This window comes from Streptomyces sp. NPDC059832 (genome assembly GCF_042731715.1).
Lineage (GTDB): Bacteria > Actinomycetota > Actinomycetes > Streptomycetales > Streptomycetaceae > Streptomyces.
Window position 1 is genome coordinate 111,721 of record NZ_JBHWIY010000012.1, and the last position, 94,823, is coordinate 206,543.

The 94,823-nt window shown below is 71.5% G+C and carries 89 protein-coding genes and 4 pseudogenes; 53 read left to right on the top strand and 40 right to left on the bottom strand.

The window, feature by feature from the left end; all coding sequences use genetic code 11:
- Window positions 1-73 precede the first annotated feature (73 nt).
- The gene (locus tag ACFV8T_RS22485; protein ID WP_385330468.1) at window positions 74-574 is read left to right on the top strand and encodes a nucleoside deaminase; all 501 of its coding nucleotides are present in this window, start codon (window positions 74-76) and stop codon (window positions 572-574) included.
- Between the two features lie 197 nt (window positions 575-771).
- A pseudogene (locus tag ACFV8T_RS22490) lies at window positions 772-942 on the top strand (NCS1 family nucleobase:cation symporter-1); the annotation flags it as partial.
- Here ACFV8T_RS22490 and ACFV8T_RS22495 read toward each other — a convergent pair.
- Window positions 930-1,325, bottom strand: coding sequence for a hypothetical protein (locus tag ACFV8T_RS22495; RefSeq protein ID WP_385330478.1), 396 nt, complete (start codon window positions 1,323-1,325; stop codon window positions 930-932). The pseudogene ACFV8T_RS22490 and the gene ACFV8T_RS22495 sit on opposite strands and share 13 nt — an antisense overlap.
- A gap of 194 nt (window positions 1,326-1,519) precedes the next feature.
- Between ACFV8T_RS22495 and ACFV8T_RS22500 the strand changes: the two genes are divergently transcribed.
- Window positions 1,520-2,509, top strand: a complete 990-nt coding sequence (locus tag ACFV8T_RS22500; protein ID WP_385330123.1) for a CehA/McbA family metallohydrolase — start codon at window positions 1,520-1,522, stop codon at window positions 2,507-2,509.
- Window positions 2,510-2,557: 48 nt separating this feature from the next.
- Here ACFV8T_RS22500 and ACFV8T_RS22505 read toward each other — a convergent pair whose 3' ends face one another.
- A complete protein-coding gene (locus tag ACFV8T_RS22505; RefSeq protein ID WP_385330125.1) occupies window positions 2,558-4,600 on the bottom strand; it encodes a prolyl oligopeptidase family protein in 2,043 nt (680 codons plus the stop codon).
- Window positions 4,601-4,661: 61 nt separating this feature from the next.
- A complete protein-coding gene (locus ACFV8T_RS22510) occupies window positions 4,662-5,624 on the bottom strand; it encodes a helix-turn-helix domain-containing protein (RefSeq protein WP_385330127.1) in 963 nt (320 codons plus the stop codon).
- Between the two features lie 91 nt (window positions 5,625-5,715).
- Between ACFV8T_RS22510 and ACFV8T_RS22515 the strand changes: the two genes are divergently transcribed.
- Entirely contained in the window at window positions 5,716-9,945 is a 4,230-nt protein-coding gene (locus ACFV8T_RS22515; RefSeq protein ID WP_385330130.1) for a S8 family serine peptidase, read from the top strand.
- A gap of 264 nt (window positions 9,946-10,209) precedes the next feature.
- Here ACFV8T_RS22515 and ACFV8T_RS22520 read toward each other — a convergent pair whose 3' ends face one another.
- Window positions 10,210-10,458, bottom strand: a complete 249-nt coding sequence (locus tag ACFV8T_RS22520; protein WP_385330132.1) for a hypothetical protein — start codon at window positions 10,456-10,458, stop codon at window positions 10,210-10,212.
- Between the two features lie 146 nt (window positions 10,459-10,604).
- Between ACFV8T_RS22520 and ACFV8T_RS22525 the strand changes: the two genes are divergently transcribed.
- The gene (locus tag ACFV8T_RS22525) at window positions 10,605-11,357 is read left to right on the top strand and encodes a DUF4118 domain-containing protein (protein ID WP_385330135.1); all 753 of its coding nucleotides are present in this window, start codon (window positions 10,605-10,607) and stop codon (window positions 11,355-11,357) included.
- A 153-nt stretch (window positions 11,358-11,510) separates the two neighbouring features.
- On the opposite strand, the gene lysA is transcribed toward ACFV8T_RS22525, so the two are convergent.
- Both lysA and ACFV8T_RS22535 read right to left on the bottom strand, forming a co-directional pair.
- Window positions 11,511-12,890 carry a diaminopimelate decarboxylase gene (lysA, locus tag ACFV8T_RS22530; protein ID WP_385330137.1) on the bottom strand — a complete coding sequence of 460 codons (1,380 nt, stop codon included), beginning with the start codon at window positions 12,888-12,890 and terminating at the stop codon, window positions 11,511-11,513.
- A 17-nt stretch (window positions 12,891-12,907) separates the two neighbouring features.
- Window positions 12,908-13,336 (bottom strand): SAV_915 family protein, encoded by a 429-nt coding sequence (locus ACFV8T_RS22535; protein ID WP_385330140.1) that lies wholly within the window; start codon window positions 13,334-13,336, stop codon window positions 12,908-12,910.
- A 249-nt stretch (window positions 13,337-13,585) separates the two neighbouring features.
- Here ACFV8T_RS22535 and ACFV8T_RS22540 point away from each other — a divergent pair, with 249 nt between their 5' ends.
- The 6 genes and pseudogenes from ACFV8T_RS22540 to ACFV8T_RS22565 all read left to right on the top strand — a co-directional run.
- Window positions 13,586-14,011: a hypothetical protein gene (locus tag ACFV8T_RS22540; protein WP_385330143.1), complete on the top strand. Its 426-nt coding sequence runs from the start codon at window positions 13,586-13,588 to the stop codon at window positions 14,009-14,011.
- A 140-nt stretch (window positions 14,012-14,151) separates the two neighbouring features.
- A complete protein-coding gene (locus ACFV8T_RS22545) occupies window positions 14,152-15,255 on the top strand; it encodes a PLP-dependent cysteine synthase family protein (protein ID WP_385330146.1) in 1,104 nt (367 codons plus the stop codon).
- Complete coding sequence (locus ACFV8T_RS22550) at window positions 15,252-16,541, top strand: MFS transporter (RefSeq protein WP_385330149.1); 1,290 nt, start codon at window positions 15,252-15,254, stop codon at window positions 16,539-16,541. Before ACFV8T_RS22545 ends, ACFV8T_RS22550 begins: the two co-directional genes overlap by 4 nt.
- Window positions 16,542-16,670: 129 nt before the next feature.
- Window positions 16,671-16,964, top strand: a complete 294-nt coding sequence (locus ACFV8T_RS22555; RefSeq protein WP_385330152.1) for a hypothetical protein — start codon at window positions 16,671-16,673, stop codon at window positions 16,962-16,964.
- Window positions 16,965-17,167: 203 nt separating this feature from the next.
- Window positions 17,168-17,410 (top strand): annotated as a pseudogene (locus ACFV8T_RS22560) (iron chelate uptake ABC transporter family permease subunit); the annotation flags it as partial.
- A 67-nt stretch (window positions 17,411-17,477) separates the two neighbouring features.
- A pseudogene (locus ACFV8T_RS22565) lies at window positions 17,478-17,804 on the top strand (SIP domain-containing protein); the annotation flags it as partial.
- Between the two features lie 21 nt (window positions 17,805-17,825).
- Here ACFV8T_RS22565 and ACFV8T_RS22570 read toward each other — a convergent pair.
- Window positions 17,826-18,791, bottom strand: coding sequence for a pirin family protein (locus tag ACFV8T_RS22570; protein WP_385330154.1), 966 nt, complete (start codon window positions 18,789-18,791; stop codon window positions 17,826-17,828).
- 178 nt (window positions 18,792-18,969) lie between these two features.
- Here ACFV8T_RS22570 and ACFV8T_RS22575 point away from each other — a divergent pair, with 178 nt between their 5' ends.
- Entirely contained in the window at window positions 18,970-19,359 is a 390-nt protein-coding gene (locus ACFV8T_RS22575; protein ID WP_266430303.1) for a M48 family metallopeptidase, read from the top strand.
- A 113-nt stretch (window positions 19,360-19,472) separates the two neighbouring features.
- On the top strand, window positions 19,473-19,979 hold the full coding sequence (locus ACFV8T_RS22580; protein WP_385330157.1) for a GNAT family N-acetyltransferase: 507 nt from the start codon (window positions 19,473-19,475) through the stop codon (window positions 19,977-19,979).
- A gap of 137 nt (window positions 19,980-20,116) precedes the next feature.
- On the opposite strand, the gene ACFV8T_RS22585 is transcribed toward ACFV8T_RS22580, so the two are convergent.
- Both ACFV8T_RS22585 and ACFV8T_RS22590 read right to left on the bottom strand, forming a co-directional pair.
- The gene (locus ACFV8T_RS22585) at window positions 20,117-20,890 is read right to left on the bottom strand and encodes a CbtA family protein (protein WP_385330160.1); all 774 of its coding nucleotides are present in this window, start codon (window positions 20,888-20,890) and stop codon (window positions 20,117-20,119) included.
- A gap of 27 nt (window positions 20,891-20,917) precedes the next feature.
- Entirely contained in the window at window positions 20,918-21,133 is a 216-nt protein-coding gene (locus ACFV8T_RS22590; RefSeq protein ID WP_124720415.1) for a CbtB-domain containing protein, read from the bottom strand.
- A 259-nt stretch (window positions 21,134-21,392) separates the two neighbouring features.
- Between ACFV8T_RS22590 and ACFV8T_RS22595 the strand changes: the two genes are divergently transcribed.
- From ACFV8T_RS22595 to ACFV8T_RS22630, 8 genes are all read left to right on the top strand, one after another.
- Complete coding sequence (locus ACFV8T_RS22595) at window positions 21,393-21,986, top strand: histidine phosphatase family protein (protein ID WP_385330163.1); 594 nt, start codon at window positions 21,393-21,395, stop codon at window positions 21,984-21,986.
- Between the two features lie 170 nt (window positions 21,987-22,156).
- Window positions 22,157-23,038, top strand: a complete 882-nt coding sequence (locus ACFV8T_RS22600) for a family 16 glycosylhydrolase (protein WP_385330165.1) — start codon at window positions 22,157-22,159, stop codon at window positions 23,036-23,038.
- Between the two features lie 159 nt (window positions 23,039-23,197).
- The gene (locus tag ACFV8T_RS22605) at window positions 23,198-24,259 is read left to right on the top strand and encodes a GDSL-type esterase/lipase family protein (protein WP_385330168.1); all 1,062 of its coding nucleotides are present in this window, start codon (window positions 23,198-23,200) and stop codon (window positions 24,257-24,259) included.
- A 73-nt stretch (window positions 24,260-24,332) separates the two neighbouring features.
- Window positions 24,333-25,640 (top strand): MFS transporter, encoded by a 1,308-nt coding sequence (locus tag ACFV8T_RS22610; protein WP_385330171.1) that lies wholly within the window; start codon window positions 24,333-24,335, stop codon window positions 25,638-25,640.
- Complete coding sequence (locus ACFV8T_RS22615) at window positions 25,627-26,811, top strand: acyltransferase family protein (protein ID WP_385330173.1); 1,185 nt, start codon at window positions 25,627-25,629, stop codon at window positions 26,809-26,811. The genes ACFV8T_RS22610 and ACFV8T_RS22615 overlap by 14 nt, the downstream gene beginning before the upstream one ends.
- A gap of 30 nt (window positions 26,812-26,841) precedes the next feature.
- Window positions 26,842-27,852 carry an LLM class F420-dependent oxidoreductase gene (locus ACFV8T_RS22620; protein ID WP_385330176.1) on the top strand — a complete coding sequence of 337 codons (1,011 nt, stop codon included), beginning with the start codon at window positions 26,842-26,844 and terminating at the stop codon, window positions 27,850-27,852.
- A 68-nt stretch (window positions 27,853-27,920) separates the two neighbouring features.
- Entirely contained in the window at window positions 27,921-28,616 is a 696-nt protein-coding gene (locus tag ACFV8T_RS22625) for an alpha/beta hydrolase fold domain-containing protein (RefSeq protein WP_385330178.1), read from the top strand.
- Window positions 28,617-28,904: 288 nt separating this feature from the next.
- On the top strand, window positions 28,905-29,882 hold the full coding sequence (locus ACFV8T_RS22630) for a helix-turn-helix domain-containing protein (protein ID WP_385330181.1): 978 nt from the start codon (window positions 28,905-28,907) through the stop codon (window positions 29,880-29,882).
- On the opposite strand, the gene ACFV8T_RS22635 is transcribed toward ACFV8T_RS22630, so the two are convergent.
- Window positions 29,837-30,721 carry an alpha/beta fold hydrolase gene (locus tag ACFV8T_RS22635; protein ID WP_385330184.1) on the bottom strand — a complete coding sequence of 295 codons (885 nt, stop codon included), beginning with the start codon at window positions 30,719-30,721 and terminating at the stop codon, window positions 29,837-29,839. The two genes, ACFV8T_RS22630 and ACFV8T_RS22635, sit on opposite strands and share 46 nt — an antisense overlap.
- Window positions 30,722-30,911: 190 nt before the next feature.
- On the opposite strand from ACFV8T_RS22635, the gene ACFV8T_RS22640 reads away from it, so the two are divergent.
- From ACFV8T_RS22640 to ACFV8T_RS22680, 9 genes are read left to right on the top strand one after another with little or no spacing between them, the layout of a single operon-like run.
- A complete protein-coding gene (locus tag ACFV8T_RS22640; protein WP_385330186.1) occupies window positions 30,912-31,544 on the top strand; it encodes a hypothetical protein in 633 nt (210 codons plus the stop codon).
- Window positions 31,532-33,355 carry an asparagine synthase (glutamine-hydrolyzing) gene (asnB, locus tag ACFV8T_RS22645; RefSeq protein ID WP_385330188.1) on the top strand — a complete coding sequence of 608 codons (1,824 nt, stop codon included), beginning with the start codon at window positions 31,532-31,534 and terminating at the stop codon, window positions 33,353-33,355. Before ACFV8T_RS22640 ends, asnB begins: the two co-directional genes overlap by 13 nt.
- On the top strand, window positions 33,352-33,939 hold the full coding sequence (locus ACFV8T_RS22650; protein ID WP_385330191.1) for a flavin reductase family protein: 588 nt from the start codon (window positions 33,352-33,354) through the stop codon (window positions 33,937-33,939). The genes asnB and ACFV8T_RS22650 overlap by 4 nt, the downstream gene beginning before the upstream one ends.
- Window positions 33,936-35,399, top strand: a complete 1,464-nt coding sequence (locus tag ACFV8T_RS22655; protein ID WP_385330194.1) for a 4-hydroxyphenylacetate 3-hydroxylase family protein — start codon at window positions 33,936-33,938, stop codon at window positions 35,397-35,399. Before ACFV8T_RS22650 ends, ACFV8T_RS22655 begins: the two co-directional genes overlap by 4 nt.
- 15 nt (window positions 35,400-35,414) lie before the next feature.
- Complete coding sequence (locus tag ACFV8T_RS22660) at window positions 35,415-36,230, top strand: class I SAM-dependent methyltransferase (RefSeq protein ID WP_385330197.1); 816 nt, start codon at window positions 35,415-35,417, stop codon at window positions 36,228-36,230.
- Window positions 36,231-36,283: 53 nt separating this feature from the next.
- Window positions 36,284-37,936: an ABC transporter substrate-binding protein gene (locus ACFV8T_RS22665; RefSeq protein ID WP_385330200.1), complete on the top strand. Its 1,653-nt coding sequence runs from the start codon at window positions 36,284-36,286 to the stop codon at window positions 37,934-37,936.
- Window positions 37,936-38,889 (top strand): ABC transporter permease, encoded by a 954-nt coding sequence (locus tag ACFV8T_RS22670; protein WP_385330202.1) that lies wholly within the window; start codon window positions 37,936-37,938, stop codon window positions 38,887-38,889. The genes ACFV8T_RS22665 and ACFV8T_RS22670 overlap by 1 nt, the downstream gene beginning before the upstream one ends.
- Entirely contained in the window at window positions 38,886-39,737 is an 852-nt protein-coding gene (locus tag ACFV8T_RS22675; RefSeq protein ID WP_385330205.1) for an ABC transporter permease, read from the top strand. The genes ACFV8T_RS22670 and ACFV8T_RS22675 overlap by 4 nt, the downstream gene beginning before the upstream one ends.
- Window positions 39,734-41,344 carry a dipeptide ABC transporter ATP-binding protein gene (locus tag ACFV8T_RS22680; protein WP_385330208.1) on the top strand — a complete coding sequence of 537 codons (1,611 nt, stop codon included), beginning with the start codon at window positions 39,734-39,736 and terminating at the stop codon, window positions 41,342-41,344. Before ACFV8T_RS22675 ends, ACFV8T_RS22680 begins: the two co-directional genes overlap by 4 nt.
- On the opposite strand, the gene ACFV8T_RS22685 is transcribed toward ACFV8T_RS22680, so the two are convergent.
- The gene (locus tag ACFV8T_RS22685; RefSeq protein WP_385330211.1) at window positions 41,298-42,740 is read right to left on the bottom strand and encodes a dihydrolipoyl dehydrogenase family protein; all 1,443 of its coding nucleotides are present in this window, start codon (window positions 42,738-42,740) and stop codon (window positions 41,298-41,300) included. The two genes, ACFV8T_RS22680 and ACFV8T_RS22685, sit on opposite strands and share 47 nt — an antisense overlap.
- Before the next feature lie 114 nt (window positions 42,741-42,854).
- Between ACFV8T_RS22685 and trxA the strand changes: the two genes are divergently transcribed.
- A complete protein-coding gene (trxA, locus tag ACFV8T_RS22690) occupies window positions 42,855-43,226 on the top strand; it encodes a thioredoxin (protein WP_385330214.1) in 372 nt (123 codons plus the stop codon).
- Window positions 43,227-43,299: 73 nt separating this feature from the next.
- Here trxA and ACFV8T_RS22695 read toward each other — a convergent pair whose 3' ends face one another.
- On the bottom strand, window positions 43,300-43,581 hold the full coding sequence (locus tag ACFV8T_RS22695) for a hypothetical protein (protein ID WP_385330217.1): 282 nt from the start codon (window positions 43,579-43,581) through the stop codon (window positions 43,300-43,302).
- A 90-nt stretch (window positions 43,582-43,671) separates the two neighbouring features.
- Window positions 43,672-44,694 carry a LacI family DNA-binding transcriptional regulator gene (locus tag ACFV8T_RS22700; protein ID WP_385330219.1) on the bottom strand — a complete coding sequence of 341 codons (1,023 nt, stop codon included), beginning with the start codon at window positions 44,692-44,694 and terminating at the stop codon, window positions 43,672-43,674.
- A 49-nt stretch (window positions 44,695-44,743) separates the two neighbouring features.
- Here ACFV8T_RS22700 and ACFV8T_RS22705 point away from each other — a divergent pair, with 49 nt between their 5' ends.
- The 3 genes from ACFV8T_RS22705 (at window position 44,744) to ACFV8T_RS22715 (ending at window position 47,177) form a co-directional block, all read left to right on the top strand.
- The gene (locus ACFV8T_RS22705; protein WP_385330222.1) at window positions 44,744-44,962 is read left to right on the top strand and encodes a hypothetical protein; all 219 of its coding nucleotides are present in this window, start codon (window positions 44,744-44,746) and stop codon (window positions 44,960-44,962) included.
- Window positions 44,963-45,101: 139 nt separating this feature from the next.
- The gene (locus ACFV8T_RS22710; RefSeq protein WP_385330225.1) at window positions 45,102-46,616 is read left to right on the top strand and encodes a flotillin family protein; all 1,515 of its coding nucleotides are present in this window, start codon (window positions 45,102-45,104) and stop codon (window positions 46,614-46,616) included.
- A gap of 93 nt (window positions 46,617-46,709) precedes the next feature.
- Window positions 46,710-47,177, top strand: coding sequence for a type II toxin-antitoxin system PemK/MazF family toxin (locus ACFV8T_RS22715; RefSeq protein ID WP_266430268.1), 468 nt, complete (start codon window positions 46,710-46,712; stop codon window positions 47,175-47,177).
- On the opposite strand, the gene ACFV8T_RS22720 is transcribed toward ACFV8T_RS22715, so the two are convergent.
- Entirely contained in the window at window positions 47,162-48,031 is an 870-nt protein-coding gene (locus ACFV8T_RS22720) for a TIGR02452 family protein (protein WP_385330228.1), read from the bottom strand. The genes ACFV8T_RS22715 and ACFV8T_RS22720 overlap by 16 nt on opposite strands.
- Before the next feature lie 148 nt (window positions 48,032-48,179).
- On the opposite strand from ACFV8T_RS22720, the gene egtA reads away from it, so the two are divergent.
- The 4 genes from egtA to egtD are packed head-to-tail and all read left to right on the top strand — an operon-like array spanning window position 48,180 to window position 52,553.
- The gene (egtA, locus tag ACFV8T_RS22725) at window positions 48,180-49,499 is read left to right on the top strand and encodes an ergothioneine biosynthesis glutamate--cysteine ligase EgtA (RefSeq protein ID WP_385330230.1); all 1,320 of its coding nucleotides are present in this window, start codon (window positions 48,180-48,182) and stop codon (window positions 49,497-49,499) included.
- A complete protein-coding gene (egtB, locus tag ACFV8T_RS22730) occupies window positions 49,496-50,839 on the top strand; it encodes an ergothioneine biosynthesis protein EgtB (RefSeq protein WP_385330233.1) in 1,344 nt (447 codons plus the stop codon). Before egtA ends, egtB begins: the two co-directional genes overlap by 4 nt.
- Window positions 50,839-51,594, top strand: coding sequence for an ergothioneine biosynthesis protein EgtC (gene egtC, locus ACFV8T_RS22735; RefSeq protein WP_385330236.1), 756 nt, complete (start codon window positions 50,839-50,841; stop codon window positions 51,592-51,594). The genes egtB and egtC overlap by 1 nt, the downstream gene beginning before the upstream one ends.
- Window positions 51,591-52,553 carry an L-histidine N(alpha)-methyltransferase gene (egtD, locus tag ACFV8T_RS22740; protein WP_385330239.1) on the top strand — a complete coding sequence of 321 codons (963 nt, stop codon included), beginning with the start codon at window positions 51,591-51,593 and terminating at the stop codon, window positions 52,551-52,553. The genes egtC and egtD overlap by 4 nt, the downstream gene beginning before the upstream one ends.
- Here the strand turns inward: egtD and ACFV8T_RS22745 are convergent.
- The 3 genes from ACFV8T_RS22745 to ACFV8T_RS22755 all read right to left on the bottom strand — a co-directional run bounded on the left by ACFV8T_RS22745 (window position 52,496) and on the right by ACFV8T_RS22755 (window position 55,764).
- Window positions 52,496-53,428 (bottom strand): lysophospholipid acyltransferase family protein, encoded by a 933-nt coding sequence (locus tag ACFV8T_RS22745; RefSeq protein ID WP_385330241.1) that lies wholly within the window; start codon window positions 53,426-53,428, stop codon window positions 52,496-52,498. The two genes, egtD and ACFV8T_RS22745, sit on opposite strands and share 58 nt — an antisense overlap.
- A complete protein-coding gene (locus tag ACFV8T_RS22750; protein WP_385330243.1) occupies window positions 53,425-54,285 on the bottom strand; it encodes a GNAT family N-acetyltransferase in 861 nt (286 codons plus the stop codon). Before ACFV8T_RS22750 ends, ACFV8T_RS22745 begins: the two co-directional genes overlap by 4 nt.
- Window positions 54,286-54,507: 222 nt before the next feature.
- On the bottom strand, window positions 54,508-55,764 hold the full coding sequence (locus tag ACFV8T_RS22755; RefSeq protein WP_385330246.1) for an extracellular solute-binding protein: 1,257 nt from the start codon (window positions 55,762-55,764) through the stop codon (window positions 54,508-54,510).
- A gap of 202 nt (window positions 55,765-55,966) precedes the next feature.
- On the opposite strand from ACFV8T_RS22755, the gene ACFV8T_RS22760 reads away from it, so the two are divergent.
- Window positions 55,967-56,182, top strand: coding sequence for a dodecin (locus ACFV8T_RS22760; protein ID WP_093546549.1), 216 nt, complete (start codon window positions 55,967-55,969; stop codon window positions 56,180-56,182).
- Between the two features lie 59 nt (window positions 56,183-56,241).
- On the opposite strand, the gene ACFV8T_RS22765 is transcribed toward ACFV8T_RS22760, so the two are convergent.
- From ACFV8T_RS22765 to ACFV8T_RS22775, 3 genes are all read right to left on the bottom strand, one after another.
- Window positions 56,242-56,730: a hypothetical protein gene (locus ACFV8T_RS22765; RefSeq protein WP_385330249.1), complete on the bottom strand. Its 489-nt coding sequence runs from the start codon at window positions 56,728-56,730 to the stop codon at window positions 56,242-56,244.
- A gap of 12 nt (window positions 56,731-56,742) precedes the next feature.
- Complete coding sequence (locus ACFV8T_RS22770) at window positions 56,743-56,943, bottom strand: hypothetical protein (RefSeq protein WP_385330252.1); 201 nt, start codon at window positions 56,941-56,943, stop codon at window positions 56,743-56,745.
- Window positions 56,944-57,175: 232 nt separating this feature from the next.
- The gene (locus ACFV8T_RS22775; RefSeq protein WP_385330255.1) at window positions 57,176-57,823 is read right to left on the bottom strand and encodes a hypothetical protein; all 648 of its coding nucleotides are present in this window, start codon (window positions 57,821-57,823) and stop codon (window positions 57,176-57,178) included.
- Window positions 57,824-58,091: 268 nt separating this feature from the next.
- Between ACFV8T_RS22775 and ACFV8T_RS22780 the strand changes: the two genes are divergently transcribed.
- The 3 genes from ACFV8T_RS22780 to ACFV8T_RS22790 all read left to right on the top strand — a co-directional run bounded on the left by ACFV8T_RS22780 (window position 58,092) and on the right by ACFV8T_RS22790 (window position 64,053).
- Window positions 58,092-59,462 carry a polysaccharide pyruvyl transferase family protein gene (locus ACFV8T_RS22780; protein WP_385330258.1) on the top strand — a complete coding sequence of 457 codons (1,371 nt, stop codon included), beginning with the start codon at window positions 58,092-58,094 and terminating at the stop codon, window positions 59,460-59,462.
- 152 nt (window positions 59,463-59,614) lie between these two features.
- Window positions 59,615-62,038, top strand: coding sequence for an ABC transporter (locus ACFV8T_RS22785; RefSeq protein ID WP_385330261.1), 2,424 nt, complete (start codon window positions 59,615-59,617; stop codon window positions 62,036-62,038).
- Between the two features lie 248 nt (window positions 62,039-62,286).
- Window positions 62,287-64,053 (top strand): glycosyl hydrolase family 18 protein, encoded by a 1,767-nt coding sequence (locus ACFV8T_RS22790; protein WP_385330264.1) that lies wholly within the window; start codon window positions 62,287-62,289, stop codon window positions 64,051-64,053.
- A gap of 71 nt (window positions 64,054-64,124) precedes the next feature.
- Here ACFV8T_RS22790 and ACFV8T_RS22795 read toward each other — a convergent pair whose 3' ends face one another.
- From ACFV8T_RS22795 to ACFV8T_RS22805, 3 genes are read right to left on the bottom strand one after another with little or no spacing between them, the layout of a single operon-like run.
- Window positions 64,125-64,871, bottom strand: coding sequence for a succinate dehydrogenase/fumarate reductase iron-sulfur subunit (locus ACFV8T_RS22795; RefSeq protein ID WP_072488934.1), 747 nt, complete (start codon window positions 64,869-64,871; stop codon window positions 64,125-64,127).
- Complete coding sequence (locus tag ACFV8T_RS22800; protein ID WP_385330266.1) at window positions 64,868-66,817, bottom strand: fumarate reductase/succinate dehydrogenase flavoprotein subunit; 1,950 nt, start codon at window positions 66,815-66,817, stop codon at window positions 64,868-64,870. The genes ACFV8T_RS22795 and ACFV8T_RS22800 overlap by 4 nt, the downstream gene beginning before the upstream one ends.
- A gap of 1 nt (window position 66,818) precedes the next feature.
- Window positions 66,819-67,526, bottom strand: coding sequence for a succinate dehydrogenase (locus ACFV8T_RS22805; RefSeq protein WP_385330268.1), 708 nt, complete (start codon window positions 67,524-67,526; stop codon window positions 66,819-66,821).
- 113 nt (window positions 67,527-67,639) lie between these two features.
- Here ACFV8T_RS22805 and ACFV8T_RS22810 point away from each other — a divergent pair, with 113 nt between their 5' ends.
- Window positions 67,640-68,530: a LysR family transcriptional regulator gene (locus tag ACFV8T_RS22810; protein WP_385330270.1), complete on the top strand. Its 891-nt coding sequence runs from the start codon at window positions 67,640-67,642 to the stop codon at window positions 68,528-68,530.
- A 59-nt stretch (window positions 68,531-68,589) separates the two neighbouring features.
- Here the strand turns inward: ACFV8T_RS22810 and ACFV8T_RS22815 are convergent, their stop codons facing one another.
- The 3 genes from ACFV8T_RS22815 to ACFV8T_RS22825 all read right to left on the bottom strand — a co-directional run bounded on the left by ACFV8T_RS22815 (window position 68,590) and on the right by ACFV8T_RS22825 (window position 72,613).
- On the bottom strand, window positions 68,590-70,764 hold the full coding sequence (locus ACFV8T_RS22815) for a putative bifunctional diguanylate cyclase/phosphodiesterase (protein ID WP_385330273.1): 2,175 nt from the start codon (window positions 70,762-70,764) through the stop codon (window positions 68,590-68,592).
- Window positions 70,761-71,579 (bottom strand): SAM-dependent methyltransferase, encoded by an 819-nt coding sequence (locus ACFV8T_RS22820; protein WP_385330276.1) that lies wholly within the window; start codon window positions 71,577-71,579, stop codon window positions 70,761-70,763. The genes ACFV8T_RS22815 and ACFV8T_RS22820 overlap by 4 nt, the downstream gene beginning before the upstream one ends.
- Before the next feature lie 911 nt (window positions 71,580-72,490).
- Entirely contained in the window at window positions 72,491-72,613 is a 123-nt protein-coding gene (locus ACFV8T_RS22825) for a hypothetical protein (protein ID WP_385330278.1), read from the bottom strand.
- Here ACFV8T_RS22825 and ACFV8T_RS22830 point away from each other — a divergent pair.
- The 3 genes from ACFV8T_RS22830 to ACFV8T_RS22840 all read left to right on the top strand — a co-directional run bounded on the left by ACFV8T_RS22830 (window position 72,607) and on the right by ACFV8T_RS22840 (window position 74,351).
- A complete protein-coding gene (locus ACFV8T_RS22830; protein ID WP_266430208.1) occupies window positions 72,607-72,822 on the top strand; it encodes a hypothetical protein in 216 nt (71 codons plus the stop codon). The two genes, ACFV8T_RS22825 and ACFV8T_RS22830, sit on opposite strands and share 7 nt — an antisense overlap.
- 16 nt (window positions 72,823-72,838) lie before the next feature.
- A complete protein-coding gene (locus ACFV8T_RS22835) occupies window positions 72,839-73,606 on the top strand; it encodes a hypothetical protein (RefSeq protein WP_385330281.1) in 768 nt (255 codons plus the stop codon).
- 211 nt (window positions 73,607-73,817) lie between these two features.
- A complete protein-coding gene (locus ACFV8T_RS22840) occupies window positions 73,818-74,351 on the top strand; it encodes a hypothetical protein (RefSeq protein ID WP_385330284.1) in 534 nt (177 codons plus the stop codon).
- 97 nt (window positions 74,352-74,448) lie between these two features.
- On the opposite strand, the gene ACFV8T_RS22845 is transcribed toward ACFV8T_RS22840, so the two are convergent.
- Window positions 74,449-74,688 (bottom strand): hypothetical protein, encoded by a 240-nt coding sequence (locus ACFV8T_RS22845; RefSeq protein ID WP_385330286.1) that lies wholly within the window; start codon window positions 74,686-74,688, stop codon window positions 74,449-74,451.
- 206 nt (window positions 74,689-74,894) lie between these two features.
- Here ACFV8T_RS22845 and ACFV8T_RS22850 point away from each other — a divergent pair.
- Window positions 74,895-75,017 (top strand): annotated as a pseudogene (locus ACFV8T_RS22850) (class F sortase); the annotation flags it as partial.
- A 109-nt stretch (window positions 75,018-75,126) separates the two neighbouring features.
- On the opposite strand, the gene ACFV8T_RS22855 reads toward ACFV8T_RS22850, so the two are convergent.
- The gene (locus ACFV8T_RS22855; RefSeq protein WP_385330289.1) at window positions 75,127-75,969 is read right to left on the bottom strand and encodes a polysaccharide deacetylase family protein; all 843 of its coding nucleotides are present in this window, start codon (window positions 75,967-75,969) and stop codon (window positions 75,127-75,129) included.
- A gap of 165 nt (window positions 75,970-76,134) precedes the next feature.
- Between ACFV8T_RS22855 and ACFV8T_RS22860 the strand changes: the two genes are divergently transcribed.
- The 3 genes from ACFV8T_RS22860 to ACFV8T_RS22870 all read left to right on the top strand — a co-directional run bounded on the left by ACFV8T_RS22860 (window position 76,135) and on the right by ACFV8T_RS22870 (window position 78,920).
- Entirely contained in the window at window positions 76,135-76,596 is a 462-nt protein-coding gene (locus ACFV8T_RS22860) for a universal stress protein (RefSeq protein ID WP_385330291.1), read from the top strand.
- 109 nt (window positions 76,597-76,705) lie between these two features.
- Window positions 76,706-78,148: an amino acid permease gene (locus tag ACFV8T_RS22865; protein ID WP_385330292.1), complete on the top strand. Its 1,443-nt coding sequence runs from the start codon at window positions 76,706-76,708 to the stop codon at window positions 78,146-78,148.
- 202 nt (window positions 78,149-78,350) lie between these two features.
- Window positions 78,351-78,920, top strand: a complete 570-nt coding sequence (locus tag ACFV8T_RS22870) for a sigma-70 family RNA polymerase sigma factor (RefSeq protein WP_385330294.1) — start codon at window positions 78,351-78,353, stop codon at window positions 78,918-78,920.
- On the opposite strand, the gene ACFV8T_RS22875 is transcribed toward ACFV8T_RS22870, so the two are convergent.
- Window positions 78,854-79,051, bottom strand: coding sequence for a zf-HC2 domain-containing protein (locus tag ACFV8T_RS22875; RefSeq protein WP_385330297.1), 198 nt, complete (start codon window positions 79,049-79,051; stop codon window positions 78,854-78,856). The two genes, ACFV8T_RS22870 and ACFV8T_RS22875, sit on opposite strands and share 67 nt — an antisense overlap.
- Window positions 79,052-79,176: 125 nt before the next feature.
- Here ACFV8T_RS22875 and ACFV8T_RS22880 point away from each other — a divergent pair, with 125 nt between their 5' ends.
- Window positions 79,177-79,695, top strand: a complete 519-nt coding sequence (locus ACFV8T_RS22880) for a hypothetical protein (RefSeq protein WP_385330300.1) — start codon at window positions 79,177-79,179, stop codon at window positions 79,693-79,695.
- 19 nt (window positions 79,696-79,714) lie between these two features.
- Here the strand turns inward: ACFV8T_RS22880 and ACFV8T_RS22885 are convergent, their stop codons facing one another.
- The 10 genes from ACFV8T_RS22885 to ACFV8T_RS22930 form a co-directional block, all read right to left on the bottom strand.
- Entirely contained in the window at window positions 79,715-80,944 is a 1,230-nt protein-coding gene (locus ACFV8T_RS22885) for a sensor histidine kinase (RefSeq protein ID WP_385330303.1), read from the bottom strand.
- The gene (locus tag ACFV8T_RS22890) at window positions 80,941-82,422 is read right to left on the bottom strand and encodes a cation acetate symporter (protein ID WP_385330306.1); all 1,482 of its coding nucleotides are present in this window, start codon (window positions 82,420-82,422) and stop codon (window positions 80,941-80,943) included. The genes ACFV8T_RS22885 and ACFV8T_RS22890 overlap by 4 nt, the downstream gene beginning before the upstream one ends.
- The gene (locus tag ACFV8T_RS22895) at window positions 82,419-82,781 is read right to left on the bottom strand and encodes a hypothetical protein (protein WP_266430174.1); all 363 of its coding nucleotides are present in this window, start codon (window positions 82,779-82,781) and stop codon (window positions 82,419-82,421) included. Before ACFV8T_RS22895 ends, ACFV8T_RS22890 begins: the two co-directional genes overlap by 4 nt.
- A 61-nt stretch (window positions 82,782-82,842) precedes the next feature.
- A complete protein-coding gene (locus tag ACFV8T_RS22900) occupies window positions 82,843-83,595 on the bottom strand; it encodes a LytR/AlgR family response regulator transcription factor (RefSeq protein WP_385330308.1) in 753 nt (250 codons plus the stop codon).
- A gap of 89 nt (window positions 83,596-83,684) precedes the next feature.
- On the bottom strand, window positions 83,685-84,545 hold the full coding sequence (locus ACFV8T_RS22905) for an Fpg/Nei family DNA glycosylase (protein WP_385330309.1): 861 nt from the start codon (window positions 84,543-84,545) through the stop codon (window positions 83,685-83,687).
- Between the two features lie 36 nt (window positions 84,546-84,581).
- Complete coding sequence (locus ACFV8T_RS22910) at window positions 84,582-85,436, bottom strand: amidohydrolase family protein (protein WP_385330312.1); 855 nt, start codon at window positions 85,434-85,436, stop codon at window positions 84,582-84,584.
- Window position 85,437: 1 nt separating this feature from the next.
- Window positions 85,438-85,749, bottom strand: coding sequence for an L-rhamnose mutarotase (locus ACFV8T_RS22915; RefSeq protein WP_093546627.1), 312 nt, complete (start codon window positions 85,747-85,749; stop codon window positions 85,438-85,440).
- A 1-nt stretch (window position 85,750) separates the two neighbouring features.
- On the bottom strand, window positions 85,751-86,734 hold the full coding sequence (locus ACFV8T_RS22920; RefSeq protein ID WP_385330470.1) for an aldo/keto reductase: 984 nt from the start codon (window positions 86,732-86,734) through the stop codon (window positions 85,751-85,753).
- Window positions 86,735-86,880: 146 nt separating this feature from the next.
- Window positions 86,881-88,269: a wax ester/triacylglycerol synthase family O-acyltransferase gene (locus tag ACFV8T_RS22925; RefSeq protein ID WP_385330315.1), complete on the bottom strand. Its 1,389-nt coding sequence runs from the start codon at window positions 88,267-88,269 to the stop codon at window positions 86,881-86,883.
- A 121-nt stretch (window positions 88,270-88,390) separates the two neighbouring features.
- Window positions 88,391-90,457: a SpoIIE family protein phosphatase gene (locus ACFV8T_RS22930; RefSeq protein ID WP_385330318.1), complete on the bottom strand. Its 2,067-nt coding sequence runs from the start codon at window positions 90,455-90,457 to the stop codon at window positions 88,391-88,393.
- Window positions 90,458-90,714: 257 nt separating this feature from the next.
- Between ACFV8T_RS22930 and ACFV8T_RS22935 the strand changes: the two genes are divergently transcribed.
- Complete coding sequence (locus tag ACFV8T_RS22935; RefSeq protein ID WP_385330321.1) at window positions 90,715-92,082, top strand: FAD-dependent oxidoreductase; 1,368 nt, start codon at window positions 90,715-90,717, stop codon at window positions 92,080-92,082.
- Window positions 92,083-92,181: 99 nt separating this feature from the next.
- Here the strand turns inward: ACFV8T_RS22935 and ACFV8T_RS22940 are convergent, their stop codons facing one another.
- Complete coding sequence (locus tag ACFV8T_RS22940; RefSeq protein WP_385330473.1) at window positions 92,182-93,234, bottom strand: chitinase; 1,053 nt, start codon at window positions 93,232-93,234, stop codon at window positions 92,182-92,184.
- Between the two features lie 416 nt (window positions 93,235-93,650).
- Between ACFV8T_RS22940 and ACFV8T_RS22945 the strand changes: the two genes are divergently transcribed.
- On the top strand, window positions 93,651-94,700 hold the full coding sequence (locus ACFV8T_RS22945; protein WP_385330323.1) for an iron-siderophore ABC transporter substrate-binding protein: 1,050 nt from the start codon (window positions 93,651-93,653) through the stop codon (window positions 94,698-94,700).
- Window positions 94,701-94,823: the final 123 nt, after the last annotated feature.

The following is a 94,823-nucleotide window of genomic DNA, read 5'->3' on the forward strand; positions in this document are numbered from 1 at the left end:
GTACGGCCGCGTCCGGCCCGCCGCGGGCCACCGCCCGCCCCACACCCACCGCCCCCCGCACCGGAGGACCCCCATGGACTTCGCCCAGCGCACCATCGACATCGCCCGCAAGAACGTGGAAGAGGGTGGACGCCCCTTCGCCACCGTCATCGTCAAGGACGGCGAGATCCTCGCCGAGAGCCCCAACAGGGTGGCCCAGACCAACGATCCCACCGCCCATGCCGAGATCCTCGCCATCCGGGAGGCCTGCCGGAGGCTCGGCACGGAGCACCTGGTCGGCGCGACCATCTACGTGCTCGCCCACCCCTGCCCGATGTGCCTGGGGTCGCTGTACTACTGCTCCCCCGACGAGGTCGTCTTCCTCACCACCCGCGACGCCTACGAGCCGCACTACGTGGACGACCGCAAGTACTTCGAACTCGACACGTTCTACGGCGAGTTCACCAAGGACTACACCCAACGGCGACTGCCCATGCGCCACGAGCCGCGCGACGCCGCCGTGGATGTGTACCGGCTGTGGCAGGAGCACAACGGCGGAAGCCGCCGCGTCCCCGGCGCACCGACCTCGGCGTAACCGCGCGGAGCGCTTCCACCGCTCCCCCACATGCAGAAACACATCCCACACGTGCAGAACCACAACACCCCGAAGTGGGTAGTTCCAAACCCTTGACGGTGGAGTTGGCGAAAACCACGTTCCGATCAATGGAAGTTCACTTCCATTCTGCGGAAATTCCAGAGCGTTCCCCCTTTCGCCACTCCCCGGAGCTCCCTATGGCTGCCGTGGATGACCGATCGACCGTGGACACCAACGGCGCTGCCAGTTCTGGTCTGTACACGTACGATCTCGCCCCGACGAAGAAGGAAGGGCGCTGCTGGGGCGCCTACAACGTCTTCACCCTCTGGGCCAACGATGTACACAGCCTCGGGAATTACGCATTCGCCAGGGATGCCCCGGCTCCGCCGAGTGCGCCGAAGACGGCAATGGCGCGGCGTCGCTCGACGGGGTCGGTGAAGGCGGTCGCGACAAGTGCGAGCGCAGAGGCGGCCAGCAGGGCGGCGAAGGCGCCCTGGACGGCGCGGGCCGCGAAGAGGGCCTGTGCGGTGGGCGCCACGCCGGCCGCGGCGGAGGCGACCGTGTAGGCGGTGACCACCCAGGGGCGGTCGCCGTCACTCATGTCCAGTTCGGTCTGCGAGGACGGCAGGGCCACGTTCACGATCGTGCCGTCCAGCAGGATCATCAGCTGGGCCAGGCCAAGAACGCACAGCGCCCACCAGCGCTTGGGGCGCCGGAGCGGGAGGCTGTGGAGCATTGTGGGACCAGGCATGACTTTCCTGTATGCCAAATGGACGCGCTGCGGCAACGCAGGTTCCTGTCCCAGCCCCGATGCGGGCGACATGGGCCCATGCACCGCAACGAATGGGATACGAAAATCTCCGGTGACCGGCCTGATCCCGAGGCCGGGGTGGCAGGCTGGGAGCTGGGAGTGGCTAGCACGCTTCGAACCAGTAGGGGGAACACATGCCGGAGTCGGAGTTTCCGCCCACGCGCGTGGCGGGCCGGGGTCGCGGTTGGTACCGAGGTGACTGTCACGTGCATTCGGTGCACTCGGACGGGAGCCTGACGCCGGAGCAACTCGCGGCCGGTGCCCGTGCGGCGGGCCTGGATTTCCTGGCGACCACCGAACACAACACCTCCGGGGCGCACGGTGCCTGGAACCGGCACGTCGGCGACGATCTCCTGGTGATCCTCGGCGAAGAGGTCACTACCCGGACCGGGCACTGGCTCGCGCTGGGTATCGGCCCCGGACAGGTGGTCGACTGGCAGTACGGTCTGCGGGACGATCGGGTCGGCCGCCATCTGGACGAGGTCCATCGAGCCGGTGGGCTGTGCGTGGCGGCCCATCCACACGCACCGTACGCCTCGGGCACGTTCATGTACCCGTACCAGGGCTTCGACGCGGTCGAGGTGTGGAACGGGCAGTGGAGCTCGGACGTGCCGTGGAATGCCGACAACGAGGCAGCCCTGGCCGAGTGGGGGCGCGGCCTGGCCGCGGACATCCACCAGGGACGATGGCGTCCGGCGATGGGCAACAGCGACACACATCTGGCGGACCAGATCGGGATCCCGCACACCGTCGTGCTGGCCGAGGAATTGGGCACCGAAGCGATCCTCGCCGGAATCCGGACCGGCCGGAGCTGGATCGCCGAATCGGCCGCTGTGGACCTGTCGTTCACGGTCTCGGCCGGTGACCGCAGCGCCGGAGTCGGTGAGCGGCTGAGGACGGGTGACGCACCGGCCGAAGTGAGGGTGGACGTACGCGGTGTGCCCTCGGGCACGGTCAGCTTTCACACCGAGCGGGGAAGGGCACACCACGCGTCGTTGCCCGGGTCGGGAACGGGCGCCGTGGAATGGTGCATCGGCACGGCCGAGTCGGCCTTCGTCCGTGTCGAGGTGCGCCATCCCGACGGGCGCATGGCGGCGCTCAGCAACCCGGTCGTCCTGATCTGAGGGAGCGGCGTTGTCCGGCAGATCGGCTGGAGGACGCGTCCTGTCCGGTCAGCCCGAGGCCGGCCGCACCGGTGGTGCGAGGTGCTGCCACAGGAAGGTGTGCACCAGGGCCTCGTTGTGGGCGGACTGTTCGTTGTCGCTGGCGCCCGCGTGGCCACCGCCGGTGTTCTCGTGGAAGAGGACCGGGTGACCGAGCTCGCGCAGCCGTGCGGCCGCCTTGCGGGCATGGCCGGGGTGGACGCGGTCGTCACGGGTGGAGGTGGTCAGCAGAACCGGCGGGTAGACCCGGTCCGCGGTGAACTGGTGGTAGGGGGAGATTGCATGGAGGTGGGGGCGATCGGCCTCGGTGTCCGGGTTGCCGTATTCGGCCGTCCAGGACGCGCCTGCGAGGAGCTTGTGGAAGCGGAGCATGTCCAGCAGCGGTACCTGCACGACGATCGCGCCGAACAGGTGCGGGTAGCGGCTGATCATCGCGCCCATGAGCAGGCCGCCGTTGCTTCCCCCCGTGGCGCCCAGCATGGCCGGGGTGGTGACGCCCCGCGCCACGAGGTCCTCGGCGACGGCCGCGAAGTCCTCGTAGGCTCGCGGCCGGTCCGCGCCGAGCGCGGCCTGGTGCCAGTCCGGTCCGTACTCACCGCCGCCCCGGATGTTCGCGATCACGTAGGTGCCGCCGCGCTCCAGCCACGCCCGGCCCGTCACGGCGTCGTAGGAGGGGGTGAGGGAGACCTCGAAGCCGCCGTAGCCGTAGAGCAGGGCGGGGCCGGGGCCGTCGGCGGAATGGGCGGGGCCGATCACGAAGTACGGCACCCGCGTTCCGTCCGGGGAGGTCGCGAAGTACTGCTCGACCGCCAGACCGGTCGTGTCGAAGCGGGCCGGAGCCTGCTTGAGGATCTCCGAGTCGGCGCCGATCCGCCCGTGGTGGAGGGTGGACGGCTGCAGGAACCCCGACACGTCCAGGAAGTACTCGTCGGAGACGTCCGGGTCCGTGTCCACGACCGTGACGGCGGACAGCGCCGGGACGTCCGCGAGCGGGCTGCGTGCCCATCCGCCTTCCGGAGTGGGAGCGAGGACCTCGATGCGGGTGCTGACGTCGTGCATCGTCTCCAGGATCAGATGGTGACGGGTCCAGTGGTGCCCGGACAGAGCCGTCCGCTCGTCCGGGGTGAACAGCACCTTTGCCGTGCGGTCGCCCGCGAGGAAGGCGTCGAAGTCGAACGCCAGCAGGGAGCCCGCCGGCTGTCCGAGCCAGTCGGACTTCAGGGTGACGATCAGATGCCGGCGATGGGCGTAGGCACTGGCGTCTTCGGGAACGTCGATCCTGACGAGCGTGTCGTCCGGGGTCAGCAGGAACATCTCGCTGCGGAAGAAGTCCAGCCACCGGGCGACGAAGTCCCGCTCGAAGCCGGGTGTGGTGTCGTGCCAGGCCCAGGCCGCCACATCTCCCGTCCCGGCCTCGAAGACCTGAGTGGCTTCCTCCAGCGGCGTGCCGCGCCGCCACTTGCGGACCGTGCGCGGATAGCCGGCCTCCGTCAGTGAGCCCGGCCCGAAGTCCGTTCCGATGAAGACGGTGTCGGTGTCGGTCCACCCGATCCGCGTCTTCGCCTCCGCCACCTGGAACCCGTCGTCGACGAAGGCCCGGGTGGCGAGGTCGTACTCACGGACCACGACGGCATCACCACCGTCGCGCGACAGACACACCAGCGCCCGGTCGTGATCGGGCCGGCGCACCCGCGCCCCCGCCCACACCCACCTCTCGTCCTCCGCCGCGGCGAGCGCGTCGACGTCGAGAAGGACCTCCCACTCAGGAGAATCCTTGCGGTACTGCTCCAGCGTCGTGCGCCGCCACACACCACGCGCGTGCCCGGCGTCCCGCCAGAAGTTGTAGAGGAACGCTCCGCGACGAACGGTGTAGGGGATACGGTCCGACGCGTCCAGCACCTCCCTGAGGCTCTCCTTCAGGGAGGCGAATGCGGCGTCGGCGGCCAGTGCCGCCGCCGTCTCGGCGTTCCGCTCGGCCACCCATTCGAGCGCGGCCCCGCCCTCGATGTCTTCCAGCCACAGGTACGGATCTTCATCAATCACACACCGCATTGTGCAGGCACAAAGGGCGCACCGAAACCACATCCGCCCGCACCACGCCCGGCACGAGGGTTCACAGCCAGCCGCGGCGGGCCGCGATCACACCGGCCTGGAAGCGATTGGCGGCGCCGAGGAGGTCGTGCAGGCGGCTGATGCGACGGCGCATGGTGCGGACGGACCAGCCGAGCTGACGGGCTATCGCCTCGTCCTTGAGGCCGCTGACCAGGAGGGTGAGAACGAGTCGGTCCTCCTCGCCGAGGGGGTCCTCCGCGGGGGCGTTGAGGGGCACGGCCTGCTTCCAGCACATCTCCCAGTAGCCGGTGAGGGCGTCCAGCAGGGTGGACGGGCGGATCACCGCGGCACGGACGTCGTCGAGGTCGAGGGAGAGCGGCATCAGGGCGAGCCTGCGGTCGGCGATGGCGAGTTTGATGCCGAGTCCGGGCAGGACACGGGCCTGTTCGCCGTGCCGGACCAGCTCGCGGATGTCGTCGAGGACGCCCGGCCATTCCAGGGCCTCGGGGGCGTAGACCGCGCGGTACCGTACGCCGCGGCCGAGCGCCGTCGCCTCCACCGGGTTGGAGGTGGTCAGGGCGTACGGCGGCCGGTCCAGGGTCATCACGTCCTCGTGGGCCTCCTGTTGAAGGCGGACGAACCAGCGGCCGAGTGCCTCGCTGCCGGTGGTGATCTCCACCTCGTCCTCGTCGGTCGCGCCGGTGCGCGCGGCGGCGAACAGCCGGGACAGTTCGCCGGCCGCCGAACGGACCCTCTCCAGCTCATTGCTCCTGGCCCGCACCAGGGCCTCGACGGCCGCCCCCGGCTCGATCGCGGCGTACCGGCGGCGGGCGCCCGCGAGCCGGCCGACCAGCCCGTGGTCGCGGAGCCGGTCCAGGGCCCTGGCTACGCGCTCGGCCGAGCAGCCGAGGTCCGCGGTGAGTTCGGCGGGCGCCGCCGTCCGCCGGGTCAGGACAGCGCGGTAGACGCTCTCGTCGAACGGATCGATGCCTGCCGCGGTGAGTTGCGACGTCTCGGGAGTCATGGACGGATCGTGGCCCAGTCGTGCCAGCGGCAGCAATGGGCCACGAAGATCAGTTGTGCGGCAAGTGTCCTCACCACTAGGACCTTTACGCATGGCAATGAAGTCACGAAGATCGCGTCATGCCGCTCTCGCCGCCGTTGTTCTCGCCGGCACGTTGGCGGCGACACCGGCCGCCGCCGGCGCGTCCGCCCCCGACCCGTCGCAACGAGTGCTCGTCGAACTGTCCGGGAACCCCGCGGTCACCGCCGCGCCCGGTGGATCGCTGCTGTCCGCCGAGGCCGCCCGCGGCGTCGGCGCCGCCCGCCGCGCGCTCGACGCCCGGCAGGAGACCTTCCTCGGCTCGGCGAGGCACGCCGGGCTGCACCCCTCGGCGACCCGCAAACTGGGCCTGCTCATCGATGCCGTGGCGATGACGGTGCCCGCGTCCGAGGTGGGGCGGCTGTCCTCGCTGCCGGGCGTCACCGCGGTCCGCCCCGACACCCGGGTGCTGACGAAGACGGACGCGAGCGTCCCGCTGATCGGCGCACCCGGCGTCTGGCAGCGCAAGGACCCCGCCGGAAGGCGCGTCACCGGCAGGGGGACCACCGTCGCGATCCTGGACAGCGGGGTGGACTACACCCACCCCGACCTGGGTGGCGGACTCGGCAAGGGCCACAAGGTCGTCGGCGGGCACGACTTCGTCAACGGCGACGAGGACCCGATGGACGACAACGGCCACGGCACCCACGTCGCCGGCATCGTCGCGGGCAGGGCCGCCGGGAAGGGCGGCGTCACCGGCGTGGCCCCCGGCGCGGATCTGCTGGCCTACAAGGTGATGGACGCCGACGGCGCCGGCTACACCTCGGACATCATCGCCGGGATCGAGGCGGCCTCCGATCCGGCCAACCCGCACCGCGCCGATGTCATCAACATGAGCCTCGGCGGCCCCGGCGACGGAACCGACCCGCTGGGCCGCGCCGCGACCGCGGCCGTACGAGCCGGTGTGGTCGTGGTGGCCGCGGCCGGCAACGACGGACCGGGAGCGGGGACGGTCAACAGCCCCGGCACGGCCGACGGTGTGGTCTCGGTCGGCGCGTCGACGAGCAATCTGCGGCTGCCCAGCGCCTATCTGGCGGGCCGGAAGCCCGAGTTGATCCAGAGTTACCGCGGGATCCTGTCCGCGAACCCGCCGGAGCGGCCCGTCACGGCGCCGCTCGTCGATGTCGGCGAGGGCACCGCCGAGGACTGGAAACGGGTCGGCGACGTACGCGGAAAGATCGTGCGGGCGCAGCTGCTCGTCGCCGCCGACGCCCGGTACCTGACGGCGAGCGCCGTGGAGTGGGCGCAGGAGGCGGAGAAGCGTGGCGCGATAGCCGTGCTGGCCGGGCTGCCCTCCAACGACGGCCCGGTGTTCGTCGCCGGAGCACCGGGAGAGGTCCGGCCGCCGGAGGTGAACCCCGAGCCGGGAGTCGCCCAGGCGCCGGCTTCGCCCGCGCGGATCGACGCCTCCGGCGACTCGCTGCGCATGGACCGCCTGGTGGTCATGGGCATCGACTCGACCCAGTACACGGAGTTGAGCGCCCGGCTCGCCGCCGGGAAGGTGTCGGTGACGCTGCGCGGCACCGACACCACCGACCGGATCGCCTCGTTCTCCTCACGCGGTCCCTCCCAGGACTTCGGTCTGAAGCCCGATCTGGTCGCACCGGGCGTGGAGATCCGCTCCACCGTGCCCAAGTCGCTGTACGGGCCCGGCCAGTACCGCATGTCGGGCACGTCGATGGCGGCCCCGCACGTCGCCGGTGCCGCGGCCCTGCTGCGCCAGCTGCACCCCGGCCGGACGCCCGCCGAGATCAAGGCCGAACTGATCGGCACCGCGAAGCCGCTGAGCGGCACCGGGCCCACGACGCAGGGCTCGGGCAGACTCGATGTGGCCGCGGCCGCCTCCGCCACGGTCAGCGCCTCACCGGCCTCGGTGTCGTTCGGGCTCGCCGATCTGTCCCGGCGTCACGTCGGCGGCACCGCGAAGGTGACGCTGCGGAACTCCGGCAAGCGCCCGGTCACGGCCTCGCTGCGGACCGACGGTCCGGCCACCGTCTCGCCGAAGCGGGTCACCGTACCGCCCGGGAGGAGCGCGACCGTCACAGTCTCGCTGCGCGTCGCCCGGCCCGCTGCCGACACCGCGATCAGCGGTCGTCTCACGGCGACTCCCGACCGGGGACCGGCGATCGGGGTGCCCTATCTGCTCGCCGTCCGGCACCTGGCCGTGCAGGCCGCGCCCGACCCGAGCGACGGCCACTCGACCGTGCACATCGCCGCGCCGACCCGGCTGGCCGCACCGCCGGTCGTCACCGTCACCCCGCCGCACGGCAAGGCCGTCCAGTACCTCTCCACCCTCGATCCGGCCAACGGCTACTACCGGGCCGAGGTGACCGGCGACGTGGCTGGTGCCTACCGGGTCTCGGTACGCGGCACCGCAGGCACCGGACAGCGGCTCACCGGCACCGGCGCCTTCGAGGTCACCCCGGTCGACAGCCGCGGGGACCGCTGGCAGCCGGTCGGCCCCAACAGCGAGGCCGGTGCCGTCGCCCTCTCGTCGAGCCGGCCGAAGCAGGCCGTCCTCACCCAGTACCAGAAGGCGGCTCCCTGGCTGACCACCGACAACGGCGCCTCCTGGCGCCAGTTGGGCCGGCTGCCGGTCGCGGACGGCACGGGTCCGCTCGTGGTGGACGCGAGGAATCCCGACCGCTGGTGGTACGCGGTGAACAGCGTCCACGACGGCAGTCGCCGGGGCGCCGTCCTGCGCACCGATGACAACGGCCGTACCTGGCGCACACTCGATGTCCCGGACACCCGCATCGCGGCGCTCGCCGCCGATGAACGGACCCGCACCCTGGTCGCGGTCACCTCGGACGCCCTGCTGGTCAGCACGGACGCGGGCGACCACTGGACGACGTATCCGACCGGTGTCACCGGCGCCATCACCGCCGCCGTCATCACCGGTGACACCCTCTACATGACGACGTATCACGGCGTCTGGGCCCGCTCCGGCATCGGCTCGGGCGACCCCGGCGACGCCCGCCTGCTGTTCACCTCGTCCGACGGGACCGTCGGCGGGGCGGCCGCCGACTCCTCGGTCGTGGCGGTGTACGTCACGGGCCGGGGCGTCGTCGGTTCCCATGACGGCGGGGAGACCTGGACCACCTTGCTGCCCATGACGGAGGGCGGCCTGCGCCTGACCGTCTCGGGTGACGACCTGTACCTGAGTACGCTGTCCGGCAGCGGCCGTCTCAGCCGCGACCACGGGCACACGTGGACCGAGGTCGCCGGGCCGTCGCGCGCGGCGGTCCCGGTGGACTACGACCGCTGGGCCGACGGTTCCGTCACCGTCTCCAGTGAGCAGGACGGTCTCTACCGGGGTGCCGCGGACGGCACCGGGTACCGGCGGATCGGCGTCCAGGGACTGACCGTCAACGATCTCGCGGTCAGCGACGGCCATCTGCTCGCCGCCACCGACAGCGCGGTCTTCCGGACCGCCCTTCCCGTCGCGAACCCGGAGTGGGGCCGGTCGGGCGGCGAGGGCAGGAGGGGCGTCGGCGTCCCGCAACTCGCCGTGTCGGCCAAGGATCCGAAGGTGATCTGGAAGGTCCGGCGCACCGCGTTCGGCGCGTTCACCGTCGAGCGCAGCGGGGACGGCGGTGCCACCTGGGAGAAGAGGGGCACTTCGGCGGAGGTGCCGACGGCGCTGCTGGTCCACCCCGCCGACCCGAACCGGGTGATGGTCGGCTTCCGGAGCCTTCTGGGCGAGGGGCTGTTCGCCACCAGCGACGGTGGCGCGACGTGGAAGAACCTCTACCACGACCGCGCCTTCGGCACCATCGTGGGCGATCCGGCAAATCCGCTGCGCCTGTGGCTCGGCAACACCGACGGTCTCTACCGTTCGGACGACGGCGGGGTGACCGTCAGCAAGGTCGCCGACGGCCCGGTGACCGCGATCGACCTCGACGGCCGGCGTCTCGTCATCGGCGGCGAGAGCGTCCGCGTCAGTACCGACGGCGGCCGGACCTTCCGCACCGCGGACACCGGTGCTCTCGCGATCCATGTCTCCGACCTGCTCCGGGTGAAGGACACGTTGTACGCGGCCACCACCAGCTCCGGGGACAGCGGCCTGCTGCAAGGCGGCCGCGGCGTACTGCGCAGCACCGACCGCGGTCTGAGCTGGCACAACATCTCCACCGGCCTGCAGAACACCGACACCACCAAACTGGCCGCGAGTCCGGACGGCCGCACGCTCTACGTCGGCACCATCGACGGCGGCGTGCACCGTCTCGACCTGCGCCACTGATCATCGCGTACGCGGGGCGCCCGGACGGAATCCCCGTCGGGGCGCCCCGCGGTCGCTTCGGCGCCTTCCGGCCGTGGCGGCGCTCGCCAGGCCGGGCAGAACCAGTGATCAAGGAGCGGGTCAGTGCGGATGGAACGACATCCCGGCCCTGACCCGCCACGCCCGCCGCACAGGATGGAACATCCGAGTCGAGTCCCCCGGTCTGCCACGACGTCTGCTCCTTGCGGCCGGGCCCTTCCCGACGTGCCTGACGGACTCCGCTCCTCAGCTGCCGATGCTCCCCGAGCCCGGACCCAGGATCGCCGGGGTGCGACGCTTCCGGAAACGCCGCTCGAAAGCGGCGATGAACACCGACGGCGCTGTCGAGGAGGAGGACTGCTCCAGTACGCCGTCGCCGTCGACGTAGAAGAGGGCACGGCCGATCGCCATTTCGCCGCGGGGCGCGGGCACGTAGACCATCCGGCCGGTGCTGAACCGGTCGGCCACAACGGGCTGGAAGCCGGCCCCGTCCATCCGCCGCGTTCGATCACCTGGGGGCTGTCCCGTAATCCCTGGCGTCGCACGCCCGCCAGGGACTACGGGACAGCCCCCAGCCGGGGCCCGGCTACCGCTTCCGGCTGCGAAGGAGCATCGTGGAAGTCAGACCTCAGGAGGCAGGCATGTCCGGTTTCCCCCTGCGGGACAGCATGGCCGTGGCCGCTGCCCTGGTCTGCCCGCCCGCCGTCGCCGGGCTGCTGGTGCCCTTCCGTACGGACCTCACCAGCACCAACACGGCACTGATCCTCGTCGTGGTCGTCGTGGCGGTCGCCGCCATCGGAAACCGGGTGGCAGGCGCGCTCGCCGCGCTTTCGGCCGCCGTCTGGTTCGACTTCTTCCTCACCGTGCCGTACGAGCGTTTCACCATCGACAAAGGCGACGACATCCAGACGGCCGTACTGCTCCTGGTGGTCGGCCTGGTCGTCTCGCAGCTGGCGGCGCGGGCCCGACGGCTGCGGGTGGTCGCCATCACCGACGCGGGTCACCTGGCCACGATCCACGACACCGCTCAGCTGGCGCAGTCCACGAGTTCCCCCGACGCGGTGGTCGACCATGTCCGGGGCGAGCTGACCCGGCTGCTCGGGCTGAAGGGCTGCCGGTTCGAGTACGGAACGCTCCTGGGGCACCCGCCGCGGCTGGAACAGGACGGCGACGTGGTCGTCGGGCGGCGCACGTGGGACATGGCACGGAGGGGCTGGCCGCAGGAGGAGATCGAGCTGCGCGCGACCGGCAACGGCCACTACTACGGCAGGTTCATGCTCACGCCGACGCCCGGCGCGGAACCCGCCTCGTTGCAGGCGAGACTGGTGGCGGTGACCCTGGCCGACCAGGCGGGGGCGGCCATGGCGACGACCGGCCCGAAGGAACACGGCTGACGGGGCGCGGCGCGTTCGGGTCCGCGGCCTGCCGCGAGATCCGGACGGCATCGCGAGGACTTCGCCGTCGGGGGGAAAAGGACAGCCGGCACGGGGACGGGCGGCGTCGCGGGCCCAGGTGCCATCGGCTCGGAGGGCCCGCGTGCCATCGGCTCAGAGACCGATGTCGCGGCCATTGATGTCGGCGAGGGATTCGCGGCGGACCAGCAGCCGCGCGCGGCCGTCCGCGACGGCGACGACCGGCGGGCGGCCGACCGCGTTGTAACTGGATGCCATGGACAGGTGGTAGGCGCCCGCGACCGGGACGGCCACCAGGTCCCCGGGGCGGATGTCGCCGGGCATGGTCGCATCGGCGGCGAGGACATCGCCCGCCTCGCAATGCCGGCCGACGACGGTCGCCGTGCAGGGCCCGGCCGTCGAGCGCCGGCCGATGAGCCGGGGTGCGTAACGTACGCCGTACAGGGCGGGCCTCGGGTTGTCGCTCATTCCGCCGTCCACGGCCACGAAGATCCGGTCGCCGGTCCGTTTCACCGCGAGCACCCGGTAGAGGGCCACGCCCGCGGGCCCGACCAGCGCACGGCCGGGCTCGATGGTGAGCCGGGGTACGGGGAGGCCGGCCGCGGTGCAGCTCGTGGCCAGTTCCCGGCGGATGCGGGCGCCGAGGGACGGTATGTCGAGCGAGGTCTCGCCCGGCCGGTAGGCGACCGCGTGCCCGCCGCCGAGGTCCAGCTCCGGCAGGACGATTCCGTGCTGGTGGCGGATCTGGGCGAGCAGCCCGACGACCCGTCGCAGCGCGGTCAGGTAGGGCTTGACCGTGGTGATCTGCGAACCGATGTGGCAGTGCAGTCCGACGAGTTCCAGCCGTGGCTGGTCGAGGATCCGCGCGACGGCGTGCTGGGCGCTCCCGTCGGTGATCGACAGCCCGAACTTCTGGTCGTCCGTGCCGGTGCGGATCGCGGCGTGACTGCCCGCGCTCACACCCGGAACCACCCGTACCAGCACCTTCTGGCGGGCGCCGTCCGGGACGAGCGCGGAGAGCCGGGCGATCTCCCACGCGCTGTCGATGACGATCCGCCCGACCCCCAGGCGCAGCGCGGCGTCCAGGTCGTGCGGACTCTTGGCGTTGCCGTGCAGCACGATGCGCTCGGGCGGGAAGCCGGTCGTCACGGCGAATTCCAGCTCGCCCGCGGAGCAGACGTCCAGGCCGAGGCCCTCCTCCTGCACCCAGCGCAGGAGGGCACGGCAGAGGAATGCCTTTGCCGCGTAGACGACGTCGGTGTCCGGGAAGGACCGCAGATAGGTGCGGCAGCGTTCGCGCACCTCGCTCTCGTCCAGGAGATAGACCGGGGTGCCGAACCGCTCGGCCGCCTCCACGAGGGAGACGCCTGCCACCGCGACGTCGTCGCGGGAGGTGAGCCGCGCCGAAGCGGGCCAGACGGACAGGCCTGCCGCGTTGCCCGGCTGCCCGGAGGCCGCGTGCGGCACGGTCGGCACGGGCCTCGGAGCCGAGGGTCCGGGAAGTGTTGTGGTCATGGTGTTCCCCCAGCCGATCAAGAGGTTGATGCAGGAGACAACGACTGTGTTCCGGCCGTGCGGACCACATCGACCGCTCGCAGATTCCGGACCGGCCGGCACTCGCGCTGTGGCGCGGGGGCCGTGCGGCGGGTGAGCCGCGCACAGGAGGCGGCACCGGGACCCGGGACAGCGAGCAGCGGGTCGACGACAAGATCGACGACCCCCAACGGCGCGACGAGGGCGCGTACCGCCGGCTCGGAGAGCCGGATCCAGGTCTGTCGCTGGCCGAGGGTGCGGAGCAGCTGCCGCTCGTGGGTGAAGGCGACGGCGGTACGCGCACCGAGAGGCGTACGGAAGAGGCGGACGCAGTGGCCCGCGGGCCCCGACCGGACCGGAACGAACAGTCCTCCGGTCCGGTTCCGTTGAAGGGGGTCGGGGTCCTCGGCACACTGGTTGTCGTTCATGGCACTCCTCATGGAGACGGGTACATCACCCCGGACTAAGCCGGGGCACACCAGTGACGCTATGCCCGCTCCTACCGGGCCGAACATCTCCGTTAGCGGCCCCTTGACCCCGCACACCCGACCCTTGACGCGCGATTGACGACGGCATCGTCGTCCAGCCCCGCCGAACGCCGCCGGGTCCCGAAATCGCATTGCGGCGAGCCGACCGGCCAGTGTGACTTCCCGTGTTCATTTGGGTACTTTGAGTCAATGATCGGTGCGGCATCGTCCTCCCCGGCGTATCGCCGCATGTGGGACGGCGGCGTGCTCCTCCTACTGCTCTGGCTGGTCTTCCACCTGCTGGGCTGCGCACACAGCCATGGCACGGCGTTCGACACCCATCACGGCCCGACGAACGCGGTTGCCGCGGCCGCCGCTCCTGCGGCGACACCGCCCGGTCCGGCCACGGCGTCGTCTCCCGATCCGGCACCGTGCTGCCCCGAGACGGATCACACGGCGGACTGGATCCGCATCGACGCCCCACCCCCTCCCGCCCCGGGCTGGGCGCTCCCGGTGGAGGTCCGGCCCTGGGCGCCCGCCGTCGCCCTGCCGGGCGACGGGACGGCTCGGGCACCCGATCACGGCCTCCTCGGCGGGCGGTGCATGCTCACGGCCCTGTGCGTGGCGCGGACCTGACCCGGCCCGCACAGCCGCCCACCCGCTTCACACCCGTCCGGCCCGTGCCGGACCGGATCGGGCCGCTGTGTGTCCGCTCCCTGATCCCCCGATGCCCCGACGGCCGCTGCCGGCCCGGGGCGAGGAGCCGTGACATCTTCATGAACATCCCCTCGTACGCCCCTGCCCCGACGTCTGCCCGTGGACCTTCCGATCTGGTGGGCCGCACGCCGGTGCTGTGGATCGGTGAGCCCTTCGCCGACGCCGGCCGTGGTTTCTGGGCCAAGCTCGAAGGCGCCAACCCGGGCGGCATCAAGGACCGCCCCGGCCTGCACATGGTGGCCCGCGCCCGGGAGCGCGGCGATCTGGTCCACGGTGCACCGGTCATCGAATCCTCCAGCGGCACCCTGGGACTGGGCCTGGCCCTGGCCGGGATCGCGTTCGGACATCCGGTCACCGTGGTCTCCGACCCCGGACTCGAACCGGGAATCCGCCGGGCGCTGGTCGCGTACGGCGCCCGCGTCGAGACCGTCACCACCGCGCACCCGGTGGGCGGCTGGCAGCAGGCCCGGCGCGAGAAGGTGGCCGAACTGCTTTCCGGAACCCCCGGAGCGTGGTGCCCCGACCAGTACAACAACCCCGACAACGTGGCGGCCTACGCCCCGTTGGCCGCCGAACTCATCGCGCAACTGGGCCGCGTCGACGTCCTGGTCGCTTCCGTCGGAACCGGCGGCCACTCCGCGGGGGTCTCGGCCGCGCTGCGCCGGACGTTCCCCGACCTGGCGCTGATCGGCGTGGACTCGACCCGTTCGACGATCTTCGGGCAGCCGGCCGGACCGCGGCTGATGCGCGGGCTGGGTTCCAGCATCCACCCGGGCAATGTCGCCTACCCGGCGTTCACCGAGGTCCACTGGGTGGCCCCGGCCGAAGCGGTCCACTCCTGCCGGTCGCTGGCCCGCCACCACTACGCCTCGGGCGGCTGGAGCGTCGGCGCGGTGGCGATGGTCGCCGGATGGGCCGCCCGCACCTGCCCCGCCGGAACAAGGATCGCCGCGATCTTTCCGGACGGACCCCATCGCTATCTCGACACCATCTACAACGACGGCTGGTGCCGGGGCCACAACCTCCTGGACCCCCCGGTGCCGCTGCCGGACGAGCCCGACGAGATCACCGAACCGGGCGAGCGCACCGTGACGTCCTGGACGCGTTGCCGAACGATCACCGGCCCGGCCGTCGTCCCTGCCGTACTTGCGGGTGCCCGGTGAGGCGGCTGCGCGCCCAGGTGCGCTCCTTCGAGCCCGGCCTCCGGCTGCTGATGGTCAACCAGTTCGGCATCAACCTCGGCTTCTACATGCTCATGCCCTATCTCGCCGACCACCTCGCCCACGGCCTCGGCCTGGCCGCGTGGGCGGTCGGTCTCGTCCTGGGCGTACGCAACTTCTCCCAGCAGGGCATGTTCTGGCTCGGCGGGACCCTCGCCGACCGGATCGGCTACAAGCCCATGATCCTGACCGGCTGCGCTCTGCGGACCGGAGCGTTCGCGCTGCTGGCCCTCGCCGACACCGTGCCCGCACTGATCATCGCCTCCGCCGCGACCGGATTCGCCGGCGCCCTGTTCAACCCCGCCGTCCGCGCCTACCTCGCCCAGGGTGCCGGAGAGCGCCGGGTGGAGGCGTTCGCCGCCTTCAACGTCTTCTATCAGGCGGGCATCCTGCTCGGCCCGCTCGCCGGGCTCGCCCTGCTCACCCTCGACTTCCGGGTGGTGTGCGCCGCGTCCGCGACCGTGTTCGGGGTCCTGGCCGTCGTCCAGGCCCGTGCCCTGCCGGCCCGGCGTCCGGCACCGGACGCGGAGCGTACGAGTGGGTGGCGGGGCATCGCGACGGACTGGCGGACGATTCTTCGCAACCGGCCCTTCGTCCTGTTCTCGGCCGCGATGGCCGGCTCGTACCTGCTGGCCTTCCAGGCCTACCTCGCCCTGCCCCTGCAGGCCCGCACCCTGCTGGGCGACGGCAGCGGCACCGCGATGGGTGTGGTCTTCGCCGTCTCCGCCGCGGTCGCGGTCGCCGGTCAGCTCCGGCTGACCGACTGGGCCAGGAAACACCTGGCCCCGCCGAAAGCCATCGCGCTCGGCCTGGCCGTCATGGGCGCCGCGTTCCTGCCCCTGCTGCCCGGCCCGCACCACCGCGGCCACGGACTGACCGCCGTACTCGGGCTCGGGGGCCTGGTGGCGTGCGCGGCGCTGTTGGCCGCGGGGGCCGCGCTGCTGTACCCGTTCGAGATGGACACGCTGGTCCGTCTCTCGGGACAGCGTCTGGTGGCCACCTACTACGGCGCCTACAGCACCGTGGCCGGCGTCGCCGTCGCCCTCGGGAACCTCGCCGTGGGAGCCCTGTTCGACCTGGCCGCCCGTACCCATGCCCCCTGGCTGCCGTGGACGGCGCTGTCCGTGCTCGGCCTCGCCTGTGCCGCCGCCCTGACCGGCCTGCGCCGCACCGGGCACCTGCACCTCGCTCCCGCCGCGGCACCGGCCCAGGCGCCGACCACGGCGTGAGAGCGCAGGGACCGCCGGCCTCGCACCCGTTCCGTGCGAGGTCACCGCCGCCCCGGGAGACGGTCGGCGGTACCGGCTCCGTCGCGCCTACGCCCCGTACTGTGCTCGCACGGCCAGTGCGATCAGGTCGTGGATCAGGAATTCTCCGGGCGCGCGGTTCTCCTTCAGACGGGCGAGGTCGAGGCCGACATCTTCGTCGCCTGGGCCAATACACCCGGAGATGTCGAACACTCCCTCAAGGACGCGCTGTTCAAGCGCTGGAAGCCGATCGCCGCCAAGCGCTACGCCTTCGTCCGGGACGAGGCCATGGGCATGGCCACCAGCGGCCCCTCCGTGCTCTCCATTCCCTGGGCGATCGAACGCTACGTACCGATGCTCGCCGACGCCGTCGCGGGCAGGGGCAACACCGGCGCGGACTCCTGACCGTCGGCCGCCGCTCCGCAGGTGACGCCATTCTCAAGGACAACCATGAAAACCCCTCACCCCCGGGTGACCCCGCCACCGGTGCAGAGCGTGATGCGCCGGGCCCCCGCCTCGGCGCGGGCCCGGCCCGGCGCGACCGGTCCCGCTTGCTGATCCTTCTGACCGCCGCCGCGCTGCTGCTCGTCGTGGCCGTCCTCAGCGTCATGGTCGGCGCCCGTTCCATCGCGCCCGGCACGGTCTGGGACGCGCTGTTCCACTTCAACGACTCCGATGAGCATGCGATGGTGCGCGAGTTGCGGGTGCCGCGCACCGTGATCGGCCTCGTCGTCGGCGCGGCCCTCGGCCTCAGCGGCGCGCTGATCAAGGCGTTCACCCGTAACCCCCTGGCCGATTCCGGCATTCTCGGCGTCAACGCGGGCGCGAGCCTCGCTGTGACCTTCGCCGTCGCCGTACTCGGGTTCACCGCCGCGAGCCAGTTCATCTGGTTCGCGCCGGCCGGCGCCTTCGGCCCGAGGCAACGGCACCAGCCGCCCGGCCGAGCTCGTGAGCGCCGCGATCCCGCCCGGGACGGATCTGACGGGCGGATACGTATGGGTCGCCGGACGGACCAACGCCCTTCGCTCCGTGCGCCGTTACCTTCGCAAGGACCTGAAGCTCCCCGTGAAACGCTTCAAGGTCGTCGGCTACTGGGTGCCGGATGCCGAGACCTGGACCGAACGGTACGAAGCGCTGCCCGCCGCGGTGCGTTCCGAGCTGGACGCCCTCCGGGACGACCCGGTCGACGAGGCCGAGGACCTCACCATCCGGTACGAGTCCCGCCTCAGCGACTTCGGCCTCTGAAAACCCGGCGTCACCGACCGGTCAACGCACCCGCCCTCGTGGTTTCAGCGCCACGGGCGGCAGTTCGGGGGCCGGCAGCCGGTCGCCGTCGTAGCCGTGGACCTCGCCGAAGCGGGATCCGCCCATCCACCCCCTCCGCGCCTCCTCGATCTCCTCGTGGGACCGTCCGACGAAGTTCCACCACATGACGATCTCCTCCTCGAACGGCTCGCCGCCGAGGAGCATGAGGCCCGCGTCGGTGTCCCCGCGCAGGGGGAGTTCGGTACGGCCGCAGCCGAGGTAGAGCATCGAACCGGGAAGCACGGGCACGCCGTCGACCTCGGCCTGACCGGACATGGTGAGCACCGCGTACTCGAAGTCCGGGTCGAGCGGCAGCCTGGCCTCGGCACCGGCGGTCAGGGCGATGTCGGCGCCGACGATCGGGGTGTACGCGGTGCCGGGCGAGGTGGCGCCGTCGAGCTCGCCCAGGATCAGGGTGGCGGTGAGACCCGGGGCCGAGACGGCCGGCAGGTCGGTGTGGTGCTGGAAGTGGGGCTCGACGTGGCGGTGGGCCTCGGGCAGCGCGACCCAGAGCTGGGCGCCGTGCAGAAACCTCGCGTGGGACTTCGGGCTCTCCTCGGAGTGGCTGATGGCCCGGCCGGAGGTCATCAGGCCCAGTTCGCGCGGACGGATCGTACGGAGACTGCCGAGGCTGTCCCGGTGCAGGACCTCGCCGTCGTGCAGCCAGCTGACCGTCTGCAGACCCATGTGAGGGTGGGGCGGCACCTGCATCCCGGGTTCGCCCGCGATGTCGTCGGGGCCGTAATGATCGACGAAGGCCCAGGCACCGACCATCCGGCGGCCCAGGTTGGGCAGCAATCTGCGGACCTCGGTGGACTCGCCCAGCCGGACACGGCGGGGGGTGAGGAGTTCGCGTACGGGCTCGGCGACGACGAAGCCACGTCCCCCGCAGACGGAGAGTGCGGCCTGGCGATCGAGATTGCTCATGGCGCTCAACCTATTCCTGTGCGGGGCCGGGGATGACGGTACCCACGCCGACACTTTAGTGGAATATTCAACCACCATGCCGTGTTGCGGCCATTGCGGGGTGACCGGGCGGGAGCCGGGTCAGTGGCTGGACGGAGCCGGGCGCGATCCGGGGACGGTCCATGACGGAGGAGATCAAGTGAGCGACACCTACTACGAGTTCGGCACGGCTGCCGACCGCTGGAACCGTGCGCAGATGTTCTTCGAGGCGAAGGAGTACATGACCGCGGCCCGGATCCTGGAAGGGCTGGTCGAGGAGGTCCCGGAGCAGGTGTCGCCGCGTCTGCTGCTGGCCCGGACCTACTACCACTCGGCACGGCTCGGCAGGGCCGAGGCGGAGCTGCGGGCGGTGCTGGAGCGCGACCCGGTGGAGCACTACGCGCGGCTGATGCTCGGCCGCACGCTTGAGCGCCAGGGTCGGAGCGCGGAGGCGGCCGGTCATCTGCGGATGGCGGCGGTGTTCTCCGGAGACTTCGACTTCGACTCCGGTTCAGGCGGGACGAGCTCCCCGGAGCCTTCCACCGGGTGAGCCCGGGAAGGTCCCGACGGGGTCGCGCCCGACGCCTCCGGCCGGTGAGATCCCGGCCGGAGCATTCAAATTCGGATGCCGGCCGCCCGTCCCGCGTGATACCTCACTCGCTCATGACCGACCTAGAGACCCCACGCCTCCTGCTCCACCCGATGAACGCCTCCGACGCCTTGCATGTGAGGGCGGGCACACCGGGGGACGGGGCGCACTGGGCGCCCGGCTACCCCTCCCCCGGCGAGAGGGCCGCGGCCGAGCGCTTTCTCGACACCTGCGCGAGCACCGGTGATCCCAGCCCCTTCGGTTCGTACGAGATACGCCGCCGCGAGGACGGCCAGGTGATCGGCGGGATGGGGTTCCACGGCGCGCCCGACGAGAACGGGAACGTCACGATCGGTTATGGCCTCGTCCCCTCGGCCCGGGGGATGGGCTACGCCTCCGAGGCCTTGCGCGCCCTGCTCCGGTTCGCCCGCGAGCAGGGTGTGAGCCGTGTGCACGGTGACGCCGACCTGGACAACATCGCGTCGCAGCGCGTCATGGAGGCCGTCGGTATGCGCCTGGTGAAGGAGGACGGGACATTGAAGTACTACCGGATCGACTGGGGCCCGCGGGCCGAGGAGTGAGCCGGAGGCCGCCGGGCCCGCGGTGACGGGTCCGGCCGTCGGCCCGGCCCGTGCACGGCGGACGACGGAACCCCGCCGGGAGCTCCCGGCGGGGTTCCGGTCGACGGCCTGCCCGCGTATGCCGTGTGCGGTGCCGGTCAGCCGGCCGCAGTGGCCGCCCGGTTCGCGCCGCTGTTCGCGGCCGTGGCGGTGCCGGCTCCCGGTACGAGAAGCCGGTCCGTCAGATAGCCGAAGAAGAGGCCGAAGGCCGCCCAGAGGGTGGCCTGCACGGCGAGGGTGCTCAGACGGAACTCCCACAGCAGGGCGGCCGGGAAGTCCTTGCCGACTTCGTTGTACGAGGGCAGGAACACATAGGCGAGCCCGATCACCAGGACGTAGGCGGCGGATGCCGCGATCGTCGCGTTCCAGTTGCCCAGACGGGGAGCCAGCCGTCTGCCGAGGATGACCGCGGCGACGGCCAGCAGCACACTGAGGGCGACCATCAGGAAGAACAGGGCGGTACGTCTGCCGATGGTGTCGGGATTGCCGACGGCCGGCGGGTTGGCCGGGTACTTCAGGAACGGCACGACGTACACCGTCAGCAGGGCCGCACCCGCGATCAGCGCGGCCGTGGCCCGGGGGCCGAATCTGCCGATCCGGCCGAGGGCGTAGCAGAAGACGAGGGCGGCGATGCCGCCGATCGCCACACCGAAGACGAGCACACCGGTGGCGAGGCCGGCGGTGGACTGCATGGTGCGGCTGACCAGTTCCTCGCCGCCGTCGTGGTGATGGCTGTGCGACTCCTCCAGCGCGATGGCCGCGTCCACGCGCGACTCACCGAGGAAGTAGGCGACGAGCAGAGCAAGCGCACCCGCGGCAAGGCCGGCCAGCATGCCGCGGACGAGCAGGGCTCTGACAGATATGGAGTTCATGAGGGTTCCCCTGGATCGAACGGTACGTCAGTGGCAGGGGAAACCGAGGAGGTGGCGGCCGTCGTGGACCCACTCGTGGACACCTTCGCCGGAGATGACCGCGGTGGCGCCCTGTTCGGCGCCGACGAAGTACAGCAGTACGAGCATGAGGATGCCGAAGAAGACCGCCCAGGGGGCAATGGCCTTCAGGGAGATGGGGGTGATCGCCGGTACGGCGGTGGCGGGGGCAGCAGTCTGTGCCATGGCAGAACCTCCTGAGGGAACACGCGTCCCGATCGTGGTGCCTGAGACGTGGGTGCTGGGTCTGACTTCCCGCGCAGGTACGGGTTCACAGTGGCGCGACCGTGCCGGATTCTCACCGGACTTCCGTCACACCTACGTCATGTTCGCCGTGACCATACCGCTTGGGGACAGGCACCGCCATGGTGCCGGTGACCGGGCAGGATCGCCCTGGTGCCATGGTGGGCACAGCGGGGCCGGAGTTCAGGGAGTCGAGCGGGTCATGACGGTACAGGTGATGTTGATCTCACCGGCGCTCAACGCAGCGCTGCGCGAGGCCCGTTTCGACGGCGACGCGCCGCTCGACGCGGCGGGGGCCCGCCGGGCCAGGGCCGCCGCGGCAGCGGTGCCCGCCGCCGACCGGCAGCTGCGCGGGCCGTCCGAGCGGTGCGCCGGGACCGCCGACGCGCTGGGGCTGCGCGCCGGGCCCGAACCGGCCGTCCGCGGCTGGGACATGGGCCGCTGGAGCGGCCGACGGCTGGCGGCGGTCGGCGCCGAGGAGCCGGAGGCGGTGTCGGCGTGGCTCACCGACCCCTCGGCGGCTCCCCATGGCGGCGAGTCCCTGCTGGAGCTCTGTTCCCGGGCCGGGCGCTGGCTGGAGACGCTGGAGTCCGCCGGGGGCGAGGCGGGCCTCCGCGTGCTGGGCGTCGTCGAGCCGGCGGTGGTGCGGGCGGTGATCGTCGGGGCGCTCGCCCTGCCGCCTGAGGCGTTCTGGCGGCTGGACGTCGCCCCGCTGACCCTGACCGGGCTCAGCGGCCGGTCCGGCCGGTGGAACCTGCGGTGCGGACAGCCGCTCTCCCCCGCACCGGCCGACTGATCCCGTCGCTGAATGCAAGAAGTGTGGTCCATACCAAGCCCTTGACACCGTGTTGCTTCACTTCTTAAATCGCATACAGAACCAAGACCTCTCCCTGCTCCCCCACAAAGTGTGTTTGTCATATGCATGGCAACCACTCGACCACTCTGTTCCGCACGGGAAGGACCCCCATGACCTCCCCCCGCCCACCCCGCCGACTGCTTCTGTCCGCGCTCTGCGCGCTCTCCGCACTCGCCCTCGTCCCGGCCTCTTCCGGTCTCGCGGCCGGAGTGCCCGCGCCCGGACCGCGGGCCGCGGCAGCGGCGTTCACCGATGACTTCGACGGCCCCGCGGGCTCCGCCGTGGACGGCGCCAAGTGGCAGATCGAGACCGGCGACAACGTCAACAACCATGAACGGCAGTACTACACGGCCGGGAACAGCAACGCGGCGCTCGACGGCCAGGGCCATCTGGTCATCACGGCGCGCCGCGAGAATCCGAACAACTACCGGTGCTGGTACGGGACCTGCGAGTACACCTCGGCACGGCTGAACACCGCCGGCAGGTTCACCCGGACGTACGGACACGTCGAGGCGAGGATGAAGGTGCCGCGGGGTCAGGGCATGTGGCCGGCCTTCTGGATGCTGGGCGACGACATAGGCCAGGTCGGCTGGCCGAACTCGGGCGAGATCGACGTCATGGAGAACGTCGGCTTCGAACCGTCCACGGTCCACGGCACCTTGCACGGTCCGGGCTACTCCGGCTCCGGTGGCATCGGCGCCGCCTACACCCTGCCCGGCGGCCAGGCGTTCGCCGACGACTTCCACACCTTCGCCGTCGACTGGGCGCCCGGCTCGGTGACCTGGTCGGTGGACGGAAACGTCTTCCAGCGCCGTACGCCCGCCGACCTCGGGGGCAACAACTGGGTGTTCGACAAGCCCTTCTTCCTGATCCTCAACCTCGCGGTCGGCGGCTACTGGCCCGGCGACCCGGACGGCAGCACCTCCTTCCCGCAGCAACTCGTCGTCGACCATGTGCGGGTCACCACCAGCGACCTCCGGCCGCCCGCCTGACCGTTCGGCCCGACCGCCGGGCCCGACCGTGCGGCCCGGCCGTGCGGTCGGCCCCGGCCCGCCGGCCCTGCCGGTGAGTCCTGGTCACAGCATCCGCAACGACTGGTTGCGACCGCCCCGCCCGCCGAGGATGGCGATCGACTCGGGGAGGTGGCGGGAATGCCGGCGAAACGTGTCGTGGCCGGGGACGATCCCGTGCTGCGATTTCGCGGAGCGGTGTCGTTGCAGTACGGACCGGGCTGGGTCGCGCCCTGGCGGGTGCCCCACCGGGAGGCGGAACTGCATCTGCCGGAGGGCGGGATCGGGCGGGCCGCGATGCCCGCCGGTGTCCGCGTCGCGCTGCGGACCGACAGCCGGGAGATCGGCTGCCGCTACCGGGCCGACCCCGCACCGCGGCTCGCCGGGCCGCAGGAACAGCCCCGTCTCGACGTGGTGCGGGACGGCCGGATCACCGACACCGTGGAGCTCCGGTGCGACGGGAAGGACGCCGAGTTCCTGGTGTCCGGGCTGCCGGGGCGGATGACCACCGTCGAGCTCTGGCTCCCGGCGTACCACCAGTTCCGACTGCGGGAGCTCGTCGTCGACCGGGCGGCGAGCGTCGCGTACGACGACCGCGAGCGCCCGCGCTGGGTCCACTACGGCAGCTCCATATCGCAGGGCCGGGGCGCCCGTTCACCCGCCAGGGCCTGGCCCGCGCTGGTGGCCGGGCGTGCCGGGCTCGATCTGACGTCCATCGCGCTCGGCGCGGCGTGCTGCCTCCAGCCGATGACGGCCCGGCTCATGCGCGATCTGCCCGCCGAACTGCTCACGGCGTGCGTCGGCATCAACATCCAGGCGCTCGGGAGCCACAGCCCGGCTGCCTTCACCTCGGCCCTCGTCGGATTCGTGACCACTGTCCGCGAGCGGCATCCGACGACGCCGTTCGCCCTGATGTCGACGATCATCGCGCCGGACCGTGAGACGGTCGCCGGGCCCTCCGGCCTGACCGTTCGGGACTGCCGGGCACGCACCCGCGAGGCCGTCGAACTCCTGCGCCGGCACGGTGACATCGATCTCCACTACATCGACGGGCTCGATGTGTTCGGCCCGCGCGAGGCCGGACTGCTGCTGGAGCCCGAGGGCCTGGACCGGCTGCATCCGGGGCCCGCCGGACACCCCGTCCTCGCCGAACGGTTCCTGGCGGCGCTGCGCCGCAGCCTGTGTGTGCCAGTACCAGCATGATTCGGGATCTGGCTGCCCGGCGCGCGCAGCGGAACGATCGCCTCGTCAGCCGCCGTCCGGCGAGAGGAATGCCGTGCCCGAGACCACCCCACCCGTCGCCGACGAGGCACCGCCCGCCCAGTCGCCACCCGCCCGGGTGCCGTGGGCGACGTACACGGGTGTGTATCTGCTGTTGTTCCTGATCGGCACCGAGACCTTCCTGGTCTCGCCGCTGCTGCCGACCATCGCCGGTTCGGTCGGGGTCTCCGTGGCCGCCGCGGCGAGCACGGTCACCGCGTACACCCTGGTGTACGCCCTGACCGCACCGTTCCTCGGGGCGGTGTCGGACCGTTTCGGCCGACGTCCGACCATTCTCGTGGGAACACTGTTGTTCCTGCTGGGCAACGCCCTCGCGGCGGTGGCCGGGAATCTGACGGTCCTCGTCGTCGCCCGTGTCCTCGGAGCCCTGGGCGCGGCGCTGGCCGGGCCGTCGATCTGGGCCCACATCGCGGAGACGGCACCGGCCCCGGTCCGCGGCCGGGCCGTCGGGCTCGGGATGGCGCTCTTCTCCGCCGGTCAGGTCCTGGGCGTTCCGGCCGGCAGCTTCCTGGCCGGCTGGGGCGGCTGGCGGGCTTCGTTCTGGGCGCTCACCGCACTGACCGCGGCTTCGGCGCCCCTGCTGCTCGCCCAGATCAAGGACCGGCCGGACAAGGGGGACGAGGCGGTGCCGCTGCGGTTCACCGCGGTGTTCTCGGTCTGGCGCGACGGCGTGCTGCGGCACATCCTGATCGTCGTCTTCCTGCTCCAGGCCGCGAACCTCGGGGCGTACACCTTCCTCGGCTCGGCGCTCCACGACCGGTTCGGTCTCTCCGTCGACGAACTGGGCCTGCTCGGCATCCTGGTCGGGGCCGGCAGTGCGCTGGGTTCGCTGGCCGCGGGCCGGATCGGGGACCGGGCGCGCGAGCGCGGCTCCGGCGACGCGTGGTGGATCCCGGTGTGGTGCCTGCTGCTGGGCGGTGCCGCGGTGCCGGCCGCGCTCGGGGCGAACTCGATCCTGGCGTACGCGGCGGTGCTGGTGTGGTTCTTCGCGAGCGGTGCCTTCGGAACGCTCGTCCAGACGCTGCTGGTGTCGTCGCGGCCGGAGCTGGGGGCGACGTCCAGTTCCTGGAACAGCGCGACGCTGTACGCGGGTACGGCGGTCGGCGTCGCGGTGGCGGGTACCTTCGCGCACGCGGACACCGGCTCCGCGGTCGTCGGCGGCGGTCTCGCGGTGCTGGCCGGGCTGACCGCGCTGCCGCTGGTGGGCCGCCTGCGCCCGGTGCCGGCAGAGAAGGCCGGGCAGGCCGGTTCCGCACCGGCCGAGCCCGGCCGGAAGGAGGCGGCGACCGATGGGCGTTCCTGACACCGGGCGCAACCGTGCCCTCGCGCTCGACGGGCTCCGCGCCGTGGCCGCGCTGCTGGTGATCGCCCTGCACGTGGGCATCTACACCGGTCAGGTCGCCTCCAGCTGGCTCGGCATCGGCGAGGCCGGGCCGCTCGGGCCGGTCGTCTCCCGCTTCACCGTGGGGGTGCCGATCTTCTTCGTGCTGTCCGGGCTGCTGCTCTACCGCCCGTTCGCCGACGCGGCCCGCGACGGCGGTCCGCGCCCCGCCACCGGCCGCTATCTCCGCCACCGGGCGGTGCGCATCCTGCCCGCCTACTGGCTGGTGGCGCTGGTGGCGCTCGTGTGGTTCGGGCGGGACACCCTCGGTGCGCTCCGGCCCGCGCTGCGGACGTTCCTGCTGCTGCACATCTACGGCTCCGACCCGCTCCCGGCCGGCCTTCCGCAGACCTGGAGCCTGGCGACCGAGGTGTCGTTCTACGCCGTGCTCCCCCTGCTGGCCGCCGTGCTCCACCCGTTGCTGCGACGGGGCAGGGCGGCGGTCGTGCTCGGTGTGCTCGGCGCCGTCGAGGCGGTGACGCTGCTGTCGGTGGTGCTCACCCATGTGCCGTCGGCCGGGCCCTATCCGCCGGCCCAGCTGTGGCTGCCCGAGTACGCCGGGTACTTCGCGGCGGGCATGGCGCTGGCCGTCGTCGCCTCCCGGGCCGCGGAGCCGCCCGCCTTCGCCCGCAGGCCGTGGCTGTGCTGGGGCGTGGCCCTCGGCGCGTACGTCCTCGTCTCGACACCGCTCACCGGGTCGACGCTGCGCTACCCGACGGTGGGCCAGGCGTTGCTGGAGCACGCGCTGTATCTCGTGGTCGCGGTGGGACTGGTGGCACCGCTGGCCCTGGGGCCGGCCCGGCCGGAGCGGGCGACCCCCGCCCATCTGCTGTCCCGGCCGGTGCCCGCCTGGCTCGGGCAGATCTCGTACGGGCTGTTCCTGTGGCACATGGTCGTGGTCGAGGCCTGGCTCCGCACGACCGGCGAGCGGGCCGGATCGGCGGACTTCCTGGTGCTGTTCCCGGTCACGGTGGTGCTGTCCGTCGGATGCGCCGCGCTCAGCCACTACCTGGTCGAACGCCCGCTTCGCCGCCTGCGCGGCCGGACGCCCGTGCCACGCGGGCGCCCGTCGCCCCGGCCCGCCGCAACCTGAGATCCGCGACCCACAGGAGTACGTACATCCATGAACGCCGTCCGCTGGGGCATCAATCTGCCGCTGCCCGCCCATGCCCTGGCCGATCACCGTCGCACCATCGAGGCGCTCCCCGATCTCGGGTTCACCGACGTGTGGACCGGGGAGGGCGGGGGCATCGACGCCTTCACACCGCTCGCCGCGGCGGCGGCCTGGCAGCCGGAACTCCGTCTGGGTACGGGAGTGGTGCCGGTCTTCACGCGCGGCCCCGGCATCCTCGCCCAGACCGCCGCGACGCTCTCCGAACTGGCCCGGGGCGATGTCCTGTTGGGCGTCGGCGCTTCCGTTCCGGCCCATACGACGGCCCTCAACGGCGGGGCGCACGACCGGCCGCTCGCCAGGGTCAGGGACACGGTCCGGTTCCTGAAGCGGGCGCTGCACGGGGAGCCGGTGGGCGATGCGTACGAGACGCTCTCGGCCCCCGGTTTCAGTCTCGGCTTCACCCCGTCGAGACCACCGAAGGTGCTGGTGGGGGCCTTGCGGCCACGGATGCTCGGGGTGGCGTACGGGGACGGGGACGGGGCGGTCGTCAATCTCCTCACCGCCGAGGACGTCCCGCGGGTGATCGCGGCCGGACGGGCGGAAGGGGGCGTCGACGGTTCGGACGGCACCCCGCCACCGGACCGGGAGACAGTGGTGAAACTCTTCGTCTGCCCGACGCGCGACGCGGCGTACGCCAGGAACGCGGGCCGCGGCTTCCTCGGCTGGATCCTCAACCAGAAGCCCTATCACGCGTTCCACGAGTGGCTCGGGCGCGGGGAGTCGCTCAAGGAGTCGTACGACGCCTACCAGGCGGGTGACCGTCGCGGGGCCGCCGCCGCACTGCCCGACCGGCTCGTCGACGCGCTGTGGCTGCACGGCGAGCCGGCCTCGCTGCGCGAGCAGATCGACGGTTTCCTGCACCCCGGGGTGACGACCTTGCTGCTCTACGTCGCACCGACACCCGAGCTGCGCGGGAGGCCGGAAGCGCTGACCGGAATCCTCGCGGACCTGCGGACATGACGGACACTCAATTTATGTGCGGGCGGCCGGTGTTGCGCTTCCGGCCGCCCGTCGGAGGCGATCGGCCCGTGCTGCTGCATCTGCACGGGGGCGGCTACCGGGCGGGCGCTCCGGAGCTGAGCCGCCCGCTCGCCACCCGTCTCTCCCACCTCACCGGTTGCGAAGTGATCGTGCCCGCCTACCGGTTGGCGCCCGCGCACCCGTTCCCCGCAGCCGTGGAGGACGGGCTCCGCTCGTACGCGGATCTTCTGCGGGGCGGCGTTCCCGCCGGCCGGATCGCCGTCCTGGGCGAGTCGGCCGGCGGGGGTCTGGCGCTCGCCTTGCTCCTGGAGGCGCAGAAGGCCGGGCTCCCGATGCCCGCAGCCGCGGTGGGGCTGTCACCATGGCTCGATCTCACCCTGGAATCACCGGCGTTCGAGCGGTGCGCGGCCACCGATCCGGTGCTCGACCGGCCGTCGCTGCGCCACTCCGCCTCCCTCTACCTCGCGGGCGCCGACCCCCGGGCCCCCGCCGCGTCGCCGCTGTTCGCCGACGGGGCGGCCCTCGCCGCCCTGCCGCCCGTGCTGCTCCAGGCGAGCCGTGCGGAGGTGCTGGCGGACGACACGGAGCGCTTCGGTGCCCGGATGACGGCCGCGGGCGGGGACTGCCGGGTGGAGATGTGGGACGGGACGACGCACTGCTGGCAGTCGGCCGTGGAGCGGCAGCCCGAGGCGGTGGCGGCCGTCGGCTCTGTTGCGGAATTCTTAACGGAACATCTCGCCTGACGGACAACTGACGGGAAACCGGACAGCCGTGGAGCGGACGCGGATAGGCTGGCCCTTGAAAACCGCAGGATCGCGGAGAATCGGGGGGGGCGGCATGCAGTCGGGCGACGGAGTCGTGAATTCCGGGCCGTACGGACGGTGTCGGCGATGTAGGGACGCACAACAGCGACCCCACTGATCCCTCATTCATCCCGCCGATCCGGAAGGCCGTTTCCCATGAATGCATCCGTGAATGCATCCGCGAACAATTCCGCAGACAAGTCCGTGAGAAAGTCCCTGGACACATCCATGGACAGCTCCGCGCATACGACCGCGCATCCCGGCGAAGAAGTCGGCGAGAGCCGTCAGTTCGCCAATTCCAAGGAACTGGGGGCGTTCCTGCGTGCCCACCGCGAAAGGCGCCTGCCGCGGGACGTCGGCCTGCCCGACACCGGCCGGCGCCGCACGCCCGGTCTGCGCCGAGAGGAGGTCGCCGCGCTCTCGGGCGTCGGGCTCGCCTGGTACACCTGGCTGGAGCAGGGCCGGGTGATCCCGTCGCGGAAGGTGCTGGAGGCGGTGGCCCGCACGCTCGGGCTGAACGCGGTGTCCTACCGACATGTCCTGGCCCTGTCCGGACTGCTGCCGCCCGCTCCGGACGGCGCGGGACACGACGAGGTGGCCGCCCGGATGCAGTGCCTGCTGGACACCTGGGAGAACAGCCCCGCGGTGCTGCTGGACTCGCGCTTCGACATCACCGCGTGGAACGAGGCGTACGCCGCCGTATGGTCCGATCCGGCCGCGATCCCGGCCGAGCGCCGCAATCTGATGTGGTGCGTGGCCGGCAGTCCGGCGTTCCGTTCGACGCTGCTGGACTGGGAGCCGGTGGCGCGTGCCGTGCTGGCCCACTTCCGGGGACAGACCGCGCGGCTCGCCGCGACCGACCGTCGCACCCAGGAGATCTACGCGACCTTGCGCGGGGACTTCCCCGAGCTGACCGAGTGGTGGGAGTGCCAGGGCGTCGGTGATCTGACGGCCCGCCGGATCTCGGTGCTGCTCCCCCGCCACGGCGGGCTCGACCTGCTGTTCTCCGCATTCCGCCCGGTCGACGACCCGGAGGCGCTGATCGTGGTGCAGGCGCCGGTCGGTCCCGGCGATCGTGAACTGGTGTCCCGGCTGGTGCGGGAGAGCCGCGGCACGGGTGCGGAGATCGTCCGGATCGGGCGGGACCGGGCGGCCTCCGGTCATCCGGTGGCGGCCTCGGCGAAGAAGGAGCGCAGTTCCGCGTAGGTCTCGGCGGGCGCTTCCTCGGGCAGGAAGTGCCCGCAGTCCAGCGCCCTGCCCCGTACGTCGTGCGCCCACCGCCGCCATACGGCCAGTACGTCATGGCGCTGTTCGGTGTGCGACCGCTTGCCCCACAGGGCCAGCACCGGCGCCTCGATCCGCCGCCCGGCCCGCAGATCCGCCCGGTCCTGCTCCAGGTCCGGTCCGAACATCGCCCGGTAGTCCTCGCACATCGCGTGCAGGACGGCCGGGTCCGTAGCGGCGGCCCGGTAGGCGGCGAGCGCCTCGGGCGCGAACAGCCGGGCGTGCGCCCCGAAGAGAAACGTCTCGGGGTCGCCCGCGATCATCCGCTCCGCCACGGGATACGGCTGGGCCATGAGGAACCAGCGCCACAGCTGCCTGGCCCCCGGTGCGTCCACCGCGTCCAGCGCGTCCGCCGTCGGCACGATGTCGAGCACCGCCAGCCGGCCCACCCGATCCGGATGGTCCAGGGCCAGCCGGTAGGCGCACCGGGCGCCCCGGTCGTGGCCCGCCACGTCGAAGCGGTCGAAGCCCAGCTCGCCCATCACCCGGACGAGGTCGCCGGCCATGGCACGTTTACTGTACGGCGACGGGCCGTCGCCGGTCCGGACGGGCCGCCCACTTTCCCCGTACCCGCGCAGATCGGTGGCCACGACGGTGAACTCCGCGGCCAGTCGGGGGGCGACGGCATGCCACATCGCGTGCGTCTGCGGAAATCCGTGCAGCAGGAGCACCGGTGGCCCCTCGCCCGCCCTGCGGACACGCACGGGCCCGCCGTCGGCCCCGGCGACGGTCAGCGAATCAAATCCCTCGAACAGCACCATCGGATCAGCGTAATCGGCCCGGGGCTCCTCAGGAATTCATCGCGGATGCTGTTATTCAGGGTCACAGGATGACCGGTACACCGCTTCAATAATTGCCATTGACGGAGTCGAACCGACATTCCTATTCTGCGTCAGGAATTTCGAATTCATTCTTTCCGAAGTCCTTCTTCTCCGGTCGAAAGAGCTGCTGATGAAGCAGAAGTACTCCACCGACATGAGCCCGTCGGAGCGCGCCGCACTGTGGCGGCAGCGCCTCTTCGAGGCCGAGGCCGGCCTGACGCGGTATCTCACCGAGACCCGCGGCGGCCAGGACATCGACGACTGGATCGCGGTGCGTTCGGAGATCTTCGCCGATCTGCCGGGCCGGGGCGCCGAAGCCGATGCCGACGACTGGCAGCGTGTCTTCTTCCGCGCCCAGGCCCTGATGGAACGGTTCCTGGTGTCCCGGTACGGGCACGGCGAACTGGCAGCCTGGGCACGGGCCGGCGCCGAGGTCCACCGCTATGTCGAAGCCGGTCACGGCCGTGGCGCACTGGACCCGATCCTCCGGGTGGCCCGCCAGGCCGAGTTGTACGGATCGCGCTACCGCGTCGTCGAGGACGGCGCCGAACGCGCCGTGCTGGAGATCTCGCACTGTGCCATCTGGGACTACCGCGAGCAGGCGCGCGCCCGTGGCGTACGGCTGACGCTCGCGTCGCCCTGCGAGTACTGCGTGCACGCCACCGGCGCCAACATCGCCGCCAAGGGTTTTGCCGCACACCATGAACTCACCGAGGGCCCCGACGGCCCCGGTTGCATCTGGGAGGCGCAATGTGCGGCATAGCCGGGTGGGTGGACCGGGACCGCGATCTGCGGACCGAGGCCCGGACCGTGCGGGCGATGACCGACACCATGGTGCTGCGCGGTCCCGACGCGGGGGACATCTGGCTCTCCGAGCACGCCGCCCTCGGCCACCGCAGGCTCGCCGTCATCGATGTCGAGGGCGGCACCCAGCCGATGGAGGCCCGCGACGGCGAAGGGCGGGTCCTGGCCGCGATCACCTACAGCGGCGAGGTCTACAACTTCCGCGAGCTGCGGGACGAACTCACCGCGCTGGGGCACCGGTTCCGTACCGGTTCGGACACCGAGGTGGTGTTGCGGGCCCACCTCCAGTGGGGCGAGGCCGCGGTGCCCCGGCTGAACGGGATGTTCGCGTACGCCGTGTGGGACGTGCCCCGGCAGGAGCTGCTGCTGGTCCGTGACCGGCTCGGGGTGAAACCGCTGTACTGGACGGCCGGTGACCGCCATCTGCTCTTCGGTTCGGAGCCGAAGGCGGTCCTGGCGAACCCGCTCTTCACCGCCGAGACGGACGCGGAGGGGCTGGCCGAGCTGTTCGCGGTGCCGTCCGCGCCGACGCCGGGCCTCACCGTGTTCCGGGGGCTGCGGACGGTGCGTCCGGGGCACACCGTCCGCTTCGGTCCGGCGGGGGTGAGCGAGCGGGCGTACTGGACCCTGGAGACCCGGCCGCACACCGACGACCTCGACACCACCGCCGCCCGGGTGCGCGAGCTCCTGACCGATGCCGTGCGGCGTCAGCTGGTCAGTGATGTTCCGCTGGGGCTGCTGCTCTCCGGTGGGCTCGACTCCTCCACACTGACCGCGCTGGCGGCGGCCGAAGGCGGCGGCGACAAGGTGGCGACGTTCTCGGTGGACTTCCCGCCCGACGAGCAGCCCGAGCGGCTGGGCGACTGGAACCGGGACAGCGACGCGCCGTACATCCACGAGCTGGCGGGCCGGCTCGCCACCGCGCACACGGCGGTGACGGTGCCGGGCAGCGAGCTGCTGGCGCACCGCTCGATCGGGCTCCGGGCCCGTGACCGGCCCGGCTGGGGCGAACCGGACGTATCGCTGTACCTCCTGTTCAGGGGAGTGCGGCGGCATGTCACGGTCGCGCTGTCCGGCGAGGTGGCGGACGAGGTGTTCGGCGGCTATCCGTACTTCCACCACGACCGGCCGCTCGACACCTTCCCCTGGCTGAGCGGCGGACCGTCCCCGGCGAGCCTGCTGCGGCCGGACTTCGCGGCGCGGGTCCGGCCCGGGGAGTACGCCGCCCAGCGGTTCGCCGACGCGCTCGCCGAAGTCCCGCACCTGGCGGGCGAGTCGGGCCGGGAACGGCGTGCCCGGCAGATCTCCCATCTGGCGCTGACCCGCTGGCTGCCCGCCCTGCTGGACCGCAAGGACCGGATGAGCATGGCGGCGAGTCTGGAGGTGCGGGTGCCGTTCGCGGACCACCGGCTCGTCGAGTACCTGTGGAACGTGCCGTGGTCGCTGAAGAACACGGGCGGGGTCCCCAAGGGGCTGCTGCGGCGGGCGGTCGGCGATCTGCTGCCCGCGAGCGTGCTGCACCGGCCCAAGAGCGGTTACCCGGCCAGCTCCGCGCCCGGCTACGGGCAGACCCTCCGGGCGCTCGCCGAGGACCTGGTGCGACGGGACGGCCCGGTCTTCGAATTGGTCGACCGGGACGCGGTGAAACGGCACCTGGCGGCGGGCACACCGCTGCCGGGACCGCGTGCCGCACCCCACCCCACCGGTGGGCTCGACCATCTGCTGGCCGTGGACCGCTGGCTCGACACCCATGGGGTGAGGGTGCGATGAGTCTCACGACCGGGCACGGCGGGCCGACGGCGGCGGAGTACCTCGCAGCCGCGCGGACGTTCCCCACCGGGGTGACCGTCGTGGCCACCCGGTACCGGGACGGCACCCCCGCCAAGACCGTCTCCGCCTTCGCCTCGCTCTCCCTCGATCCGCTGCTGATCGCCGTGGCGATCGGCAGGCACAGCCCGCTGGTGTGGGCGGCACGCGCCTCCGGTGTGCTGTCGGTGAACGTCCTGCGCCACGACCAGCAGGAGGTCGCCGACTACTACGCGGCACCCGAGCGCGGCCGGGCGCAGCCGCCGCCAGTGGGCCTGGGGCGGGAGCGCACCGGTGCGCCCGTCCTCGACGACTGCCTGAGCTGGTTCGACTGCCGGCTGGTCACCGTGACGCCGGGCGGGGACCACGCGCTCCTCATCGGACAGGTCGTCGGTGTGCGGACCGGCTGCGGTCCGCCGCTCGTGCACCATGCCGGCCGCTACCACAGCCTCGGCCATGTCCCGCACCAGCACAGGACACAACCGTCGCGGCAGGGCTCCGCCGCGCATCAGAACCCTCTCCCGCATCAGCAAGGGACCTCACCATGACTTCCTCTCTCACTTCGGCCGTCGAACCGCTGGGCGTGCTCGACGGCGCACGGTTCCGGGCCGGTCTCGACGACGGGCGCAGTGTGTGGCTGGACGGCGAAGAGATCAAGAACGTGGCCGAGCATCCGGCGTTCGCCGCCCCGGTCGCCGAGCTCTCCCGGCTGCTCGACCTCCAGCACGACCCGGCGCACCGCGACCTCCTCACGGTCGAGGACCCGCAGTCGGGTCTTCGTATCGGCCGGGGCTACCATCCGCCGCGCACCGCCGAGGAGTTGAGGGCGGCCCGGGACAGCGCCGAGGTGTGGATGCGGGAGTCCTGGGGCCAGCACGGCCGCTCCCCCGCCTTCATGTCGTCCATCGCCGTCGGCCTGCTGGACTTCCGGCACCGGCTGGAGACCAACCGGCCGGGTTTCGGCGCCAACGCGCAGGCGTACCACCGTTTCGCGGCCTCGCGCGATCTGCTGCTGACCCACGCGCTGGGCGACCCGCAGATCGACCGGTCGGCCAGTCCGGTCGACAACCCGGACCACGCGCTGCGGGTGCTGCGCGAGGACAGTGCCGGGATCGTGGTCCGCGGGGCCAAACAGCTCACCACCCTCGCCCCGTTCGCGCACGAGGTGCTGGTCTATCTCTCGGCCTCGTTCGCCCGGCGGGGCGCCGAGGAGTTCGTGCTGTGGTTCGCGCTGCCGCTGAACGCGCCGGGGCTGCGCATCCTGTGCCGCGAGCCGTTCGGCAGCGAACCGCACGGGCACGCCCATCCCTTCGCGAGCCGGTACGACGAACAGGACGCGATGCTGTTCTTCGACGACGTGACCGTGCCGTGGGACCGGGTGTTCCTGCTCGGCGACGGGGCACTGGCCCGTGAGGGGCTCGGCCGGATCAACGCGTGGAGCCAGTACATCGGCCAGGTCCGCTACCGCGAGCGGCTGCGCACCCTGCTCGGGGTCGGTTCGCTGCTCGCGGAGTCGATCGGGGTCGACGGATTCCGCAACATCCAGGAGGACCTGGGGGAACTCGCCGGCTACGCCCAGGTCCTCGACCATTTCCTGGACGCCGGGGAGGCCACCGCGTACCGCACGGACAGCGGGCTGCTGGCTCCCGGGCCGACCCCGGCCGCGGCGGTGTGGGCGGCGCAGGTGGCCGGGCGTGCGGTGCGGATCGTACGGGGCATCGGACAGTCGGGAATCCTCATGCAGCCCACCGAGAACGATCTGCGTGCGGCCGAGCTGCGGCCGCTGCTGGACCGGTACATGCGCGGCAGGGGCATCGACGCCGAGCACAAGTCCCGGCTGTTCAGGCTCGCCTGGGATCTGACGGCCGACAGCTTCGGGCAGCGGCAGGACCTGTACGAGTACGTGCACCGGGGCGACCTCGCGCGCAATCGCATCAACCTGTACCGCAACCACGATCTGTCGGCGGTGCGCGAGCGCATCGCGGCACTCATCGACGCCCCGCTGTGAAGGGACCGTTCCGCCATGACCGACGACATACTCGACCGCGCCCGCACCCTCTCCGGGTACGACGACGTCAGCCGGATCCGGCAGGCCCAGGACCACGACTGGGTCCTCGGCCTCGCGCCGGACGGCCCGCGCACCCTGCTCGATCTGGGCTGCGGGACGGGGGCGCTGCTGGAGGAGGCGCTGGAGCGCTGGCCGGACGCGGCGCGGGCGGTGGGGGTCGACGGTTCCGGCCACCGGGTCCGCGAGGCCGGGGTGCGGCTCGCCGGGCGGGCCGAGCTGCTGACCGGGGATCTGCTGAGTCTGCCCGCCCTGGACGACCGGTTCGACGTGGCGTTCATGACCTCCGTGCTGCACTGGCTGCACCCGGACGAGGACCGCGCGTTCGCCTGGGTCGCCCGCCATCTGGCGCCCAAAGGGGCCTTCGTCCTGACGACGCATCACCCGATGACGGACCCTGCGGGCCTCGGTGGCGAGGATGTCGTCGCCGTCGACGCCCTGCGGCTGCTCGGTGCCCCGGCCGACCTGTCGGGGGTGGTGCCGATGGGGATACGGGCCCGGCCGGCGGACGACGTACAGGCCCTGCTGGAACGGCACTTCACGATCGAGGAGTCGCACGAGCGCACGGTGCCGGTGCGGGCCGCCGGCGACCGGCAGTACCGGGACTTCCACGCCGCCACGTTCGGCACGTACTTCAGCCGGCTGCTCCCCGACGACCGGCAGACCGAGTTCTTCGACGCGGTCGGCCGGGCCGCCGCCGCCCGGACCGCGGAACACGGCGAGGTCTACCGCGTCACGGTGCGGGCCTGGCGCGCGGTGCCGCGCCCACGCTGACTCCCCGTCCCTCCTCCACCTTCCCGTCGCACACCTCTGAACGGAGCCCTGCCGTGCCCACTCGCCGGTCCTTCCTCCTGCTGTCCGCCGGTGCCCTGACGGCGGCCGGCCTCACCGCCTGCTCCGCCGGCTCCGCGGCCGAGTCCTCCTCGGGTGCGGGCGGTGCGCCGCGCGACGGCGGGACGCTCACCTTCGCCACCGACGTCGAGCCGGACAACTTCGACCCCCATGTGTCCCCGGCCGACATCGTGGGGGTGCTGCTGCGCAATGTCTTCGACTCCCTGGTGGCGCAGCGCCAGGACGGCGGTTTCGAACCGTGGCTGGCCAAGGAGTGGAAGGTCTCGGACGACGGGCGGGCGTACACCTTCCGGCTCCGGGACGATGTGGAGTTCACCGACGGCACCCCGTTCGACGCGGCGGCGGTGAAGGCGAACTTCGACCACATCGTCGCCCCGGCCACCAAGTCCCAGTACGCGGCCACCCTCATCGGCCCGTACGAACGCACGGACGTCGTGGACCGGCACACGGTGACGGTCCGGCTGAAGGAGCCGTACGCCTCGTTCCTGCATGCCGTGTCGACGACGTATCTCGGCTTCCACTCGCCCGAGACGCTGCGCGACCGTCCGGGCGAGCTGGCCGCGGGCGGCTCCGCCTCGGTCGGCACGGGGGCGTTCACCTTCGTCTCGCGCGTCAAGGGCCAGCAGCTCGTCTTCGCCCGCAACACGTCCTACGCGTGGCCACCCGCCTCCGCGAAGAACGCCGGCCCCGCCCATCCGGAACGGCTGGTCGTCACGTTCCTCCCGGAGAACGCGACCCGGGTCGGCGCGGTGACCTCGGGTCAGGCGGACGTCGCCGACTCCCTGCCCGCCAACCGGATCGCCGCGCTGAAGTCGCAGCCGGGCCTCTCCATCAGCAGCCACGATTCGCCCGGCATCGTCTACTCGTACTTCCTCAACACCGAACGCGCCCCGTTCGACCGGCGGGACGCCCGGCTCGCCGTGCTGCACGCGGTCGACACCGAGGCCATCACCGAGGCCGTCTTCGCGGGCCAGTACCGGCGGGCCTGGGGCCCGCTCAGCCCGTCCACGCCCGGCTACGCCGCCTCCCTGGAGAACAGCTGGAAGCACGACCCGGCCAGGGCGGGTGCGCTGCTCGACGGACTCGGCTGGACCGGCCGGGACTCCGACGGGTACCGGACCAGGGACGGCGCACGGTTCCGGCTGACCCTGCTGTACGTCCCGGCGTACACCAAGTCCGAGCGGCGCACCTTCGACACCGCGGTCCAGGACGACCTGAGGAAGGCGGGCATCGAGCTGGTGCTTCAGCCGCTGGACGCGGGGAGTTACACCCCGGTGCGCAATCGCGGCGACTACGACATCATCGCCTTCGCCTGGGGCGGCTCGGACCCGGACCTGCTGCGTACCGTCTTCCACTCCGGGAGCCAACTCGCCGAGGGCGGGGCGAACGGCTCCCGGCTGCACGACCCGCGCATCGACGGCTGGCTGGACACGGCGAGGGCGACCACCGCGCGCAAGGAGCGCGAGGCGCTGTACGCGAAGGTGCAGCGGCGGATCGTCTCGCAGGGGTACGCGCTGCCCGCGTTCGTCGGCACCCGCCAGCTGGGGGTCCGGGGCCGGGCGCACGACGTGACGTTCGACGCCTCGGCGTGGCCGCTGTTCCAGAGCGCGTGGGTGGACGGCCGCTGATGTCCGCGATTCATCGGTGGGCGATGCCCGTGGCGCGCCGGCTCGGCTCCGGGGTGCTGGTGCTGTGGGGCGCGGCCACCGTGTCGTTCCTGGTGCTGCACCTGGTCCCGGGTGATGTGGTGGACACGGTGCTCGGCCCCTCGACGGCGGCGACGCCCGAGCTGCGTGAGCGGATCCGGGCCGACTACGGGCTCGGGGATCCGTTGCCGGTGCAGTATCTGCGGCAGCTGGCCGGTCTGCTGAGCGGGGATCCGGGCCGCTCGTACCAGCTGGGTCTGCCGGTCGGCGATGTGCTGGCGGGCCAGATCGGGCCGACGGTGGAGCTGGCGCTGACCGCGACCGTGCTGGCGCTGCTCATCGCGTTCGTCGCGGCCGTCGCCACCGCGGGCCGCGGCCGGGTCGCCCGCGCGGTGGCTTCGGGTCTTGAGCTGCTCGCGGTGTCCGTGCCGTCGTACTGGCTCGGCATTCTGGCGCTCACGTTCCTGTCGTACCGCTTCCGGCTGTTGCCTGCCGCCGGCGACCGGGGTCCGGCGGCGCTGGTCCTGCCCGCGCTCACTCTCGCGCTGCCGATCGGCGGGGTGCTGGCCCGGGTCGTGCGGCAGGAGCTGGACGAGGCGCTGGCCAGGCCGTTCGCGCTGACGGCGCGGGCCCGGGGCGCGACCGAGCGGACGGTGCTGCTGCGCCACACCCTGCGTCACGCGGCGCTGCCCGTGGCCACCCTGTCCGGATGGGTCGTCGGCAGCCTGCTGGGCGGGGCGGTGCTCACCGAGACGGTGTTCGCCCGGCCGGGGCTCGGCCGGGTGCTGGTGACGGCGGTGACGTCCAAGGACATCCCCGTGGTGACCTCGCTGGTGCTGTTGTCCGCGGCGGCGTTCGTCGTGGTGAATCTGCTGGTGGATCTCGCCTACCTGGTGATCGATCCGCGGCTGCGTACGGAAGGGGCGAGCGTATGAGGGCGGTCGCACGGACCGGCGGGCGGCCCGGCCGCCGGGAGGGGCGACGGGTGGCTCCGGCGGTCGCCGCGGGGGTGCTGGCTCTGCTGGCGGTGGCGGTGGTCTTCCCCGGGCTGCTCGCCCCGCACCCGCCGAACGACACGGATGTGGTGTCGGCGTTCCGGCCGCCCGGCGGTGCGCACCCGTTCGGCACGGACGAGCTGGGGCGCGATGTGCTGTCCCGGGTGGTGTACGGAGCACGCCCGTCGCTGGCGATCGGGCTCGGTGCGACCGCCCTCGGTGTGCTGGCCGGGCTCGTCGTCGGGCTGCTGGCGGCGACGGGGCCACGGGTGGTCGACCGGATCCTGATGCGTGGTCTCGATGTGCTGCTGGCCTTCCCGGAGCTCCTGCTGGCGCTGCTGGTCGTCACGGTCGTCGGGTCGGGTACGGCGAATGTGCTGGTGGCGATCGGCATCGCGGCCGTGCCCACCTATGCGCGGCTGGTGCGGGGCCAGTCGCTCCTGGCCGTCGCGTCGCACTACGCGGAGGCGGCGCAGGTGCTGGGGGTGCGACGGCCGGTGATCGTGCTGCGCCATGTGCTGCCCAATGTGACGGGGCCGCTGCTGGTCCTGGCCACCATCGGCACCGGGACGGCGGTGATCTCCGGTTCGGCGCTGAGCTTCCTGGGGCTCGGCACACCGCCGCCGGCCGCGGAGTGGGGCTCGATGCTGTCGGACGGCCGGGAGTTCCTGGCGACCGCGTGGTGGACGGCGACCTTCCCCGGGCTGGCGATCGTCGCGGTGGTGCTTTCGGTGACGGTGCTGGGCCGGTCGCTGCGGTCCGGTGCGCCGAAGGGGGCCGGGGCATGAGTGCGCTGCTGACCGTCGAGGGCCTCCATGTGCGCTTCGGGTCCGGGGGCGGGGGGCCGGGCGCGGTGCACGCGGTGCGGGACGTCAGCATCTCCGTCGCCGCGGGCGAGTGCCTGGCCCTGGTAGGCGAGTCGGGGTCGGGCAAGAGCACGGTGGCGCGCGCCCTGCTCGGGCTCCCCGGGGCCGGGGCGCGGACGAGTGCGCGGACGCTGCGGGTGGACGGGCGGGACGCGACCGGCTTCCGGGCGCGCGACTGGCGTACCGTGCGGGGCCGGGCCGTCGGGCTGGTCGCCCAGGACGCGCTGGTGTCGCTGGACCCGCTGCGCCGGATCGGGGCCGAGGTCGCGGAACCGATGCGGCTGCACCGTACGGCGGACCGGTCACGGATCGGCGCACGGGTCGTCGAGTTGCTGCGCCGGGTGGGTGTCCCCGATCCGGAGGCGCGGGCGGCGCAGTATCCGCACGAACTCTCCGGCGGGCTGAGGCAGCGGGCACTGATCGCCTCGGCGCTGGCCGCCGGCCCCCGTCTGCTGATCGCGGACGAACCGACCACCGCACTCGACGTGACCGTGCAGGCGCAGATCCTCGACCTGCTGGCCGGGGCGAAGGAGGACGGCACGGGGCTGCTGCTGATCAGCCACGACCTCGGTGTCGTGGCGCGGATCGCGGACCGTACGGCGGTGCTGAGGCGGGGCGCGGTCGTGGAGACGGGGCCGACGCCCGCACTGCTCGCGGCACCTCGGCACCCGTACACCCGCGCCCTGTTGGCGGCGTCCGTGCTGCGGTCCCCGCCGCGCGCCCCGAAGCGGACGCGGACCGTGCTGGAAGTGCAGTCGGTGTCGCTGTCGTACGGGGCGCGCACGGCGGTGCGCGATGTCTCCTTCACGTTGCGCGCGGGTGAGACGGTCGGACTGGTCGGTGAGTCGGGCTCCGGCAAGAGCACCGTGGCCCGGCTGGTGACCGGTCTGCTGCGACCGCACTCCGGGACCGTGCGGATGGACGGCGAACCCTGGTCCGAACTACCCGAACGCCTGCGGCAACCGCGCCGCGCCCGGATCCAGCTGATCCACCAGGACCCGTACAGCGCCTTCGATCCGCGCTTCACGGTGTCCCGGATCATCGCCGAGGGCATCCCGCGCCACGAGGACCGGGCCGCCCGGACGCTCGAACTCCTGGGCCTGGTGGGCCTCGGCCCCGAGTATCTGCACCGCCGCCCCGACCAGCTCTCCGGCGGCCAGCGCCAACGCGTCGCCATCGCGCGGGCCCTCGCCCCGTCCCCCGGCATCCTGGTGTGCGACGAGCCGGTCTCGGCGCTCGACGCCTCGGTGCGGGAACAGGTCATGGATCTGCTGGACGATCTCCAACGGCGCCTGGGAACGGCCTTGTTGTTCGTCTCGCACGATCTGTCGGTGATCCGGCGGATCAGCGACCGGGTGCTGGTGATGAAGGACGCGGAGGTGGTGGAGGAGGGCTCGGCCGAGGAGGTGTTCGACGCGCCGCGGCATCCGTACACGAAATCGCTGCTCGCGGCCGTCCTCACGGCCGGCCCACCTCGGGCGGCTACGCGTCCCGGTACGCCTCCAGCAGGCGCAGCCAGACCTCGCTGATCGTCGGATACGCGGGTACGGCGTGCCACAGCCGGTCGATGGGGACCTCGCCCGAGACCGCGATCGTCGCCGAGTGCAGCAGCTCGCCGATGCCCGGTCCGACGAAGCTGACCCCGAGCAGGATCTCCCGGTCGAGGTCCACGATCATGCGGGCGCGGCCCCGGTAGCCGTCCGCGTACAGGCCGGAGCCGGCCACCGCGGCGAAGTCCTGGTCGACGGCGCGTACCCGGTGGCCCGCCCGCTCGGCCTCGGCGAGCGTGAGGCCGACCGAGGCGGCCTCCGGGTCGGTGAAGACGACCTGGGGGACGGCCGCGTGGTCGGCGGTGGCGGAGTGGGCGCCCCAGCGATCGGTCTCCAGCAGCGGCACGCCGGCGGCGCGGGCGGCAATCGCGGCGCCCGCGATGCGTGCCTGGTACTTGCCCTGGTGGGTGAGGAGCGCCCGGTGGTTGACGTCACCGACCGCGTAGAGCCAGGTGGTGCCTTCGACGCGGCAGCTGTCGTCGACGGTGAGCCAGGATCCGGGCTCCAGGCCCACCGTCTCCAGTCCGAGGTCGTCGGTGCGCGGGGCCCGGCCGGTGGCGAAGAGGATCTCGTCGGCCTCGATGTGTCCGCCGCCCGCCAGTTCCACGGTGACCGGGCCGTCCGGGACCGCGCGCCGTACGGAGGCGACCGAGATCCCGGTGCGGATGTCGGCGCCCGCCTCGGTGAGGGCCTGCCCGACCAGTTCGCCGGCGAAGGGTTCCATCCTCGGCAGGAGCCCCTTGCCGCGGACCAGCATCGTCACCCGGGCGCCGAGGGCCTGCCAGACGGTGGCCATCTCCACTCCGACCACGCCGCCGCCGACGATCACGAGGCGGCCGGGCACCTTCTTGGCGCTCGTCGCCTCCCGGCTGGTCCAGGGGCGGGCCCCCTTAATGCCGGGCAGGTCGGGGACGACGGCGCGGCTGCCGGTGCAGACGGCGACGGCCTGGCGGGCGGTGAGCCGGTGCTCCGTGCCGTCGGGCGCGGTGACGGACACCGCCTTCTTGCCGGTGAGCCTGCCCTGGCCCCGGTAGATGTCCGCGCCGATGCCCTCCAGCCAGGCGACCTGTCCGTCGTCCTTCCAGTGCGATGCGTACGTGTCACGGTGGGCGAGGACCGCGGCGGTGTCCAACGGCCCCTGCACGGCGTCGCTGAGGCCCGGGACGCGGCGGGCGTCGGCGCGGGCGACCACCGGGCGCAGCAGGGCCTTGCTGGGCATGCAGGCCCAGTAGGAGCATTCACCGCCGATGAGTTCCACCTCGACGACGGCTGCGCTCAGCCCGGCGGCGCGGGCCCGGTCGGCGACGTTCTCGCCCACCGGACCCGCTCCGATCACCACGACGTCGTACTCGGCGTTCAGGGAAGCATCTGTCATGGGGACAGTCTGGTCGTGGGTGTGCGCGGCGGCCACATGGGCAGGCGGAATAGCGCAAGTGCAGGCACCGTTGTCCGGACAGGTCCGAGCGGGCACAGAAAGAGGTAGCAGAAAATGAGCACCGTTGAGCTCACCAAGGAAAACTTCGATCAGGTCGTCAGTGGGAACGATTTCGTCCTGATCGACTTCTGGGCTTCCTGGTGCGGCCCGTGCCGGCAGTTCGCCCCGGTCTACGACGCGGCGTCGGAGCGCCACGACGACCTGGTCTTCGCCAAGGTCGACACGGAGGCGCAGCAGGAGCTGGCGGCGGCCTTCGAGATCCGCTCCATTCCCACGCTGATGATCGTCCGGGAGAACGTGGCGGTGTTCGCACAGCCCGGGGCGCTGCCGGAAGCGGCGCTGGAGGACGTGATCGGGCAGGCGAGGAAGCTGGACATGGACGAGGTCCGCAAGTCCATCGAGGAGCAGCAGAAGGATCAGAGCTAGGTCCTGTCGGCACCTCGGGGCCCGGCCGGGCCGGCCGGGCCCCTCGTCGTGCCGGGGAGCGGGCGGCGCGGCCTCAGCGGTCGGCGTCGGTCCCGGCGTCCCGTTCCTCGATCCGGGCCGTGAGGCCGAAGGTCAGCTCGGCACCGTCGACCAGCAGGGCCTCGACCGAGCGCGTCGCGGGGTCGATGTCCGCGACGATGCCCTCACCGGAATACCGGGGATAACCGGATGCTCCCGTCTCACCGGTCGCCGACACGACCGCCGAGCGGATGGCGCCGCTAGGCTCGGCGGCCTCGGTGGTGTCCTCGGCGAATCCGGGGACCAGCAGGATCTCGTAACTCTGCGGATGGCTCATGGTCATGACGCTAGGCAAGCGGCACGCGGTACGCACGTTGCCGCGCTGCCGCACGGTGCGGTCCGGCCGTCGCGACCGGGCCCCGGCGCTTCACGCGGACTCGCGCCGGACCGCCCCGACCCGCAGGAGGTCGTGGTGTTCGGGGGCACCGCCGGGGTCCCGCACCAGCCGGTCCACGAGGTCCGCCAGTGGCTGCGCCGTGGCCAGCTCCATGCGTACGGTGCTGAGCCGGGGCCGCAGCAGCCTGCCCAGCATCAGGTCGTCGGCACCGATCACGGCGGTCTCGCGGGGCACCTCGACGCCCGCGTCCTGGAGGGCCCGCATCAGGAGCATCGCGTATTCGTCGTTGTAGGCGAACACGGCGTCGAGGTCCAGGGTGCGCCAGCGGGCGGCGAGCCGGGCGGCCGACTCCTCGTCGTACCGAAGCGGCAGCGGCTCCACCCGGGCCCCGTGGAACCGGGCTGCCTGCCGGGCCCCGGTCAGCCGGGGTTCGGCGAAGGGGCCCAGTCCGCATTCCTCGGGCATGACCACGCCGATACGTCGCCGGCCGCTGTCCAGCAGATGTCCGACCGCGCAGCTGCCGACCTCCCGCTGGTCCATGACCAGCGCGTGGGCGCCCGGCACCGGCCGCGGGCCGAGGGTGATCACGGCCTTGGCCCCGGACCGCTTGAGCACGGATATCCCGTGCGGGGTGAGGTCGATCGTGCCGGGGGCGATGACGGCGACCGGGCGGAGTTCGGCCCAGGCGCGGGGCGCGTCGTCGGGGTCCAGTCCGGTGCTGCCGTACTGGACGACGGTGTAGTCGAGGCGGCGCAGCCCCGATTCCAGTTCGTGGAAGAAGCGGTGGTGGAGCGGGCCGGTCGGGAGGTTCACGGTGGGCAGCAGCACCATGCGGGTGTGTCCGGCGCGCAGGCTCCGGGCCGCGGCGTGCGGCACGTAGCCCAGTTCGGTGGCCGCTTCCCTGACCCGGCGGCGGGTGGTCTCGCTGATCCGTACGGACGCGTTGTTGTTCAGCACGTACGACACGGTGGCCCTGGAGACCCCGGCGAGCCGTGCGACGTCGGCGCTGGTGGGGACGGGGGGTTCGGTGGGCTGGTTCGGTAACTGGCTCATGGCGTCGGGCAGTCTTCCAGACCCGCGGTGCGTGGGTACGCTCCGGGGCATGGATGATTCCTCGATGGTGGGGCTGCTCGGCCGGGTGACCGGGACGGTGGGGCCGGGACTGGTCGGCGAGGTGATGGTACGGATCCGGGGCGGTGCCGAGCACTTTCTCGCGCATCCGGCCACGGCGAAGGAGCGCATCGAGGTGGGCACGGTGGTGACGGTGATCGAGCATCTGCCACCGCGCACGGTCTATGTGGCTCCCGCATACGGGAGTTGAGGCCCGAGCGGAGGGCTCTTGACGGCATTCGTCGTCAAGAATTCGGCAAGGATCCGCACGCGTCTTCTGCACCGTCGCGAGCAGGAGAAGACTCCCCCGTGTTCAGCGGTGCCGACGGGGTGCCGCGATAAGGGGGCGCATGCCGATGCTCATCGGCGTCACGGCGGGTCTCGCACTCGCCGCCATCATTGTGTTGTTCGGCCTGTTCAAGTTGATGTGGCGCGTGGCCGAGCCGAACGAAGCACTGGTCATCTCGGGTTCCAAGCACAAGACCGAGGGCCTGGGTCAGGGCATGGGGTTCCGGATCGTCACCGGTCACGGCACGCTCGTCCTGCCCGGGGTCCAGGCAGTGCGGAAGATGTCCCTGGACCTCAACGAGACCGAGCTGTCCGTCGATTGCGTCACGCATCAGGGGATTCCCCTGCGGGTGCGGGGCGTCGTCATCTTCAAGGTGGGCGACGACTTCGTGTCGATCGCCAATGCGGCCCGCCGCTTCCTCGATCAGCAGAAGCTGATGTCGGAGCGGGTGCACAACGTCTTCGCCGGTCATCTGCGTTCCATCGTGGGCGGGTTGACGGTCGAGGACATGATCCGGGACCGGGAGAAGCTCACCGGGCAGACGCGGGCCGCGTGCGGGACCGAGATGGAGAAGCTCGGGCTCATCGTCGATTCGCTCCAGATCCATGAGATCGAGGACCCGACGGGTTACATCAAGAACCTGGCGATGCCGCACGCGGCGGCCGTGCAGCGGGACGCCCGGATCGCGCAGGCCGAGGCCAACCGCCTGGCCACCGAGGCGGAGCAGCAGGCCGCCGCCCGGATGTCGGAGGCGACCCGGGACAGCGAGATCCTGCAGGCCGGGTATCAGGCCGAGCGCGACAAGGCGGCGGCGAGCTCCCGGCAGGCGGGTCCGCTGGCCGACGCGGCGGCCCGCCAGGAGGTCGTGGTCCAGGAGACCAAGGTGGCCGAACTGGAGGCCCAGCGGCGCGAGCAGCAGCTCCAGGCCGATGTGCGCAAGCCCGCGGACGCCCAGGCGTACGAGAAGCGCACCCTGGCCGAGGGTGAGCGCGACGCCCGGATCTCGGCCGCCGAGGCGAAGGCGCGGGAGACGGAGCTCGCCGCGGTCGCGGAGGCCAACCGGGTCAAGACGGCGGCACTCGCCGAGGCGGAGGCGACGAAGGCACGCGGCGCCGCCTCCGCGACGGCGACCAGGGCGACGGGCGAGGCGGAAGCCGCCGCCGCCCAGGCCAAGGGGCTGGCACTGGCGGAGGCGGCCCGTGCCAAGGGGCTCGCCGAGGCGGAGGCGATCAAGGCGCGGGCGGCGGCCCTGGCGGAGAACCAGGAGGCGGTCGTCGCCCAGCAGTTGGCCGAGAAGTGGCCGGAGATCGTCCAGGCGGGCGCGGGCGCCTTCGGCAGCGTCGACCACATGGTGTTGCTGAACGGGGCCGACGGCATGTCCGACATGTTCGCGAAGGCGCTGACCATGGGCGGCACGGGCCTGGGACTGGCCCGGCAGTTGCTGTCGACGATGAGTCAGAGCGACCCGGCGGAACCGGCGCCGCAGGTGAACGGGGTGGCACCGGCCACCCCGCCCGCACCGCGCAAGCAGCGGATTCCGGTGACGGGTGATCAGGAGGGCGGCTCTCCCTCCTGACCGGTCCGGCGGTGGCCGGTGCCCGCCCCGCGACCCGGGGCGGGCACTGGCCCCGCTCCACGGAATCGGCCCCGCAGGTCATACGGTGTGGAGATGACCATCCAGCACCGTGACGACAGCATCGACAACTCGGCGGACTTCCCGGGCCGCACCGGCCCGACCGCCACTTCGGAGGCCGACCCGCGCGACGTGGGACCGGTCCGCACCTCGTACGCCCCCGACCGGGACGGCGACCCGGACCCGGGTGAGATCGTCTGGACGTTCGTGCCGTTCGAGGAGAACGACGGGCGCGGCAAGGACCGCCCGGTCCTGGTGGTGGCCCGTGAGGCGGCCGGCACGCTGCTCGCCGTGCAGCTCTCCAGCAAGCAGCACGACCAGGACCGCGAGTGGGTGGCGCTCGGGGCCGGCCCCTGGGACAGCTCCGGCCGCCCGTCATGGGTCGATCTGGACCGGGTCCTGCGGGTGCACGAGGACGGGATGCGGCGTGAGGCGTGCGCGCTGGACCGGGACAGGTTCGACCTGGTCGCCGGCCGGCTGCGGGAGCGCTACGACTGGAAGTAGGGCCCGGAGGCCCTGGAAGGCCCCGGGAGGCCTTGGTCGAACGTCTGGTCGAAGGCGGACCGGGTGGCGGATTCGGGGCTGCGGTCGAGGATGCCGAAGACGATCTGCTCGAAGTGACCGGCGAACCTGCCGCCGTCCATGAGCAGCGCCCGGAACACCCCGGCCACCTGCGCCGGATCGTTGCGGAACACACCGCAGCCCCAGGCGCCCAGCACCAGCCTGCGGTACCCCCGCACCGCCGCAACCTCCAGCACCCGCTCCGCCCGGGACGCGAGTGCGGCGGGGATGCGGTGGGCCTCCTCGGGGGCGCGGCTGCGGATGACTCCGGCGTTGGGCGCCGGGGAGGTCAGGAAACCGACGGTGTACGGGGTGTCGAGCAGCCGCCCCCGGTCGTCGCGGAACACCGGGACGCCCGGTGAGTGAATCACCCGGTCGGTGTAGAAGGCGCCGCGTTCCGCACGGTGGTGGGCGTAGTAGTCGGGGACGCGCAGCAGGGTGGCGTACAGGGCGGAGCCCCGGCACAGCGCCTCTTCCTGGGCCTGTGCGCCGTTGAGGTATCCGCCGCCGGGATTGCGGGCGGAGGCGTAGTTCAGCACGGCGACCTTGCCGGGGCCTTCGCCGGTCATCCGGCGCGCCGCCCGGAGGCTGCTCTCGCCGGTGACCTCGACGGCCGGTGCCCGGTCGGAGTCGAGCGCCGCGACCGGCACCGGCAGCGGGCCGTACAGCCTCGTGCCCGAGAGCGCGGTGGTCAGCGCGCGCTCGATGCTCACCTCCCGCCCGTCCTGCGTGCGGTAGCGGCCGGCCTCGACGATGGCCTCGGTCTCACGCGCGATGCCGCGCAACCGTGCGCTCATCGGTACTCCCCCGTGTGGTGCATACGGGGCATGCTCGACGCTCCGACGGCATGGATGCAACCGGATTTCCGACGCACAGGGGCACCCTTGTGCGATCGATCCGTAGGGGTTTGGGTGGTGGGAAGGCACCGAGAAAAGGAGGCCCGGCATGTCGTACGACACCCCCGGGGACCACGGTCCGCCCGGCCGGTACCCGCCCCTGAACGAGGGTGAGGCCGAGGACTTACTGCGCTGCATCTGCTTCAAGACGGGACCGCCCCGCAAGGTCGGCGTCGAACTCGAATGGCTCATTCACGACCGGGAACATCCCCGCGTTCCTGTCCCGCACCACCGTCTCGAAGCGGCCGCCGACATTCTCCGGGCCCTGCCCCTGAGCGCGGCGCTCACCTTCGAGCCCGGCGGCCAGCTGGAGCTCAGCTCGCGCCCCGCCGACTCCCTGATGGCGTGCGTCGATGCCACCGCCGCCGATCTCACCGCGGTACGTGACGCCCTGAACCGGGTGGAGCTCGCACCGGTGGGTATCGGCGTCGACCCGTGGCACGCTCCGCGCCGGCTGTTGCGCGAGCCCCGCTACGACGCCATGGAGGAGCTGTTCGACCGCTCGGGACCGGCCGGCCGCGCCATGATGTGCACCACCGCGTCCGTCCAGGTCTGCCTGGACGCCGGAGAGGAGGAACCCGGTCCGCTCGGTTACGGGCGGCGCTGGCAGCTGTGCCATCTGCTGGGCGCGGTCCTGGTGGCGGCGTTCGCGAACTCGCCCTTGCGGCTCGGCCGCCCGACACCGTGGCGGTCCACCCGGCAGTCGCTCTGGGCCGACCTCGACCCGTGGCGGCCCCTGGCACCGTCCGGCAGTCTGCCGCCGCGCGACGCCTGGACCGCACATGTGCTGGACACCCCGGTGATGTGCGTCCGGAGCGGCACGGGCCCGTGGGCCGCGCCGGAGGGGCTGACGTTCCGCGACTGGATCCGCACCGGCGCGCCGAGACCACCGGTGCGCGCCGATCTCGACTTCCACATCAGCACGCTCTTCCCACCGGTACGCCCGCGCGGTCATCTGGAGCTGCGCATGATCGACGCACAGCACGGTGCGGACGGGTGGCTGGTGCCGCTCGCCGTCACCACTGCCCTGTTCGACGACCCGGAGGCCGCCGAGACCGTGTACCGCACCGTGAAACCACTGGCCGAGACCGCCGGGGCAGAGCCGGCGCCGCGCAATCCGCTCTGGGTCGGCGCCGCCCGCGACGGCCTGACCGACCCCGAGCTGCGGGCGGCGGCGGCCATCTGCTTCGAGGTCGCGCTGGAGGCGCTGCCCCGGATGGGCGCCTCCAAGGCCGTCCAGGACGCCGTGGCCGGCTTCAACGACCGGTTCGTGGCCCGGGGCCGATGTCCGGCCGACGATCTTCCCGAACTGCTCGCTTCGCTTCCGCCCGGCGGTCCGGGCCGGCATTCCGAGGGGCCCCGCTCATGACCGACTCCCCCGCTCCCACCGGATCCGCGCCTCACGGGGCGGATGCCGAGGCGCTCCGGCAGCGCGCCCTCGCCGCGCTGCTCACCGCCCGTGAACGCACCGCGCTGCTCACCGACAGCGTGGGCGACCATGAACTCACCGCCCAGCACTCGCCGTTGATGTCCCCACTGGTCTGGGACCTCGCGCACATCGGCAATCAGGAAGAGCTGTGGCTGCTGCGCGGGGTGGCCGGGCGGGAGGCGATGCGCCCGGAGATCGACGGGCTGTACGACGCCTTCGAGCACCCCCGGGCGACCCGCCCCTCGCTGCCGCTGCTGGCCCCCGCCGAGGCACGCGCGTACGCCGCGGAGGTACGCGGCCGGGCCCTGGACGTCCTCGACGGCACCGTGCTCGACGGCGGCCGCCCCCTGGTGCGGGCCGGGTTCGCCTTCGGCATGATCGCCCAGCACGAACAGCAGCACGACGAAACGATGCTGATCACCCATCAGCTCCGTTCGGGCCCTGCCGTGCTGGCCGCGCCCGTGCCGCCGGCCCCCACCGACACGGCGGGACTTCCCGCGGAAGTCCTGGTCTCGGGCGGCCCGTTCACCATGGGGACATCGACTGAGCCGTGGGCCCTGGACAACGAGCGTCCTGCGCATGTGCGCGACGTACCGGGTTTCTTCATCGACACAACCCCGGTCACCTGTGGCGCGTACCAGGAGTTCATCGAGGACGGCGGCTACACCGAGCAGCGCTGGTGGGCGCCCGAGGGGTGGGCGATGGTCCGTGAACACGAACTGGCCGCCCCCCTGTTCTGGCACCTGGACGCCGGTCAGTGGCTGCGCCGCCGCTTCGGGGTCACCGAGGCGGTGCCCGGGAACGAGCCGGTGCTCCACGTCAGCTGGTACGAGGCCGACGCGTTCGCCCGCTGGGCCGGGCGCCGGCTGCCCACGGAGGCGGAGTGGGAGAAGGCGGCGCGCCACGACCCGGTGTCGGGGCGATCCCGGCGCTACCCCTGGGGCGACGAGGACCCGGCGCCCGAGCTGGCGAACCTGGGCCAGCGCCATCTGCGGCCCGCGCCCGCGGGAGCGTACGCGCAGGGCCGGTCCCCGTACGGTGTACGGCAGTTGATAGGTGATGTGTGGGAGTGGACGTCGAGCGACCTCCTCCCGTATCCCGGCTTCTCGGCGTTCCCGTACCGCGAGTACTCCGAGGTGTTCTTCGGACCGGCCCACAAGGTGCTGCGCGGCGGTTCGTTCGCCGTGGACCCGGTGGCGTGCCGGGGGACGTTCCGCAACTGGGACCTGCCGGTGCGGCGTCAGATCTTCTCCGGGTTCCGCACCGCGAGGGACATGTGATGTGTCGTCATATCGCTTATCTGGGACCGCCGGTGCCCCTCGGTGACCTGCTGACGCGACCGCCCCACTGCCTCGTGCGCCAGTCCTGGGCGCCGAGGAACCAGCGGTACGGGACCGTCAACGCGGACGGCTTCGGCGTCGGCTGGTACGTGGACGGCGATCCGGTGCCCGGCCGCTACCGGCGCCGGGGCCCGGTCTGGGGCGACGAGACCTTCGCCGACCTGGCCAGGGTGGTGCGCAGCACGGCGCTGCTCGCCGCCGTCCGGGACGCCACCGAGGCGGGCGCCGACGGCGAGGCGGCGGCCGCGCCGTTCGCCGCCGGGCCGCTGCTGTTCAGCCACAACGGTGCGGTGAAGGGCTGGCCGCACTCCGTGGCTCCGCTCGCCGCGGCGCTGCCGCCGGCCGAACTGCTCGCCCTCACCGCGCGCTGCGACTCGGCCCTCGTCTGGGCCCTCGTGCGGCACCGGCTGGCCGACGGCGACGAACTGCCGCAGGCCGTCGCCGACACCGTGCTCGACGTGGCGGCCACGGCGCCGGAGTCCCGGCTGAATCTCCTGCTGACCGACGGCGCGACGATCGTCGCAACGGCCTGGGGCGACACCCTGTCGTATCTGGCCGAGCCGGGCCTGCGCACGGTCGTGGCCTCGGAGCCGTACGACGACGATCCGCGCTGGCGCACGGTCCCCGACCGCACCTTGCTGACGGCGACCCTTACCGACGTTCTGCTGACCCCGCTCAAGGAGCCCACTGAGTGAGTCCCTTTCTGCTGACCCGCACCCTGCCGGTGGACGCGACCGACGCGGCCCTGCGCGCCGATGTCCTGCACGGTCTGACCCGGCACCCGAAGACACTGCCGCCCAAGTGGTTCTACGACGCGCACGGCAGCGAACTGTTCGAGGAGATCACCCGGCTGCCCGAGTACTACCCGACCCGCGCCGAGCGCGAGATCCTGATCGACCGCGCCGACGAGATCGCCCGGGTGTCCGGGGCGCGCACCCTGATCGAGCTGGGGTCCGGGTCGTCCGAGAAGACCCGGCACCTGCTGGACGCGCTGCCCGCGCTGCACAGTTACGTACCGGTCGATGTGAGCGAGAGCGCGCTGCGCGGCGCCGCCGAGGCCCTCCTCGCCCAGCGGCCCGAGCTCTCCGTGCACGCCCTGATCGCCGATTTCACGGGCGGCCTCGCGCTGCCGGGAACACCGGGGCCCAGGCTGGTCGCCTTCCTCGGCGGCACGGTCGGCAATCTGCTGCCCGACGAGCGTGCGGTGTTCCTGAAGTCCGTACGATCGCTGCTCTCCCCCGGTGACGCGCTGCTGCTCGGCACCGATCTGGTGAAGGAGGAGAAGGTTCTGGTCGCCGCGTACGACGATGCGGCCGGGGTGACCGCGGAGTTCAACAGGAACGTACTGAGGGTCGTGAACCGGGAGTTGGGCGCGGACTTCGACCCGGCCGCTTTCGATCATGTGGCGCTCTGGGATCCGGAGCGCGAATGGATCGAGATGCGGCTGCGGGCCCGTCGGGCGCACACCGTGAAGATCCCGGGCCTGGATCTGGTGGTGGCCTTCGAGGCCGGTGAGGAGTTGCGTACGGAGGTGTCGGCCAAGTTCCGCGAGGAGGGTGTCCGGGCGGAACTGGACACGGCCGGTCTGCGACTGGATCAGTGGTGGACGGATTCCGGCGGCCGGTTCGCACTCTCGTTGGCGACGGCGGTCTGAGCGCGGCGGGCCAGGGCACGGCGGTCGGGCAGGCCGCTCGCCGGGATCGGCGGCAGGACGCGGATCTCGGCGGTCAGGCCGGCCGCCGTCACCACCCGCCACAGTGAGGCGAGGAGCGGATCGTCGCCGACGAACGCGGCCGCACCGGCCGGTGCGGTGTGCTCCGCCGGTACGGATCCCTCGTGGCCGGTCGGACGGCAGCCTGCTGCGGGCCCCGTCCGGCCGGTGGTCCCGGTGCTCCGCGACGGTGCGGCGCGGTAGGTGATGCGCACCGGCCGGACCGTGGCGTCCGCGTCGATCGCGGCCTGGAAGGCGGCGGGCCCGAACCGGCCTCCGGGGCCGCGCCCGCACCAGGTGGTGCCCTCCGGGAAGACGACCACGCGTGATCCGCCACGCAGCGCCGCCCCGATGGTGCGCACGGTCGCGGGCAGCGCGCGCAATCGATCGCGTTCGACGAAGAGCGTGCCGCCGCGTGCGGCAAGCGGGCCGAGCAGCGGCCAGCCGCGGATCTCGCTCTTGGCCAGCATCCGGCCGGGGAACACGGCCGCGACGAGCGGGATGTCCAGCCAGGAGATGTGGTTCGCGACAACGAGCGTGCCCGGCGCCCCGGGGTTGCCGTCGGGCGCCGCGGGTGTGCCGGTGATCCGTACCCGCACCCCGAAGGAGCGCATGACGCCGTACGCCCAGCGCCGGATCAGCCGGTCCCGCCGCGCCGCGCCGAGCAACGGCACGAACGGGGCGGCCAAGGCGCCGGCCAGGATGCACGCGCACCCGGCGAGCAGCAGGGCCGCGGCGGCCGGGCGGCCCCGCATCCGGCCCTCGTGACCGGCGCAGGTGCGCGGGGTGCAGGGTGCGGTGGGCAGCCAGGGGTTCATCGCAGCGGGGCGAGCGCGAGGAAGTGGCGCAGGTAGCGCGGGTCGGTGCGGCGCAGCGACAGCAGTACGTACAGGTCGGCGACGTTGAAATCGGGGTCGTGGGCGGGCGCCCCGCACACCTGGGCGCCGAGGCGCAGATAGCCGCGGAGCAGCGGAGGGAGCGTGGCGAGTCCGGTCGGTACCGGGGCCTCTGCCCCGGTGGGCTGCCAGAGGCGGTGGGGAGTGACCCAGTGGTCCTCGGGGGCCAGGTACTTGGTCCGTACGGTCTCCCACGCCCCGGCCGCCGCCGTGCCTCCGTCGGCGAGAGGGATCGAGCAGCAGCCCGCCAGCCAGTTGTGCCCGGTGCGTTCCATGTAGCGGGCGAGTCCGGCCCAGATCAGCGCGATGACGGCACCGTCCCGGTGGGCCGGGTGGACGCAGGACCGCCCGACCTCGACCAGGTCGTCGCGGATCGGGTCGAGCCGCCCGAGGTCGAACTCGCTCTCCGCGTAGAGGCGCCCGGCGATCCGTGCCCGGTCGGGCGGCAGCACACGGTAGGTGGCGACGATGTCGCCGGTCGCCTCCTCCCGTACCAGCAGATGGTCGCAGTACGCGTCGAACGCATCGCCGTCCAGGCCGGGTTCGGGTCCATCCAGCCTGGCGCCGAGCTCACCGGCGAAGACCAGATGGCGCAGTCGCTGGGCGGCGCGGACCTCGTCCTGGTCGGCGGCGAGGGACACCCGGTAGCGCGGCGGAGCGGGAGTGACGGACTGCGCGGGAACGACGGGCTGCGCGGGAGCGACGGACTGCGCGGGAACGACGGGCTGCGCGGGAACGGCGGGGGCGGCGGGGAGGGAGGTGACGGGCAGCGCGTTCATGACAATCTCCGGGGACGGATCGGCAAGGGCGGCCGCCAGGCCGCCGCACTGTGTGCGAAGGCCCGGCCCCTTACTTCTTCCGCGACCGGCTGGATTCGACATGACCGCTCGGGAGAGCCGAAATGTGCGAAGGCTGAATGCCGGGGGTGGCCGAGAACGGCCGTCCCGGGGCGACCGACGACGGCCCTCGGCACCCGGCTGACGGCCGATGGACCGCGCGGGTCAGCTCCCGGCGAGCTTGGAGGTGATCTTCTCCGAGGCGGTCTTCGCCTCCTGCTGCGGGTCGCCGCCTTCGAGCACCGCCGTCATGTACGGCTTGATCGGGTTGTCGGCCTCGACGTCCGCCCACTGCGGCGAGTTGGGGGTCGCGCGGCCCTCCGTGGCGCCACGGGCCATCGCCGCGGTGCCCTCCTGACCCACGACGACGCTCGCGAGACCGGGCTTGTTGGGCACGTAGCTCATGGTTCTGGCGAGCTCCTCCTGCCACTTCCGGCCCGCCAGCGCCTTGATCACTTCGATGCCCTCGGCACGCTGGTCGGCCTTGTCCGGGACGATCAGGTCGGATCCGCCGGTGAAGACGGCCCCGGGTGCCTTCGCGGTCTTGCCCGGGATCGGGAAGTAGCCCAGCTTTCCCTTGAGTTCGGGATTCTGCTTCTCGATCTGCGCGACGGTGCCGGGCACCGAAATGATCTGCGCGACATTCCCCTCGGCGAACACATCGGCCTGCGGGGGCTTTTCCTCGTCCGCGTTCTTGGGACCGTCGCCGAGCACCTGGAGTTCCTTGTAGAAGTTCATGCCCCTGAGCGCGGCGGGGCTGTCCAGAGTGCCTTCCCACTCGCCGCCCTTCTCCTCGGCCAGTTCGCCGCCCTCGTCCCAGATGAATCCGGCGAGGACATACCAGTTCTGGCCCGCGAGGTAGATGCCCTGATTGCCGTTCCGGTTCAGGAGTTGACTGTCGGTGATCCATTCGTCCCGGGTCTTCGGCGGGTTCTTTATGCCTGCCTGCGCGAAGAGCTCCTTGTTGTAGATCACCACTCGATTGGCCGCGTACCAGGGAATGCCGTACTGCATGCCGTCGATGCTGCCCGGGTCGGCGAGACCCGGCAGCCACTCCTCGCTGCCGAGATCGCGCACGGACTCCAGGGTGAGATCGCGCAGGCCACCGCTCTCCGCGTACTGGGCGACCTGAGTGTTTCCGACCTCGATGACATCCGGGGTGTCCTTGCCCTTGAGGGCGCCGATGACCTTCGGGCCGATGCCGCTCCAGCTCTGGAACTTGAACTCGAGCTCGATGGAAGGATGTTCGTCCTGATAAGCCTTTGTGAACCGCTTCAGGAAATCTGCGGAGACGCTGTCCTTCATCAGCCAGACCGTGACCTTCTTGCTGCTGGACGCCTCCGAGCCCGAGCCGAGTCCGCATCCCCCCAGTGCAAAGGTGGAAACGAGCGCGACGGCTCCGACGAGTATGCGGTTCTTCACCAGGTTCACCTTCTGCGAAACGGCACGACTGAATTCAGGGACCCGGTGTGGGGGACTGCGGGCGGCGCTCGCACGGGCGTGGCTGGATTTTGGTATGGACCAATGAATTGGTCAAGGCCCGTTCACGGGACATTCTGCACGTCGACCTCTCGCGGACTCCAGCCGGGTGAGGCACCGTGGTAGGGACGAGAGGAGACATAAGATGTCAAACCACACCTACCGGGTCACCGAAATCGTGGGAACGTCCCACGAGGGCGTCGACGACGCCATCCGCAGAGGCGTCGCAAGAGCTTCGGAAACGTTGCACAATCTCGATTGGTTCGAGATCACGCAGGTGCGCGGCGAGATCAAGGACGGCCGGGTCGAGCACTACCAGGTGGGCCTGAAAGTGGGCTTCCGGCTCGACGAGACGAGCTGATCCCGCCGGTCCGGCGCGACCGGACCGGGACGCGTCCGCCCGGTCGCACCCCGCCCGGTTCAGGTACGGCCCTCGCGCTCCTGCGCGTCCCTGAGCGCGGCCGACGCCTTCGCCCAGCGGGCCCGCACCACGGCGAAGCCCGCCTGCTCCGCCGCGTCACAGACGAGTTCGTCGTCGTCGACCAGCATCCGGACCTCACGCTCCCGGCCCAGTCGCTTCAGGATCTCCAGCTTGGTGTGCCGGGCCGGCCTTCGGTCGTCGTCACGGCGCATGTACACCCGCCCCTCGGGCAGCCCTTGTTCCGCCAGCCATGCCACGGTGTCCCGGCGGCACCGCTCGGGCCGTCCGGTGAGATACCTGACCTCGCACTGCTCGGCACTGCTCTGCGCCAGCCGCACTCCTTCGGGAAGCGGCGGATCGTCGACGGCCGCGGAGAAGAAGCCGTTCCAGTCGCGCCGACGCCCCTCCAGGTAGTGCTGCCGATGGCCGCTGTCCGCGAGCGTGCCGTCCAGGTCGAATACGGCCAGGGGCCGGTGGTCGCTTCTCACACCCCCAGCAAATCAGACCAGCGCGGCCACCAGCAGCACCAGTACGACCACCCCGGCCACCACCGCGGCGACCCGCAGGGACCGGCGCCGCGACCAGATCGGGAGAACCTCGGGACCGTCCGCTCCGGGGAACACGTAGAAGACGTGGTCGGGGTCGTCCGGGATCGCGACCGACACCAGTTGCAGCCACCCGATGTCGACGCGTCTGGCCACCTCGCCCGGCCGGGGCGCGAGTGCCGATTCGACCGCCTCGGCGTGGGCGGGGTCCAGGGCGTCGGGGAGCGGTTCGCCGGCCGAGGTCAGCGTGATGCGTTGCCACGCGCCGGTGCGTCCGGTCTGCTGGCGGACCCGCAGCGGGGGCGAGGGGTCCGGCAGTTTCGCCGCGCTCCGCTGCGGGGCGTGTCCGACCGATCCGCCCGTCCACCGGGTGACCAGGCCCGTGCCGTCACACGGGGTGTGCTTCGTCGACCTCTCGCCCGCACAGACCGGACAGTCCCTGAAGCCCGTGTCGTCGCACTGCCGGCACTTCTCGGTGCCCCGGCCCCGGCACTGCGGACAAGCGGTGCGGGGCTTGCGGCATTTCAGACAGGTGGTCCGCCCTGGAGGCTGCTTCTCCCGGGCCGGGCCGGGCCGGCCCGCGGTCCTTGCGGTGTTCGCCCGTCCCGTCGCACCAGGTGCACGGCTCCACGCCCTTGCAGGCCGGACACAACGGGCCGGTGTCGCACGGCAGTTTCCCCTTGGCCCGGCAGCGCGAGCACGGCTGCCGCCCTTCGTCGCAGCCGCAGGCGACCGTCCGCACCGAGCCGTGGAGCACGAGCTCCACCTTCCGCGAGCGGGCCGGGTCCTTCGGCGGCTCGACCGGATGGTCGCGCAGCTCCCCCTCGTACGTCGGCCGCCCCGATATGTCGTACCTGCCGGGCCTGGTCTCCGGCCGCGTGCTGCGGGTCTCCACGCAACGGACGATGCGCAGGTCGAGCATCGGAAGCCGGGCGATGTCCGCGCCGGTCCGCCGCAACTGCGGCCCCTGCCCCGGGCGACCGGTGTGCCGGGCGATCGCTTCGAGGATGTCGTCCTCGGACAGTGCGTCGGCCATGACGGCGCTTCCACCTCCCCGGTAGGCGCGCCCGCGCGCCCGACGCAGCGTACGGGCGGGGCCGTCCGGCGTTCAAGAGGGCCTACGAGGAGCCCATGAGGGCTGCACCCGGCGCCCGTTGCACCTCGACATGCGCGCCTGCCCGCGCGCGGATGAGTAATCCGTCGCTCACGTTCCGCGAAGATCGCAAAAGGTTGTACAGGATGCGCATGGAATCAAAAGCGTTCGCAAAGCTATATTCAGGTTTGTGGCATCCAACGTTAATCATGTGAAGCGAATACTCCTGCGATCAGGGAAGAGCCCCTACGACGTCGTCCCCGTCGAGCGCGCTCTCCACGAGGACGTGTTCGCCACCAACTCGGGCAACCTGATCTTCAGCGACGCCACTCACAAGATCCTTGAGACGCCACGTTCCGAGGTGGTGTCGAACGGCATCACCACCAGGGTCGCCGACGCGGACCGCATCAACAGCGAGTACGACGTCTTCGTCATCCCGCTCGCCAACGCCTTCCGGCCGTCCTTCGAACCGCAGCTGAAGCGGCTCACCCAGCTCATCTCGAAGCTGAAGATCCCGGTCGTCGTCCCCGGCGTAGGAGCCCAGACCGGCGTCAACTACTCCGCGGACCGGCTGAAGCCGATGCAGTCCACGGTCTACGAGTTCGTCTCCGCCGTGCTCGACCACAGCGCCTCGATCGGCGTGCGCGGGGAGTTCACCGAGCGGTATCTGCGGGACATGGGCTTCCGCGACGTGGACGTCATCGGCTGCCCCTCGATGTTCCTCCACGGCAGCAGGCTCGTCGTCCGGGAGGACGGCCGGGCGCTCGGGCCCGAGTCTCGCATCGCCGTCAACGGATCGCACGACGCGGTGCGCAAGCACAAGCTCGGGCGGATCATCGACCGCACCCACGCGCGCTACCCCCACCTCCGGTTCATCGGCCAGAACCTCTCCGACGCCCGTCAGCTGCACTGGCGCGACCTGTCGCATCAGAACGCCGCGGTGACCGGCATCCCCACCCACCCCGACCACCCCATGTACGGGGAGGGCAAGGTCCGGGTCTACATCGACCCGGTCACCTGGATGGAGGACCTCCGGGGCTTCGATTTCTCCTTCGGTTCCCGGATCCACGGCAACATCGCGGCGCTGCTGGCCGGCACGCCGGCCACCGTGCTCTGCGGCGACTCCCGGACGCTGGAGCTGTGCCGCTACTTCGACATCCCGCATCGGATGCTCAACAAGGTCGCGGCCGACCTCGACCCCGCCGATCTCTACGCCTCGGCGGACTTCGGGCCGCTGATGCGCGGCCACCAGGAGCGGTTCGACCGGTTCCTGAACTTCCTCGACAAGAACGGCCTGGAGAACACCTTCACCCACGGCGACGGCGGCACGGCCTTCGAGACCCGGATGAGCGGGCTGGCCTTCCCTCCGGGCGTCCGCCCCTGGGTCGGCACCGACGCCGCCACGATGGCACCGCGGCTGAACTGGCTCCAGTCCCAGCTGGCCGAACTCACCGCCGAGAACACCCAGCTCAAGCGGAAGCTCCAGAAGAACTCCTCGCTGCCCGTCCAGCGCTCCACGTACCAGCGCGCCCGCAGCGTCGTGGGAAGGCCCATCAAGCGCGCCCTGCGGCCCTCCCGATAGGCCCCTGCCCGAACTGATCCGCGAGGCCGGTCCGGCAGGGCCGGCCTCCGGTCGTTCCGGGCCCGGACGGCGACCGCCGCTCCGTGCCTAGAATCGGAGTGTTTGTCCCCTGGCTGTCGGCCTGCCCCGATCCGTACGGAGTCCCCGCGCACATGTCCACCCCCCACGATCCGTACGTCCGGGTGCGCGGCGCCCGTGAACACAATCTCCAGGACGTCTCGGTCGACATCCCGCGCGACACCCTCACCGTCTTCACCGGTGTCTCCGGTTCCGGGAAGTCCTCCCTCGCGTTCGGGACGATCTACGCCGAGGCCCAGCGCCGCTACTTCGAGTCCGTCGCCCCGTACGCCCGCCGGCTGATCCATCAGGTCGGCGCGCCCGCGGTGGGCGAGGTCACCGGACTGCCGCCCGCCGTCTCCCTGGAGCAGCGCCGCTCGGCGCCCGGTGCCCGTTCGTCCGTCGGGACGGTCACCACGCTCTCCAACTTCCTGCGGATGCTGTTCTCCCGGGCCGGGGAGTATCCAGCCGGTGCCGAACGGCTGGACTCCGACTCCTTCTCGCCGAACACCGCCGCCGGGGCCTGCCCGGAGTGCCACGGGCTCGGGCTCGTCCACCGCACCACCGAGCAGCTGCTGGTCCCCGACCCCTCGCTGTCGATCCGGGAAGGTGCGATCGCCGCCTGGCCGGGGGCGTGGCAGGGCAAGAACCTGCGCGATGTGCTGGACGCGCTGGGCCACGACATCGACCGGCCCTGGCGCGAACTGGGCGCCGAGGAGCGCGAGTGGATCCTGTTCACCGAGGAGCAGCCGGTGGTCACGGTCCATCCGGTGCGGGAGGCGGGGCGCATCCAACGCCCCTACCAGGGCACGTACATGAGCGCCCGCCGCTATGTGATGCACACCTTCGCGGACTCCAGGAGCCGCACCCTGCGGGCGAAGGCCGAGCGGTTCCTGACCAGTGCCCCGTGTCCGGCCTGCCACGGCAGCCGGCTGCGTCCGGAGGCGCTGGCCGTCACCTTCGCCGGCCGCACGATCGCGGAGCTGGCCGCGCTGCCGCTCACCTCTCTCGCCGAGCTGCTGCGCACGGCGGGCGGCAGCGACACGGCGCGGGTGCTGACGGCGGATCTGCTGGCCCGGATCGAGACGGTCACCGAGCTCGGCCTCGGCTATCTCAGCCTCGACCGGACGGCCCCGACGCTTTCCTCGGGCGAGCTGCAACGACTGCGTCTCGCCACCCAGTTGCGCTCGGGCCTGTTCGGTGTCGTCTATGTGCTGGACGAGCCGTCGGCCGGTCTTCATCCAGCGGACACCGAGTCGCTGCTGGGGGTGCTGGGGCGGCTGAAGGAGGCCGGGAACTCGGTCTTCGTCGTGGAGCACCAGATGGATGTGGTGCGCCGGGCCGACTGGCTGGTCGATGTGGGGCCGCTGGCCGGTGAGCACGGGGGCCGGGTGCTGCACAGCGGCCCCCCGGCCGGGCTCGCGGAGGTGACGGAGTCGGCCACCCGGCGGTTCCTCTTCGACGTCGGGCCCGCGCCGGTCCGGGAAGCGCGTACGCCGTCGGGGTGGCTGAGGCTGAACGGGGTCGACCGGCACAATGTACGGGGCGTGGACGCCGCGTTCCCGCTCGGGGTGTTCACGGCCGTCACCGGGGTCTCGGGGTCGGGGAAGTCGACGCTGGTCGGTCAGGTCCTGGCCGGTGCGCTCGCCGAACGGCAGGCCTCCGCCACCGCGGACCCGCCCGCGGAGCACCCCGCGCCGTGGTGCGCGTCGGCCCAGGGGCTGGAGGCGGTGGACCGGCTCGTGCAGGTCGACCAGCGGCCGATCGGCCGTACCCCCCGGTCCAATCTGGCCACGTACACCGGTCTCTTCGACGTCGTGCGGAAGCTGTTCGCCGATACGGACACGGCCCGGGAGCGCGGCTACAAGGCCGGACGGTTCTCCTTCAACGTGGCGGGCGGGCGGTGCGAGACCTGCCAGGGCGAGGGGTTCGTCTCCGTGGAGCTGCTCTTCCTGCCCAGTACGTACGCGCCCTGCCCGGACTGCCATGGCGCGCGGTACAACCCGCAGACACTGGAGGTCACCCTGCGCGGCCTGGACATCGCCCAGGTGCTGGACCTGACGGTGGAGTCGGCGGCCGGGTTCTTCGCGGGTACGCCGGCCGCCGAGCGCAGTCTGCGGACCCTGCTCGATGTCGGGCTCGGCTATCTGCGGCTCGGGCAGCCCGCGACGGAGCTGTCGGGCGGCGAGGCCCAGCGGATCAAGCTCGCCACCGAGCTCCAGCGCACCCGTCGGGGCCACACCCTGTATCTGCTGGACGAGCCGACGACGGGGCTGCACCCCGCCGATGTCGATGTGCTGATGCGGCAGTTGAGCGGCCTCGTCGACGCGGGCAGCACGGTGGTGGTCGTGGAGCACGACATGGCGGTGGTGGCGGGTGCCGACTGGGTGATCGACCTCGGCCCCGGCGGCGGCGACCGGGGCGGCCGGATCATGGCGGCAGGTCCGCCCGTGGACGTGGCCCGGACGCGGGAGAGCCGGACGGCTCCGTACCTCCGGGCCGCACTCCCTCTGGACTGAGCGCCCAATCCTCGTCGACTCCCCTATTTACCGTGCGAGTTGCCCACCCAGGCAAGCAAAGTGGAATGAAACGGTAAAGAACGTTGACAGTTAGTTGGTCCAGACCAATTATGGGCATGCCTCACGGCCGCTCCTCGCCGTGCGGCACGTGACCCCGGCCGGGAATCACAGGAACGGGCCGCGCCCCTCACCGGGTGCGGCCGAGCCGTGCGATCCGCCCGTTGCCTCACCCCGCTGGGAGCTGCCCCATGAGACGTCCAAGAACAGTCGGCGCCGTCCTGAGCGCCTTCGCCACCGCCGTCGCGTCCGCAGGTCTGATCCTCGGATCGGGCGCCGGCGCACAGGCCGCCGCGACCGCCGCCACTCCCCTGCCCGCGCACGTCTTCGCCCCGTACTTCGAGGCCTGGAACGGCGACAGCCCGGCCGCGCTCTCGCAGGCGTCCGGCGCCAAGTACCTGACCATGGCCTTCATCCAGACGGAGGCCCGCGGTTCCTGCACCCCCTACTGGAACGGCGATTCGGGCACGCCCATCGCCCAGTCCGAGTTCGGCGCCGACTTCACCACCATCCGCTCGCGCGGCGGCGATGTGATCCCGTCGTTCGGCGGTTACACGGCCGACAACGGCGGCATCGAGATCGCCGACAGCTGTACGAGCGTCGACTCCATCGCGGCGGCGTACGAGAAGGTCATCACGACGTACGACGTGTCCCGCCTCGACATGGACATCGAGGACAACTCCCTGGAGAACAGCGCCGGTATCGACCGCCGCAACAAGGCGATCAAGAAGGTCCAGGACTGGGCGGCCGCCAACGGGCGCTCGGTGCAGATCTCGTACACCCTGCCCACCACCACGAGCGGTCTGGCCGACAGCGGTCTCGCGGTGCTGGAGAACGCGGTGTCCAACGGCGCCAAGGTCGATGTCGTGAACCTCATGACGTTCGACTACTACGACGGCGCCTCGCACAACATGGCGCAGGACACCCAGACGGCGATCACGGGTCTCAAGGGCCGGCTGGCCGACCTGTACCCGTCGAAGACCGACGCCCAGCTGTGGGGCATGACCGGCATCATCGAGATGCCGGGCATCGACGACTACGGTCCGGCCGAGACGTTCACCACGGCCGATGCCACCTCGGTCTACAACTGGGCCGTTGCCAAGGGCGTCAGCACCCTGTCGTTCTGGGCGCTCCAGCGCGACAACGGCGGCTGCCCCGGCACCGGCGGGAGCGACACCTGCTCCGGCATCGCGCAGGACACCTGGTACTTCAGCCACACCTTCGCCCCGTTCACGGGCGGCGGCACCGGTCCGGTGACGGACGACTACTCGGTGGCCCTCGCGCCCGCTTCGGCGACGGTCGCCCCCGGCGGCTCCACGACGGCGACGGTGAACACCGCGGTCACCTCCGGCAGCGCGAAGACCGTCGCCCTGACGACGAGTGGGGCGCCCGCCGGTGTGACGGCCACGCTCAGCCCGACCTCGGTCACCGCGGGCGGGACGTCGAAGCTGACGGTCGGCGCGTCGGCGTCCGTGGCGCCGGGCACGTACAAGCTCGGTGTGACCGGCACCTCGGGCACGCTCAGCCACGCGGCGGTCCTCACTCTGACGGTGTCGGGGCCGGGCGGCGGCACCGGAGCCCTGGTGAACGGTGACTTCGAGACCGGCTCGCTCGGTCCCTGGACCTGTGAGTCCGGTGGCGCGGTCGTCTCCACCCCGGTGCACGGGGGTTCGCACGCGCTCGCCGCGGCGGCCACCGCGTCGCAGACCGGCGAGTGCGCGCAGACCCTCACCCTGTCCCCCAACACCAAGTACACGCTGAGCGGTTGGGTGCAGGGCAGCTACGGATACCTCGGGGTGCGCGGCGACGCGACGGCGAGCGTCTGGGGTTCGTCGAGCGGCTACGCGAAGCAGTCGGTGACGTTCACCACCGGATCGACCGGCACGGTGACCGTCTATCTGCACGGCTGGTACGGGCAGGGCACGGTCTACGGCGACGACATCTCCGTGACGTCCTGATCCGCCGGAGCGGATGAGACTTCCTGGTCCCGGGGGTGGGCGGCCTCCGGGACCAGGAACTCGCACTCCGCTCAGCGGCGCACCTTGCGGGTGGCCCGCAGCCACTCCTTGTTCATGGCCGAGATCGACGGCAGCGGGATGCCCTTGGGGCAGGCGGTGGCGCATTCGCCGGTGAGGGTGCAGCCGCCGAAGCCCTCACTGTCCATCTGGCCGACCATGTCGAGGACCCGGGTCTCGCGCTCCGGGGCGCCCTGCGGCAGGACGTTGAGGTGGTTGATCTTCGCCGAGGTGAAGAGCATCGCCGAGCCGTTGGGACAGGCCGCCACGCAGGCGCCGCAGCCGATGCACTCGGCGTGCTCGAAGGCGAAGTCCGCGTCCGGCTTGGGCACCGGGGTGGCGTGCGCCTCGGGGGCGGTGCCGGTCGGGGCGGAGATGTAGCCGCCGGCCTGGATGATCCGGTCGAAGGCCGAACGGTCCACGACCAGGTCCTTGACGACCGGGAAGGCCGAGGCGCGCCACGGTTCGATGTCGATCGTGTCGCCGTCCTCGAAGGACCGCATGTGGAGCTGGCAGGTGGTGGTGCGCTCGGGACCGTGGGCGTCGCCGTTGATGACGAGACTGCAGGCGCCGCAGATTCCCTCGCGGCAGTCGTGGTCGAAGGCGACTGGGTCGTCGCCGGCGAGGATGAGTTCCTCGTTGAGGGTGTCGAGCATTTCGAGGAACGACATGTCCTGCGAGATGCCGTCCACCTCGTAGGTGGACATGGCGCCGGGTGCGTCGGCGTTCTTCTGGCGCCAGACGCGCAGGGTGAGCTTCATGCGTAGCTCCGCTGGGTGGGGTGGACGTACTCGAAGACGAGGTCTTCCTTGTGCAGGACGGGGGCCCGGCCGGTGCCGGAGAACTCCCAGGCGGCGGCGTAGGAGAACTCCTCGTCCCGGCGGGCGGCTTCGCCGTCCGGGGTCTGCGACTCCTCGCGGAAGTGGCCTCCGCAGGACTCGGCGCGGTGCAGTGCGTCGAGGCACATGAGCTCGGCGAGCTCCAGGTAGTCGACGATGCGGTTGGCCTTCTCCAGCGACTGGTTGAACTCGTCGCCGGTGCCGGGCACCTTGATGCGGCGCCAGAACTCGTCGCGGATCTGCGGGATCCGGTCGAGCGCCTTGCGCAGCCCGTCCTCGGTGCGCGCCATGCCGCAGTACTCCCACATGAGTTCACCGATCTCTCGGTGGAAGGAGTCGGGGGTGCGGTCGCCGTCGACGGAGAGCAGCAGGTTCAACCGGTCCTCGGTGTCGGCGACGACCTCCTCGACCGCGGGGTGCGAGGCGTCGACCTCGTCGTGGTGCGGATTGCGGGCCAGGTAGTCGTTGATCGTCGACGGGAGGACGAAGTAGCCGTCCGCGAGGCCCTGCATCAGCGCGGACGCGCCGAGCCGGTTGGCACCGTGGTCGGAGAAGTTGGCCTCGCCGATGGCGAAGAGGCCCGGAACGGTGGTCTGGAGGTCGTAGTCGACCCAGAGTCCGCCCATCGTGTAGTGCACGGCCGGGTAGATCCGCATCGGCGTCTCGTACGGGTCCTCCGCCGTGATCCGCGCGTACATGTCGAAGAGGTTGCCGTACTTCTCCTCGACCTTGTCCCGGCCCATCCGCTGGATGGCCTCGGCGAAGTCCAGGTAGACGCCCTGGCCGCCGGGGCCGACGCCGCGGCCCTCGTCGCAGACGTTCTTCGCGGCGCGGGAGGCGATGTCCCGGGGGACGAGGTTCCCGAAGGCGGGGTAGATGCGCTCCAGGTAGTAGTCGCGCTCGTCCTCGGGGATCTCGTTGGCGGGACGGGTGTCGCCCTCGGCCTTCGGGACCCAGATCCGGCCGTCGTTGCGCAGCGACTCGCTCATCAGCGTGAGCTTGGACTGGTGGTCGCCGGTACGCGGGATGCAGGTGGGGTGGATCTGGGTGAAGCAGGGGTTGGCGAAGTACGCGCCGCGGCGGTGGGCACGCCAGACGGCGGTGGCGTTGGAGTTCATGGCGTTCGTCGACAGGTAGAAGACGTTGCCGTAGCCACCGCTGGCCAGGACGACCGCGTCGGCGAAGTAGGTGTCGATCTTCCCGGTGACGAGGTCGCGCGCGACGATGCCGCGGGCCTTGCCGTCGACGATGATCAGGTCGAGCATCTCGGTGCGGGCGTGCAGTTCGACGTTGCCCGCGGCGATCTGCCGGGAGAGCGCCTGGTAGGCGCCGAGCAGGAGCTGCTGTCCCGTCTGGCCCCGGGCGTAGAACGTGCGGGAGACCTGGACGCCGCCGAAGGAACGGTTGTCGAGGAGGCCGCCGTACTCGCGGGCGAAGGGGACGCCCTGGGCGACGCACTGGTCGATGATCTCGACGGAGATCTGGGCGAGCCGGTGGACATTGGACTCACGGGCGCGGAAGTCGCCGCCCTTGACGGTGTCGTAGAAGAGCCGGTGGATCGAGTCGCCGTCGTTGCGGTAGTTCTTCGCGGCGTTGATGCCGCCCTGGGCGGCGACCGAGTGGGCGCGGCGGGGCGAGTCCTGGAAGCAGAACTGGACCACGTGGTAGCCCTGTTCGGCGAGGGTCGCGCCGGCCGAGCCGCCGGCGAGGCCGGTGCCCACGACGATGACGGTGTGCTTGCGGCGGTTGGCCGGGTTGACCAGCTTGGCCTCGAAGCGGCGGGTGTCCCAGCGTTCGGCGACGGGTCCCTCGGGGGCCTTGGTGTCGACGACGGGCGCGCCGGTCTCGTAGTGCGGGTAGTCGGTCATGTCAGCTCACGACTCCGGTCATGACGGCGACGGGTATGGAGATGAAGCCCAGCGTCAGCACGAGTGCGAGGGCGTTGGCCATGGTCTTGAGGACGCGGTCACGCGTCGCGCTTCCGGCGCCGAGGGTCTGGGCGGCGCTCCAGAAGCCGTGCTGGACGTGGAGTCCGAGGGCGAGCATGGCAACGATGTAGATGGTGTTGCCGTACCAGGTGGAGAAGGTGTCGATGACGTTCTGGTACGGGTGCCCGGCCTGGAATCCGCCGGAGTGCACGGTGCCCGTCGTCAGGTCGAGGATGTGCCAGACGATGAACAGGCCGAGGATGACCCCGCCCCAGCGCATGGTGCGGGTGGCGTAGCTGGCGCGTGGCTTCCTGTGCACGTACTTGGCGGGTCGCGCCCGGATGTCGCGGCGGCTCAGCTGGTACGCGGAGGTGGCGTGCAGCACCACGGCGGCGACGAGTACGACGCGGGCGATCCACAGGGCCCACTCGTAGTGCAGGAAGGGCTCGCCCATGGTCCGCAGCCAGTGCGCGTAATGGTTGAACTCGCCGGACCCGAAGAAGATCTTCAGGTTGCCGATCAAATGGGCGACCAAGTAGAGGAGCATGATCAGGCCGCTCACGGCCATGACCGTCTTCTTGCCCAGGGACGAGTCCCAGAGCGTACGCGTCATGGACGGCCGTCGGTCCGTCCGGGTTGCCAATGCCATGGACACGACGTTAGGACCGATCCACCCCATCAGTCCAAGACATTGAATGGCTCATGTTCATAGGCTTAGGCTATCGTGCCAGTCAGGACGACACGACCTGGGAGTGGGGGCTCATGCAGTTCCAACAGCTGACGTATTTCGTGGCCGTGGCCGAGACCCGGCACTTCACCCGCGCCGCCGAGGAGGTGCATGTCTCGCAGCCCTCGCTCTCCCAGCAGATCAGAGCACTGGAGAGCGAGCTGGGGGCGGAGCTGTTCAGCCGGGCGCGCGGCAACATCACACTCACCGACGCGGGCGAGGCCCTGCTGCCGCTGGCCCGCCGCATCCTCGCGGACGCCGACACCGCACGCCACGAGGTGCAGGAGCTGGCGCAGCTGCGCCGGGGCCGGGTCCGGCTCGGCGCGACGCCCAGCCTCTGCACCGGCCTGCTCCCCGAGGTGCTGCGCGCCTTCCACGACCGGCATCCGGGGATCCAGCTGCTGCTGGAGGAGGGCGGCTCGCTCGACCTGGTACGGGAGCTGGCGCGCGGCGCACTGGATCTCGCCCTGGTGGTGCTGCCGCTGCCCGCCGCGTCCCCCGCGCTCACGACGGTCGAGCTGCTCCAGGAGGACTTGGTCGTGGTGTCGTCGGCCGGGGCGCCGCGGCCCGGCCGGGGCGGGAGCGTACGGATCGCCGACCTCCAGGGGGAGCCCCTGGTGATGTTCCGGCACGGCTACGACCTGCGGGAGCTGACGGTCGCCGCCTGCCGGGCGGAGGGGTTCGAGCCGTCGTTCACGGTGGAGGGCGGGGAGATGGACGCCGTGCTCGGCTTCGTCCGGGCGGGGCTCGGGATCGCGGTGGTGCCCAGCATGGTCGCCGTCCGGTCCGGCCACGACCTGCGGACCACACCGCTGGCCCGGCCGGGCCTGCGGCGCACGATCGCGCTCGCGCACCGCAGCGACGTCGCTCCGCCGCGCGCGGCACGCGAGCTGCAGAAGGTGCTGCTCGCCGCCGGACGGGCCTGAGCCGGCCCGTCCGGCGGTGGGGTACGGGACGGCCTCGGGCGCCCCGTACCCCCGCCCGCTCACACCGCGTCGGCCAGCAGCAGCGAGTGGATCCGGTCCGGTGCGCCCGGCCGGGCGTAGTACCAGCCCTGAGCCGTGTCGCAGCCCAGCTTCCGCAACTGCTCCGCCTGGGCCCCGGTCTCCACGCCCTCCACCGTGACCGCGAGGTCCAGGCTGTGCGCCAGCGAGACGATCCCCTCGACGATCTTCAGGTCGACCGGGTCCGCCGGATGCTGCTGCATGCCCATCGTGAAGGAACGGTCCAGCTTGAGCACGCTCACCGGCAGCCGGCGCAGATTCGCCAGGTTCGAGTACCCGGTGCCGAAGTCGTCGAGCGCTATGTCGACACCCATGTCCGCCAGTTGCCGCAGCGGCTTGAGCAGGTCGTCGTCCGCGCCGATGAGCGCGGACTCGGTGACCTCCAGGCAGAGCGCCCCGGGTTCGAGCCCCGAGCGCTCCAGCACATCGACCGTCTCGGCGACCAGCCGGGGATGGTGCAACTGGGTCGGTGAGAGGTTGACGTTGATCCGCAGCGGGCCGCCGTCGGTGTGCCGCTCCTGCCAGTAGTTGGCCTGCCGTACGGACTCCTCCAGCACCCAGCGGCCCAGTGGCACGATCAGCCCGGTGTGCTCGGCGAGCGGGATGAACCTGTCCGGGCCGAGCACCCCGTGCTGCGGGTGGCACCAGCGCACCAGCGCCTCCGCACCGTGCACCGTGCCGTCGTCGAGGTGCACGAGCGGCTGGTACTCGATGAAGAACTCACCGCGCTCCAGGGCGGCGGGCAGCGCGGTGGTCAGCCCGTGCCGCGTGATGGCGCGGGCATCCGCCTCGTCGTCCGCGAGCTCGAACCGGTTGCCGCCCGCGGACTTGGCCCGGTACATCGTGATGTCGGCGCTGCGCAGCACCTCGGCGGCATTGCGCTTTCCGGCCGGGCCTTCGACGACCCCGATGGATCCGCGTACGGTCAGCTCACGGCCCTCCAGGCGGATCGGGGTGCCGAGCACACCGAGGATGCGGCAGGCCAGCTCGTCGACCTCCGTCTCGGTGTCGGGGCCGGTGGTCAGGGCCACGAACTCGTCGCCGCCGAGCCGCGCGACCATCTCGCCGGGCGCGGTCGCACAGCTCTGCAGCCGGTCTGCCACCTCGACCAGCAGCCGGTCGCCCGACGCGTGACCCAGGCTGTCGTTGATCGCCTTGAAGCCGTCCAGGTCGAGGTAGCACAGGCCGAAACGGCTGCCGTCGTCGGCGGACAACGCCTTCTCCAGACGCTCGAAGAACAGCGTCCGGTTGGGCAGGCCGGTGAGCGCGTCGTGCGTGGCCTCGTACCGCAGGCGCAGATTGAGCAGCCGGCGCTCGGTGGTGTCCTCCATCAGCGCCAGCTGATACTGCGGCCGGCCCTCGGCGTCACGCAGCAGCGACACCGTCAGATTGGTCCACAGCACGGTGCCGTCGTTGCGGTAGTACGGCTTCTCGACCCGGTAGTGCTCACGTTCGCCACGCACCAGCTCGTCGTAGTACTTCCACACGTGCGGCGAGTCCTCGGGGTGGACCCACTCGTTGACCTTGTGGCTGCGCACATGGTGGTCGAGACCGCCGAACATCCGGGTGAGGGTGTCATTGACCTCCAGCACATTGCCGTCCAGGTCGGCGATGCCGATGCCGATGGCCGCGTCCTTGAACACGGCGCGGAAACGCGCCTCGGTCGTGTGCAGGGCGCGTTCGGCGTCGGAGCGGGCGGTGAGCGCCGAGCGCGCGATGGCCTCCTGCTCGGTGAGCGTGCGTTCACGCAGCGCCTGGGTGAAGCCGCCCGCGAGGGCGTGCTGTATCCGGGCGCAACGGGCCCTGCTGTCCTCGGTCGACAACGCGGTCACGCCGTTGCTTCCGCAATAGAGCACCAGATACGAGTCGACGACGCCGAGCGTGCTGCTCAGCGCATCCGGGTCCGTGCAGTGCGCGGCGACCAGGGCAGCACCCACCTCGCTCGCGGGAGCCGCGTCGAAGGGCCGGGCGTGCAGGATGTCACTGAGCCCGCGGGCCAGCGGCAGCAGGTGCTGTTCGAACTCCGCGCGCGTCAAGGAGGTGGCCGTCGAGGGGAAGATGGCCCTGCTCCAGATCGTGGCGAATCTCCGGAGCCGGCCCTCGGGACCGTCGGGCTCCGTGTCCGGTGTGCCGGACGACTGGGCGGGAATACTCACGCCTTGCGTCCCACTCCCGCGAAGCCCGAGAACGCGAATGGGTCCTCCTGCTCCGCCACCACCGGGCTGTCCGGACGCCAGTGCGGCATCGACACGAGTCCGGGCTCGACCATCTCGTACCCCTCGAAGAAGCTCGCGATCTCGTCGCGGGACCGCATCACCAGGGGGTTGCGGATGCTCTTGTAGACCTCGACCGTGCCGCCCGCCTCCTCACGCGTCAGCGGAATTCCCTCGTACGAGGCGTGGGTGAGGACGATGAGGCTGCCGGGGGCGAGTGCTTCACGCAGTTCGGCGACCGCGGTCTGCGGGTCGTCGGAGTCCTCGATGAAGTGGAGCACCGCGACGAGCAGCAGGGCCACCGGGCGGTCCAGGTCGAGCAGTCCGGAGACCTCCGGGCTCTTCACGATCTCCTGCGGGCGGCGCAGATCCGCGGCGGCGATCACCGCCCGGTCGTTTCCGTCGAGTACGGCCTGGCTGTGCGCGACCGCGACCGGGTCGTGATCGACGTACGCCACCCGGGCCCCGGGGTCGGCCGCCTGGGCGACTTCGTGAACATTACCGAAGGTCGGTATTCCGGAGCCGATGTCCAGAAACTGATCGATGCCCTCGCTCACCGCGTAACGCACGGCTCTGCGCATAAAGGCGCGATTCGCCTGCATGATCTTGGGGAGCCCCGGCATGAACTCCATGGCCTTGCGCGCCGCTTCCCGGTCCACCTCGAAATTGTGCGATCCGCCCAGATAGAAGTCGTACATGCGGGACACGCTCGGCACCGAAATGTCTATGCCTCGCGGTGCCCAGGCGGGACGCTCCATCAATGTCTCCAACAAGTCGCCACGGCGATCCGGCCATGTTCATGGTCAGTGTTGACCAGAGGCTACTGATCGTCTGCCAAGAGAGCGAGCGGAAACGGAAATTAGCCGTCCGTTATTGGTCACACACCAGTGGCATGTGCAACCGGCCCGTCGCTGCGTGTGACATTGGACGTCGAACCCGCCCCGGTGGGACACCGGGTGATAGTGGGAGCGCCATGCACCGCTCACACCTTGGCTGTTGACGTATCCGGTGATGCCGCCGGTTTCACATCCCGGAAAAAAGGTCTGGACCGGACGGCGGCCGATGTCCGGCCACTTGAGTGGGCGGGGCCGATTGCGGGTGGAAAATCCCTTGGCGTGACGCCATTGGCAGCATTCTTTACCAATGGGGCAATGAACGGTCGCTGCAAGGGTTCCGAATCCCTGCGGGCCGAAAGCCGCGGCGGAACGAGCAGGCTCCGCGCCGTCGGCCCACCGTCTTCCACCCGTCACGAGCAAGGGGTTCGGCCGGCGACCGCGTCAACTTCCGCACGGAGCGTCCCCGTTGCCAAGCGCGCTCGCTCCGTCCCCGACCTCCGGCACGGACCGCGTCCCCACCTGGTTCAACTGGGCCTCATGGTCTCCCCCGGCGCCAAACACCCACCGCCCCATGTCCCCACCATCAGGCGAATCCGGCGCCACCGCCGCGTGTCCCGCGACCGGCCGGAACATGCTCCCGGTCGTGTACGGATCACTCATAGGACGGCTCACGGCAGCCGTCGCCCTTCTCTGGCTGCTGAGCGCCCCGGCGCCCGCGGTCGCGGACAGCTGCGCGTACGCCTCCATCGGTGAGAGCGGCGGCAGTTCATCGGTCGCCACGTCGGGCGACGGTCACTGCCACGCGGGCCCGCTGCCCGAGCCGACGCCACCACTCACCCCACGACCGCCACCACCGCCACCACCGCCACCACCGCCTCCTCCGCCTCCTCCTCCACCGCCACCCCCTCCGCCGCCCCCGCCGTCGCCGGCACCGCCACGGCCGGAGCCCGTGCCACCACCCCCTGCGCCGGCACCCACACCCACGCCCACCCCCTCGCCCTCCGTACGCCCCACACCCCCCGCGCCCCGGCCCGTGGCGCTGCCCGCCTATCGCAAGCCACCGCGCAAGGTCGTGCGGCACGGCACCTCCGTGGTCACCTTCACCCTGCTGATCACGGCGCCCGCGGTGTTCGCGGTCGCCGTACTGCGTCCCCGCTCCCGCTGACCTCCGGAGGATCACAATGTCGGAATGGCTTGTTCTCGCCCTCGCCATGGTCGCGGCCAGCGCGGTCGTCCTGACCATCGCCGTGCTCAACAACCGCCGGATCGGGGAGGACGACGACCCGTCCGAGACCCCTGACGTCATCGAGTACATGACGATGATGATCGGCGTGGTCTACGCGATCGTGCTGGGCCTCGCCATCGCGGGCGTCTGGGAGGGCCGCGGCGCCGCCCAGGAGTACGTGCGTCAGGAGGCCCAGGCCCTGCATGAGGTGCACGTCCGCTCCGCCGTCTACCCGGCCGAGGTGCGCTCCCGCATCCGGGCCGACGTCGATGCCTATGTCCACCATGTCGTCCACGACGAGTGGCAGGCGATGAGCGAGCACGGCACCCTCACAGCCGAGGGGACCCGTCTCCTGGGCCAGGTGCGTGCCGACGTCACCCAGTACCGGCCGAGGAACGACCACGAGGGGCAGGCATATCAGCCACTGGTCGACGAGGTGGCCGCGGCCGACGACGCACGCAGCGCGCGCGGACAGAGCGCCGGTGCGACCATGCCGGGCGTGGTCTGGTTCGGCCTGATCATCGGAGCCCTGGTGACCGTCGGGCTGATGTTCACGCTGCAGATCCGCAGAACCTTCCGCGAACTGCTGCTGGCCGGCCTCTTCAGTGTCCTGATCGCCTTTCTGCTCTTCCTGATCTGGGACTTCGACTCCCCCTTCGGGCGGGAGATCTCGGCCACCGCGGCGCCGTTCCTCGATCTGTTCCCACGCGCCGCGGGCGGATAGGGCCCGGCCGGCCCCGATCCGCCGGACAGGCCCTTTCGGACCGTCAGAAGGCGGGGGGTGCGCCGCTCGGGCGAAGCCGGTGCCCCGAGCGGCGCACTCCGATCGCGAGCAATATGCACGGCTCCTAGCGTTTGGCGCGTCGAGGTGCATTTCTGACGCTTTGTGGAAACTCGTTCCGCAAGTGCTCCTCGGGGACCCGGAGGAATCACCCATGCGCGTAATACGTGTCGCACCCGTCGCCCTGCTCGGCGCCGCTGCCATCGCCCTGACCGTTCCGGCCGCAACCGTGTATGCCGCGACGTCGGGGGGCGCGTCCTCCGCGACCGGATTCACCGTCACTCCGTCGGTGATCGCGCCGGGAAGCCAGGTCGTCCTGGCCGCCCGGGGGTGCTCTACCACCGCAACCGCCGGCTCGGGCGTCTTCGACACCGTCACCATTCCCCGCGGTCGCTCCGCCGCGGCCACGGTCGACTGGGACGCGAAACCCGGCGCCTCCTACGAAGTGACGTTCATCTGCAACACCTCGCCCGGCTCCCCGGTGAAGACCGGTCTCACGATCGCCGCGGCCCCGAAGCCGCCCACCACGGGTTCCACGGTGGCTCCGGCCGGTGTGCAGAGCGGCCTCGGTGGTGGCATCGGCACGATGAACACCACGCAGATCGCCGCCGGGACGGGGTTGGCGGTGGTCGTGGCCGCCGGCGCCGTCCATATGGCACGCCGTCGTGGGGAGAGCCGCTCGCACTGAGAGCAGGGGCAGTGCCGACCGGACGAGAAGTCGCCCCGGGTCCTCCCTCAGGACCCGGGGCGACGGACGTGGCGGGGCTGTGCCGGTGTCGTCCCGGTCAGGATCCCGCACGGTTCTTCTTCCGGCGGCGTACGAGGAGCACACCTCCGCCGACGATCGCCGTGACGACCGGACCGGCACCGAGTTCCATCTCCGCGGGCACGGCCGCCACCGAGCCGCCCAGGCCGCCCGGCGCACCCGGGCCGTCCGGCACGAAGAACCTGTCGGCCGCCGGTCCGGCGAGCCCGATGACGGCGACGGCGGTCGCCCCGACCACGAGAGCATGTACAGCACGCATCGTCCGAACCTCCGGCGGGAAGCGCCCGGAGCCCTTCGCGCCCCGGGACGGATCGACGAGAACGCCTCCCATGACGAACCCTCACCAGAGCTTCGGTCCACCGCATTTCGGGCGGGGCCGTCGGGGCGCCACCCGTTCGCCCCGCCCTGATCGCAGCACGGCCGTCCCGCGCCTAGCGTTCCAATCGTCGCGACGAAGGGAGCATCATGGGCCGGGACGGCTGGCGCGTCGAACGGACCAGGCACTCACCGTGGGGCGCCGTCGCCCTGGTGGTGCTCACCGGCCTGGCCCTGATCCGCAACGGTGCGGACATCTCACCGGGCGCCCCGGCACACGGCGACACCGGCAGGACGGACCTGTGCGTCGTCGCCTGCGGTGGCGGCTTCACGGACGACGACGGCCATGACGGCAGCACCGTCGCCCTCGGTCGCCACCCGCTCAACGGCGCTGCGGCACCGTGATCCGGTAGCCGTCGTCGAGCAGTTCGGGCAGGTACCGCCGCAGCGCGGCCACGCTCTGCGAACGGTCGCCCCCGGCGTCGTGCGACAGCACGACGACGCCGGGAGCGGCCCCTTCCCGGACCCGGCGGACGATCGTGCCGACTCCGGGTTCGGTCCAGTCCAAGGTGTCGACGGTCCAGGCCATCGGTTCCATGCCCATGTCGGCAGCGATCTCGAAGGAGTTGCGGTTCCACGCTCCGTACGGTGCCCGGTACCAGAGCGGCGCGGCACCGGTGATCCGCTCGATGACCTCGCTGGTGGGTTCGAGTTCGGCGCGGACACCGGCCCGGGGGAGTCTGGTGACCAGAGGGTGGTTCCAGGAGTGGTTTCCGATGGTGTGGCCGTCGTCGGCGATGGCCCGCACCAGGTCCTGGTTGTCGTTGGCCATTTCTCCGCAGAGGAAGAACATCGCGCGGACATCGTGTTCGCGCAGGGTCGCGAGGATGTGCGGGGTGTAGAACGGGTCGGGCCCGTCGTCGAAGGTGAGAACCATGGCATGCCCGATCCCGGGCAGTTCCTCGAAGGGTCTCGTGCGGACCGGCGGCGCCGCCGGCCGGAAGCGGGGCGGGGTGCCCGCGGTCATGGGCTGGAGCCGGTAGGCGGTGGGCCCCGCCCGGAGGGCCGACGGCGGTCCGGCTGCCCCGGCCGTGGGCGGTGCGGTCGCCCGGACCGGTTCTCCGGCCGGATCCGCGGCGATCACGGGCACGGCTGCGGCCGCACCGAGTCCGGCGGCCAGTCGAAGCAGCGTCCTGCGCCCCGGCAGCCTCTGATCATGTTTCATGGCCAACTGCTCGCACGGCGGCGGCCCGGCCCTTGCCATCGACACCGGTCGCGGAGGGTTTTGCACCCAATGGAGGGATCTCCGGCGAGGCATCCGGCAGCTTCGGACGAGGCCGTACCGCAGCCCGCTCCGGGGTCGGACCGGGCAGCGGATAGCCTCACTGCCGTGACAGAACCGCAGCACCATATGTTCGAACGTGGCACAGACGGCCCGAAAGTGATCGTCGCAGGCCTCGACGGGTCCGATTCCTCCATGCGTGCCGCGGCCTACGCTGCGGGGCTCGCCCGCCGCCAGGGCGCCATGCTCGCCCTCGTCTATGTCCAGCCCGTGCTGCCCGCGGGGGCCTCGCTCGGCGCGCCGGTCGCCGATGCGACGGGCGAGATCGCGGAGGGGCTGGTGAGCGAGATCCGGGAGGCGACGCAGCGGATGAAGGACATATGGGATGTGCGCTGGGAGTTCCACACCTTCCGCGGCGACCCGTACAACGGACTCGTGACCGCGGCGGACGAACTGAAGGCGGATGCCGTGGTCGTGGGCGCCTCGGAGTCGGCCGGGCACCGGTTCATCGGCTCGGTCGCGATCCGGCTGGTGAAGGCGGGCCGTTGGCCCGTCACGGTGGTCCCGTAGGCGCCGCGGAATCCTCCGCTCCGTCGGACGGCACGCCGTCTTCCGCACCGGCTCCGCCTGGGCCATCATGAGCGCCCGTCAGGGACAGCCGGCAGCGGAGAGGTGACTCATGGCAAGGCTGCGAGTGGGCGAGGGCGTACTGCGCCGCAAGCCGATCGAGCAGATCGACGAGAAGAGTCCCGCGGGGGAAGTCGCCTCTCAGCTCACCAGAACGCTCGGACTGTGGCAGCTCACCGCCATCGGTGTGGGCGGCATCATCGGCGCGGGCATCTTCACCCTCGCCGGCACGGTGGCGAACGGCACCGCCGGTCCCGCGGTACTGGTCTCGTTCCTGATCGCCGGAGTGGCGAGCGCGGCGGCCGCGTTCAGCTACGCGGAGTTCGCGGGCCTGATCCCGAAGGCCGGCTCCGCGTACACCTACGGATACGCGGTGCTCGGCGAGCTGGTGGGCTGGTTCATCGGCTGGGACCTGCTGCTGGAGTACACGGCGATCGTGGCGGTGGTCGCGATCGGCATCTCCGGCTACTTCAGCTTCCTGCTGGGGGAGATGGGGCTCGAAGTGCCGAAGTGGATGCTGGGCGCGCCCGGCACCGGCGACGGCCACCGGGTGGACCTGTTCGCCGCGCTGCTCTGTCTGCTCGTCGCGTACCTGCTGACCCTCGGGATCAAGAACGCGGCCCGCTTCGAGACGGTCGTGGTCGTCCTGAAGGTCCTGGTCGTCCTGCTGGTCATCGGCGTCGGCGTGTTCCACATCGACACCGCCAACTACAAGCCGTTCTTCCCGTTCGGGGTGAGCGGGGCCTTCACCGGTGCGGCCACGGTGTTCTTCGCGGTGTTCGGGTACGACGCCATGTCGACGGCCGCCGAGGAGTCCAAGGACGCCCAGCGCCACATGCCGAAGGCGATCCTGTACTCCCTCGGGATCTCCATGGTGCTCTATGTGGCGGCGTGTCTGGTGCTGACGGGGATGCAGAGCTACAAGGACATCGACCCGGAGTCCGGATTCTCCACGGCCTTCAAGTCGGTGGGGCTCAACCGGCTCGCCGATGTGATCGCGGTGGGCGCGATCATCGGCATCCTCACGGTGATGTTCACCTTCATGCTCGGGGTGACCCGGGTGTGGTTCTCGATGAGCCGTGACGGGCTGCTGCCGAAGTGGTTCGCCAAGACCCACCCGACCCGCCACGTGCCGACCCGGGTGACCTGGATCGTCGGTGCCGCCTCGGCCCTGATCGCCGGGTTCCTGCCGATCGGCGAGGCCGCCGAGCTGACGAACATCGGCATTCTGCTGGCGTTCGTCGTGGTGTGCATCGCGGTGATCGTGCTGCGTTACAAGCAGCCGGATCTGCCGCGCACCTTCCGCACCCCCGGCATGCCGTTCGTCCCGGCCCTCGGCGTGGTGTTCTCGATCTGGCTGATCACCTTCCTGCAGTGGCAGACCTGGGTGCGGTTCGTGGTCTGGTTCCTGATCGGACTGGTCATCTACTTCGGCTACTCGTACCGGAAGTCGGAGATGGCGAGGTCTCCGGGAACGGGTTCGAAGACGGGCTGACCCGGTGGCCGTGCCGCGGCTGCCCGGCATCCGTGCACACCCCGCGCAGGCCGCCGCCCGACCGTTCACCGCACCATTCGCCGCACTGTGCGACCGCTCGTCGCACGGAGCCGCCCGCCGCCTGTTCCTCGGCGCCCCGATGCGTTCGTATACGCCAATCGGCAGTGAAGCGGCAGGGACCTCGGCGAAAAGGGCATTCACGATGACCACCACGACGACCGATGAGCGGGCCCTCGCGGATCTCCAGCGGGAACACGGGCCCGCCCTCCTCCATTTCCTGCTCGGTCTGACCTTCGGCGACCGGCAGCGGGCCGAGGATCTGCTCCAGGAGACGCTGGTCCGGGCCTGGCAGCATCCGGAGGCATTCGACGCCCCGTACGACTCGATGCGGCCATGGCTCTTCACGGTCGCGCGGCGGCTCGCGATCGATGCGCGCCGGTCCAGGCAGGCCAGGCCGACCGAGGTCGGCGACGCCGTGCTGGAGACCACCGCGACCGGTCAGGACACCGCCGAAGCCACGGTCTCGGCCCTCGATGTGCGCGATGCGGTGCGCACCCTCGGTCCGGAGCACCGCGCGGTCCTCGTCCAGATGTACTTCCGCGGACTCACCGTGGACGAGACGGCCCGGGTACTCGGCATCCCGGCGGGCACGGTCAAGTCCCGGTCCTACTACGCGCTGCGTCAGCTCTCCCGCAACCTGCCCGGCTACTCCAGCAGGTTCTCCTCGCGCAGCAGGGCGAGCAGCGAGACGGCCTCCGCGACCTCCACGTAGTCGGCGGCGCAGCGGTCGCAGGACTGGAGATGACGGGAGACCGCACGGGTCTCCGAGGCCGTGAGCGCATCGAGTACGTAGGCGCCGAGCACATGCCGCACGTGCGGGCCCTCCCCGGGATCGGCGGTCATCGCATCCTCGTGTCGTGAACGGATCCGGTCCTGACGGATCCTGTCCTTCTGGCCACGCGGGGCGCACTCCCCCGGTTCAATGCTCCGTGAAGTGCGGTGCCGTAGAGAGAAAGAGGCGAGACGGGATGCGCCCGGAGCGTCAGGATGGAACCAGTGGGGGCGGGCTGCTGGTCCCGATGGCCTGGATGTACGCGGAGTACATCGCCGATGAAATGCTGCGGACCGGCGATCTGATGGAGCCGTCCACACTGGAGTACCGCGCGGGGCGCGATGCCCTCGCGCTCACCGTCTTCCTCTCCGACGGCACGGTGCCCGACGCACTGCCCGCGGCCCGGCTGGACGAGCTGCGCCTGCTGACGGCGTACGGGGCGGCGTGGTGCGGCTGGGTCCGTGAGCGGCTCGACGCGCTCGACGCGGCCCCGGTGTCCGGTACGGCCGACGCGGATCCCGATCTGGCGCTGGCCCGTGCGGCCTGGCGCTGGCTGGAGGAGACCGAACTGCTCGCGGCCGACCTCGACGCGATCGGTGCGCCGCCCCGGGAACCGGTGGGCGACGAGCCGCACGCGGAGGAGGCGGCCCAGGTGTGGACGCCGGCCTGGCAGCTGGGGCTGCCGCTCGGGCATCTGGCGATCCATCTCCACTGAGCGGTGCCCGGCCCGCCGGTCAGGAACCGTGCACCCCGGCACGGTACTTCGGCAGCCGCACCGTGATCTTCATCCCGGCGCCGATGCCCGTCTCGATGACGAGCCCGTAGTCGTCGCCGTACACCTGGCGCAGCCGTTCGTCGACGTTGAGCAGTCCGATTCCGGTGGAGTGGCCGCCCTCGCCGCGCAGGATGTGGCGCAGGCGTTCCGGGTCCATTCCGGTGCCGTCGTCCTCGATGACGACCTCGGCCTCGGAGCCTGCGTCGAAGGCGCTGATGGTGATGCGGGTCGGGCTCTTTCCCGTCCGGACGGAGCCGGCGTCCCGGGGAGCGGGCACGGCTCCTTCGAGGCCGTGCTTGACGGCGTTCTCGACCAGTGGCTGGAGGCAGAGGAACGGCAGGGCGACGGGCAGTACCTCGGGGGCGATCTGGAGGGTGACCGCGAGCCGTTCGCCGAAGCGGGCCCGTACGAGAGCCAGGTACTGGTCGATGGAGTGGAGTTCGTCGGCGAGGGTGGTGAAGTCGCCGTGGCTGCGGAACGAGTATCGGGTGAAGTCGGCGAATTCCAGGAGGAGTTCGCGGGCCCGTTCCGGGTCGGTGCGGACGAACGAGGCGATGGCGGCCAATGAGTTGAAGATGAAGTGCGGGGAGATCTGGGCCCGCAGCGCTCTGATCTCGGCCTCGATGAGCTGGGTGCGGGAGCGGTCGAGTTCGGCGAGTTCCAGCTGTACGCAGACCCAGCGGGCCACCTCTCCGGCGGCTCTCGCCAGCACCGCGGACTCTCGTGGTGCGTAGGCGATCAGGGTGCCCAGTACCCGGTTGTCGACGGTGAGCGGCACGGCGACGGCCCAGCGCAGCGGGCAGTCGAGGTCGTCGCAGTCGCTGCGGAAGGCAGTGTCCCGGCCGCTGGCGAGGAGGCCTTGCACCTGGTCCATGACGTGGTGGCCGTGGTGTTCGCCCGCGCCGTCCCAGACGAGCACCCGGTCGCGGTCGGTGAGGCAGAGCGCGTCGGTGCCGAGCAGGGAACGCAGCCTGCGGGCGGCTCTGCGGGCGCTCTCCTCGGTGAGCCCGGCGCGCAGCGGGGGCGCGGCGAGCGAGGCGGTGTGCAGCGTCTCGAAGGTGGCGTGCTCGACGGGGGTCCCGACGTCGCTGGGGCGGACGGGGCGGGCGGTGCGGCGGCCGAGCAGGAAGCCCGCGCCGAGCAGCAGGAGGGCGAGCAGGACCAGTACGGCGTATCCGGCTCCGGTCATCGGTGCCTCCCCGCTGTCAATGTTTCCGGGAGGTGGAAGCGGGTCATGGCGGCGTTGGTGCCGGCGGGTATCCGACCGGGCGTGGCGAGGGACACCAGGACCATCGCGAGGAAGCCGACCGGCACCGACCAGACGGCGGGCCAGGCGAGCAGGGCGTGCGGCCAGCCCGGCGGGCGTACCGCGCCGCTGACCGTGATGGCGACGGACAGGAACGCGGAGCCGCCGCCGAGCAGCAGTCCGGCGATGGCACCGGGCGGGGTGAGCCGCCGCCACCAGATGCCGAGGACCAGCAGCGGGCAGAAGGAGGACGCGGAGACGGCGAACGCCATTCCGACGGAGTCGGCCACCGGTACCCGGCTGACCATCAGCGAACCGGCCAGCGGTACGCACATGGCGAGGACGGTCGCCAGCCGGAAGTGCCGGACCCCGCGCGAGGGGAGCACGTCCTGGGTGATGACTCCGGCGACGGCCATGGTGAGCCCGGAGGCGGTCGACAGGAACGCGGCGAAGGCGCCGCCCGCGACGAGAGCGCCGAGCAGCTCCCCGCCGAGCCCGCCGATGACCCGGCCGGGCAGCAGCAGCACGGCGGCGTCCGCGTCCCCGCCGTGGATCAGCTCGGGGGCGTACAGCCTGCCCAGTGCGCCGTAGACCGGGGGCAGCAGGTAGAACACGCCGATGAGGGCGAGGACGGCGACCGTGGTGCGACGGGCGTCGCGGCCGTTGGGGCTGGTGTAGAAGCGGACGACGACGTGCGGCAGGCCCATGGTGCCGAGGAAGGTCGCGACGATCAGCCCGTAGGTGGCGTACAGCGGATGGTCGGCGCGGAAGACGGAGAGCTGCTCGTCGAAGGTGACCCGGGGACGCCCGTCGCCCTGCCAGGCGAGCACCAGGAAGATCACGGGGACCAGGAGCGCGGTCAGTTTCAGCCAGTACTGGAAGACCTGTACGAAGGTGATGGACCGCATGCCGCCCGCGGCGACGGCGATGACGACGACGGACGCCACGAGTACGTCGCCGAGCCAGCCGGGCGCCCCGGTGAGGATCTTGAGCGTCAGCCCCGCGCCCTGGAGCTGCGGCACGAGATAGAGCCAGCCCGCCGCGACCACGAAGACGCTGACCAGTCTGCGCGCCTGTCGTGATTCCAGCCGTCCCTCGGCGAAGTCGGGCAGCGTGTACGCCCCCGAGCGGCGCAGCGGTGCGGCAACGAAGACCAGCAGCACCAGATAGCCCGCGGTGTAGCCGACCGGGTACCAGAGCATGTCCGGGCCGTGCACGAGCACCAAACCCGCGATGCCGAGGAAGGAGGCGGCGGAGAGGTATTCGCCGCTGATGGCCGCGGCGTTGAGCCGGGGCCGTACGGTGCGCGAGGCGACGTAGAAGTCGGAGGTGGTGCGGGAGATGCGCAGTCCGAAACCGCCGACGAGGACCGTGGCGAGAACGACGGCGGCGACCGCCGCCACCGCGTACGTACGGCTCACTGTGCGGGGCGGCCTTCCACGAGCCGGGCGAAGTCGCGTTCGTTGCGCTCGGCCCGTCGCACGTACCACCAGGCGATCAGGGTGAGCGGCGGGTAGGCGGCGAATCCGAGGACCGCCCAGACGAGGGCGGCGCTGTGCAGGGCCTCGAAGACCAGCGGCAGGGTCCCGACGACCACGGCGAGGACGGTGAACGCGGTGAGACCGGCCCGCAGTTGGCTGCGCATCAGTGAACGGACGTACGCGCCGCCCAGTGCGGTCTGCTCGTCGATCTCCGACTGGGTGCGGTAGCGCGGCAGCGGGCGCACCCGCCGGGGCTCCCCCGTCACCACTTCGCGGCGGGGCGTTGGCTCTGCGGACATGGGCCCGGAGTGTACGCAGCACCGGACCGCCGTGGGAAGGACGGAGCCCGGTGGGCGCTGGTCAGCGGCCGGTCCGGCGCATCAGCAGATCACGCAGCGCGCGGGTGTGCCGGCGGCTCACGGCGAGCTCCGCGGTGCCGATGCGGACGCTCATGCTGCCCGCGTCGAGGCGGAGTTCGTCGATCCGGCCCAGGGCGACGAGGTGGCGTCGGTGGATGCGTACGAAGCCGCGGGTGCGCCAGCGCTCCTCCAGGGTGGTGAGGGGGACGCGGACGAGGTGGCTGCCGGTGGCGGTGTGCAGCCGGGCGTAGTCGCCCTGGGCCTCGGCGTAGGCGATGTCGTCGATCGGGATGAACCGGATGACTCCGCCGAGCTCCACCGGGATCTGGTCGCCCGCGGTGTCGAGCACGGGTGCGGAGCGGTCGCCGACCTGTTCGGCGACGCGGCGCACCGCTTCGGCCAGGCGCTCGCGGCGTACCGGTTTGAGGACGTAGTCGACGGCCTTCAGGTCGAAGGCCTGGACGGCGAAGCCCTCGTGCGCGGTGACGAAGACGATGAGCGGCGGCGCGGCGAAGCCGGCCAGCAGCTGGGCCACGTCGAGACCGGTGAGGCCCGCCATGTGGATGTCCAGGAACACGACGTCGATGGCGGCCGGGTCGTCCGGGCCGGCGTCGACGGCGCCGCCGATGCGGCGCAGCGCCTCGGTGGCCCCGGTGGCCCCTTCGGCGCTGCGGATCCGGGGATCGGCGCGCAGGAGGTAGAGGAGTTCCTCCAGGGCGGGTTCTTCGTCGTCGACGGCGAGTACGCGCAGCATGGGCCGGAGTGTAGGGCGCGCACGGGGGTGCGGGGCCGGATGATTCACCGCTTCTTCGCGTACCGGCCGGCCCGGCGCGCCCCGGCGGGTCATTTGAGCAGCCTGGAGAGGCGGCGGTCGGCCAGCGGCCTGCCGCCGGTCTGGCAGGTCGGGCAGTACTGGAGCGAGGAGTCGCTGAACGACACCTCGCGGATGGTGTCCCCGCAGACGGGGCACGCCTCGCCGGTGCGCCCGTGGACCCGCATCCCGCTCTTCTTCTCGGCCTTGAGCTTTCCGGCCGCGAGTCCGCCGGAGCGCGCGACCGCGTCGTGCAGCGTGGTGCGCATCGCCGTGTGGAGCCGGGTGATCCGGTCGTCGGTGAGGTTCGTGGTGAGCAGATACGGCGACATCTTCGCGACGTGCAGGATCTCGTCGCTGTAGGCGTTGCCGATGCCGGCGATCAGGGACTGGTCGCGCAGGGCGCCCTTGATCCGGCGGCGCTCCCCGGCGAGCAGCGCGGCGAACGCGTCGCGGTCGAAGGAGTCGTCGAGGGGGTCGGGGCCCAGGCGGGCGATGCCCGGCACCTCGGCCGGGTCGTGCACCAGGTACACGGCGAGGCGTTTGGTGGTGCCCGCCTCGGTGAGGTCGAAGCCGTCGCCGCCGGTGAGCACGGTACGCAGCGCCAGGGGCCCCTTGCCGGGGCGCGGCGGCGCGGCGGGGAATTCGTCCTTCCAGCGCAGCCAGCCGGCTCGGGCGAGATGGGTGATCAGGTGCAGCGGGCCGGCCCCGATGTCGAGGAACTTGCCGTGCCGGGCGATGCCGGTGACCGTGGCGCCGTGCAGGGCGGTCGGCGGTGGGTCGTATGTCTTGAGGACGCTGACGTTGAGCGGCAGCACGCGGTCGATCTCCTTGCCGACCAGGTGGTCGTCGAGGAAGATCCGCAGGGCTTCGACTTCCGGCAGTTCGGGCATGGTTCCAGACTGCCAAAAGGCCCGGCGGGACGCCTGTCAGAGACCGTAGACCCGCTCGGCCGTGGTGGCGAGGACGCGGGCCCGCTCGTCCGCGGTGAGGGCGTCGGTGAGGCTGCGTGCCGCGTCGACGACCTCCTCGTACGTCGCCGCGAGCCGGCACACGGGCCAGTCCGAGCCGAACATCAGCCGGTCGGGGCCGAAGGCGTCGAGGACGGTGTCGGCGTACGGGCGCAGGTCGCGCACGGTCCAGGAGCGCACATCGGCCTCGGTGACCAGTCCGGAGAGCTTGCAGACGGTGTTGGGGCGGGCGGCCAGGGCCCTGACGTCCTCGGCCCAGGGACGCAGTCCACCGGCGGCGACGGGTGGCTTGCCGGCGTGGTCGAGCACGAAGGTCAGCTCGGGCAGCAGTGCCGCGGCCTGGACGGTGGCGGGCAGTTGGCGGGCCTGGACGACGAGGTCGTAGACGAGCCCGGCGTCGGCGACGGCGCGCAGTCCGCGCCGGACATCGGGGCGCAGCAGCCAGGCGGGGTCGGGTTCGCCCTGGACCTGGTGGCGGATGCCGACGAGCCGGTCGCCGCCGGGGAGTTCACGCAGCGCGGCCAGCGTGTCGGCCACATCGGGAGCCGTCAGGTCGCACCAGCCGACGACACCCGCGACGAGGTCGCTGTCCCGGGCGAGGGCCAGGAACTCGGGGGTTTCCTCCGCGACGGTGACGGTCTGGACGAGGACGGTGGCGTCCACCCCGACGGCGCGCGCCTCGGGCTCCAGGTCGGACAGGGTGAAGTCGCGCCGGAGCGGGGCGAGTTCGTCGCCGGTGATCCAGTCCTGGTCGCGCACCGACAGGTCCCACACGTGGTGGTGGGCGTCGACGATCCGTTCCTGAGCGGTCATGTCACAGCTCCCAGGCGACCGGGAGACCGGCCTCGGCGCCGTCGGCCGAGTAGTCGTGCGCCACGTCGAGCAGTTCGTCCATCCTGGCCTGCCAGGCGACGTTGACGGGAAGCTGCTCCAGCTCGGCGAGGAGTGCGGCGTAGTCCTCGCAGTCGATGACGTGGAAGAGGTCGGTGCCGCTGCGCCAGATCGTCCAGGACGTGGCGCCCGCAGCGCGGATCGCGGCGGTGAGCTCCGCCGGGACTTCGCGGTGTGCGGCCTCGTACTCCTCGATGCGGTCGGCGCGGACCTTGGTGTGCAGGGCGATTCTCATGTCAGTGTCCGTTCTCGGTCAGCAGGCCCTCGGCGCGCAGCTCGTCCCAGAGCTCGTCCGGGATCTCGCGGCGGAGCAGTGCGGCGGCGTCGCGCACCTCGTCCGGGGAGCGGGTGCCCACGAGCACTCCGGCGACGGCCGGGTGGGCGAGCGGGTAGTGGAGGGCGGCGGCCCGCAGCGGCACGCCGTGGCCCTCCGTGACGGCCTTGATCCGCAGGGCCCGGTCCAGGAGGGAGAGGGGCGCGGCCGTGTAGTCGTACGTCGCGCCGGGGCGCGGGTCGGCGAGCAGCCCGGAGTTGAAGACCCCTCCGACGACGACGCTGCGGCCTCGGGCCGCCGCCTCGGGCAGCAGTTCGGTCAGTGCGGACTGGTCGAGGAGGGTGTAGCGCCCGGCGCAGAGCACCACGTCGACATCGGTGTCGCGCAGGAACCGGGTCAGCATCGCGGTCTGGTTCATCCCGGCGCCGATGGCTCCGACGACGCCCTGCGCGCGCAGCTTCTCCAGCTCCGGGTAGGCCTCGCGGAACGCGGTCTCCGCGTGGTCGTCCGGGTCGTGCAGATAGGCGATGTCGATGCGGTCGAGCCCGAGCCGTTCCAGGCTGTCCTCGATGCTGCGGCGTACGCCGTCGGCGCTGAAGTCCCAGCGCCGGCGGTGGGTGGCGGGTACGGCGAAGCCCTCGGAGAGTCCGCCGGGGCCGGCCCCGGAGCCGGCGGGCAGCGGGTCGAGCACCCGCCCCACCTTCGTGGACAGCGCGTAGGAGTCGCGGGGCCGGCCGCGCAGGGCCTCGCCCAGCCGCCGTTCGGAGAGGCCGAGTCCGTAGTGCGGCGCGGTGTCGAAGTAGCGGACGCCCTCGTCCCAGGCGGCGTCCACGGCGGCGGCGGCCCGCGCCGGTTCGACGGCGGTGAAGAGATTGCCGATGGCAGCCGCCCCGAAGGACAGCTCGGTGACCTCGACCGCGCTGCGTCCCAGCCTCTTGCGCCGCATGCTTCCGCCGCCCTCCCCGATGATCGCTTCCTGCACACAGCGAATATTCATCGGATCACTTGGGCGCGTCAACACCTCAGGCGTCACCAACTACGGCACTTTCCTGGAAATCTGTCCGATCTATGACCGATCGGGTCGTCGGCCGCTCAGTGCGTCGGCAGCAGCGCGAGCAGCTCCGCCACCTCTTCGTCGGCGCAGCGCGCCAGCCGCTCCAGATCGGGCAGCGCCTTGCCGTCGGCCACCAGCCCGACCCGCACCCGGCCGCCGTACGTGGACAGCGCGACGGCGAGGGCCTGGCCGCGGGCCAGTGGCGCCATCGGGTAGACCGCCCGCAGCGGGCAGCCGCCGAGCGAGAGTGCCGAGCGCGGCAGGGGCACGCTGGTGACCAGGACGTCGAAGAGCATCCTCGCCGCGTTCCCGGCGAGCGGCGCGCCGAAGCGGTGGGCCAGCGAAGGCAGTTGATCGGCGAGCACGGCGACCGCGCCGGCACCGCGGAAGGGGCCCGCGGCCTTGTTGCGGTCCATGGCGGTCCGGACGGCACCCAGCCGCTTCCACGGATCGGGTTCGCCGACCGGGAGCCCGAGCAGATAGGCGGAGAGCCTGTTCCCGGTCGCCCCGGCCTGGCCGGGCCTGCGGCGGGAGACCGGGACCAGGGCGCGCGGGTCCTCCTCGGGCAGCGCTTCGCCCCGCTCCCGCATCCAGCGGCGCAGCGCTCCGGCGACGATCGCGAGCAGGACGTCGTTGGTCGTGCCGCCCGCGGCGCGGCGGATCCGCTGGACGGCTTCGAGGTCCAGGTCCGCGGTGGCCAGCCGCCGGGTGCCGCTGGACCTCGCGGTGAGCGCGGGCGCGCCGCGCGGATCGAGGCGGCTGGCCCGCACCATCGAGGCGCCGACGCCGAACGCCCGCCCGAGATCCTCGATCCGGCCGAGCGCGAGGCCCGCCACCTGGCGCGGGCCCGGCATCCATGAGCGGGGCGGGACGGTGCGCGCCCGGCGGACCGGCACACCGCTGCGGGCGCGGCCGACGGCGGCGATCTCGTCGAAGATCCCGGCGCCGATGGCGACCGCGCGCATCCCGTCGGCCAGCGCGTGGTGGAGTTTGACGAGCACCGCGAACGGACCGCCGTCGGCGCCGCCGATGACGTACATCTGCCAGGGCGGCAACCCCCGTTCGAGGGGCCGTTCCATCAGTTCACCGGCGAGCCGGGTGGCGCCCGCCATGAATCCGCCGTCCTGGTCCCGCGACTCCGCCCCGGTCAGCCGCACCCGCCGGATGTGCCGGTGGACGTCGAAGTCCTTGTCCACGAACCAGGCCGCACCGCCGACGGGCAGCAGTACGTCCCTGACCCGCATCCGCAGCCGGGGAATGGCGGCGGCACGGGTGCCCAGCAGTTCGAGCACGGTCGCCGCGTCGGCGCCGCGCGTCGGGCCGGGGGCCGGGGAGAAGACGGCGAGCGCGCCGAGATGCATCGGGTGGGCATCGGATTCGAGGTGCCAGAAGGCGAGATCGAGGGGTGCCAGCAGCTCAGTTCCCAACGGGTCCTCATGTCATCGAAGACAAATACTGACGGAGTCGCAGTCAATCGCTCGCGGTCGGTTACGGTCAAGAACAGACATGTTACGTTCTGTTACTGTCGGGTAGGTAAGCAGGTTTCTTTCACTCGTGTGCCGGGATGACGAATTCGCACCACACACACTTGCCGCTGCCCCGGGATTCCACGCCCCACAGGTCCGCCAGCCGGTCCACCAGCATCAACCCGCGCCCGGACACCCCGGCCTCCCCCGCGTCCCGGCGCCTGGGCAGCGCGCTGGAGCGGTCCTCGACATCGACCCGCAGGCGCCGCTCGGGTCCGGTGAGCACCCGGATCGTGACGATGGCCCCGCCGTCGGTGTGCATGAGCGCGTTGGTGATCAGTTCGTCGGCGGCCAGCTCGACCTCGTCGGCCCGTACCTTGGCGCCCCAGGCCCGCACCGCCGCCCGGATCATGTGGCGCGCGGAGCTGAGCGCCTCCGGGTCGCTCTGCGCGACGTGCTGCTGGAGCCGGCCGCCCGGCTGGGGTGCGTGAGCCGCCTTGCGGCGCAGCAGCAGGACCGCGACATCGTCCTCGCCGCCGCGCTCGTCGACCTCCTCGCAGAGCCGGTCGGCCAGCCGCTGGAGGTCCTGCGGACCGCTGCGCACCATGGCCGTCAGCAGCTGTATGCCCTCGTCGAGATCGGCGCCCGGCAGCTCCACGAGACCGTCGGTGAACAGCACCAGGGTCTGGCCGGGGTCCAGCTCGACGGTGCTGACCGGGTATTCGAGCCGCCCGAACTCGGCCGAGAGCCCCAGCGGCAGCCCGCCCTCCGCGGGCAGCCTGCGGCAGTTGCCGTCGCTCTCCCGCACCAGCGGATCGACGTGGCCGGCCCGGACCAGCTGCACCACGCCGGTCGTCAGATCGACCTCGGCGTAGGTGCAGGTCGCGAAGCGGTCCGTGTCCAGCTCGTGCAGGAAGACGGAGGCCCGCGCCATCACCGTGGCGGGGCTGTGCCCCTCGGCCGCGTAGGCCCGCAGGACGATGCGCAGCTGCCCCATGACGGCCGCGGCGTGGGTGTCATGGCCCTGCACGTCCCCGATGACGGCCCCGACCCGGCCGCCGGGCAGCGGAATGACGTCGTACCAGTCGCCCCCGATGTCCCGGCCCAGCCGGGCCGAGCGGTACCTGACGGCGATCTGCGCCCCCGGCACGTCCGGGATCCGGCGCGGCAGCATGGCCTGCTGGAGGCCCTCGGCGAGGTCGTGCTCCTGCTCGTAGAGCATGGCCCGCTGCAGGCTCTGCGCGATGGAGCTGCCGAGCGCGACCAGCAGATTGCGCTCGTCGCCGGTGAAGCCGTCCTTGTCGCTGTAGAGCAGGCCGAGCGCGCCGATGGGCCGGGCCTGGGCGATCAGCGGCAGATAGGCGGCCGAGGTGATGCCGAGGTGGCTGATGTGGGGCCACAGGATCGGGTAGGAGGTGGCGAAGTCCGTGGCGGACTCGATGAAGCGGGGCGTGAGCGTGCGTACGACCTCACTCATCGGGTACTGCTCGTCCGTCCGGGTGTACCGGGTGCCGGGCACGAACGAGCCCTCCGGGCCGTCGGCCACCAGATGGATGCGTCCGGCCTCCATCAGCCCCATGACCAGGCTGGTCGCCCCGAGATGTGCCAGGCCCTGGGAGTTCTTCAGCACCTCGATGACGTCACCGACGGTGCGGGCGTGGGCCAGTGCGGCCGTGGTGCCGTCCACCAGACTGGTGCGGCGGCGACGCTCGTGGTCCAGATCGCGACGGGCGGTGGATTCGGCCAGTTCCTGGGTCGCGTCGCGGACGATGCCGATGATGCGGTGCGGGCGGCCGGTCAGGTCCCGTCGGATGAAGCCCTGGGTATGCGTCCAGCGGAGGCCGCCGTCGCGCCGCCTGATCCTGAAGTACGCCCCGTAATTGCTCTGCCCGCTCTTGAGCGCCTCCGCGACCATGGCGTCGAGCCGTACGCCCTCGTCCGGCGGTACTCGTCGGCCGAGCGACTCCGGCCGGTTGTCGTACTCGTCCGCCCGCAGGTCGAACACGTCGAGCGCGGGCCGGTCCATGTGCATGAGGCCGCTGTCGAGGTCCCAGTCGAAGCTGCCCATACGGTTCAGGGCGAGGCTGAGATCCGGGTGGGCGGGCCAGTCGTCCGGGAGTGACAGGGCACCCGCTACCCGATCATCCATGCGGGTCACTCTGCCATCATTTGTCCGATTCTTCGAGCGAACCTCGCGCGGTCGGGCGAATCCTCCCCCTCGCCACCCGAGTGCACTTCACGCCCTTGCGGGCGCCGGACGACGGGGCCGGACGTCTCGTAGGGCGAACCGCCCCGAGGCCACGATCCGGCAACGGATACCGTGTCCCATGGAGCACGGTAAGCCCAGCCTTACCTTTACCCTGAGCTGCACTGCCCGCATCAGCCCGTTCTAAGGACCAGCACCTGATGACCCGCCCCGTCCGCGTCGCCATAGTCGGAGCCGGCCCCGCCGGCATCTACGCAGCGGACGCGCTGCTGAAATCCGAGGCCGCCCAGGAACCGGGTGTTTCGATCGACCTGTTCGAGCGGATGCCCGCCCCCTTCGGCCTCATCCGTTACGGAGTGGCCCCGGACCACCCGCGGATCAAGGGCATCGTCCAGGCACTCCACCAGGTTCTCGACAAGCCGCAGCTGCGGCTGTTCGGCAACGTCGACTACCCCAACGACATCGACCTGGACGATCTGCGGTCCTTCTACGACGCCGTGATCTTCTCCACCGGCGCCGACGCGGACCGCGCGCTCGACATCCCCGGCAGCGAGCTCGACGGCTCCCACGGCGCCGCGGACTTCGTCTCCTGGTACGACGGCCACCCCGATGTGGCCCGCACCTGGCCGCTGGAGGCGGAGAAGGTCGCCGTGCTCGGCGTGGGCAATGTGGCCCTGGACGTGGCGCGCGTCCTCGCCAAGACGGCGGACGAGCTGCTGCCGACCGAGATCCCCGCCAACGTCCACGAGGGCCTCAAGGCCAACAAGGCCCTGGAGGTGCACGTCTTCGGGCGCCGCGGTCCCGCGCAGGCCAAGTTCAGCCCGATGGAGCTGCGGGAGCTGGACCACTCGCCGAACATCGAGGTCATCGTCAACCCCGAGGACATCGAGTACGACGCGGGTTCGATCGAGACCCGGCGCGGCAACAAGCAGGCCAACATGGTCGCCTCCACGCTGGAGAACTGGGCCATCCGCGATGTCGGCGACCGGCCGCACAAGCTGTTCCTGCACTTCTTCGAGTCCCCGGTGGAGATCCTCGGCGAGGACGGCCGGGTCGTCGGCCTGCGCACCGAGCGGACCGAGCTGGACGGCACCGGCAACGTCAAGGGCACCGGAAACTTCACCGACTGGGACGTGCAGAGCGTCTACCGCGCGGTCGGCTACTACTCGCAGGAGCTCCCGAAGCTCCCGTTCGACGTGGTCTCCGGCACGGTCCCGCACGCCGCGGGACGCGTCGTCGACGGCGGGGAGCACATGCCCTCGGTGTACGTCACTGGCTGGATCAAGCGCGGTCCGGTCGGCCTGATCGGCCATACCAAGGGCGACGCCAACGAGACCGTGGCCTGCCTGCTCGAGGACCGGGCCGAGGGCCGGCTGCCCGCCCCGGTCCGGCCCGAGCCGGAGGCCGTCACCGCCTTCCTGGAGGAGCGCGGCGTCCGCTACACCACCCGCGAGGGCTGGTACCGCCTGGACGCGCACGAGAAGGCCCTGGGCGCGGAGCAGGGGCGCGAGCGGATCAAGGTCGTGGAGCGCGAGGACATGCTGGACGCCTCCGAGCCCCGTTCCTGACCGTACGGCGTACCGGCCGGCCGGCCGCCGTCGCGGCCGGCCGGAAGGGCAGCCCCGTCCACCTCGGCGGAGCTGCCCGCTCCCCGGTCCCCCGGTTCCTCAGCGGCCCTGGAGCGCCTTGACGTTGTCCCCGAAGGTCCACCCCTTCGAGCCGTCCCAGTTGAGCGACCAGGTCATCAGGCCCTTGAGCGCGTTGCCGTAGTGGTTCCAGGCCTGCGACACCTGACCCGTCGACATGTGACCGCCACCCGCGCCCGGCTGGGCCGGCAGCCCCGGAACCTGCTTGTCGTACGGCACCTTGATCGTGGTGCCCTGGACGACGAGCCCCTTGTCCAGACAGTCCGTCTGGGCGGTGAATCCCTCGACCGTGCCCGCGGAGTACGAGTCGCCGGCGCACCCGTACATGCTGCCGTTGTAGTACTGCATGTTCAGCCACCACAGACGCCCGTTGTCCGCGTACTTCTTCACGATGGGCAGGTACGCGCCCCAGATCGAGCCGTAGGTGATGCTCCCGCCGGTGACATAGGCGGTCTCCGGCGCCATCGTCAGTCCGAAGTTCGACGGCATCTGCGCGAGTACGCCGTCGATGATGCGGATGAGGTTGGACTGCGAGGCCGACAGCTGGTTGATGTTCCCGCTGCCGGTGAGGCCGGTCTCGATGTCGATGTCGATGCCGTCGAAGTTGTACTTCTTGAGAATCGGCACCACCGTCTCGACGAACCGGTCGGCGACCGTGCTGGAGCTGAGGTCGATACCGGCGGCCGCGCCCCCGATCGACATCAGGGTGGTGAGCCCGGACTCCTTCGCCCGGCACATCTCGGCCGGGGTCGGGACCTTCACGGTCGAGTCCATCCCGTCCTCCCACAGGACGGTGCCGTCCGAGAGGATGACCGGGAAGGCCGCGTTGATCACGTTGTAGCCGTGCTGCGCGATGCGGCTGTCGGTGACCGGGATCCAGCCGAGCGGCGGGTGCACACCGTTCGACGCGCCGTCCCAGTTCTCCCAGTACCCCTGGAGCACCTTTCCGGCGGGCTTCGACTTGACCGCGCAGGTCTCGCCCTGCGCGGTGCTCGGCGTTGCGCCCACCAGCATCTGTACGACACATGCCGCCGCGAGGCCGACCCCCAGCAGGCGCGATGTCCGACCGAACATGCTCACTTCCCTTCCTGTCGCGGCCGGGCGCCACCGAGGCGGTGCGGATGCCCGAGGCGGCCCGGCGCGGGGCGAGTTGGCGCGTGAATGGCATGACCCTGACAATCTGACCGGAATGCGGTCTCGCATTTCACGGCTCGCCACACGCTAGGGAGGCCCGAACCTTCCGTCAATAGGTCTGGACCAAAGAGGCCGCCGGGCCGCGAACCCGGACCCGGACCCGGACCGGCGCGACAGGGGGCCGAAAGCGTTATCCAGGGGGCCGGTTGTCGCCGCACAACGGCTTAGCTTAGGCTTGCCTAACTCCTTGCGATCTGCATAGGGGCCGCCCGTCGTACTCCGTATGACGATCTTCGGCGTGCCCTCCCCCAGCCGCGGGGTCCTGTCGCTCCATCCGCCAAACATGAGGAACATCCATGTCCCGGTTCACCCGTGCGCGTCGCCGGACGCTCGCCGCAACTGCCGCCGCCGCAGCCCTCGTTCTCGCCCTCGGCGGCTGCTCGTCGAGCGACGACGGCAAGGAGACCTCCGGCGCATCCGGGAAGAGCGGCGGTGCGTTCCCCGTCTCCATCAGGAGCGCGCTCGGCACCGCGGAGATCAAGGAGCAGCCCGAACGCGTCGTCACCCTCGGCCAGGGCTCGGCCGAGACCGCCATCGCGCTCGGCCACACCCCGGTGGGCATCGAGAAGTACGAGTGGGGAAGCGACAAGACGGGCTATCTGCCCTGGATCCACGAGGCGGTGAAGAAGTCCGGCGACAAGCTGCCGACCCAGTTCACGGGCGGTGAGGACATCGACTTCGAGGCCATCACCGAGCTGGAGCCGGATGTCATCCTGGCGCCGTGGTCGGGGATCACGCAGAAGGATTACGACATCCTCAAGGACATCGCCCCCACCGTCGCCTACCCCGATCTGGCGTGGAGCACGGACTGGGACCAGCAGATCGACATCATCGGCAAGGCGCTGGGACAGACGGACGAGGCGAAGGGCCTCGTCTCGAAGATCGAGAAGCAGCTGTCCGACGCGGCGGCGACCCGGCCGAACTACAAGAAGTACAAGTTCTCGTACATCTACAACACCGGCCCCGGCACCCTCGGCGTGTTCAAGCCCGAGGAGCAGCGCGTCAAGATGCTCACCTCGCTCGGCCTCACCGTCGACCCGGTGGTGAACTCCTTCAAGGAGACCAAGGGCACCGACTCGGCGCTCATCGGCCTGGAGAACGCCGAGAAGCTGAAGGACAGCGATCTGCTCTTCACCTTCTACATGGATGACAAGTCCCGCAAGGAGATCGAGGCCCAGCCGCTGTACGCGGCGATGCCCGCGGTCAAGAGCGGCGCCATGGTGTACAGCAACGACAACTCCTTCGTCACGGCCTCCTCCATCATCAACCCGCTCACCGTGCCGTGGGTGATCGACCGTTACCTGCCGCTGATCGACAAGGCCGTCAAGGCCGCCGACAACGGCTGAGGCCGGCCACCACCCACATGGCCACCACCACGCACGCACCGGCGAGCGGGTGTGAGAAACCCCCTGGAAGGCGCAAAGCGCGAGGCGCCGCCTCCCCCTTGGTGTCTCTCCGTCTCCTCCCCG

Bases quoted from the DNA above. Each gene is read 5' to 3' on its own strand.
- ACFV8T_RS22580 (WP_385330157.1), top strand. From the start codon at position 19,473: ATGACCGACCTAGAGACCCCACGCCTCCTGCTCCACCCGATGAACGCC.
- ACFV8T_RS22875 (WP_385330297.1), bottom strand. From the start codon at position 79,051: ATGACCGCCGATCCCGGGGAGGGCCCGCACGTGCGGCATGTGCTCGGC.
- ACFV8T_RS22910 (WP_385330312.1), bottom strand. From the start codon at position 85,436: ATGACCGCTCAGGAACGGATCGTCGACGCCCACCACCACGTGTGGGAC.
- ACFV8T_RS22525 (WP_385330135.1), top strand. From the start codon at position 10,605: ATGTCCGGTTTCCCCCTGCGGGACAGCATGGCCGTGGCCGCTGCCCTG.
- ACFV8T_RS22670 (WP_385330202.1), top strand. From the start codon at position 37,936: ATGTCCGCGATTCATCGGTGGGCGATGCCCGTGGCGCGCCGGCTCGGC.
- ACFV8T_RS22945 (WP_385330323.1), top strand. From the start codon at position 93,651: ATGTCCCGGTTCACCCGTGCGCGTCGCCGGACGCTCGCCGCAACTGCC.
- egtC (WP_385330236.1), top strand. From the start codon at position 50,839: ATGTGTCGTCATATCGCTTATCTGGGACCGCCGGTGCCCCTCGGTGAC.
- ACFV8T_RS22900 (WP_385330308.1), bottom strand. From the start codon at position 83,595: ATGCTGCGCGTACTCGCCGTCGACGACGAAGAACCCGCCCTGGAGGAA.
- ACFV8T_RS22615 (WP_385330173.1), top strand. From the start codon at position 25,627: ATGGGCGTTCCTGACACCGGGCGCAACCGTGCCCTCGCGCTCGACGGG.
- ACFV8T_RS22485 (WP_385330468.1), top strand. From the start codon at position 74: ATGGACTTCGCCCAGCGCACCATCGACATCGCCCGCAAGAACGTGGAA.
- ACFV8T_RS22675 (WP_385330205.1), top strand. From the start codon at position 38,886: ATGAGGGCGGTCGCACGGACCGGCGGGCGGCCCGGCCGCCGGGAGGGG.
- egtB (WP_385330233.1), top strand. From the start codon at position 49,496: ATGACCGACTCCCCCGCTCCCACCGGATCCGCGCCTCACGGGGCGGAT.
- ACFV8T_RS22920 (WP_385330470.1), bottom strand. From the start codon at position 86,734: ATGCGGCGCAAGAGGCTGGGACGCAGCGCGGTCGAGGTCACCGAGCTG.
- ACFV8T_RS22895 (WP_266430174.1), bottom strand. From the start codon at position 82,781: ATGTCCGCAGAGCCAACGCCCCGCCGCGAAGTGGTGACGGGGGAGCCC.
- ACFV8T_RS22935 (WP_385330321.1), top strand. From the start codon at position 90,715: ATGACCCGCCCCGTCCGCGTCGCCATAGTCGGAGCCGGCCCCGCCGGC.
- lysA (WP_385330137.1), bottom strand. From the start codon at position 12,890: ATGACCACAACACTTCCCGGACCCTCGGCTCCGAGGCCCGTGCCGACC.
- ACFV8T_RS22605 (WP_385330168.1), top strand. From the start codon at position 23,198: ATGCCGGCGAAACGTGTCGTGGCCGGGGACGATCCCGTGCTGCGATTT.
- ACFV8T_RS22775 (WP_385330255.1), bottom strand. From the start codon at position 57,823: ATGGCCGACGCACTGTCCGAGGACGACATCCTCGAAGCGATCGCCCGG.
- ACFV8T_RS22715 (WP_266430268.1), top strand. From the start codon at position 46,710: ATGACCATCCAGCACCGTGACGACAGCATCGACAACTCGGCGGACTTC.
- ACFV8T_RS22635 (WP_385330184.1), bottom strand. From the start codon at position 30,721: ATGGTGCTGTTCGAGGGATTTGATTCGCTGACCGTCGCCGGGGCCGAC.
- ACFV8T_RS22570 (WP_385330154.1), bottom strand. From the start codon at position 18,791: ATGAGCAATCTCGATCGCCAGGCCGCACTCTCCGTCTGCGGGGGACGT.
- ACFV8T_RS22745 (WP_385330241.1), bottom strand. From the start codon at position 53,428: ATGAACCCCTGGCTGCCCACCGCACCCTGCACCCCGCGCACCTGCGCC.
- ACFV8T_RS22750 (WP_385330243.1), bottom strand. From the start codon at position 54,285: ATGAACGCGCTGCCCGTCACCTCCCTCCCCGCCGCCCCCGCCGTTCCC.
- ACFV8T_RS22680 (WP_385330208.1), top strand. From the start codon at position 39,734: ATGAGTGCGCTGCTGACCGTCGAGGGCCTCCATGTGCGCTTCGGGTCC.
- ACFV8T_RS22930 (WP_385330318.1), bottom strand. From the start codon at position 90,457: ATGGATGATCGGGTAGCGGGTGCCCTGTCACTCCCGGACGACTGGCCC.
- ACFV8T_RS22585 (WP_385330160.1), bottom strand. From the start codon at position 20,890: ATGAACTCCATATCTGTCAGAGCCCTGCTCGTCCGCGGCATGCTGGCC.
- ACFV8T_RS22885 (WP_385330303.1), bottom strand. From the start codon at position 80,944: ATGACCGGAGCCGGATACGCCGTACTGGTCCTGCTCGCCCTCCTGCTG.
- ACFV8T_RS22805 (WP_385330268.1), bottom strand. From the start codon at position 67,526: ATGGCATTGGCAACCCGGACGGACCGACGGCCGTCCATGACGCGTACG.
- ACFV8T_RS22495 (WP_385330478.1), bottom strand. From the start codon at position 1,325: ATGCCTGGTCCCACAATGCTCCACAGCCTCCCGCTCCGGCGCCCCAAG.
- ACFV8T_RS22880 (WP_385330300.1), top strand. From the start codon at position 79,177: ATGCGCCCGGAGCGTCAGGATGGAACCAGTGGGGGCGGGCTGCTGGTC.
- ACFV8T_RS22760 (WP_093546549.1), top strand. From the start codon at position 55,967: ATGTCAAACCACACCTACCGGGTCACCGAAATCGTGGGAACGTCCCAC.
- ACFV8T_RS22905 (WP_385330309.1), bottom strand. From the start codon at position 84,545: ATGCCCGAACTGCCGGAAGTCGAAGCCCTGCGGATCTTCCTCGACGAC.
- ACFV8T_RS22620 (WP_385330176.1), top strand. From the start codon at position 26,842: ATGAACGCCGTCCGCTGGGGCATCAATCTGCCGCTGCCCGCCCATGCC.
- ACFV8T_RS22695 (WP_385330217.1), bottom strand. From the start codon at position 43,581: ATGAGCCATCCGCAGAGTTACGAGATCCTGCTGGTCCCCGGATTCGCC.
- ACFV8T_RS22705 (WP_385330222.1), top strand. From the start codon at position 44,744: ATGGATGATTCCTCGATGGTGGGGCTGCTCGGCCGGGTGACCGGGACG.
- ACFV8T_RS22685 (WP_385330211.1), bottom strand. From the start codon at position 42,740: ATGACAGATGCTTCCCTGAACGCCGAGTACGACGTCGTGGTGATCGGA.
- ACFV8T_RS22595 (WP_385330163.1), top strand. From the start codon at position 21,393: ATGACGGTACAGGTGATGTTGATCTCACCGGCGCTCAACGCAGCGCTG.
- ACFV8T_RS22535 (WP_385330140.1), bottom strand. From the start codon at position 13,336: ATGAACGACAACCAGTGTGCCGAGGACCCCGACCCCCTTCAACGGAAC.
- ACFV8T_RS22630 (WP_385330181.1), top strand. From the start codon at position 28,905: ATGGACAGCTCCGCGCATACGACCGCGCATCCCGGCGAAGAAGTCGGC.
- ACFV8T_RS22845 (WP_385330286.1), bottom strand. From the start codon at position 74,688: ATGCGTGCTGTACATGCTCTCGTGGTCGGGGCGACCGCCGTCGCCGTC.
- ACFV8T_RS22540 (WP_385330143.1), top strand. From the start codon at position 13,586: ATGATCGGTGCGGCATCGTCCTCCCCGGCGTATCGCCGCATGTGGGAC.
- ACFV8T_RS22660 (WP_385330197.1), top strand. From the start codon at position 35,415: ATGACCGACGACATACTCGACCGCGCCCGCACCCTCTCCGGGTACGAC.
- ACFV8T_RS22520 (WP_385330132.1), bottom strand. From the start codon at position 10,458: ATGGACGGGGCCGGCTTCCAGCCCGTTGTGGCCGACCGGTTCAGCACC.
- ACFV8T_RS22790 (WP_385330264.1), top strand. From the start codon at position 62,287: ATGAGACGTCCAAGAACAGTCGGCGCCGTCCTGAGCGCCTTCGCCACC.
- ACFV8T_RS22840 (WP_385330284.1), top strand. From the start codon at position 73,818: ATGCGCGTAATACGTGTCGCACCCGTCGCCCTGCTCGGCGCCGCTGCC.
- ACFV8T_RS22870 (WP_385330294.1), top strand. From the start codon at position 78,351: ATGACCACCACGACGACCGATGAGCGGGCCCTCGCGGATCTCCAGCGG.
- ACFV8T_RS22545 (WP_385330146.1), top strand. From the start codon at position 14,152: ATGAACATCCCCTCGTACGCCCCTGCCCCGACGTCTGCCCGTGGACCT.
- ACFV8T_RS22700 (WP_385330219.1), bottom strand. From the start codon at position 44,694: ATGAGCCAGTTACCGAACCAGCCCACCGAACCCCCCGTCCCCACCAGC.
- ACFV8T_RS22800 (WP_385330266.1), bottom strand. From the start codon at position 66,817: ATGACCGACTACCCGCACTACGAGACCGGCGCGCCCGTCGTCGACACC.
- egtA (WP_385330230.1), top strand. From the start codon at position 48,180: ATGTCGTACGACACCCCCGGGGACCACGGTCCGCCCGGCCGGTACCCG.
- ACFV8T_RS22810 (WP_385330270.1), top strand. From the start codon at position 67,640: ATGCAGTTCCAACAGCTGACGTATTTCGTGGCCGTGGCCGAGACCCGG.
- ACFV8T_RS22590 (WP_124720415.1), bottom strand. From the start codon at position 21,133: ATGGCACAGACTGCTGCCCCCGCCACCGCCGTACCGGCGATCACCCCC.
- ACFV8T_RS22600 (WP_385330165.1), top strand. From the start codon at position 22,157: ATGACCTCCCCCCGCCCACCCCGCCGACTGCTTCTGTCCGCGCTCTGC.
- ACFV8T_RS22510 (WP_385330127.1), bottom strand. From the start codon at position 5,624: ATGACTCCCGAGACGTCGCAACTCACCGCGGCAGGCATCGATCCGTTC.
- ACFV8T_RS22785 (WP_385330261.1), top strand. From the start codon at position 59,615: ATGTCCACCCCCCACGATCCGTACGTCCGGGTGCGCGGCGCCCGTGAA.
- ACFV8T_RS22515 (WP_385330130.1), top strand. From the start codon at position 5,716: ATGGCAATGAAGTCACGAAGATCGCGTCATGCCGCTCTCGCCGCCGTT.
- ACFV8T_RS22710 (WP_385330225.1), top strand. From the start codon at position 45,102: ATGCCGATGCTCATCGGCGTCACGGCGGGTCTCGCACTCGCCGCCATC.
- ACFV8T_RS22820 (WP_385330276.1), bottom strand. From the start codon at position 71,579: ATGGAGCGTCCCGCCTGGGCACCGCGAGGCATAGACATTTCGGTGCCG.
- ACFV8T_RS22505 (WP_385330125.1), bottom strand. From the start codon at position 4,600: ATGCGGTGTGTGATTGATGAAGATCCGTACCTGTGGCTGGAAGACATC.
- ACFV8T_RS22855 (WP_385330289.1), bottom strand. From the start codon at position 75,969: ATGAAACATGATCAGAGGCTGCCGGGGCGCAGGACGCTGCTTCGACTG.
- ACFV8T_RS22940 (WP_385330473.1), bottom strand. From the start codon at position 93,234: ATGTTCGGTCGGACATCGCGCCTGCTGGGGGTCGGCCTCGCGGCGGCA.
- ACFV8T_RS22640 (WP_385330186.1), top strand. From the start codon at position 30,912: ATGAAGCAGAAGTACTCCACCGACATGAGCCCGTCGGAGCGCGCCGCA.
- ACFV8T_RS22795 (WP_072488934.1), bottom strand. From the start codon at position 64,871: ATGAAGCTCACCCTGCGCGTCTGGCGCCAGAAGAACGCCGACGCACCC.
- trxA (WP_385330214.1), top strand. From the start codon at position 42,855: ATGAGCACCGTTGAGCTCACCAAGGAAAACTTCGATCAGGTCGTCAGT.
- ACFV8T_RS22835 (WP_385330281.1), top strand. From the start codon at position 72,839: ATGTCGGAATGGCTTGTTCTCGCCCTCGCCATGGTCGCGGCCAGCGCG.
- ACFV8T_RS22655 (WP_385330194.1), top strand. From the start codon at position 33,936: ATGACTTCCTCTCTCACTTCGGCCGTCGAACCGCTGGGCGTGCTCGAC.
- ACFV8T_RS22915 (WP_093546627.1), bottom strand. From the start codon at position 85,749: ATGAGAATCGCCCTGCACACCAAGGTCCGCGCCGACCGCATCGAGGAG.
- ACFV8T_RS22500 (WP_385330123.1), top strand. From the start codon at position 1,520: ATGCCGGAGTCGGAGTTTCCGCCCACGCGCGTGGCGGGCCGGGGTCGC.
- ACFV8T_RS22720 (WP_385330228.1), bottom strand. From the start codon at position 48,031: ATGAGCGCACGGTTGCGCGGCATCGCGCGTGAGACCGAGGCCATCGTC.
- ACFV8T_RS22865 (WP_385330292.1), top strand. From the start codon at position 76,706: ATGGCAAGGCTGCGAGTGGGCGAGGGCGTACTGCGCCGCAAGCCGATC.
- ACFV8T_RS22650 (WP_385330191.1), top strand. From the start codon at position 33,352: ATGAGTCTCACGACCGGGCACGGCGGGCCGACGGCGGCGGAGTACCTC.
- asnB (WP_385330188.1), top strand. From the start codon at position 31,532: ATGTGCGGCATAGCCGGGTGGGTGGACCGGGACCGCGATCTGCGGACC.